Origin of the sequence: Proteus sp. PR00208, from assembly GCF_016238545.1 — a bacterium.
Lineage (GTDB): Bacteria > Pseudomonadota > Gammaproteobacteria > Enterobacterales > Enterobacteriaceae > Proteus.
The window spans coordinates 1-108,978 of sequence record NZ_JAEHQE010000015.1 but is presented as its reverse complement, the minus strand read 5'-3'; the positions used below and the strand labels follow the sequence as shown (position 1 = coordinate 108,978).

Genomic DNA, 108,978 nt, shown 5'->3' with positions numbered 1-108,978 from the left:
AAGAAAATGTAGTTGATAAAGAAAATGTAGTTGATAAAGAAAATGTAGTTGATGAAGAAAATGTAGTTGGTGAAGAAAATGTAGTTGATAAAGAAAATGTAGTTGATAAAGAAAATGTAGTTGATGAAGAAAATGTAGTTGGTGAAGAAAATGTAGTTAATAAAGAAAATATATTTAATAAAAATACGGATGAACTTGAAATAGAAAAATATTTTAATGAAATAATAGAAAGTGCGGATTCAATTACTAACTTAGTCAGTGGTGCTGAGGATATAATAGATTCTAGGCGTGATTTGAAAAAAGAAGCTAGAAATAAACTTTCAGAATTTATTACTAATTCAGGAAAGAAGGAATTAAATACAGAACAAAAACTTTATTTTAGAAGTGAGAAAAAAAGGAGCTTTAAAAATCTAATTGTAAATTTAATTTCACCATTTAAATTTATAAATAGAACATTATTACCTATAAAAATAAACTTTGAGAATAAAAATATAAATAAATCGTTAAATACATTTAAGTTTGATAATATATCAATTGATAATGATGCGTTTAATAATTTCTCAAATAAGTTAAATCAACTTAATAAAACATTTACTGATAATGTTAATAAGGTAATATCTAAAAAAGTAAATAGTAATAACAAAATAGATATTATGATCAAATATCATACATTAGAAAAAGCTTTGGAGTGTAAGCTTGTTAATGATATTAAACTGATAAATGATGAACTTAAAGCTGATTTAGCTAAAAATAAATTCCAGAATAATTATTCTGATTTGCCTAGTAAAATAATGAATGAATTAAACGTTATTTTAAATCCAAATATAGATGAATTATCCTCTTCTAAGACAACCGATAAGGTAAAAAATTTAATAAAAGAAAAAATCAATAGTCAGGATAAGGATGTAAAGATTGAGAATTTTATTGATAAAATTATTGGTTCTATTTTTAATAAAGATAATATATTAGAAATTGAAAAAACTGTTGATGGTAATTTTGAAAAAATAAAACAAGAAATATCTTTACGTTTAACAAAAGGATTATTTAACCAGCTATCAAAAGATGAAAACTTTATTGGCGAGGAGGACTCTATTGCTAAAGTAGACAACTTAATAAGGATGGTGAGCAAAGATATTTATAAGAATATGGGAGAACAAACGGATAAAGAAATAAAATTAATTAATGATAGTTTTTATGAAAATATAAAGAAAAATGATAATGGACATAATTTTCTTACTCGGCTATTTAAAAACTCAAGTAATAATATTAATTATAAATGGGCGCAAGATGCTGTTGTTTTACTAATTAGTTATAGTTATTTTGGAAATAAAAAGAATGAAACAACTGAATACTTTAGTTATGGTAAAGTGACAGATGGCGGTAATGGTACTAGTAGTACACAAAAAACAGTAGTGGAAAATAACTTAAAAGGTATTTTTAGCCGGCTAGGGTTAAGTATTGATGATTTAGATAAATCTAAAGATGAAGTGCTAAGAAAGTATTTTGCTAATTATTTTGAGCATGTTTAATAATTTCATTAAATTATTTTTATTTGTATTTTTAATGAGTTAATTATATTTATTGATTTATAGGTGGGTGATTTATGATTAGCAAAACAAATCTATTTAAATCCAACGTGTCATTTGTAAATAAAAAGCATTATCTTCCCAAAAAGGAAGATTATATTTTTACAAAAAAAATAACTGAAATAAGAAATACACCAGTTTCACCTTCTTTTGGTAAGAGAATTATTCATGTGTTGACTTCTTTATTTCATAAAATAGAGATTGGTTTTCTTATAAAAGATATAAAAAATAATAAGCTATTTGATACTGTTAATATAAACAAACATAGTAATATTTTTAATAAAATAGATGAAAAAAATATTGAAATAAAAAATAAAAATTTAAATTCTATAAATAACATAATTTCTCATGCAAATGATAAATTTGATTTTTACAGTTTCTGTGATTATATAACTGAAGTAAAAAGAGCTAAAGATTTTTTCTCAGGACTAGATGATATAGAGAATGAAGGCTCTGACAGTAAATTAATTGTAGAATATTTAAATGAAATTATTGTAAATAGAATAACTTCAATAAATGATAAAAGTATGAAAAATATTTTCAAGTTAATAAATTCAATTTTTAATTTTGAAAATATTCATTTAAATAAAAGATATGATTTTATGAGTAACTTTTCAACAGGTAAAGAAAGAGATAATTTTATAAAATCAATGAACATTTTACTTATTGGTATTGAAGAAGCCCAAGTGCTTAATAAGTTTGATGATACTATAAAAAATAAAATAGAAAATAAATTATCTACTATTATGATGATAGCACTTAATAAAAATATGGGCAGTGAATATTCCTTTAATGACTTAATGCAAGAATGGATAGGGAAATATATTAGTTATAACCATAATGCGATAAAAAGAAATACGATAGTAGATACAGGTACACAAGTAGATACAGATATAATTAATGATATAGCTGAGGAAAGTGAAAATGAAGATTTGAATAAATTATTGAATTATGATTTTATTTTTAAAATGGACGAAGAAGTAGAAGAGGAAATAGCAAAAGAAATAGACGAGGAAGTAGAAAAAGAAAGAAAAAATAGAATCAGAGAAAATGCAGAGGAAGAAGCAGATAAACTAATTAGAGAAATAAAAGTAAATGCAGAAAATGAATCAAAGTTAATAATTAATAAGTTAGAAAGTAAATCTAATAAAGAAAATAAAGAAGATATTGTTAATTTATTAAGTGAATATTACAATGATTCGGTAAATAAACTTTCAAATATTATTTTATCTATGGATGAAATAATGAAAAAATACAATGAAATTAATTTGATAGATGAGGGCGTTAAGGAGATTTTATCTGGTGATGATAAGAAAATAAACACAGATTTTAATATTCATGCAAATGAAGCACAAAAAATAATGACCTCTATTTATGATATTTTAGCTTCTATAAACCAGTTAAAAGAGAGAGGTAATGCAGAAGTTGATGAAAGTGATTCTTATCATGAAATAAAAGATCTTTTAATTAAATTAAAAGAAAATATAAATATAAAAAATGAAATTGATGAAAACTATAAATTGCCAATAAAAAATAATATAAAAGAGCTAATGAATGAATTTGAAAACTCCATTTCAAAGATGGAGGAATTGCTTTTAGATGATGATCTAATTAAATTAGATAACACGTCGAAAAGTGAGAATGTTTTAAAAAATAATATCTCTGAGTTAAATGAATTAGAACCGATTAAAGAAGATATTAATGAATCTGTTCCAGAAGAACCACTGTCAATAATTTTCGACGAAAGTTATTCTAAAATAGATGATTCAGTTTCATCATTGATGGAAAAAATAAATAAAGGAATTAATAGAACGGTGTTAGATAAAAAAGACACCTATAGTTATAGTATTAGTTCAGGCTCTGAATTTGTAACTAAAGTAAGAGAGAAAATGGAGGAAAATAGAAAATCAAGAAGTACGAGAAATAATCCTATAAAAAATAAAGTATTAGATAAAATTATGAATAATTTTATTGAAAATAGCATTGGCAAAGAGGATGAATTTCACTTTTTGAAAAGTGAAGTTGAAAGGGTTAATAAAATAAATAAAGAAAATAAAGAAAAAAAAGAGTCATTAGACAATGAAATAAAAATACCGATAATAGAAAGTAAAATAGAGAGCGCTCAGGATTTAAAATTCAATAAAAACAAATCGGAAGCTAAAATATCTTCAAGTGGTGGACCCGCAACAAATTTAAATATAGGTAAAAACTCAAATAAAATTAATATCGATAATGGAGAAAATTTTCAATCTAATATTATTTTTGAAAGTAATCTAGATGATATCTACTTTGATGATTATAAAGAGATGAAACATTTTAAAATAGAAAGTCCCTTTATAATTTTTGAATTTAATAAAAGTAAAAATAATAATGCAAAAATTAAATTTAACTATTCTAATAGTAAGATTTTCTATTCTGGGTTAAATTTAAAAAGTAAAGAAATAAAAAGTAATAATTTTTTAATTGAAAACTATATAACTAGTGAGGTTGGGAAAAATATAAATAAGTTTATTAATGCTAAAATAACGGAAAGTGAAAAACTAGTAGATGAAAAAACATCCGATAACTTTAAGATGGCAATAAATAGCATAGTAATTGCGATTAATAGAGATCTAAAAAATAAGAGTAAGGAAAAAAATAAAAAATAATTATAAATCTTTCCTTAAGTAATATTTTTTATCACTAATTGGATAGTTCTCTAGCGTGCCAAATATTTCAAATCCCTGCTTTTGATAAAAAGGCAGGGCTTGAAAACTAAAGGTATCCACTTCAGCATATTTGGCACCTTTTTCTTTTGCAGAGAATTCCATAGCTTGCAGTAATTCTGTTGCTATATTTTTTCCTCGATAGGCTTTATCTACCCACAAATAACGAATACGTAACCAATTTCCTAAAATATCACCTGTTATCCCACCCATCTTTTTACCATTTTCTTCCTTAAAGACCGCAAGTGGTGTGTATTGATCCATATGAATATAGTTGAGGTTATGTGTTAATAAACCTTCATAAATTTCATTGATCTCATTTGATGTGGGATTTGTGGTTATTTTCAGCGACATAATCGGCTCTATGCATTAAAAAAAATAATAATTACATTATCACTATTTGGTTATTAAATATTTATACAAATGCTAGGATGGAAACAATAATTAAAAAAGCTGGATAACACAACATGTCGTTTTTGAAAACTCTACCGGGTATTTTGTTTTGTGCATTAATTGGTGGTGTGCTAACCCTTTCTGGTTTACCTATGGCACTGATGTTTGGGCCGATTATTGTTGTCATCATTGCTTATCGCTTTAAATGGGAACTGTCAGTGCCTAAGCACACATTGACATTTATTCAACTGACTTTAGGTTCGTCGGTTGGCTTAATGTTTAATCAAGTTCATTTAGGCAGTGCTGATAACTTAATTATTCTATTACTGACATTAGTTGTTTGTTTAGCCATTCAGTTTTTTGTGAGTTTCTTTTGGTTTCATCGTCATATCGGTTGGACAAAAGAAGAGTCGATGTTAGGTGCCGTACCCGGTGCGATGGCGGCTATTTTGGCTCTTACTGATCATACTAAAACACCACCACAAAAAATCGTTATTTCTCATACCATTCGTTTAATGGTGCTGATTATTATGGCGGGTTTTATTGTGGGAGCCGATAAAGCCAATATGCCTGAATTTGCAATACCCGAAATGACGATAATTTCTCTGTTGTGGTTATTGTTGATTATTGCGTTAGGGTTGGGCTCTGGGCTTTTATTATAGAAAATCCGATTTCCTGCACCTTTTATGCTGACCTCATTAGGCAGCGCGATATTGGTTCAATCTTTTGTGAGTGAGCCTATTACGTTTCCAATGCTTCTTAATGAATTGAGCATGGTATTAATTGGTATGAATATTGGCGCACATTTTGTTGTTTTCCCGCTTTCATCACTGATTAAAAATGCATTTTCTTCTGTGCAAGTTGTGATTATTAATGTGATTTTAACCGTGATTGTGGCGTATGGGGCGGCTTATCTAACAGGTGTGCCTTGGGCAACGTTAGTATTAGCTTGGGCGCCGGGAAGTATGGAAGCAATGACTTTTGCTGCGATAACCATGAATGTAGATGCGGCTTTTGTTATGTCGAATCATATTTTTCGAATGCTGATTATTCAAAGTATTCCATCTGTGGCTTTGTATTGGAACGAATATAGACAGAAGAAAAATAATTAGCATAAAGAAAAGTAGAAAAATCTTTTGATAACCTCTATCAGTTTTTTATATCGCGACTGTATTTAAAGAGGTTATCTCGCTTTATTTATCCAATAGTGAATTAACACGAGTATTAATAATTTAATAAACTTAGCGATTTATTCGCTAATAGCTGACATTTCTTACTGTGTGTTACTTCAATACCTTTTAAATCTTTATAGCTATCTTCATTTAATTGGCTCATTGGCAACGTTGAGTAATTACTGACATCCCATTGTTGTGATCGTGAAAAAACCATTAATGCTCTTTCAATTTTAGGTTTTGATATTTGCTCATAACCACAATCTTTATTTAGAAAAAGGTAGATAGCGGTTAAATCTGCCAAGTCTTCTGCTTGCGTGTAAGTTAACGCTTTTGTACTCGAAGAAAAGAGCATAGTAAAAGAAAACGTTAGTGTGCAGAACAAGGCGAACATTTTTTTCATTAGGCGTGCTATTCCTTTGTGTGATGATTTAGCAAGTTTTGTTATTTGGCTTAATGTAGTTAAAAGTTTTGCAAAGACCTTCTATTTTGTTGGGTTTTAAATTGACCTTCCAGTAAGGGGAAACTTTAGCATCAGTAATAGTTTACAAAGCTTTTTTATTCATTTTATTTCGATAAATACATAATAACTTGTTTTTATTCAAAGGAATATATTATGCAACGTCGCGAATTTTTAAAATTAGGCGCCACATTAAGTGCTGTAACATTATTACCGAGCTGGAGTCGTTTTGCGTTTGCCCAAAGTAACACGCCTTCATTGGCTATTCCACCTCAAATTACCCCAGATGCTCAACAAAAGATTGTTCTTAATATTCAACAAGGTGTTTCTCAATTTATTCCGACGGCAAGTACAACAACTTGGGGTTATAACGGCAGTTTATTAGGGCCTGCATTGAAATTGAAACATGGTCAACCTGTCACTATTAATATCAATAACCAACTCCCCGAAACGACAACCGTTCACTGGCATGGGCTTGAAATTAGTGGCGAAGAAGATGGCGGCCCTCAAGCAACGATTGCACCTGGGAAATCTCGCACAGTGACTTTTACACCAAACCAAGTTGAATCAACGTGTTGGTTCCATCCTCATACGCATGGTGTAACAGGTCAACAAGTGGCTATGGGGTTAGGCGGATTAGTGATTATTGAAGATGATGAAACCGCAAGCCGAAAATTACCTAATCGCTGGGGCGTTGATGATTTACCTGTTATTTTACAAGATAAACGTTTAGATAGTGATGGACAAATTGATTATCAACTTGATGTAATGAGTGCGGCGATTGGCTGGTTTGGCGATATGATGTTGACCAATGGGGCGATCCAACCACAGCATATTGTGCCAAAAGGCTGGGTAAGATTACGATTCTTAAATGGATGTAATGCACGTAGCTTAAATCTGGCCACTAGTGATGGCAGACCCATGTATGTGATCGCCAGTGATGGTGGATTATTAGCAGAACCTGTAAAAGTGACAGAACTCCCTATTTTAATGGGAGAGCGTTTTGAGGTTTTAGTGGATACCTCAGATGGTCGTGATTTTGATATTGTCACTTTACCTGTACGTCAAATGGGCATGGTGTTAGCACCGTTTGATAATGTATTACCTGTATTACGTTTATTACCGTCAGCAGAAAAAGCACAAGGTACTTTACCCGATCAATTAGCATTAATTCCAGCATTACCAACCCTCAGTAACATTGCAACTCGTACATTACATTTACGTATGGATATGCGTTTAGATATGCAAGGTATGATGGCATTAACAGAGCGTTATGGTGATAAAGCATTAGCGGGCATTCATCATGGAATGAGTCATATGCGCCAAGGTAATGGCAATGGCATGATGGGCGGTGGAATGAATTGTGGTCATGGTAATGGAGATCTAGATATTTATACTGCTAATAGTATCAATGGTATTCCATTCTCAATGACAGAGCCTGCATTCGATGTGAAACAGGGTATTTATGAACGTTGGGTTGTTTCTGGTCGTGGTGACATGATGTTACACCCATTCCATGTGCATGGTACGCAATTCCGTATTTTATCTGAAAATGGTCGAGCACCAGAAAAACATCGCCAAGGCTGGAAAGATATCGTGAAAGTTGAAGGTCAATTTAGCGAAATTTTGGTGAAATTCGATCATTTAGCCACAAAAGCGCATCCATTTATGGCGCACTGCCATTTATTAGAGCATGAAGATACCGGTATGATGGCGGGTTTTACCGTTAGTAAATAATCAAACACTGTAAAAACCATTAATATCAGTAAGATAAACTGATGGAAGGCACAAGATTAATATTTTGTGTCTTTATTTTCATTAAATCAGATCATCGCATGATGAAGGAAGTTCTGGTACAATCGTTTGCTTTCCCCGTTAACCCAATCGAAATAAATCATGAAACATATTGTTGATGTCATGATCTCTGAAGAAGAGATCAAACAGCGTATTGCTGAGCTAGGTCGTGAAATCACAGAACATTACCGCCCACGTCAAGAACAACACGATCTTGTCTTAATCGGCTTGTTAAAAGGTTCTTTTATTTTTATGGCAGATTTATGTCGTGAAATTAATGTGAACCACGAAGTCGATTTTATGACTGTATCAAGTTACGGTAATGGTATGACGTCAACGCGTGACGTTAAAATCATTAAAGATCTCGATGAAGATATTCGTGGTAAAGATGTTCTGATTGTTGAAGATATTATTGACTCAGGTAATACCTTAAATCGCGTTAAAGAGATTTTAAGCTTACGTGAGCCAGCTTCTATTTCTATCTGTACTTTATTGGATAAACCATCACGCCGTGAAGTTGATGTACCTGTTGAATGGATTGGCTACTCCATTGAAGATAAATTTGTTATCGGTTACGGCATCGATTACGCACAACGTTATCGCCACCTGCCTTATATTGGGCATGTAACGTTATTAGATGAGTAATGAATTTACTTAAAATAGAAGTGAAAAACCCGCTGTAGGCGGGTTTTTTGTTGGTCTTATTTAATAAAAATAGATACAGGTAAATTAAATCGAGCTGCTAGTTTTTTAATATGTTCTAGCGTGAGATTACGTTCACCATTTAAAATGCGGCTTACATAAGAGCGCGAACCTAATTCTTCTTTAAAATCAGTGGTGTTTAATTGATATTGCTCCATTAATGTACGCAAAACAGCAATGGCATCATCACATTGATTTAGTCTTGCATTGAATGCTCTAAATTCAGGAGCACTATTCTCATATTCATCAATTTTATGACAAAGCATATCAATTAAAGGATTATCTGGGTCGTGTTCTACTAAGTATTCAACTAATTTGACACCTTCTTCATAGTCTTTACGAGATTGGCTACGACCAAGAATAGGAACTATATTGACTAGGCTATTAGCAGCCTTAATTGCATCAATAATCATCATTCTTTTGTTCTCCGATAGTAATCAATGAGTTTATCGTATTCAGCATGAGTAGAAATATGTTTTACAAATATTTTGTCGCGTTCAAAATCTGCAAAGAATAGGATCCTTAGCGTATTTCCACCAATATTGATAACCCACCATTTTTCTCTATATTTCATTCTATCTAAACTTGGGAAGATTTTTTTTAATGCTTCAGGTGTTTGATAAGTATTCTGCTTTAGCGTTCTGTAAGTATCAGTAAGTGATTGAGTACAATTGGGGAAACGTGTAGATGCTAAATCAAAAGGCTCTCGTGATATTACGTGCATTCCCTGTCCCTTGCTTCCTATTTGACAACAGCATAGCACTCTTTTTCGGTGTTGCCAAATAGGCAACTTCATATTTTTAATATATGAAAAAGCCCTAATATTATTTTAAATATCAAGGCTTCTAATGACTTTTTATGGTGAGTAAATTAACGCGGATGGCTTAATTTTGCCATCGCTTGGCGATACGAAAGTTCAAGTTTTTCACGACTATCAGAAGTGACATCAAGGTCGTGTAGCTCACCGTTATTTAAACCGTAAACCCAACCGTGGATCATCACTTTTTGTCCGCGTTTCCACGCTGCTTGCATGATCGTCGAGTGACCAAGGTTGTACACTTGTTCGATAACGTTTAGCTCACAAAGTAGGTTTAATCTATCATGTGGTGCCAGTTCACCTAACATGGAACTGTGCTTGTACCAAATATCGCGGATATGCAGTAACCAGTTATTGATAAGACCTAATTCAGTGCCTTCAATCGCTGCTTCAATACCACCACAACCATAGTGACCACAGACAATAATGTGTTCAACTTGTAATACATCAACTGCATATTGGATCACAGAAAGACAGTTTAAATCAGTGTGGATCACTAAGTTTGCGACATTACGATGAACAAAGAGGTCACCAGGTGCTGCGTTAATTAATTTTTCTGCTGGAACGCGGCTGTCAGAGCAACCGATCCATAAAAAGTGAGGTTTTTGACCTTTACAGAGATCTTTAAAAAACTGAGGGTTTTCTTCAGTAACAGATTCTGACCATTGCTTGTTATTGGCTAACAGCTCTTCAATTTTTCTCATCATGACGTGACTGCCTGTAAATTCGGTTTCCCACCATTTGCGCTGACAGTACGCCAACACGAAATAGCTCTTGTGTTATTGTTGGATGCGAGAGATCCGTTAAGAAAGGGTATTTTTATACCATTACTTTTGAATTAATCAGAGGGCTTTTTAAAGCCAAGTGACAGATAATTGCTTGTATTTTTTCGCGTTCAAATAAGATAGATCTTTTTATAGCATTTGTTTAATGAATTTATCAATACATTCTTTGATGTAAATCAAATGTATAAAAAGATAACTGTTTGTTAAGCCTACTGTTGTATTATTCAAAAATAGACACTTATAAATATTATATAAATAAATTTAATGATTATGATTATTGGTTTTATTTTTATACTGAAAGCATAAATGATAAAAAATAAAGAACATCATTGATTGAGGTAATGAATGGCGAGATAATATTCATCAGTAAACTTGAGAAACAAAGGCAATAATTTTATTGGTATCAATTAGGCTAAATGATTGCACTAAGGGATAAATTTATTAAAACATCAGAATATCAGTAAGAAATAAAAGAACCTTGAGCCTTGATTGCTAATTTACATTCTCTTCAGGTCTTATTCTTTGTTATTAAAATAGTTAAAAAATATTTATTTATTCGTTTGTGTCATAAACCCTAAAACGGTTTATTTACGACCTTATTTTCTCTAGAATATCCTTATTCCATTTTGATCTTATTGAACTAAGCCTATTTTCTGAATTGAAGCGTGTGAGCAATGCTTAGCATTAGCAAGGTTTAGTTGAATAGCTATTTTCTGATTTCAGCTCAGTCAATGCTGAATAATGCAGTTGATAAAAGGTAATTCCCACTTATGACGTATGCATTGGAGTTAACGGAGTTAACGAAAACTTATCACAATGGCGTAAAAGCGCTAAAAGGTATTAATCTCACCGTTGAGGCTGGCGATTTCTATGCTTTATTAGGTCCTAATGGTGCGGGTAAATCGACCACGATTGGTATTATTAGCTCTTTAGTCAATAAGAGTAGCGGCAAAGTAAAAGTGTTTGGTTATGACACCGATACCGATATGGTAAATGCAAAACGCCAGTTAGGATTAGTGCCACAAGAATTCAATTTCAACCCGTTTGAAACCGTATTACAAATTGTTCTCAACCAAGCGGGTTATTATGGCGTGCCTCGTAAATTAGCATTAGAACGTGCCGAAATTTACTTAACTCAGCTAGATTTATGGGAAAAACGTGATGATAGAGCACGTTTTTTATCGGGGGGGATGAAGCGCCGTTTAATGATTGCGCGTGCATTAATGCATCAACCGAAATTGCTTATTCTTGATGAACCTACCGCGGGTGTTGATATTGAATTACGCCGCTCAATGTGGACGTTTTTAAAACAATTAAATGCTGAAGGTACCACCATTATTTTAACGACTCACTATTTAGAAGAAGCAGAAATGCTGTGTCGGAATATTGGTATTATTCAACGTGGTGAGCTGGTTGAAAATACCAGTATGAAAGGTTTATTAAGTAAATTAGAGTCTGAAACATTTATTTTAGACTTAGCACCTAAAAGCCCATTACCTGAATTACAAAATTATCAATATCGCTTGGTTGATACATCTACTTTAGAAGTCGATGTTAAAAGAGAACAAGGATTAAACAGTGTTTTTGCTCAACTTAATGCACAAGGTATTCAAGTGTTAAGTATGAGAAATAAAGCCAATCGTCTTGAAGAATTATTTGTTCATTTAGTGAATGAAGATCATACAGTAGAAGGAGAGAGGGAATGATTCAGCTGTATTGGGTAGCCCTCAAAACAATTTGGATTAAAGAAGTCACCCGTTTTGGTCGTATTTGGGTGCAAACATTAATTCCACCAGTGATAACAATGTCTCTCTATTTTGTTATTTTCGGGAACCTAATTGGTAAACGAATTGGCGATATGGGGGGCGTAGATTATATGCAGTTTATTGTTCCTGGCCTGATTATGATGGCAGTAATAACAAACTCTTATGCCAATGTTTCCTCTTCCTTTTTTGGTGCTAAATTCCAACGTAGCATTGAAGAATTATTAGTTTCACCTGTTCCAACGCATGTTGTTATTGCGGGCTTTGTCGGTGGGGGTGTTGCTCGTGGTATTTGTGTTGGAGTATTAGTGACGGTAGTTTCACTCTTTTTTGTACCATTGGAAATACACTCTTGGACAATGGTCGTCGTGACATTACTGATGACCTCAATTGTGTTTTCACTCGCGGGGTTATTAAATGCGATTTTTGCGAAAACCTTTGATGATATTAGTATTATTCCAACTTTTGTTTTAACACCATTAACCTATTTAGGCGGTGTGTTTTACTCACTGTCACTCTTGCCTGAATTCTGGCAAGGTGTATCTAAATTAAACCCGATTGTTTACATGATCAGTGGTTTCCGTTATGGTTTTCTGGGCATTACTGATGTCTCTTTAACAGTGACGATTAGCGTACTGTGTCTTTTCATTGCTGTGTTTTATGTTATTGCATGGTATTTAATTGAAAAAGGTCGTGGTTTAAGAAGCTAATCAAAAAAACACGATCGATAGTTATAAAGTTTGAAATCGGTATCTTAATTAGAGATACCGATTTTTTTTAGCTATTTTTTCAGCATAAATGTTAATTTTTATTTAAATAATGACTTCGCTATTAACAAAATGGTTTTTCTTGTTTAGTGTACTAAACACTTTGATGGGGATGGAAAGGAAATGTAATGACAACGGCAAGCCAAACAGGCAAAGCGCCTGAGGCAATCTCTCGTAATAAACTTTTATGTATTGCAGGTATGGGATGGACTTTTGATGCAATGGATGTGGGACTATTGGCTTTTTTACTCACAGCATTAAAAGAAGATTGGGGATTAACCGCATCGCAATTGGGTTGGATTGGTAGTGTAAACTCAATTGGTATGGCCGTAGGCGCTTTTGTATTTGGCATTATGGCGGATAGAAAAGGGCGAAAGCCTGTTTTCATCTTCACATTGCTATTGTTTAGCTTAGGTTGTGGATTAACGGCATTAGCAAGCTCTTTAATGGTCGTGCTTGTTTTACGCTTTTTTATTGGTATGGGATTAGGTGGGGAATTACCCGTTGCTTCAACACTTGTCAGTGAAAGTGTTGAAACCCACGAACGAGGTCGTATTGTTGTTTTACTCGAAAGTTTTTGGGCGGTAGGTTGGCTAATTGCGGCTCTGATTGCGTATTTTATTATCCCTGATTATGGCTGGCGTATGGCAATGCTATTAAGCGCATTACCTGCGGTATATGCCCTTTATCTACGTTCAAAATTACCTGAGCCTGTATCTCCTCACACTTCACAGAAAAAAACACGCTTATCTATTCGCCAATCAATGGCATTGATTTGGTCACCTCAATATCGTCGTTCAACATTAATGTTGTGGATATTATGGTTTTGTGTGGTCTTCTCTTATTACGGTATTTTCTTGTGGTTGCCTAGTGTCGCTATGTTAAAAGGCTTTAGTTTAATTAAGAGCTTTCAATACGTGCTTATTATGACATTAGCGCAGTTACCCGGTTATTTTACGGCAGCTTGGTTAATTGAGCGCTATGGGCGAAAGTTTGTTTTAGTGACTTATTTAGCTGGAACAGCCATTAGTGCTTATTATTTCAGTGTGGCTGACTCTACTGCAACATTGCTTATTTTCGGGATGTTGTTATCGTTCTTTAATTTGGGGGCTTGGGGGGCTTTATATGCTTATACACCAGAACAATACCCCGATGGAATTCGGACAACGGGTGCCGGAACAGCAACTGCAATAGGGCGTATTGGTGGAATATTAGGACCTTTAATGGTGGGATATTTGGTTCAATATCAATTTGAAATAAGCTCAATATTTCTGATATTCAGTTTTTCGATTGTAATTGGAATATTAGCGGTGATGTTATTGGGGCAAGAGACAAAAAATAAGCCACTTAACTCAATTTAGTCATGCTTTGTGCGACTAAAAATATAGAATTTCTCTTTCTTGTAATATGATAGCAGTTAAGATTTTTATGAGAAAAAGGAAATAACGATGTCTCATTATGATGAGGTGGTTAAACAGGTTGATGATGCTATTGCCACAACCAGTATTCAAACCATGAATGAACTTTTAGTGGAATTAGGTAAAGATAAAACGATTGAGTTTCCACAGCGTTATGAGCAACAAGAGCGTTTACGTACGGCTATTTTCCATCACGGTGAAAAATATCGTTAGTCGGACTGTTGCTAAGAAATAAGAATTAAAAAGCGTTTTCACCTGTTTATCAATATGGTGAAAACGCTTTTTTCTTTTTACTACATTGTATCAACATGAATTAAAACGTCTTTCGACCTTCTAGCACTGCGATCCTATTTTCAATGGAGGGATGCGTTGAGAAAAACGAATCTCCTTTATTAAAAATAAAGGCTGCTTTACGATAAGCACGTCCCGTCGAACCATCTTCAAAATTTTCAGTGTCATGTTGTGCTGAAATTTTCTTTAATGCATTAATCATCGCTTGATTATCTTGGGTTAAATCAACCGCAGCGGCATCTGCCATATATTCACGAGTACGGGACAAATAGAAATAGAGCACCTGTGTAATGATCGGCAACACCAAGTTTAGAATAATTAAAATGAGTCGTGCTTTACTTGCTGCATCATTACTTTTACCACCACGGTTACCAGAGGCAATATATAAGCGGCTACCAAAGATATTTGTTACCGTCAGAATAACGTTAGCTAATATACCAACATATAACGTTAGTCGTGAATCACCATGAATAATATGCCCTGTTTCATGCGCTAATACTGCTTGTACTTCTTGGCGATTAAGGCGATTTAATAAGCCTGTTGTTACACCAATAAAGGCGTTTTTCTCAGACCAACCCGCTGCGAAGGCATTCGCTTCTGGTGTATCAAGAAGATAGAGTTTAGGAATGTAGCCAAGAGTTGCACTTAAGCTAAGCTCTTCAACAATATTAAGGAGTTGGCGCTCTTGTGCATTTAAAGTGTCATCAGGGCTAATTAATCGCGCATTCATTCCCGTGAGCATAATTTTATGCCCTTTAAAATGAATAAAGATAAGCAATAAAATCGAGATGGCGAGAATAATTAATGTTGCAATAGGGAGCGTTTTGAAAGTCAGAAATGCCAACATATTATCAGTAAGATCTAAATAAGGATTGGCTCCAATAGCAGTATCCACCAGCAAACCGATCATAAGCATTAAGAGTAAATATGTTGCTATAACAAAACGAGTTCGAATAGCATTTTTTCGTAGAACATTTCTGAAATCCATTAGTGACTCCAAACAGCACCGTTAAGTGCTGTTTTTATCAATCTAGAAGTAATAAGTATCTCTTATCACTATCAAATTAATCGAAATTAATGCGGCGTGCTTCTTCTGCTTTAATGGTTTCTTCATCAAGGCGCCAGTACTCTTTATCAATAACAAGGCTTGGGAAAATTTTGACGATAAATACCGCAGGAATAGAGGCGATGAAAGCACGGTATTGCTCTAAAGTACGGTTGTAACCGCGCTTTGCAAAAGAGAGTTTATTTTCTGTTGAAACAATCTCTTCTTGTAAATTCGCCATGATAGTGTCGGATTTTAATTCAGGGTAATTTTCAACCGCGACATTAATGGCACCACTTGAGACAATTTTTGATAACTCATCTTCAGCCGCTTTGGCTTCTTTGGTATTTGCGCTTTGAGATTGTGTTCTTAATTCAGTTATTTTAGTAAATACTTCAGACTCATGACTAAGGTATTTTTTAACGGTGGCTAATAAGCTATCAAACACTTTGCCACGACGATCTAATTGCACTGAAATTTCAGTCTCACTTGAGATAACCGCTTCACGCATAGAGATAATACGGTTGTAATAATAAAAAATAAGACCTAATAACGCGATGGTAATAATTAATCCAGTCATGTGAAGCGCTCTCTTTTCTAATAGTAAACAGGGAATTGTGCTAAATTATTAATGTTAATTTTGCCTACTATTGATAAAGATAGCCAGATGATTATTTCAACAAAGATAAAAAGAGTACTGATAAGGTAAAATCAATAATATGGGCGAGATGAAAAAATACCCCGAATAAATTCGGGGCAAAATGAAAAGTAATGCTAGGTTAAATAAGCAAGCTAACTAAGCTATTTAACCTAGAGAGATAACATACTTAAAACCAAGGTGCTTGCGCCATTACATTGCCATAAAACAACATTCTTCCTGTAATTTCGCCACTAAAAAGCATCAAAATAGCGATAATAGAGAGCGATGTTTTGCTAAATGAAGCACTATGAGACAACGTAATAATACAAATACCCATAATCAGACTAGCAATGACTTGCCACCATAATAATAGGCTTGCTACATCTGCACCGAGTACTTGTGCTCTCATAACTAATCCCACAAGTACTAATAATGCGCCGATTAACGTCCCTATTTTTAATGAATTGCTAATGGTTTTACCTTGTAAACGTAACCAAGGGATCATCGAGCCAAAGCCAAGCAACAAGGCTGTACCAATAAAGCTAATTTGTGTTGCTGGTGTATGCCATAACGGGTGTGCCTGCATTTGGTAATAGATTTGTGCCGTAACCAAAATAACAGGCAAACCAATAACGCCACAAAATAAGCCAAGTAGGCTATTACGGCGGATGGCATGAGGTTGTACCCAACTGGCTAATGCCCATAATGAAATCAATCCATTTAGCATCACGAAGGCAATAGCTTCGCGACTTAACCAAGAGTGAGCGATACCTAATACAGAACGATAAGCGCCAAGTGGATCACCCAAATGCCCCATCGACATTGAGGAGCCAACAACTTCAATTAGCCAAATTAGTGCAATCGTTGTTCGTAACGCTTTGGTATTTAATATCGCTGAGTTTTGTGTCTGGTTTTGCCATTGATACAGTGAAAGTGCTAATACGGCACCAATGCCCCACTGACTCATCACCGTAAACAGGACTAACGGCAGTTGATAATCATGCATGATTAATCCTCCATACCAATAATGACAATATTAGGATTACTGATGGTGTGATCAGGAACGCCATAGCGTTTTTCCAATAAAGTCCAATTTGTTGTATGTTTTTTACGTAAATCTTCAATGTCACCAAATTCGATGGCACTCGTAGGGCAAGACTCGACGCAACGTGGTTTCAAGCCTTCATCCAGTCTATCTGCGCACATGTTGCATTTACTGGTTTTGCCTTCAACGGGATCATAAACGGGTGCATTATAAGGACAGGCCATAATACACATCTGGCAACCAATGCATTTGTCATGATCTTGCACGACAATACCATCCTCACGTTTGGTATAAGTGTCAGCTGGACAGACTTTTAGGCATTGTGGATCATCACAATGGTTACAAGACATAGTAATAAAGGCTTGTGCATTAGGTTGATCTTCGTTGAATTCACGAACACGACGCCATAGCACACCGGATGGTGTTACGTTTTCAGATTTACATGCCATAGAGCAGGTGCGGCAACCGTAGCAATCTTTGGTATTTATCAGAAAACCATACTGTTTCTTCGCCATGATCATGCCTCCCGTCTTACGTTAACTAAGGTGCTATTACAGCAATGACCATTACCTAAAGGCTCTACGTGATCATTGGTGACATGGCTACTACTTCCGCCTTGTTGCTCCCACCATCCATTGTCTAATGAGATAACACCTTGCTTAATGTGAGTGGTCACAACGGCAATCGCGCGGTGTTCACCTCGATCATTAAACGCGATAGCCCATTCACCATTTTTAATACCGCGAGCTAAGGCATCATTAGGATGGATAAGAATATTCGGCTGATTACGCTGTACTTCTAAGATCCATTCATTCATACCATGACTGGAGTGAACACTACGGGCAAGTTTGCGTTGTACCGCCATAAGAGGATACTTTTGGGCAAGTTCAGGTGAGCCTTTTATCGATTCTTTTACTGGATAATAGGTGACAATAGGGGAGTAATTTTTTCCCTGCCACTCTTCAATAAAGAAGTGCGCTTTTTTCGTTGAAGTTCGGAACATACCATCTTTAAATGGGATCCAATCGCCTTCAACTGGGCGTACTGGGCCTTTTTCAAGCATTTCACGAGTAATGCCAGAGCCTTTTAGGCAAGCATCAATGTAATGTTCGATAGGCTGATTAAAGACTTCACCAAAGCCAAAACGCTCAGCAAGGCGAGCAAAGATCCAATAATCAGGTTTTGCTTCTCCTGGTGGCTCAACGGCTTTTTCCATTAATTGCACATACTGACTACGAACACCCGCCATTAAACTGGTATCTTCAAAAATAGTGGTAACAGGAAGCACAAGGTCGGCATAAAGTGCCGTGGATGACATCAAGTTATCTGCGACAACAACAAAAGGTACTTTTTTCAGTGCATTACGCACCATATTTGTGTTAGGAAGTTGCGTCATCACCCCCATTGTCATGATCCACCAAAAGTTAATTGGGTGTGGTCTTTCATTGACAATCCAATCACCGACTTTTGCAACAGGGATTGGTTTAATGGGTTTTGCATTAGGTGCTGGTGGAATAATCGGGCTAAATTTCGCCATTTGACGAGCACCGCCCGCATCACAAACTCCTGCGCCTTTTTTACCGATATTGCCGGTTAATAAGGCGAGATAAAACTGGCTTGCTGCGACATAAGCACCAAACTCTGTTCGTTGAGCGCCTGACATATTTTGCACAATCATCGCTGGTTTGGTGGTGGCATAATCGCGAGCTAAACGAATGATCGTTTCTTTTGGAATATCCGTTTCTTGGCTGGTTTTTTCGATAGTCCAAGGTTGTGCTTGTTGATAAATTTGCTCAAAAACTGTCACATAGTCAGCATTAGCAGGCAGTTCATCATGAGTTAACGCAGGAACAATATTCGCTGTTTCATGGTGAACAAGTTGCTGACTTAATGTATCAAAAACCAGATAGCTATCTTTATCATCATCAGATTGGCGTAATAGTTTTTGTTGTGAGTCAACAAGGTAAACGGCACCGGTATGCGCCCGTAAAAAAGGTTTATCAGTGAGATTTTCTTCAATGATAATTTTGATCATTCCTAAAGCGAGTGCGGTATCTGTACCAGGTACAATAGGGATCCATTCATCGGCTTTAGCCGCAGTTTCATTAAAGCGAGGATCAATAACCACCATTCTGGCGCCATTTCGGCGAGCTTGGTTGTAGTTTTTAAAATAGGCTTGCATAGTGACTGCTGGGTTATTACCCCAACAAAGAATATAGCGACTATCTTTTACCGTATCTCGAGTATCTGCATAGCGTAGACCCACCATTGGGATCATCGCTGCGGTTACAGCAGAACAGCATAAAGAGCCAGCTTGTTTTGTGGAGCCTCCTAAGTAATCGAAAAACGCTTTACCCATATCGTTTTTAATCGAGTCCATATTGCCTGCATGAGTGGAGATAAATAGCCCCTCATTGCCAAACTTATCAATGGTTTCTCTGATATTCTTTTCAATAAGATCAAGCGCTTCATTCCAACTGATCGGTTTAAAGTCGGCTTTCCCTTTTTCGCCAACACGTAATAAAGGTGTGGTTAAACGATCTTTATGGTATACCCACTTAGTTCGGCTCATACCACGCAAACAGCATTTCACATTAAAGCCTTCAGTGGCTTCAACTTTGATAAGTTGCCCATTATGTGTAAAAGCTGTTAGGTTACAGTGCAAACATTCCATCGCACAGGTTGAACGAAAGGTTTTATATTCGGATAATTTGATCCGTACTTTTTGGTTATATATGGGTTTATTTTCATTAACTAGACTGAACGCGTTAGGAGAAAGAGCGGCCACGCCAATAGCGCCCATTCCTTTTAACAACGTTCTTCTATTTAATTCCCATTTTTGATTTTTAGACATAGACATTCTCACGCACAAGAAAAGTTAACTATATAAACTCAATTCATATATAGTTAACCTTGAGTTAGATCATCTAAAAATAGACAAAGAAAATAATCGATAGAAAATGATTAAAAAGCCCTATTTAAAATAAGGTTTTAGTGAAATAAACTAGTAAAAATGACAAAAAAAGAATAATGGGATATCGTCATAAAGCAAAGTAAATAACGAATAGGTGTGAAGAAAATAAATGCAGAATTCTCAAGGAGTTAACTCGGTTGATATCGCTATTACCATTCTCGAATTTATTGCGTCGAATGGGGGTATTGCCCGATCGTCAGATATTGCAAAAGCCTGTTCGCTTTCAAAAAGTCGCTTACATAAGTATTTAGTTTCACTTTGTCGCTCAGAAATGCTGTATCAAGAAAGTGAAGGAAGCCAGTATTGTTTGGGCCGTAAAATTCTTTTTTTAGCGCAGGCAACGCCAAAACCACAATCCTTTGTGGATGAGATTAATCAGCTATTATGTGAGTTCAGAGACGAACATAATATGTCTACGGGATTGGTGATATCTCAAGGTAATCAACTGTTTTTAACACGTTACAACCGTAGCTTTAAACATGTTGATATCGATTTTTTGCCTGATACTCCTGTTCCTCATAAAATTAGTGCCGCGGGTGCTGTTTTTGCCACCTTTAGTGATTTGATGATTGAAGCAGATTTATCACAAAAGCAGCAAAATACTATTCGCCAACAAGGTTTTGCTATTCGTCAGGAGCCTGCTGATGGTATTCCTGGCGCACAATCTATTTCATGTCCTGTATTTAATAAAAAAGGGGAAATGGTGGCGGCAGTATTGACGATGGGATTTATTGAACCTGAAAGGCAAGTGGAGCTAGGCAATGCATTAAAAGCAAAAATGGCGCATTTCTCCCATTAATTTGCTAAAGAACGTATTTAGGCACTTTTGCATTAAAAGCAAAGTGCCTAAAATCGTGTGTTGATTAATCGAATAGTCCTTTTGCCAGAATGTCGCCTTCTTGTGAAACACCAGGTAAGACGAAGTAATATCCACCGCCAAAAGGTTTGATATAACGCTCTAAGGGTTCACCATCTAAACGTTTTTGGGTATCAATAAACCCTTTTTTAAGGTTATTTTGAAATGAGATAAAGATCAGCCCCATATCTAGTTGACCTGAAGGCGTTAATCCTAATGAGTAGCTATAACTACGTCGGCGTAATTTTGCACTGTAACGTTCTGGATTTCTTGGTTCAGCTCGTCGCATATGAGAATCAAATAGCACTCTGTCACCGTGGGGATCTTTTTCAAATTGAGGATCGTCCATCTCTTGCTTCATACCTATTGGTGCACCCGTTGAGCGATGGCGCCCAAAGTTATTTTCTTGATCTTCAAGCGGTGTTCTATCCCAAAATTCCAAAGCAAAACGAATAAGGCGAACAGCTTGATAACTTCCACCTAAACACCACTGTGGCTCTTTTTGTTTCTCAGTGATCCAAACAAGATCATCCATCAAACTATTATCTGAAGAAGGGGCGTTGCCCGAGCCATCTTTAAAGCCAAAAAGATTAATAGGTGTTTGTCGATTATCGATATCACGAGAAGGAAGAAAGCCATCGATTTTCCATACAGCATAAACCTTCCCTGACAGATGTTTTAAAATATCTCTTAACGCATAAATTACACTTTCTGGGCTATTCGCACAAAGTTGCAGTAATACATCGCCACCACACCATTTAGGATCGAGTCGGTCATTAGGAAAGGGTTTCATGGGCTCTAAGCGCTTAGGTTTTTTAGCTTGAAAACCAAAACGGCTATCAAAAAAACTATCACCTAAAGCAACGGTGACGGTTAATTCATCAGGGTGTAATTGTGTTCCTAAAATACCAGATTCAGCAGGGGGAAGATGCGGGTTAGCCCTTTGTTGAAGTTCTCTGGGTTGAGTTAAAAATGCAATTCGTTGTGTCAGTGTTGTAAATACTCTTTTTATATCATCGGCGTTTGTTACTGTCAGATTAAGTGCAATCAATGAGGCATGTTTTTGTTCTGGCGTAATAACACCCGCTTGATGTTTACCTAAATAGGCAATAGCGCGCTGATAACGAGGTATTGAAGAAGCGCTTTGTTTTTCTACTGCTTTCGCTCCTATACTGGCGAGTAATAGACTCCCTCCTAACCATTTTAACGTTGTACGTTTATTTAGGTTAACAGGATTTTTTGATAGCGATTTAAAGAGAGTTTTATTTTTCATCACTTGCTTCTTTATAGTGATAGTAAACATCAATATTGAGCGTGCTACGCAAGTTTGCCACTTGCTCTGCTAATTGTGTCACTTGAGAAAAAAGCCAACTTTTTTCTGTTGCAGGAAGCGCGGTTAAAGGCTGGAATAGACCTTCATCGCGCTGATATTTTAAAAGCAGAGCACCTATATCGTCATATTGTTTGATAAGCAGTTGATATTCTGTCGTTGGAATATGATTAGATAAGATCTCTACGATTAAGCGCGATCCAGATAAATTGGCATAACTATCACCCAGATCGCTGTTTGAATATTGATTTTCAATACCAGCGAGTTTGTCAGTTAAAATAAACTCTAAGCTATCACCCGCAGATTGAACCAATTTAGGAATAGGAATATCTTCAATCGCGACACGTTTTTTTAAGTCACTAATGCCTCTTAAAAGGGCTTTTGCTGATTCGGTGGCTTTTTGAAGATCTTTTAATTTAAACAGTTGATATTCAACTAAATGAAATCCTGAAAAACGAGGTGAATTTTCTCTTTCAAGAAAGAAATCGGCTCGATTATTCAATAAACGTTCGCTTGTACCAAAAAGGGCAATAATAGGGCGGATCACTTCATAATGATAATGTGCTTGTTGATAAGCATTTTGTGCATTAATAAGCTGATTTTTTTCACTATTTTCGATTAATTTATCGAGCGATTTTTCAACTAGCGTTAATTGTTCAACAGCCTTTTCTCGGTAATTTAAAATATCGGTTTCAAACTTTTTAGGAGTGGGGATATCCCCTTTGGCAATAACGACATTGTCGCTATCTTGAATAATACCCTGAATAATTTTTTCGGCATAAATAGGAAAAGAAAACAACAAGATAAATAGAAAAATGGTGATCTTTTTACTTAACAACTTTACATTATTTAGCATGGCGAGCGCCTCGTTTAAATAACAGTGCTACACCCACCCAATACACAATAAATGTCACGACGCTTAAACCAATGGGTTGAGAGCGATAAGCAAAAAACGAGACTAAAAAATTACCAAAGACACTGGAATCATCAAGAATATGGCTAATATCCCAAAGTGGATAAATAAAGAAATCAGGTAATTCAAAATCCATTTCAATCAGTAGATTTGCAATTTCTTCTACGGCTTTTAATAACAGAGAAACGGCAAGAAATAGTAATAAAAATCCTGTTACGGTAAAGAAATAGCGCCATGAAATAACTTTTGAAGTCAGCAAAAATAGCCATAGTGTGAATGCAGCGACAAGTAAGCCAATAAAGACCTCAATAAAGAAAGGTAGTGCTGTTTGTGCATTGAGAGCCATAATATGGCTAGAGAGGAATACCACGACTTCGCTGCCTTCTCTGGCAATCGCAATGGCAATAATCAATAAAATACCCCATGCACTTTGTTGCTGTGTTTTTTGGGTGAGTTCATTTTCTATATTTGCTTTTAATGATTTTCCTTGCCCATTCATCCAATAAACCATCTGCACAATAAGTACACAAGCGAGGATCTCCATTGCGATCATAAATAGAGATTGCCACATATCTTCGAGTGAGCTAAATACGCCATAAATACTTAGCGCTAGAATAATGGCAAGAAATAACCCAAATACCACGCCACCCCATAAATATTTCATACCTTGTTGTGGTGTTGGTGAACGTTTTATCCACGCATAAATAATGCCTACCACTAATAGCGCTTCAAAACTTTCTCGCCAAACAACAAACAGAACTTGTCCCATAATTACTCTGCCTTTTCAGTTGCAACAATTTCACCTTGAGGATGAGAAAGGTGAAAATCATCAAAGAAGGTGTAACGGCCTGGTTTTAGTGGTGCGATTACAACGACAGAATTGGCGCCCGGTGCTAATACTTTTTCTTTACGTAGCTGTGTACTTTCAAATTCAACAGGGCTAGTGCCTGTATTACGAATTTTTATTCTAATAGGTGTTTTAGCGGGGACTTCAAGTACTTGGGGAATAAGTTCGCCATCTTTCATTTCTAATTCAACGGTGTATTTCTCTGCTGCAAAAACAGAGGATGTCACCATTAACAGTAGTAATAATGTATATTTAGAGAGAGTTTTGATCATCAGCGTTTCACTTAAAAAAAGAGAAAAAGGATAAATCCAAAGGGTTGGATTTATCCGTTATCAAGCTAATTAGTAACTGCCTTTACGACCGGTACCGCTATAGGTGAAATCCCATGACACTTCAAAGGGTTCAAACCAAGGTGAAACACCTGTTTCTTTATCGATATGGCGACCAAAAGCGATATTTTTGTTGTATGAAGGCGGGTAAATTTTATAGGTCACGTTATATTGACCATTCCCGTCTAGTTTCAGGTTTTCACCATAGTGAGGGCCATCGTTGGCAACCATCGCCATAAATGTACCTTGTTGTTTTTTCGCAGGCGCGTCGGATTTTGTTACGGTGTATTCGATGGTGAGGTAAGGGATCCAATCACCCTCAGCAAATCCATTCGGATTATCTTCCGTAGCATGAATATCTGCTTCTAAATGGATATCTGCCTTATCAGCAGCCAAGTGATTCATCGCATGATGACCTTCTTCGGTATCCATTGTGATAGGTTGGAGATAAACCCCTTGAATTTCCATACCATTTTTAAGAATAGGATGACCAACTGGATACTCGACAGCGAGAGCGGACGCAGAAAGAAATGAGAGTGCAGTGAGAGAGAGTGCATAGCGATATTTCATGTTTAACCCCTATTATTGAATGATAATTGTTATTATTCTTAATAAGGTTAACATAATTTGTATTAGAAATAGGAGATAATCTATACGAAAAATATCGCTTAAGTTGGCAGGGAAGTCAGTGAAAATAGTGATAACGTTTTCTTTTATAAAAGAAAAAAATTTGTTGTTCTGAAAGAAATATATGAATGGGATTAATAATTCTAGGTAATAATACTCAATGAAATCATCTAATTAAGAATGATATATGGAAATCTTATTTATCATAATAAGAAGATAAAATAGAAGACTTCCATATTAAGAATATTAAATTTGACTTTGAGCACTCCAAAACTGTTTGGACTGTGTCAGCGCCACAGCTGAAACTTGCTCTTCATTTGGTGGGAGGAAAAATGCAGGAGTGACTTTTAGCTCTTGTGCAATATGAAAGAGCATATCAACATCAATCTTACATAGCCCATTCTCATAACGTGAAAATTGTTGCTGGCTAATACCGACTCGTTCCGCGACAACTTTTGCTGACAAGCGAAGTTGCTGGCGTTGTTTACGAATTTTATGCCCAATAATTTGAGAAATGGGATAAATCTTTGACATTAGTGACCTCATTCTTCCTATCAACCACCAATAATATCCAATAAATTGAATATTAAGTTTCCGTGATGGATCTTCAAAATAAACAAGCACTCCAGCTTGAATGAGTCAAATCCATACTACTGTGTTATCGGTTAATTGGATGAATTATTTATACCCGTTACGTTATAAGATGATATTAATTTTCATTAAACTATTTTGAGATCTTTCTTTTTTCTAGCAGGATAATCGAGGATTTTTTGATAAGCAGTGCTATATATTGCCTAAACACCATTTATTCTGTTATTTATGCTCGCATTTATGATTAATAAAGAGTAAATAATGCAATCACAATAAAAAAGATAAAGCCCTCTTTGACTGTATTTATACTCGAAAATACCTTTTATAGGCTTTTTATAATGGGTTATTTTTGAGTTTTTTTTTATCTCGCTGCGATTTCCCTTCTTAAAATAGCGTCAAACCCAAACAATAATTTTCATTTTATTTTTATTTATAAAATTACATTCACATCTAATAGTCTACGGCGTTAAGATTGTTATCTATAATACTTAGGCAAATTATAAGTATTGCAGGGTAATTATCTATTTATCGTCAAGGTCGAGATTATGAATGTAAAAGATATCATTCGTCATGAACCATTTGGAACATTGCTAGGCTATGCGCCTGGTGGTGTCGCGATTTACTCTTCAGATTACAGCAGTATTGATAAAGAAGACTATGCCGCTAATGATTCATTCCGTAGTTATATTGGTAATGAATATATGGGGCATAAGTGGCAGTGTGTTGAGTTTGCTCGCCGTTTTCTCTATTTACATTATGGAACTGTATTTACTGATGTGGGAATGGCTTATGAGATATTCTCGCTGCGTTTTTTACGCAAAACCATAAATGACGATATATTGCCATTACAAGCCTTTGCCAATGGTAGTAAACAGTCGCCAGCAGTGGGTGCTTTGCTGATTTGGCAAGAAGGTGGTGAGTTTAAAGTAACAGGGCATGTTGCGGTTATTACTGAAGTGCTTGAAGATAAAATTCGTATTGCGGAACAAAATGTTATCCACACTCGATTACCTGCTGGGCAACAGTGGACTCGAGAATTACCGCTTAAAGTGACGGATAATGGTTACTTTATTCAAGATGCTTTTGATAATACAACTCTATTAGGTTGGATGATCCAAACAGAGCCTAATGCTTATAGCCTTCCTCAACCTAAAATTGCGCCTGAACTGTTAGCCATTCATGCGGAAAAACTTGAGAATAAAGGCCAGTTGGATGGCAAATGGTTAGATGAAAGTTCACCGCTAGAAAAAGCGTATGTCGTCGCACAACACGGTCATATCATCAATCAAGATAGCTATGAATATTTCACCATTTCAGAAAGTGCAGAGCAGGAACTTATTCGTGCAAGTAATGAAATGCATTTGATGTATTTGCATGCAACTGAAAAAGTGTTGAAAGACGATAATCTACTGCGTTTATTCGATATTCCTGAAGTGTTGTGGCCTCGTATTCGTTTGTCATGGCAAAACAGACGCCATCAAATGATCACGGGACGATTAGATTTTTGTATGGATGAACGTGGTGTCAAAGTTTATGAATATAATGCTGACTCTGCCTCTTGCCATACCGAAGCTGGCTTAATCATCGAGAAATGGGCACAGAAAGGTGGAATTAAAGAGGGTTTTAACCCTGGTGAACGCTTACTTGATGCATTAGCGGATGCTTGGAAACACTGTGATGCAAAACCTTTTGTGCATATTCTTCAAGATGATGATAGTGAAGAAGATTATCACGCTCTCTTTATGCAACAATCACTGAATCAAGCAGGTTATAACAGTAAAATTCTACGTGGATTAGATGAACTTCATTGGAATAGTCGTGGTCAATTGATTGATGCAGACAAGCGGGTTGTTGAATGTGTTTGGAAAACATGGGCTTGGGAAACAGCATTAGACCAACTAAGAGAAGAGAGTGAACAACAAGCACTGATCCCTATTCGTACTGGGCATCCTGAAGGCGAAGTCCGCTTGGTCGATGTGCTTTTACGTCCTGAAATTACCGTTTTTGAACCTCTTTGGACACTTATTCCTAGTAATAAAGCGATTCTACCTATTTTATGGCAATTGTTCCCTGATAATCCTTATTTGTTAGATACTGATTTCACAGTGACACCTCGTCTTGCACAAAGTGGTTATGCGGTTAAACCGATTGCAGGTCGTTGTGGTAGTAACATTGGTTTAGTCGATCATAAAGATAATGTGTTAGATGAAACCAGTGGTCAGTTTGATCATCAAGAAAATATTTACCAAGAATTATGGTGTTTACCAAAAGTGGCAAATCGTTATATCCAAGTTTGCACCTTTACAGTGGGCGGGCATTATGGCGGTTGTTGTTTACGTTCAGACCCAACTCTAGTTATTAAAAAAGAGAGTGATATTGAACCTTTAATTGTGATTGAAGATAAACACTTTCTAGCTAAATAAGATCATAGACGTTTAGAATTAATAAACGATAGACCCGCCTAATTGGCGGGTTTATTTTAATAAAGAATATTCTCAGTGATATGTTTTCTATTTGCGACGATTAAACCTGCATATTTTGCAATAGCGACGATCTGTTGTGTTGAAAAGGTCATCTCTTTCATCGGATTTTCCTTAGAAAATTACATTCTTTCCTTGATTTGTTTTTTCAGCCACTGAATGAAAAGCTGTACTTTAGCATTATTTTTTTCATTTCGAGTGACGAGGTAATAACGCTGAGCACAAAAAAGCTCACTATTATCAAAAGGAATAATTAATTCTTTATTAGCCAGTTGTTTTTGCACTAAACGTTTTCTTCCCATCGCCACTCCTGAGTGGTTAACCGCAGCAATAACAGCAAGATCAGAGCGGTCAAAACAGATATTGCTACGATTAGGAAAAAGTGAAAGCCCCATATATTCACTCCAAGCTCGCCATTCGTCGAAATCAGAGTTATTACTCCAAGCTTGCCTATCATGCAGTAAGGTGCAATTGGATAGATGATGAATATTACCAATAAGCTCATGTTTTTTAGCATATTCAGGGCTACATACGGGAATAATAGATTCTGAAATTAAATCTTCGCAATAAAGATTTTGTAGTTGTTTATCATCAAAATAAATCGCCAGATCAATGCCATAACCTCGAAAGTTAATATCATCATTTCCTGTGAGTAGATTTAATTCAATAGAGGGATAACGTTCAGTAAAATCTGAAATAAGAGGAACTAGCCAACATTGGGCAATAGAAGGTCGTGAATAAACGGTGAGAATGCCTGAGACTTCTTGGTTATGAATATCTAAAATTTCTTGGTTAATATCTTCTAGCGTTTTTTTAAGCGCCCAATAAATTCGTTCACCTTCTTCTGTTAACTCTATTCGGCGATGAAAGCGGTCAAATAGCTTGATACCTAATTCTTCTTCTAACGTATTAATACGATGACTAATAGCACTTGGCGTTAAGGACAGTTCTTCTGCTGCTAAAGCGAATGAAAGGTGGCGACCTGTTGCTTCAAAAGTGTGAAGTCTTGCTAATTGATAACTAGATAATCGTTTATTTCTTAAAATCACGCTAGAAGATTCAAACATTCTTTTATTCTCGTTTTGTTGTTAATAGTAACGTAGGTTAACAATCAAGCTAATGTTAAGATGAAATACCATGCTGCTACTTATCATAATGTGATTATTTGTGCATTGTGTCACTTATTTGAGTTAATTGATTTCATCTTAGTGTAAATTTTCATCATTTGTAAGTGCCGAATGATTAATATTCAATATGATTAACAATAAATAAAATATTTGGGATGGATATATGGATTCAACGTTATGGGTGCTAGGTACTCTTATAATTAGTATCTTGCTCATTGTTTTTACTATAATAAAACTTAAGTTTCATCCGTTTTTAGCCTTACTATTGGCAAGCTTCTTTGTGGGTACTGCTATGAAGATGAATCCTTTAGAAATGGTAAATGCGATTGAAAACGGTATTGGTGGTACGTTAGGATTTTTAGCAGCAATTATCGGTTTAGGAACTATTCTTGGTAAGATGATGGAAATATCAGGTGCCGCAGAACGCATCGGTATTACATTACAAAAATGCCGTTGGTTATCTCCAGACGTTATTATGGTATTGGTTGGTCTTATTTGTGGTATTACACTCTTTGTTGAAGTGGGTGTGGTATTACTGATCCCTCTTGCTTTCTCTATTGCGAAAAAAACAAATACTTCATTATTAAAATTAGCTATTCCATTATGTACAGCATTAATGGCTGTTCACTGTATTGTTCCTCCTCATCCTGCTGCATTATTCGTGACTAATGAATTAGGGGCAGATATGGGAACCGTTATTGTTGCGGGTCTTGCAGTTGGTTTAGTCGCATCTTTAGTGGGTGGTCCTTTATTCTTAAAAATATTAGGTGAACGCTTACCATTTAAAACAGTACCTGAAGAATTTTCTGATATGGAAATTCGTGAAGAAAAAGATTTACCTTCATTAGGTGCCACTCTCTTTACTGTATTACTGCCTATTGTTCTGATGTTGATAAAAACAGCAGCAGAATTAAATATGACAAAGGGAACATCGCTTTATACTGCATTACAGTTTATTGGTAACCCAATTACTGCGATGTTTATTGCTGCCTTTGTTGCTTATTATATTCTAGGTATTCGCCGTAATATGGGCATGAATACGTTATTGAAGAAAACAGAAGATAGCTTTAGCTCTATTGCCAACATCTTATTAATTATTGGTGCGGGTGGTGCTTTTAATGGCATTTTAAAAGGTAGTGGTTTAAGTGAATCTTTAGCGTTAATTCTTTCTAACTTAGATATGCATCCTATTTTATTGGCTTGGTTAGTCGCCATTATCCTTCATGCTGCTGTTGGTTCTGCAACTGTTGCAATGATGGGCGCGACTGCAATTGTTGCACCACTAATGCCTTTATACCCAGACATTAGCCCTGAAATTATTACATTAGCAATTGGTTCAGGTGCTATTGGTTGTACCATCGTCACAGACTCACTGTTTTGGTTAGTGAAACAGTATTGTAATGCAACTTTAAGTGAAACTTTTCGTTTTTACAGTGTCGCGACCTTTATTGCCTCCTTTGTCGCACTAGGCGGTACATTTATGCTTTCTTTTGTCATATAAAAGAGAACGACTATGAACCATATAGATATAAATAAATTAACAAGCAATTTTCCACTAGTTCGTGACTTAGTGGACTTAAAAGAAGTGGTTTGGTTTAACCCAAAAGTGACCACCACTGACCAGGGACTTCCATATGTTGGTTTAACGCAAGATGACGTAATTGTCGCACAAGCGAGATTACAACGTTTTGCACCTTATTTAGCTAAAGCATTTCCAGAAACGGCTGTTACTCAAGGAATTATCGAATCAGAAGTGGTTGATATTCCTAAAATGAAAGTCGCACTTGAAAAGCGTTATAACACGTCCATTAGCGGTCAATTGCGTTTGAAAAAGGACAGTCATTTACCTATTTCTGGCTCAATTAAAGCGCGTGGTGGGATTTATGAAGTACTGACTCATGCTGAGAAATTAGCGATAAACGCGGGATTGTTGAGCACAGACGATAATTATGAAAAATTATTTTCTGATAAATTTCGTGAATTCTTTAGCCAATACAGCATTGCTGTTGGCTCAACAGGCAACTTAGGTATGTCTATTGGGATCATGAGTGCGAAATTAGGCTTTAGTGTGAGTGTTCATATGTCTGCTGATGCACGTCAGTGGAAGAAAGATAAATTACGTTCTCATGGCGTTAATGTTGTTGAATATGAACAAGATTACAGCATTGCGGTAGAAGAAGGCCGCAAAGAAGCAGAGAAAGATCCTAACTGTTTCTTTATCGATGATGAAAACTCAAAAACATTATTTTTGGGTTATGCGGTAGCGGGATTACGTTTAAAACGCCAATTTGAAGAGCAAGGTGTTCGTGTTGATAGTGAGCATCCTCTGTTTGTTTACCTGCCTTGTGGTGTCGGTGGTGGCCCTGGTGGTGTTGCATTTGGGCTAAAACTGGCATTTGGGGATGCCGTACACTGCTTATTTGCAGAGCCAACGCACTCACCTTGTATGTTATTGGGTGTTTATACCCAATTACATGAAGGCATCTCTGTACAAGAGATTGGTATCGATAACGTAACTGCGGCTGATGGTCTTGCTGTCGGTCGTGCATCAGGCTTTGTTGGTCGAGCAATGGAGCGCTTAATTGATGGTTATTACACTATTGATGACCAAGAGCTTTATGACTTACTCAGTTTATTAAATAAAGAAGAAGGGATTAAGTTAGAACCTTCGGCTTTAGCTGGAATGACAGGTGCTGTACATGTCACTCAAGCTAAAGATTATCTGCAAGGATTATCACTAGACAGTCAAAAAATGCAAAATGCAACGCATTTAGTATGGGCTACTGGTGGTGGTATGGTTCCAGCAGATGAAATGCAAAAATATCTCGCTCAAGGAAAATAGAGAGAGAACGGAGGTTATCAGCTTTTGTTCTGATAGCTTCTCAAAAAATAAAGGGAGTAGTACAAGTATTTTTCTAAAACAATAAAAACGTAGCAATATGCTACACCAAGCATTACCTCAAACATTCACACCAGGATGTCACACCAGGGGAAAATGTCGTAGTATTATTATAAAAAAGAGGCACCCATTGGGTGCCTCGCTTACTTTATATCTTGCTAAATTAGAAAATATTAAAAATCAATTTTGATATTCACTCCATAATTTCTACCTGGCAAAGGGGCTAAATATTTCAACTGAGAAGAAGCGGGTCTTGCTTCTGTATTGGTGAGATTATTAATAATAAAATCAACAGAAACATCTAATTTATCAAGATGATATTTTTTGCCAATTCCTGCATCAACTAATGTGTAAGAAGGAAAAGTAATATCCCCACCATACATTAATCCACCACTTTCTTTTTGTTTTTTATAGTAAGTCGCAGTACTAAATGCGGTTAACTCTTCATGCTGATAATTAAGGCTAATACCATGTTTTTCATTGGGAAGATTAGGCAAATAATTACCTGCAATAAAGAGCTTTCTTTTACTTCTGTTTTCAACAAAATCACCAAATAGTGTGAATGTAAGATTATGGTCGTGAGGCATTTCATATAAATATTTAAATTCGTATTCTAAACCTTTTGTTTCAAGATCAGTTTCATCCCATTCCATTACTGTAACGCCACCACGACTTACGCCCGTTAAGCGTCTAAACTTAAAATCGCTATAGTCAGTTTTATACAGATTGAGTTTATTAGAAAAATTACCAATCTCAATAATGGATGATAATTCAATGCTCTTACTTTTTTCTGTATTAAATTTACTGTTTCCTTGTTCTTCAATTAAATAAGCATAGTGGGGACCATGTGTATAAAGTTCATTAATTTCAGGAGCACGATAAGAAATATTTTTTTGTAGCTTTAATGTCCATTCATCAATTGGTGTAAAAGATAAGGCTAATGTATTTGCACTGGTATCAAAATGACGATTTTGCAGATTTGAACCTTGTCCTCGACCGCTATTATAATTATCGGGAATATTTAGATGATGATGGGTATAGCCTTTACGGTATCCCGCAGTAATTTCAAAAGGAGATAAATTTAACGACTCAACCCAATATATTCCATACTCTTTGGTCAATACACTTGGTAAATAAGCATCATAGCCAGACGTTTTCAGATCACGATAATTACCGTTAATTCCGACAGCACCATTAAGCCGATTAAATAGCGGAGTATGTGCAGTTTCTATCGCTAATTGATGGCTTTTAGTGTTAAATACCGATGATGCAATTTGACCGACCAACTCCTCATCTTTCGATTCAGAATAAGAGTAATAAAAAGCGCTGTCTCTGAAAAATGGCGTTAAGTGATAATGTTTTCCTTGTATATCTATTCGTCGATTATGGTTTGAAACTGAAATAGGTTTGTACATTTCTCGTGTCGTTTTCGACGTGAGATAAGCATATCCTGGTACACCATAAGATGTTTGAAAATCAGTAATAGATAGGCCTAAATAACCATCATCTTCAATATAAGAGAGTGATGCATTACCACTTTGGCTTTTTAAAAAGCTATTAGGAATTTCTTTATTATTATTTTCAACATAATGCTTAGGCGGTGTTACATGTTCAATGGATGTGGGACTGCCGGGTTTATATTGTGAGTTAGCTTCATTATCAACATAACCAATACCTGAAAAATAATCTTTATCTTTAAAAGTATATTTATCATCTTCGCTTAATTCATATTCAACTTTGTATTTTTTCCAAAACTCACTAATGTAAGGGTAAGCTTCAGGATTACGGCTGGTAAACACTTTCATATCAACTTGGCATTGATCACGTAACGCAAAGTGACTTTTTAGTTGTTGATAGCTATAACACGGTGCTGCTTTAGAATGTGTTGGAATTTTATATCTAGTAACTCGTTTAGTGGCACCTGAAATATTAAAAACCCAGTTTTCTTCATTACTGAATTTAATATTTGCTGATCCACCATTACCGTTATTGGTACTTCCATTAAATGTCACGGCGCCTGAAATCGCTTTTTCAGGCAACTGTGTCATTATCCTATCATCCCACAAATGAATTGCACCACCACTGCTACTACCACCATAAAGTAGTGCTTCAGAGTTTTTACTGATCGATATTTCATTAATTCTGTTCATATCAATGGGAATAGGCATATTTCCACTAATAAATGAAACATCATTAATAGGAAGATTATTGACTAAAATACCCACTCTATTTCCAGACATGCTACGAATAACGGGTCTTGCGGCATTAGGGCCAAAACCTTCTGCTTGTACTCCTGCGACTTTTGAAACGGTATTACCAATGGTATTGGACTTTATTTGTTCAAGTTGTTTTCCTTTTATCTCTTCCCGATTATTCAGTAACAATGAAGAGAAAGTCTCTTTGTTTTTTATTGATGTTGCTTTAACAGTAATAACATCGTTTGGTATTTCTTTTCCTTTGCTTTTATCTTCATTATTCTCTTTTCCATATAAAGGAGACGACAAAAGCATAAGTAAAATAATAGAGAATTTACTTTTTTTCATAATTATTTTTTATACTTAGAATGTAAGAGTAGTGCCTAATATGATATTACGACCTGGTAAATACATTTCATCTTTAATATAAGAGGTACTGTCTTTCCCTTTTGCATCAAAGATATTATTAACTTTGGCATACAAGGTATAATTGGTATTATCTAAATAGCCAATATATTCACTACCTAAGCTAACTGTATTATAAGATGCTGTTGGCGTTTCATATTCGGCTGTTTTATTCTGTTTTCCAAAGTGATCAACCCGAATTTGCCCATTTAGATTTTCTGTTAAACTATGTTTAATATAAACGCTTAATCGATAAGCGGGGATCCTTGGAATATTTCCTTTATTATGCAGTAAATTTGCTCTGACATAATCACCAGAAATACCAATTAAGCTATCTTGGTGATAGTAATAGTCAATATTACCTTCTACACCTTTGAATTGAGCATCATGTTGTACGTATTGTAATGGTCGATATCCATTATTTAATTCAGCGCCAGTAAACTTGCCATAAATATAATTATCAATATGGTTATAATAGGTACTAATATTGAATTGAATATCACCTGTTACTTTAGTTATCCCAATATCAATATTATTTGCCGTCTCTGCGGTTAAATTAGGATCGCCTTTTTCAATAGTTCGACTTGCAGCATGAACACCATTCGCGTAAAGCTCTTCTGCAACAGGTAATCTTTTCGTGTGTGATAGTGATAAATTTAAAAAATAATCTTGTGTAAAATTCCACGCTAATCCAGCAGAAATCGAAGATGCACTCTGTTTATTGTTTTTTTGAGTTTCTCTATTTAACAGTGATTGCCACTCTTGGCGAAAACCTAATTCATAGCGAAAATCGCCGAATTGGTATTCTTCTAATAAAAAGAGTGAGTGATTTTTTGTTTTTGTTGACGGTACATAAGCCTCTTCTCCATAAGCACTAAAATCACGTTGATTAAATTGCCCGCCAATAACACCATGCCAGCCTAAAATAGGTTGATGTGTGAAAGAAAATCTTAATTCATCTCCTTTGTTTTTAAATTGGGTACTAACTTCATGATCTTCTTTTTCATCATGATGATAATGGGTTCTGGCCGCACTGAAACGTACCGATTCAATACCGGCAAATGGGTTACTTTTTTCACCACGAAGATCCCATCGTTTACTCTCCATAATAATATAGGGAATGCCATGCTCATGTTGTTCATCAGGGTATTCATGATTGTGATCATGATGATGATGACCAACTAAAGGTGGGTGAGTAGGGGCGTGATGATGCTCCTCCTCATGATCATGAAAATGAGTATGACCAGGTAATCCATATCGGCGATGTTGCTCACCATAGCCAATTCCAATATAACCCTCATCAAAGATCCATGATGCACCGATATTTGCAGATTGGTTATCTTGATAAGAACCAGCTAAGCGGCTTGCTTCCCCTTGATGTAATGGCTCGGGTTGTTTGTAGTTACTTTGGTAACGTTTCGTGCCTTCAATACGCAGAGCTAAATTATCTTGCCCTAATGTCAAACCTGCTGCACCGGTATTTCCTTTAGAAACAGAATCATATTGATAATGTAATTCGCCATCGTAACCTTTTTCAGGCACTGACATAGGAATTTTGCTATCAATAACATTAATGGCGCCACCGATTGTGCCTCCTCCATAAAGTAATGCTGAAGATCCTTTTAATACTTCAATACGCTGGCTTAAAAAAGGTTCGCTCGTGATTGCGTGATCTGCACCAATCGACGATACATCCATAAGATCACTACCACTGTGCAATACTTTTACTCGGTTGCCTGACATCCCACGAATAACGGGATGCACTGAGCCTCCACCAAAAAAACTGGCATGAAAACCGGGTAGAGATGTCAATGTTTCAGCAATAGATGCACTACGATTAGCGCGTAACTCTTCTTGTGTAATGACAGCAACGGGTGTTGCCATTTTTTCTTGTGGTGTTTGTAAAGGCGTTGAATAAACCTTTAATACCTCATTTTGTGGTTTTTCTTCTGATTTCGTTGTGGTGTTTGCGTTTGCAAATAATGAATAACTTATTGAAATAAAAAGCGTTGTGTAACTAAAAACAGATTTTTTCATTTTACTTACCTCCTTTATTTTATAATGTTATAACATAACATTTTGTAAATATTGTAAGTAAATATAATTATCATTAGCAAGTGGTGATTTTTTCAAAATGATAAAAATTTTATAAGTTATTGTAATTTATATATAAAAACATTTTCTCTGAAAGAGGGAGAAGAGATGAAAAAAGGCACCTCAAAGGTGCCTTTAAGATAAATAAGATAAAGACGCTTATTCTAGGATAAACATACCATAAGGGTGAATTTGCAGATAATAACTGTCACCTACATTCGGCTGAAGCTGTGTGGCATTGACTTGTAATAGCAAGGTTTGATTTTGCCATTCTACCGTGACTTCATATTGTGGTCCCATGTAAGCCACATGCACTATTTTACATTGCTGACAGACATCGCCTTGTTGAGATAAGGTAATCGCTTCTGGTCTAACTCCAACTCTAACTTCGGTTTTAGTCGTATTAAATGTATCTGGTTTTGGTAGGCGATATTGGAAAATATCAACATAATCAGCGCCCAATGTGGCTGGGAATAAGTTTGCATCTCCCATAAAGCTTGCCATAAATTCAGATGCGGGTTGGCGATAAAGATTTTGTGGTGAACCTAATTGCATTATCTTGCCTTTATTCATCACTAAAACCATATCAGAAACTGCAAATGCTTCACTTTGGTCATGAGTGACATAAAGAGACGTGATATTAAACTGTTGTTGTAATTCACGAATTTTCTCTCTCATACTACGACGTAAGTTAGCATCAAGGTTACTCAATGGTTCATCAAAAAGCAGCACTTTAGGTTTCAAAATTAAGGCGCGAGCTAATGCAACACGTTGTTGTTGACCACCTGAAATTTGGTCAACAAAACGGTCTTCAAAGCCTGCTAAATCCACCAGCTCTAAGGCTTCAGAAACACGTTGTTTGATTTCAGCCTTAGGACGCCCCAGCATTTTTAAGCCATAGCCAATATTTTCGCCCAACGACATATGAGGGAAAAGGGCATAAGACTGAAACACCATACAGATGTCGCGTTGCTGGATCGAACGGTCGGTAACATCTTCGCCATCGATAAAAATTTTGCCTTCTGTCGGTTTTTCTAACCCTGCCACTAAACGTAATACGGTTGTTTTACCGCAACCTGAAGGCCCTAATAATGAAACCATTTTGCCTTGTGGAATAGACAAACTGAGATCTTCAATCACCGTGTTAGTGCCAAAACGCTTAATTACATTTTTCAGTTCAACGAAATGTTGTTGTGTCATGATTTATACTCCGTATTACTGTGCATTTTTGGCTTTAGAGCGTGAAACACGGGCTTCGCCAATCAAATAGTCAAATAAGAAAATAATTGCCAACATCACGACGATTAAAATCGAGCCGTAGGCAATTGCGACGCCGTATTCACCATCTTCAACGCGGTTTAAAATATAAGCGGTTGCAACGCGTGTATCTGGTGTAACAAGGAAAACGATGGCACTGACTGTCGTTATCGCACGCACAAAGCTATAAATCAGCGCAGATAAAATAGCAGGGCGTAATAACGGTAACAGCACATAGAAAATGGTTCTCATTGAGTTCGCTCTTAAACTTAGAGAAGCTTCATCAAGCGATTTATCAATTTGCCCTAATCCCGCAATACCCGCACGTATTCCCACAGGCACGTTACGCATTGTCATAGAGATAATCACAATTGCCGCCGTTCCCGTTAAATAGAAAGGCGAGTCGTTAAACGCAAGAATATAAGAGACACCTGCGACGGTTCCTGGTACGGCAAAACAAAGCATGGTTGTGAACTCGATACTTTTTTTACCTTTAAAGTCTTGGCGCACCACGATATAGGCAATTAATAGTCCGAGAATTGCCGTGATCGGCGCGGCGATACCCGCATATAACAAGGTATCTAATAATGAAGGCCATGCACCGTCACTCATTCCTTGACCAAATAATTTGATAAAATTATCGAGTGTTAAGGTGTAATCAACTCCCCAGTTAACGGTAAAGCTACCGTAGAAAATACTGCCATAGAGCAGGATATTAAAGACAACCCAAATACCTAAAACAGTAGTCACAAATGCGATCAGTGACGATGGAAGAGGTTGAACATCACCGCGATAAGATTTACCTGATACCGTGACGTAAGAGCGTTTACCAATCCACATATACTGCACACAGAACACTAATAGTGAGAAAACTAACAGTGATGCGCCTAATGTACTGGCTGATTGATAATCAAGCTGAGAGCCTGTGATATAGAAATAAATTTGTGTGGCGATAACGTCAAAGTTGCCTCCTAAAACTAACGGATTACTAAAGTCAGCAAGAGATTGCACAATTACAATTAAAAACGCATTGGCTAACGCAGGTTTAAGCAACGGCATAAAGACGTTAAAGAAAGTTTGATAACGGTTTGCTCTTAAGGTGTAAGAGGCTTCTTCTAATGAAGGATGAATGGTTTTAATGGCGCCATCTAAAATCATAAATGACATAGGGGTAAAGGCGAGCACTTGCGCCAACCAAATCCCTGTAAAGCCATATAACCAGTTGGTATTTTCAAGTCCTGCGTAAGTGGCCAGAAACTCTGTCACATAACCCGAACGTCCCATCATTAACGTCACCCCTAAACCGACAACAAAAGGTGGTGTAACAATAGGTAAGATAGAAAATACACGGCCGATAATGGCAGAGCGCACCGCAATACGTGACGTATAAATGGCCAGTATTAAACCAAAGAAAGTACAACCTATCCCCACAGCAATAGAAAGCACAATTGAGTTAAGCATCACTTGCACTATATGGGCTTGGCTTAAAATCGCGATAAACTCAAAAGGTGCAAAATTGCCCGCGCTATCTTTAAACATCGGAATAAAAATAGCGATACTAGGGAAGATAATAAAGGCGCCAATCAGTGCAACAACAGCTATCAAAGAGCCGATAACAAAGCTATCACCGCCCAGCCATTCAAGGCGTGTTAAGGCGGTTTTCATGATCATTCCCAGAGAAATAAAAAGGATGATCGCAGAATAACCTAAGCCACGTCCTTCAAGGGTTGCACTGACTATCGTAATAAATGCACAAAATAGGGCAAAACCTGCATCAAAATAGTGGCGAGAGCGATTTTCACGTTTAGGTGCAGTTAATGGGCGAAATAGCAGTAAACTCGGTAATAAAAACCAGAGCCAACTGATATTTAGGCTACTCCAGCCATAAGAGGTGAGCAATTCATCTGCTGTTGAGTCTAAAAGACCGTAGTCAAGGCTCCATGATGGCAGTAACGCAAATGCCATCCATGCAATTAGGATCCATAAAAATATGGGATCCCGCCTCTTTTTTTCAGGTAAAGCGAGTGTGTGAGACATAAATCCCCCGAGAGTAAATGTATTTATTATTATGAGAAAAAGAGAGCGAGAGGTTATCTCGCTCTGTTAATGAGCTATTTACCCATTTTTACTTCGGTAACCCACTTATTAATCAGTTCCTTACGTACTTCACTATCGCCATATTTATCCATGTCGTAGTTAATGAGTTTTAAGTCTGATAATTTCAGTGCCATAGGTGAAGATTCAGCCGAGGTATTGGTTAGAATTTGGTAAGATTTACCTTCTTTCCAGCTAATTTCCTGCGCTTCTTTTGAGAGTGTCCAATCTACGAATAATTTTGCGTTATCCATATTGCGGGCATTTTTAATGATACTGACACCACCGATTTCATACCCTGTACCTTCACAAGGCGAGATCAATTCAAGTGGGGCGCCATTTTCAACTTCTAATGAGTAATCATGTAGGAAACCAATACCAATGGCTGCTTCACCACGGGCTGCATTTCGTGCAGGAGCAATACCTGATTTGGTGTATTGAGAGATATTTGTATTGATTTTCTTCAGGTAATCAAAGGCTTGTTCAGTGCCCCATAATTGATCAAAGGTTGCCAGTGCAGTGTAAGCCGTACCTGAGCTTTGTGGATCAGCAATTTGAATTTCGCCTTTGTATTCAGGCTTAATTAAATCTTTCCAGCAGGTTGGAATAGCAATGCCTTTTTCTTTTAAGCGATCTTTATTGACGCCAAAACCTAAAATACCGACATAGACCGCAGAAGAGTAGTTTCCTTTGCGTTTAGCTGGATCACGAAATTGTGGCATGATCTGATCGAGATTAGGAGAAACATAAGGCTCTAGCAGATCCATTTCACCCGCTTGTGAGTGAGGATCCATTGTACCGCCATACCAAACGTCAGCTTGTGGGTTACGTTTTTCAGCTTCAATTTTAGCTAAAGTACTCCCAGAACCATTACGAACGAAGGTAGTTTTAACATCATACTTTTCGGCGAAGGCTTTTGTTTCAGCTTCACACATCGCATTTGTCGCACTACAGTAAACGACTAAACGACCAGCCGCATTTGTTGATAAGCTAACCGCAGAAAGAGCCAGACCAGCAGCAACGAGTGTAGAGAGGGTTTTCAATTTCATGTTCAGAACCTTTTAAATGTGTCGTCATCGGAAAATGAAAGTGGGCCAACTGAATGCTCTTGTTTGCTAACATCAGCAATCAACAACGGCATTAGTAAGAGTCCCATTAAGGCCGCAGCACTGGTTAATAATGCAAACATCCCAGTCCAACCATAATGCGCCATGACCTGACTTAATGGCCAACCTGCCATTGCCGCCCCTAAATAGGCATACAATCCCAAGTAGCCAGTTACCGTGCCTGCTGCGTTTTTATGGCAATATTCTGTTGCAGCAAGCCCGATTAACATCTGTGGTCCGAACACAAAAAAACCGATACTAAAAAAACAGGCTGCGAGTAACGCATAATGATGAATTGGAATTAACCAAAGTGCTGTTACTGCGGTAAAAAGCCCGAGTGAAAACAGCAATATCATTGGTGCTCGTTGGCCGCGGAATAATAAATCCGAGCCCCAGCCTGAACATAACGCCCCGAGCAAGCCACCTACTTCAAACAAGGAAAGAATGGCATTTGCACTTAATAAATTGGCGCCATGTGTCTCTGATAACCAGATATTTCCCCAATCGTTTATCGCCATACGTATGAGATAAACCAAAATATAAGAAAACCCTAGCAACCAAATCATTCGGTTAAATAAAATGCTCTCTTTCAAAATAGTTAGCATAGGTTTAGGCGGAGAGGCTTGTTCTTGACGTAATTCAAACACATCGCGCCGCCACACACCCACAGTAGGAAGTCCTTCTTCTGCGGGAGTCCCTTTTAATCGTATACACAACCATAGCCCGATGATGATGCCGATAATACCGGGAACAAGCAGTGCGACTTGCCAACTATAATGCGTCGCTAGCCACGCAGTTAAAATGGGAAGACTCATCCCGCCAAGGTTGATTGAGATATTCCATAATCCCCACCAGAAGCCACGTTCATTGCGTGAATACCAGTGTGTTAACAACCTTGCACAAGGTGGCCATCCAAAGCCTTGAAAGAAACCATTTAGTGCCCAGACCAAAAGCAGTGCAGGAAACGAAAGACAATAGGCAAAGATAATATTCATAATGCCTGTCATTACTAATCCAACACCCATAAACCAGCGGTATCCCCACTTATCGTGGAAAATACCAGAAACAAATTTAGATAAACCGTAAGTGAGATAAAAAAGGCTGGCTATCCAACCGATATCTCCTTTATCTAAATTCAATTCAACTTGCATAACGGGCATCACAAAGTTGACGCTTTTACGTGTGAGGTAGAAGGTGGCATAACCAATAATCATCGACAGCATTAAATTTTTGCGCCAAAAGTTATAGGTCTTATTTATTGATGCCGAATTTTTACCTGACATAACATCCTCTTTGATGTTGCAAATGTAAAAAAAATGTCGCGAAAAAGAATGAGATAAGGTTGTAGATGACTAAGACTTATTCTTAGTTTTCACTGTTTTCTTTTGAATTTGTGGGTAAGTTAACAATTATTTTCGTACCGTGATGATTTACCACTTCCCATTCTCCACCTAAAGCACGAATGCGTTCTTCAATTCCGCGTAATCCAAAGCCACTACTTTGTTGTGCTGATAATGACGTGGGTAACATGCCAATACCATTATCACTAATCATCAGTCGTAATCGGTTTTGGTTTTGAGTCAGTGAGATTTGGATATAGGTCGCGTTGGCGTGTTTACTAATGTTGTTTAACAGCTCTTGTACTAAACGGTAGAGGGTAAAAATAATGGTTTCATTTTTAGGCTCTTTATCTAACGAGTAATTAAAATTACAGATGATACCGTTGTCATCAAAAGCAAACTCATTAATTAAATGGTGAAGGGCTTTTTCAAGCGACATTTCTTCTAAAACAGGAGGGCGTAATTGTCGGAGTAGTTGACGTGTAGATTGATGAATTTGCAGTGCAAGCCGTTCGATTTGTTCCCCTGTTTGGCGCGTTTTATCGTTATCAGCCATCTTTTTTACTAACATTGATTGAATTTGGATGGCTGTAATATTTTGCCCAATCTCATCATGTAATTCACGAGCAATGGCTTTTTTCACATCTTCTTCGGTGTGAACAAGTTGCTCCATTAGTTCGCGTCTAGCTTGAAGTTCTTGCTCTAAGCGTAATCGATAGTGACGTAAATTATGGGCTAATTGCTGTTGACGGCTTATTGCTATCCCTAAACCAATGCCAATAATAGCTTGCGTAGTTAAAAACATTTCTAACTCACGTAAGTCATTAAACGCGCCATTAACTTGTCGAGCAAAGGTGATAATTAAGCTGCCTAATATTGCAGATAATACGCCGCCTTGCCAGCCATAACGATACGCCATAAATACATTAGGGATAAAAACAAGAATAACTAATAAGCGTTCTATTTCGGGTGTTAAGAAAAACTGTGCACTTAATCCGATAAGGCAAAATAGAAATCCCCACATGAGTAAGGAGGTTCTTAATGGCGGATCGAGTGTGCCGTCAGAGACTAAAGTGCGACTTTGTAATTCGCGTAGATATTCATAAAGTAAAAAAACAAAAGGGGCGAGTAATATGCCACCAGTAACGGATGTCAGAAAAATACCGCTGGTGGTATTAATTACAAAACCAAGAATAAAGGCTTGTAGCAGGCTATTAAAGCCAACGGCACTAATTAATAGGGTTAGGCGTTGCCAATAAAGAGGATATCGCCACCAAATACGCTGAACTTCTAACGCGATAATAAGGCTTAGTATTGGTGAGAGATAAATAATGGCGTGGGTAATTAATTGCTCTTGCGCTAACCAGTAATAAAGCCCCCATTCAGCAAATAACATTGGTAGCCAAAAACGCCGCCAAAGTAAAATTATTAGGGCTAATCGTAGACCTTGAGGTAAGAAAAGGGCGGCTTGTTGCCCGTTTTTACTTAAATAGAAGCCAATCACCCAAAGTGATAGCCAAAGTAAAGAGTAGGTGAGTAATAAAAAGAGGGATTGAAGAAAAAAACGCAGTCCCCTTTTCATTTTACAGCGAGCCTGTAATCAATTGATTTTTTAAGGCGAAATGAACCAGATCGATAGTGGTTTCACAGCTTAATTTACCAAGAACATTGGCTCGATGAACGTGAACGGTTTTGTGGCTAAGGTTAAGTTGTACCGCAATTGTTTTGACATTAACGCCTTGAACTAAAAGATTGAAAATCTCTCTTTCGCGAGGTGTTAACGTATGTAATGCATCTTCTTTTTCGGGTGTTTGTCGTAACGCTTTCATTGCATCAGAACAAAGATAACAGCCACCTTGATGTACAGCGCGTACGGCTTGTACTAACTCTTCAGGGCCACAACGTTTTGTTAAATAACCGCGGGCGCCCGAATCTAATGCGCTTTGAACAAAAGCGGGCGTATCGTAGATACTTAAAATAATGGTGCGAAAATCAGGGCGCTTTTGTTTTAAGCGACTTTGGAGTTGTAGACCACTTTCGCCAGGCATAGAGAGATCCATCACAGCAACATCAATATCGTCATGTGCTAAATAAGGCCATGCTTCTTGCCCATTAGAATATTCACCCACGATATGAATATCGGGTTCTAACATTAAGAGTTGTGCAAATCCTGAACGCACAACAATGTGATCATCTACTAAAGCAACTTTTATCATAATTTTTTATTAGTCAGAGAGTAGTCAGACAATACTTATATGATTTATAACAAGCTACAGAAAGATAAGCGAGGAAAAATGGAGAAGAAACACGGTTTTGAATCTTATGTCTCGTTTTTGTCGTGGTGAATCGTGACAAGCAAATAATAACAATAGATTATTTATTATTCAGGTGATAATTCCCCATAAACAGGGAACCTCTGTTTATGGGGAAATGTGTTATTTCTTATTGATTAAGCAACTTGAACAGGAACCGCTTTTGCAATACGTTTCATCTCGTTGTTATCTTCAAAATAAGCAATATTAGGTTTATGGCTACGCGCATCACTATCAGGAATTTGCACATAAGAACAAATAATTAAGCGATCGCCAACGGCGGCACGACGCGCAGCTGCTCCATTGACTGAAATAATCCGAGAGCCTCTTTCGGCACAAATGGCATAGGTTGAAAAACGCTCACCATTATCAACGTTATAAATATCAATCGCTTCATTTTCAAGAATGCCTGCGGCATCCATAAAATCCTGATCAATTGCGCAAGAGCCTTCATAGTTAAGATCAGCTTGTGTGACTTTTACGCGATGAAGTTTGCCTTGTAACATAGTGCGTAGCATTGTTGTGTTTCCTATTTTTCTAATAATGAATATTAAACAAGGTTAACTTGCTGGTTATCAATCAAGCGTGTATTACCTAGCCATGCAGCCATTAAAATCACGGCCCGATGGCTCTCTTCATTTAATGGTGTGAGTGTATCCGCATCACAAATAAAGCACTCATCTGCACGAAAACCTTGCTGCTCTAAGGTGTTTTTTGCATTTTGCAGTAGCTGATTAACATCATGATTGCCCGACTTTAGTTGTTCTGCAATTTCTTGCATCGCTTGATAAAGTGCAGGGGCTTGTTGTTTTTCGTTATCAGATAATAGACGATTGCGCGAACTGAGCGCTAAACCATTTTTGTCACGTACGATAGCAACAGGAACGATGCTGATATCCATACATAAATCGCTTACCATCTTTTTGATAATTTGCAGTTGTTGGAAGTCTTTTTCACCGAACATCGCAACATCAGGTTGTACAAGGTTAAAAAGCTTACTGACAACTGTCGTGACACCACGGAAATGACCAGGACGGCTTGCGCCTTCTAATACGGTAGATAATACAGGGACATCAACAGTTGTTTGATTTTCCATACCGTGTGGATACATTTCTTTTGCTGAAGGCGCAAAGATAATATCGACATGTTTATCACGCAGTAACTCGCAATCTTCTTGTAAAGTACGAGGATAATTTGCTAAATCCGCTTCTCTATCAAATTGAAGTGGGTTAACAAAAATAGATGTGATCACAACATCTGCGTGAATACGCGCTTCTTCAATTAATTTTAGGTGACCTTCATGCAGATTACCCATTGTTGGAACCAATGCAATGCGTTTACCTTCTTGCTTTAATCGCTTGATTTCTCTGCGTAAGATAAGCGTAGTTTCAATAATTAGCACGGCGTGACTCCTTTTAAACAATATTGATAATTAAGATAATAAATCAGTTAAATGAATGTTTTTCTTCTGGAAACAGGCCTTGTTCAACTTGTTGAACATAAAGACTAACCGCACCTTTTAAGGAGCCTGCTTCTTGTAAAAAGTCTTTTGAAAACTTAGGGGCTTGAGGTGTTAAACCTAATAAATCATGCATAACAAGAATTTGTCCATCTGTGACATTGCCTGCCCCAATACCAATAACAGGCATCGTTAATGCGTCTGTAATTGTTTTAGCCAGAGTAACAGGAACACATTCCAATACCGCCAATTGAGCACCCGCATTTTCAAGGGCGATGGCATCTTGCTTCAATTGCTCGGCTTCATCGTGCTCTCTACCTTGGATTTTATAACCTCCAAAGACGTTGACAGATTGTGGTGTTAGACCTAAATGAATACAGACAGGAACCGCACGCTCAGTGAGCATTTTAACGGTAGGAATTAACCAACTTCCACCTTCAATCTTCACCATATTAGCTCCTGCTTGCATCAGAATGCCGGCATTAAGACAAGCTTGCTCAGGGGTGGAATAAGACATAAACGGCATATCTGCAATCAAGAAAGCATTAGGCGCACCCGCTCTTACACAACGAGTGTGGTAGGCAATTTGTTCAACGGTGACAGGCAAGGTGCTGTTATGACCTTGTAGTGTCATACCCAATGAATCACCAATCAGCATGGCTTGAATACCTTCTTGTGCAAAAAGGCGAGCAAAACTTGCATCATAAGCGGTGATTGTGGCGAATTTTTTCTTTTCTTGCTTATAGCGGTTCAGCGTTGAAAGCGTAGTGGGTTTCATTGTAACAAACTCCATCATTGTCATTTTTTTGTGTGTAGATAAAATTAATTACTTCACATAATTGTTTGTTTATTAAAGAAAATGTTAGATCATCAAAATAAAGCCGCTTTCGATTGTAGCATTTAAGGACTAAAAACGAAGAAAAAGTAATTAAATGAGTAATGAAAAATAATAAATGATAATTTTTATTTATATTTATCAATTGCCTATATGTGAAAAATAAATATAAAAGAGTTTAGATATTGGGGAGGAGAGATGTGTTTGAAAAATTGAGGGAAAGTAAAAGAGAAGAGATAGGCTGATACTGTTTATATTTTTTACAGTATCAACCTTTAGCATTAAGAACGTACTAGTGTGAAATTACCACTTTTCCATGCCGTTTTCAGGCACTAACGCCAATCTATCTGCTAATAACTCACCATCAGGAAAGCGAAGATCGGGTGCTAATTCCGCTAATGGATAAAGCATAAATTCACGTACTTTAAGCCCGTAATGAGGTACGGTTAATCGCTCGGTTTGGATCACGTCATCACCAAATAACATAATATCAAGATCAAGCGTTCTTGGGCCCCAACGGTTGCCTTCTTTTCTAACACGACCTTGCGCTAATTCAATCGCTTGTGTGTTATTAAGCAACTCTTCAGGTGCTAACGTTGTATCAACCGCAACAGCGACATTAAGATAATCAGGCTGATCTTGTGGTCCCATTGGGCGAGTACGATACCAAGATGATTGTGCAATCAATGTTGTTTGTGGGATCTCACTGATTGCCTTAATCGCTGAATTCACCTGATTTTCAGGTGAATTCAAATTGCTACCTAAAATGATATAAACACGTTTTTTCTGTTTACTCATTGGTATTCTCGTGTCTTGATGCTGGTTTTGCGCTTGGATGACGAGGGCGTTTACGTGGACGCGGTCGTTTACGAACGGGTGCTTGGCCTAATTCAGAGACCATTGAGCGCTGTTGCGTATTGTTAGAGGCTTGGAAATCAGCCCACCAACCAGCTAACGCTTGAAGCTCTGGATTGTGTTGTACATTGGCACGTAATTCCAGTAAATCGAATGCTGCACGGAATTTAGGGTGCTCAAGTAATTTATTCGCACGACGACCTTGGCGTTTAGGTAAACGTTGCTGTAATTGCCAGATATCACGCATTGTTGTGGTAATGCGTTTTGGTATCGCAATAGTACGGCATTGCTCATCTAATATATCGTTCATCGCCATAGAGAAAGAGTCATAGTAAGAAAGACCACTTTCTTGGACTAATTTTTCGGCATGTTCAATTAATGGATACCACAGCATCGCCGCAAATAAGAACGCCGGATTGACTCGCATCTCTTTATTGATGCGGTAGTCCGTGTTTTTGAGAACTTGATCTAGCATTCTCTCCATCGGCGTATCATGTTGCTCTGTCATTTTAGATGCAATCAGCGGAAACAGCGGTTCAAGTAATTGATGACGACACATTAACTTGTAAGTTTTGTATCCTTGCCCCGTTTGTAATAATTTCAGCGATTCTTCAAAAAGACGAGCCGATGGAATATTACGTAATAAAGGAGCAAGTCTGGCAATTGGCTCTGCGGTTTCTGGCGCAATTTGCATATCCAATTTACTAGCAAAGCGAATGGCTCTAAGCATTCTGACGGGATCTTCGCGATAGCGCGTTTCAGGATCGCCAATTAAGCGAATAATACCCGCTTTCAGATCCGCTAAACCGCCGACGTAATCACGTACAGCAAAATCATCAACACCGTAATAGAGGCTGTTTAATGTAAAGTCACGACGGATGGCATCTTCTTCAATTGAGCCAAAAATATTGTCGCGCAGTAACATACCGCTTTGTGCTTGCTGGGATTGGTTATTGTCTGAAACTTCATGATCTTCATGAGAGCCGCGGAAAGTCGCAACTTCAATCACTTCAGGGCCAAACATAATATGAGCAAGACGGAAACGACGACCGACTAAACGGCTGTTACGGAATAATCGACGTACATCTTCAGGTGTTGCATTAGTGGCAATATCAAAATCTTTTGGTTTTTTTCCCAGTAATAAGTCACGGACACCGCTACCAACTAAATAAGCCTGAAAGCCAGAGTTATTTAGGCGATAAAGCACTTTTAATGCATTATCACTGATGTCGTTACGTGAAATTGGGTGTTGATCTCTTGGGATCACAGTCATTGGCAAATCACTCCCGTTCGCCTTTTCTTTATTACTCTTTTTTTTACGGGGACGGTCTGCGGATATAGCAGGACGCCGACGCACAGGTTTCTGTGTTTCTTGTATTGGTCGGTCAGATGCAGTGACTGGCCTTTCACTCGCTACCGGTTGTGTGTCTGATGACGTTGTTTGTCGCCCTAGCAGATTACGGCAGAAATGTGCTACTCGATTAAAAATATGACACCTCGAATAATAAATTCTAATAATTAAAAAATTAAGCGGCTAATCATAGCCTACTGAACATTTTTTGAGAATGCTTTGTGTGGTTTATTCATACCCTTGTTGCTGATGATTTTGTTTTAAAATCTCAGAAGGTGACCACTGCGCTATCGCAATCTCTAACAATGATGCTAACGAATAATCTTGCCAACCCGCAATAATAGGCTGATTAAGAAACCGTAAAGCATCGATAATGACGGGTCTTGGATCAGTATCTGGTAACGCATTTGCGTGATTTTGTTTTGATAATTTATTACCGTCATGATTTATTGCTAAAGGTAAATGAGCATAACGCGGAATAGGTAAATTCAGTTGTTTATGTAAACTGATTTGTCGCAATGTGGGATCAAGTAGATCGGCACCTCTAACAACTTCGGTTACACCCTGATAACTATCATCAATCACTGTCACTAGATTATACGCAAATAAGTTATCTTTTCTGTGAATAATCATATCTTCTAACACGATAGACGTACTCTTTGAATAATATGTACCTTGAATGACATCTTCAAAATGATAAACAGGATGCTGTTGGATCAACCTCCATGCACTCTCTTTATCAAAAGGTGTAACATTAGTTGTGAGTGGCTCGCGATGACGACAGTGGTTATCATACACACCCCCTAAGTCATGTAAACGATGACGGCTACAATGACAGTGATAGCAAACACCTTCTTTCCAAAGAGTGTGTAAAATCTCACGGTAAGCATCATGGCGTTGCGATTGATAGAGGATCTCTTCATCCCAGAACAAACCATAATGTTCTAATGTACGAATAATTTGGGATGCAGTGCCGGGAGGTTCTCTAAGAGGGTCGATATCATCGATGCGCAAAAGCCAACGCCCGTGGTGTGCGCGAGCTTGAAGATAACTGCCAAGTGCAGTAACCAATGAGCCAAAATGAAGTTGACCCGTTGGCGATGGCGCAAAGCGCCCAATATAGTCTGTAATCTCGTGCATCGAAAGATTCAGATTAACGCCTCAACGTATTAGGCTGAGGCGTTTGCTCATTATTAGCCAGCCATCTGTTTTTCACGGATTTCAGCTAATGTCTTACAGTCGATACATAAATCTGCTGTAGGACGAGCTTCTAAACGGCGAATGCCGATTTCCACTCCACAAGATTCACAGAAACCAAAGTCATCATCTTCGACTTTTTTCAGTGTTTTCTCGATTTTCTTAATGAGTTTACGTTCACGATCACGGTTACGCAGCTCAAGACTGAATTCTTCTTCTTGTGCAGCACGGTCAACGGGATCTGGGAAGTTTGCCGCCTCATCTTGCATATGAGTAACGGTGCGGTTGACTTCATCCCTGAGCTGATTGCGCCAAGATTCAAGTATTAGCTTAAAATGCGCTAATTGGGCTTCGTTCATGTACTCTTCGCCCGCTTTTTCCTGATATGGCTCAACGCCAGCAATAGCGAGAATGCTCATGGACGATGTTTTACGCTTTTGCCCTTCTTGCATAATGCTTCTCCTACATACGCATTTCTGAATAATCCCCACCTTCAAAACAGGAAGGGGAAAAAATAGGGCGCTATAAATAGCAGATGCCCGCGAGGATAGCAATTATTCCTTCAATAAGTTTTCTCATGGTGTGAAGGCACGCAAGTAAATGTCCCTTTTTAGTTAAAAAATGCTTAACCAATGCCATGCGTTTCAATTAACTATTTGAAATAAAAGGTAATTGCTGTCCAATTGTTAAATTGTATTCACTAATATTGATGCGATAACACAAGATTTCAACCCCTGCATCACTCGCTTCTTTTAGCAGTGAAGCATAGTTAGGGTCAATCTCTTTAGCAACAGTCACTTCCGTAATGCCAGTATGGGGAACTGCGTAGAATAAGACAGCCCTTAAACCCAATTTTGCGATAGCGGTCAACTCTCTAAGATGTTTCTGGCCACGTTCTGTCTTTGCATCAGGGAAATAACCCATACCGTTGTCGAGTAAGGTGACTGACTTCACTTCAATATAACAGTCAACTTTATGATTTGATTTAAGTAAAATGTCAATACGACTGTTCTCACTACCGTATTTCACTTCTCGTTTTATCTCGTCATATTCAGATAATTCTGGAATGTCACCTGCTTCAATGGCATCTGCAACAATACCGTTTGCCCTTAAGGTATTTACACAAATCCAATCATCGGTTTGGGTCTGTGTAAGTTCCCAACTGTGCGGGTATTTTCTTTTTGCATTTGAAGAGGTGGAATACCAAACAGTATCACCGGGAGTCGCACATCCCGTCATTGCGCCTGTGTTGGCGCAATGGAGCGTGAATTCTTCCCCATTTGGGGTGACAACGTCTGCTAAAAAACGCTTATATCGTTTTAGTAAAGTGGCGGATTGTAGCGGTTGCTCAAATTTCATAATGACTCCGAGGAAAATATGACCTTTAATAAAGCGCTAATGCTACAATGCCAAGCCAAGAAAGTTAATGAATCATGGAGCCTGTGTGCATTTATTGCCAATCTTTGATGTAACAGAAAAAATCGTTGCTGCGTTAAAACAATCCCCACAAGTTTTGCTTCATGCTCCCACTGGTGCAGGTAAATCCACGGCGCTTCCCCTTTATTTACTGGAGCAAAATTGCTTTGATGGCAAAATAATTTTATTAGAGCCAAGACGAATTGCTGCCAAAAGTATTGCTTATCGTTTAGCCAGTCAGCTAAATGAAGAAGTTGGCAATACGGTGGGGTATCGAATGAAAGCGGAAAGCAAAGTCAGCTCAAAAACTCGACTTGAAGTGGTAACAGAAGGGGTATTAAACCGTATGTTACAGCAAGATCCTGAGTTGGCTGGCGTAAGCCTTGTGATTTTAGATGAATTTCATGAACGCAGTTTACAGGCTGATTTAGCATTGGCTTTATTGCTCGATGTACAAATGGGATTACGTGATGATTTGCGTGTGTTGATTATGTCAGCAACATTGGATAATCAAAAGCTCACCGCATTATTACCTGATGCTCCTATGATCAGCGCTGAAGGCCGTAGCTATCCTGTAGAACGAGTCTATTTTCCTATCAATACACATCAACCCTTTGAGCAAGAAATTGCCACTATGGCTTTACGATTACTTGCGCAAGAATCGGGTTCCATGCTGATTTTCTTGCCGGGTAGTGCCGAAATCGTGCGTGTTGCTGACATTCTAAAAGATAAAGTGGATAACAATGTTTTGTTATTTCCTCTTTATGGTGCGCTTTCATTAGCTGAACAACAAAAAGCGATTGAACCCACAGAGAAAGGTTATCGGAAAGTCGTTCTTGCGACCAATATCGCAGAAACGAGTCTTACCATTGAAGGAATTCGTTTAGTCCTTGATAGTGCTATTGAAAAGCGCGCTCAATTTGATTTGAAAAGTGGTGTCACTAGCTTATTGCGTCAACGAACTAGTCAATCATCACAAACGCAAAGAGCTGGGCGAGCAGGGCGTCTTGAGGCAGGTATTTGCTGGCATTTAATAAGCCAAGAACAAGCAGAGCGCGTTGCTTCTCATCAATTGCCTGAAATATTAAGCAGTGATTTATCATCGTTATGGCTTTCTGTTTTGCAGTGGGGATGTCGTGATATTAATCAGTTGAACTGGTTGGATACACCAACACCACAAGTATTACATACCGCTAAAGAGTTATTGTATCGTTTGGGGGCGATAGATAAACAAGGTGGATTAACACCACGAGGTTCACGTATGGCGCAATGGGGCATTGAGCCTCGATTAGCAGCAGTTTTGGATTATGCGAGTGAGCAAAGTGATAATCATCTTGTTACTGCCGCACGTCTATGTGCAATTTTAGAAGAGCCTCCAAGAGGACAAGAAATTAATCTAGAGTGGATTGCACAACAAAAGAATACCTTCTGGTCACGACGTGAAAAACAGCTCTCTCAACATCGAAAAGGAACGTTTTGCTCGGAATTGTTAGGTTCATTATTAGCGGTAGGATTTCCTGATAGGATTGCTAAAAATCGTGATAATCAAGGGCGTTTTCGTTTAGCAAATGGGCAAGGTGCTATGATGGATGACTCGCAATCTATGAGTAATGCACCGTGGATTTTAGCGCCATTATTACTGCAAAATGCACATTATGCTGATGTCCGTATTTTATTAGCTTTGCCTATTGATATTGATGAAATATCAGCTACCTTTCCTAAGCTTATTGAAAATAATACCACGGTTGAATGGGATGAAAAACGCGGTACGTTAGTTGCATGGCAACAACGTCAATTAGGGCGATTAACCTTAAGTCAGCGTCAACTCGACAAGCCCAATAAACAGCAAATGCAACAAGCGTTATTGAATTGGTTAAGAGAGAACGGCTTAAGTGCTTTAGCACTTAGTGAAGAGACTCAACAGTTTTTTATTCGTCTTTCTTTAGCGAAAAAGTGGTGCCCAGAAGCGTTATTGCCTGATTTAGAAGAAGCTGTGTTACTTGAAACGTTAGAAACATGGCTCTTACCTGAACTTGGAGAAGTTCAGACATTAAAAGCATTACAACAAATTGATATTAATACGATTATTAAAAATCAATTAACATGGCATGAAAATCAGTTGCTTCAAAGCTTATTTCCAACGCATTATTTGGCGCCGACAGGGACAAAAGTGATTATCAATTATGATTTGGAGTTGCCGCCTGTGATTGCTATTCGTATTCAAGAAGTTTATGGCGAACAACAAAGCCCTATTATTGCGAATGGTCAATTGCCTGTAGTCATGGAATTATTGTCACCAGCACATCGTCCTATCCAAAAAACACAAGATTTAGCCACGTTTTGGGCAGGAAGTTATAAAGAGGTGCAAAAAGAGATGAAAGGGCGCTATCCAAAGCATTTATGGCCTGATGATCCAGCGAATACGGCACCGACTCGGCGAGTAAAAAAATATAGCCAATAAATGAATATTAGTTTCACCCCAGATCAATATGCTCTAGTTTTATTCGTATTTGAGAGCTTTCTTGTGGGATCACACAGAAAAATAGCGACAATGTTAGGCTTCTTTATCCCGTGATAAAGGGGTTTTAATGAGAGATACAGTTCATGAGTAGAAAGAAAAGACCAGCGAAACAAACCAAAAGAGGTCGTTCTTGGTTTTGGTTATTTGTCAAAATCGCCATTGTGGTTGCGGTTTTAATGGGCATTTATGGTGTTTATTTACATTCTCAAATCAAAGAGCGCCTTGATGGCAATGTTTGGGAATTACCTGCTGCGGTTTACGGACGTACCGTTAACTTAGAACCGGGCATGAATTATAGCCAAAAAGAGATGGTGAGCTTACTTGAGGGTATGCAATACCGCAATGTTAACAAAATCACACGTCCTGGCGAGTTTGTGGTAAGAGGCAACACCATTGAAATGTTGCGCCGACCATTTGATTTCCCTGATGGTCGTGAAGAGCAAATTTTAGCTAAATTAGCCTTTGAGCAAAATTCACTTGTTAGTATCACTAACATGGATAATCAGCGCCAATTTGGCTTTTTCCGTCTTGATCCTAAGCTGATTACCATGATGCAATCTGCAAATGGTGAGCAACGTTTATTCTTAGCAAGAGACAAATTTCCACAGTTATTAGTGGATACGTTAATTGCAACAGAAGATCGTCGCTTCTATGAGCATGACGGTATCAGCCTGTATTCTATTGGTCGTGCTGTATTAGCGAATTTTACTGCGGGTAAAGCGGTTCAAGGCGGTAGTACGTTAACGCAACAGTTAGTGAAAAACCTATTTTTGACTAACGAAAGAACGCTAAAAAGAAAGCTTAATGAAGCCTATATGGCAATCATTATGGATGCGAGTTATAGCAAAGATCGCATTTTAGAGCTGTATCTTAACGAAGTCTTTTTAGGGCAAAGTGGTGATGAACAGATCCGTGGTTTCCCATTAGCTAGCCTTTATTATTTTGGTCGTCCCGTTGATGAACTAAGCCTTGATCAGCAAGCGCTTTTAGTGGGTATGGTTAAAGGTGCATCAGCTTATAACCCTTGGCGTAATCCAAAAGCGGCGTTAGAGCGTCGTAATGTAGTATTAAAACTGCTGGAAACCCAAGAGATAATCGACCAAGAGCTTTATAACGTGCTTAGTGCGCGTCCTTTAGGGGTGAAGCCACGTAGTGAAGCGTTAACGCCTCAACCTGCGTTTATGCAATTGGTTCGCCAAGAGTTACAAACAACCCTAGGCGATAAAGTAAAAGATTTATCGGGTACGAAAATCTTCACAACATTAGATCCTGTCTCGCAAGACGCGGCTGAAAAAGCGGTTGAAGTGGGTGTCGCTGATTTACGTAAAACACGTAAAATAGACGATCTTGAAGGGGCAATGGTGGTTGTTGACCGTTTAAGTGGTGAAGTTAGGGCGTTAGTAGGAGGCTCTCAACCACAATATGCGGGCTTTAACCGCGCATTATCAGCACGTCGTTCTATTGGCTCTCTGGCAAAACCTGCCACATATTTAACGGCATTAAGTGAGCCTGATCGTTTTCGTTTAAATACATGGCTTGCTGATGAACCTATTTCAGTGCCTATTCCGGGGAGTAAGCCTTGGCAACCCCGTAACTACGATCGCGGTTATAAAGGTAAATTAATGCTGGTGGATGCATTAGCAACCTCACGCAATATACCTACTGTAAATCTTGGTTTAGAAGTCGGATTAGATCGAGTAATTCAAACTTGGATTAACTTGGGCGCCCCAGCGGAAAATCTGGAAAAAGTACCCGCGATGCTATTAGGTGCATTAAACTTAACACCAATGGAAGTGGCTCAAACCTTCCAAACAATTGGTAGTTTAGGTAATCGTGCAAAACTATCATCATTGCGCTCTGTTATTGCCCAAGATGGTACAGTGCTTTATCAAAGTTATCCTCAAGCGGAAACCACTGTTTCACCTCAAGCGGCTTATATGACGCTATTTGGTATGCAGCAAGTGGTGAATTCAGGAACAGCATGGCGTGTATTAAAACCAAAATTTGGTAATTACAACCTTGCGGGTAAAACGGGTACCACTAACGATTTACGTGATAGTTGGTTTGCGGGGATTGACGGCAAAGAAGTGACGATTTCATGGATGGGACGTGACAATAATGGTCCAACGAACTTAACGGGTTCAACAGGGGCATTATTGCTGTATCGTAACTATTTAGAGAATCAGGCACCGTTGAAATTAAATCCACCAGCACCAGAAGATATCGCAGAGATGTCTGTTGATGCCCAAGGTAACTTTGCTTGTTACGGCGGTGGAGTGCGTACATTGCCAGTATGGACATCAAACCCAGATGGATTGTGTACGCCCATTCAGCAAGATACCGATGAAAGTGGCGCGCCAAAGTGGTTACAAGATCTGTTTTCTGAGTAAGTCATCACGTAGGTTAGGTAAAATAAAAACGGCACGTAAGTGCCGTTTGTTTTTTTGTTGCTATAGCGTAGTTATTTTGAGCAAGTTTAAGGTTAATATCAATTTGCATAGCCATCTCTTCATAGGTAATGCCTTGCTTTTTTAGCTCTAAGGTAATGATTTTTTTAATCTCATGCTCTTCTAGTGCAAATAGATTAAGTGATTTTTCAGGGTTGCATATCTCATTGAAATAACGATAGTTATTTGATTTTTGCTTAGAGTTTAATTCTAAGAATAGCCTTGTTTTTTCTTCAGCTGATAAATCATCGATTGTCTTCAAAATTTTATTAAGGCTCATTTTTGATACTTTGAGTCGTATTTTAAAGCCACCATGGCAATAAATGATTAAATTTAACACGAAAGTATCAAATATGACGCTTCGATTTGTGTTTTAAAGTCATTATGGCAACAATGGGTTGAATTTAATTCAAAGATGTCAAAAATGATACTTCTATTGATATTGGATAGGAAAAAGAAACTATAACCGCCCGTAAAACGGGTGGTTATGATTTAAGACGCTGACGCGACTTAAACTGGCTAAAGCCAATAATAAAAAGCCAGTCACTTCACAATTGTGAACTGACTGGCTTTTATAAAGGGATATTTAAACTAGCCTTTCATTTTTTCAAAAGCATATTCCGCCGCATCAATAGTGCGTTGAATATCTTCTTTTGTATGAGCGATAGACATAAAGCCCGCTTCAAATGCAGAAGGCGCAAGGTAGACGCGTTTTTCCAGCATTAAGTGGAAGAATTGTTTAAAGCGCTCGACATCACAATTCATCACATCTTGGTAGCAAGTGACTTCTTTCGCATCAGTAAAGAATAGGCCAAACATACCACCAACATGGTTGATAACCATTGGAATGCCTGCTTGTTGAGCTTTCTCAAGTAAACCGTCAGCTAGCATCGTTGTTAGCTCATCTAATGTTTGATGAACACCTGGCTGTGAAACTTCGTGTAAACACGCTAGACCTGCTGCCATTGCAATAGGGTTGCCTGATAAGGTTCCTGCTTGATAAACAGGGCCAATTGGCGCGAGTTTAGACATTACATCCATATGTCCGCCAAAAGCACCTACAGGCATACCGCCACCGATAATCTTACCAAGGCACGTTAAGTCAGGATCAACATCGTAATAGGCTTGTGCGCCACCTAATGCCACGCGAAAGCCTGTCATAACTTCATCAATAATCAGTAAAGCACCAAACTCATCACATAACGCACGTAAACCCGGTAAAAAGTCTGCTTTAGGTGGTACACAGTTCATATTGCCAGCAACGGGCTCCACGATGATACAAGCGACTTCTTCAGGATAGTTTTCAAATGCTTGGCGTACAGAGTTTAAGTCGTTGTAAGTGCAAGTTAAGGTGTGTTTGACAAAATCAGCAGGTACACCTGGTGAATTAGGTTGTCCCATAGTTAATGCGCCAGAGCCTGCTTTTACTAATAAGCAGTCAGCGTGACCGTGATAGCAACCTTCGAATTTGATGATTTTGTCACGTCCAGTATAGCCACGAGCAAGGCGAATGGCGCTCATTGTCGCTTCTGTGCCCGAGTTCACCATACGAACCATGTCCATTGATGGCACAAGTTCAGTGACTAGGTTTGCCATTTCAACTTCAGCGGCTGTTGGGGCTCCAAAGCTTAAACCTTTTTGTACCGCATCAGTCACTGCATCGCGAATAGCAGGGTGGTTGTGTCCTAATACCATCGGTCCCCATGAGCCAACATAGTCAAGGTAAGCGCGTCCGTCGGCATCATAAATATACGCACCATTAGCACGTTCAATAAAAAGAGGGGTTCCACCTACACCGTTAAATGCTCTAACAGGTGAGTTGACACCGCCGGGGATCACTTGTTGTGCGAGATTATAAAGCGTTTCAGACTTGCTCATGTCAGACTCCTAATGATGGGTGAGCGTAAGATTAAGGCGTATTCTAAAGCACCGCGCAGATGAAGCCAAATACACTGCAACAAGATTTTGATTTATCACTGTTATTGTGAGTATGTGAATTATCGTAAAAAGCGATAGGTAGCAAAAAGTGTATTTTGTCCACAACAAACTTGAAGGTTATGAGCAGGTATTAGATAATCATCACATTATATCAGCAAGAAAGATAAATTTTTGCTGGCTGTTTTTTTGCTGGAATACCCAGTCTGGAGTGAACAATGAGTGATGATATGGCTCTGCCGTTACAATTTACTGACGCGGCTGCAAATAAAGTAAAAGATCTGATTGCAGATGAAGAAAATCCAAATCTGCGTTTACGTGTTTATATCACGGGTGGCGGTTGTAGCGGATTCCAGTATGGTTTTACCTTTGATGATGCAATGAACGAAGGCGATATGACCATAGAAAAACAAGGTGTTGCCTTAGTGGTTGATCCTATGAGCTTGCAGTATTTAGTGGGCGGTTGTGTGGATTATACCGAGGGGTTAGAGGGTTCGCGTTTCATTGTAACTAATCCTAATGCTAAGAGTACCTGTGGTTGCGGCTCTTCTTTTAGTATCTGATCCTTCTTTGGCGTCGTGGCTGTGCAGTAGTGCTGTGGCGTTATAGCACCGCTCGTAATGCTTTGTGCTGTTTATCTTCTTTGGCGTCGTGGCTGTGCAGTAGTGCCACGGCGTTAGAGCAGTGCTCGTAATGCTCACATACTAATGTATGCTCCGCTTACTGCGCGCTGTCTGCCTTGTTGCACTGCTTGCTCGCTCACGACTTTTGTCTGTCGGTTAAAATTTTTTTCTCTTCTTTATTCTTTCTGAGCTTATTTCATAAAATCACTCATTCATTATTAGCGATGGCTTCGCAGATTTGCTGTGCTGCATTAATAATACGTGGTGAAGGGCGACTAAAACTGTCTTCATCAATAGCAATAACTGGAACAGTAAGCTGGGGTTGCCAAAATGTTTGTACGGTAGGTATTTGCTCTGCTTTACCACTGAATACAATCAAATCAGGTCGCTTTGTAAGTACTTGCTCACGATTTACTTGAGGCCAAGTGACAGGGCTATTAGCAAAGATATTCTCCCCACCACAAAGCGCTGTAATATGGCTCTGTAATGTGCGAGCTGATGTCGTAAATAAAGGTTGCATCCCAAACTGAATAAACACCTTTTTTTTAGGGTGATTCGATATATTTGATACATATTTTTGCTGTAACGCTTGATATTGCTGGCGCAATTGTTGGGCATTTTTTAATGCTATATCAGGATGATGGCTATAATTGGAAAGAGTAACGAGATCGTCTGCGATTTCTTCAATACTTTGTGGATCAGAATAAATGATAGAAATACCCAAAGCTTTTAATTGATCTAATGAACGTTGTGGATTACCGCCTTGCCATGCAATCACTAAATCAGGCTTTAATAATAGAATGCGCTCTATATTAATACCCTGCCAATTGGCAACTTGTTCAATATTTTTAGCATCCTCTGGATAATCAGAGTAAGCACTAACTCCGACAATATTATCACCCATACCTGCGGCATAAGCCATTTCAGTGGCAGATGGTGATAGTGTAATAACACGATCAGCGGGCGTGATAGCAATGGCGAAATTGAACCAAAATAATGAACAGAGTAATAACCCAAAATTGATAAATAAACGCATTACATTTCCAATAGTAAAAAATACCCACCTATTTTTTATCTTAGAATAAGCAAAAAATAAAGGCGGGATATTGATAAAGCAATATTAGAATTATCTCGACTTAATTAGTCTTTTAATTTATCCAACATCGCTGTCACCATTAAGCTTGATTGTTCTGCAGCAACAGATAAAAATTCATCAAAACTTAAGTGCGATTCTTTATCGGCTACATCAGAAATAGCACGAACAACAACAAATGGTGTGCCAAACTGATGGCAAACATGGCCAATCGCGGTTGATTCCATTTCTACGGCTGCAACATCTGGGAATGTGCGACGAATACGGGCTAAAGGTTCAGCGCCATTAATAAATGCATCACCACTACAAATTAAACCGCGAACAGCATTTAATTTTAGCGATTCAATACATTCTTCTGCTATTTGAACAAGTTTGGGTTCAGCAATAAAAGCAGGAGGACATTGTGCCATTTGACCAGGTTCATAACCAAACGCAGTAACATCTGCATCGTGATAGCGAACTTCCGTTGAAACAACGATATCACCGACATTTAATCTTGAGTCTAAGCCACCCGCAGAGCCAGTATTGATAACGACATCAGGACGAAAATGCTCAAGTAATAATGTTGTACCAATCGCTGCTGCAACTTTACCAATACCTGATTTTAATAATGCAACATCAACACCGTTGATTGTGCCTGTATAGATTTCACAGCCGCCACGAGATAAGATTTGGCAATCTTCAATTTTCTCACGCAGAAGTGTGACTTCTTGCTCCATTGCACCTATTACGCCAACTCTCATTGTGTCATACTCACTTGTAGGTTAATAATAAATAGAAATTTAAATAGAGTTTAACATCTATCAGAAAAACACGATATAACACAAAGAATAGAGAATTCGTTTCATCGAAACCAGAAAGAGGACAGAAATGATCGATTTTAAGCTGAAGTTAAATTATCAACGCAAATATAACAGCAGTGATATCGATATTAACGATGAAATACAGGTTTCTCGTCAATTTGAAAGTGATCGTGGACGTATTATTAACTCAGCCGCTATTCGTCGTTTACAACAAAAAACGCAAGTCTTTCCCCTAGAGCAAAATTCTGCTGTACGTAGCCGTCTTACTCATTCTCTTGAAGTTCAACAAATTGGGCGTTATATCGCTAAACAGATTATTGGCGAATTAAAGAAACAAAATAAGCTTGAAGAATATGGTTTAAGTGATCGTATTGATAGTTTAGAAAGCTTAATTGAGATGGCGTGCTTAATGCATGATATTGGTAACCCGCCTTTTGGACATTTTGGTGAAGCCGCGATTAAGCATTGGTTTCAAAAAGTATTATCACCAGAGGCGACAGCCGAATTCGATAGTTGTCCTTTTATTCCTATGCAGTATTCAGCTAAAGTGCAATTAAATGAATTGCGACAAACTTTACGCCAAGATTTATGTCAATTTGAAGGGAATGCTCAAGCGATTCGAATGGCGCATCATCTGCTTAAATTGAATTTAACCTATGCTCAAATAGGTTGTGTATTGAAATATACCCGTCCTGCTTATTGGCAAGGGGAAGTGCCTAAAGAATATAGCTATTTAATGAAAAAACCGGGGTATTACTGGTCTGAATTAGCATTCGTAAAAGAAGTGCAAGAAAAATTAGATATGGGGGGATTTTGTCGCTTTCCTCTCACTTATATTATGGAAGCGGCTGACGACATCTCTTATTGCATTGCGGATTTAGATGATGCGGTAGAAAAGGGGATTTTTGATATCAACCGCCTTGTTCAGCTTTTACGAGATGCATGGCGTGAAAATGGTGATGTGATCGAAGGTGATTTATTCGATATTACTGTGAATCGTGCTTATAAAAAAGTCGATCAAAATGAAGCCAAACGCAGTATGCAAGACCAGTTTTTTATGTATTTACGAGTTTATATTACTGGAAAATTAGTGCCTTATACGGCGTACCGTTTTATAAAAAACCTTCCCCAAGTTTATGAAGGGAGCTTTAATCATGCCTTGCTTGAAGGAAATAGTGCGGAGCATCGTTTATTAACGACATTAAAAAGTGTCGCTAAAAAATGGGTATTTAGCCATCCTGAAGTTGAAGAGCTTGAAATGAAAGGATATCGTGTAATCAGTGGATTACTTGATATCTATAAGCCCTTACTTTTATTATCAACTGAAGATTTTTTAAGATTGCATAAATATAATGAACATCCTAAATATGTAATTGAGACGCGTTTATATCATAAGCTTTCTGTTAAACATAAACTGGCTTATAACGAGATGTTAGAAAAGCTAGATGATATAAATTCTGAAAAAGGAAAGATTTTAGAGTTTTATTATCGAACAAGATTAATTCAAGATTATATCAGTGGAATGACCGATCATTATGCTTATGAAGAATATAGGAAATTAATGGTTTGTGATTAATTTATAATCATTAAGAGAAACGCTATCTAATTGATTGGTGATAATTTTTAGACTTTTCTTAGTGATAATAAAGATTTATTAAAATAACAGAAAATAGATGTTATTAATTGTAAATATATTCAATATAAAAGTTATATATAATATTTGTTAGTTATAGAACAATATAAAATCCATAAAACAAGTATCTTAGGTTGTTATCATTAAAAGTTTTCTCAATTTAACAAAAATATTGCTTATATCAGTTAAGTAAATAACTTGTTCGATGTTATACTCTCCCCATGTTTTCTTCTGAAATGCATAGTCATTCATGTAACGCTGAAAAACATACAGCGTATTCTAAAACGATGTCATTTCACTGTTAATCCGTCATTGATACTTAATTTAATACTATGGTGCAGTTTTATTCCCCTAAAAAACGTCCTGTGAAAAAACAGGCAACAACTCTGGAAGTGACCGCCAGTGCATTGGATGCAAATGGTCAAGGTATTGCTCATGCTGAGGGCAAAACGATTTTTGTAAAAGGATTACTCCCACAAGAAACTGCTCGTATTCGTTTAACAGAAGAAAAGCGCCAGTTTGCTAAAGGCGAGGTTATTAAGCGTTTGACTACCAGCGAACAGCGTATAGCGCCTCATTGTGAATATTATGAGCGTTGTGGTGGTTGTCAGCAGCAGCATGTACCTATTGCGCTACAACGTACAACAAAAGCAGGTGTGTTATCGCACCTTATTAAGCGTGAAACGGGTGTAATTATTTCAGCCGAGCCTGTGATTGCGGGAGCCGAATATGGCTATCGCCGTAGAGCAAGATTGGGATTACGTTATCAACCAGAAAAAGGGTTGGTGATGGGTTTTCGCCAAGAGCGCTCTAATGATTTGGTCATGATAAAAAAATGCCCAGTATTAAAGCCACAGCTAAATGATTTATTGTCTCCTCTTTGGACATGCCTTAAAAATTTAACATCAGTACGTGATTTAGGGCATGTTGAAATGGTACTCGCTGATAATGGGCCGCTGGTTATTTTACGCCATTTATCGCCATTGCCTGAGAGTGATAAACAGAGTTTGAGTGATTTCTCTCAAACTCATCAAGTTACGATGTATCTTGCAGGTGATAATAGCGAGATAGCACGATTAACTTCAATTGAGAAGGAACCCTTCTATCAAATAGAAGGTCTTAATTTACGTTTTGCACCCACTGATTTTATTCAAGTGAATGATGAAATAAATCCTAAGATGGTTGCTCAGGCCATTGAGTGGCTTGATTTATCGCCAGAAGATCGCGTGTTAGATCTGTTTTGTGGTATGGGGAATTTTACTTTGCCTATTGCAAAACGCGTCAGTGAAGTGGTGGGTATAGAAGGTGTACCCGCACTGGTTGAAATGGCGAAAAAAAATGCAGAACTAAACCAATTAGGTAATGCGTATTTTTGGCATGCAGATTTATCGTCTGATTTTTCTGCGATGCCGTGGTCGAAAGAAGGGTTTAACAAAGTATTGTTAGATCCTGCAAGAGCAGGGGCTTTGGAGGTAATGTCACATATTGTGAAGTTATCCGCAGAAAAAATCGTGTATGTCTCCTGTAATCCGACCACGTTAGCCAGAGATAGTAAGATATTATTAGATTCTGGATATCAGCTTACTGGTTTAAAAATGTTGGATATGTTTCCACAAACGGGTCATCTGGAATCAATGGCACTGTTTAGTCGAAAATAAATTTAGTCGAAAATAAACAGTTAGCCAGTAAATAAGTCGCAAATAAGATTTATACCGTGTAGGGAGAGAATATGGTTGCAGTAAGAAGTGCTCACTTAACACCTGCAGGAGAGTTTGCTGTTGATAAATGGGTCAACAGCTTGAACTTAACCCATGTCAATGCGGGTAGTGAAATCATGCAAACCTGGGAATACTGCCATCGTACTGTTCAAGGGCATGAAGATGCCGAACTGCTATTGTGGCGTGGTGTTGAAATGGTTGAGCTTCTTTCGACATTAAGCATGGACAAAGACAGCATGAGGGCAGCGCTTCTTTTCCCACTTGCTGAAGAAAATCTTATTGATCAGGAAATCGTTACTGAACATTTTGGTGATGCGATTTGGAGCTTAGTTCGTGGTGTAATGGAAATGGACGCCATACGCCAGTTAAAAGCAACGCATACCAATGAAACAAGTTCTGTTCAGGTGGATAATGTTCGCCGTATGTTGTTGTCTATGGTGGAAGATTTCCGTTGTGTGGTCATCAAACTTTCAGAGCGTATAGCCCATTTACGAGAAGTGAAAGATGCCACAGAAGATGAGCGCGTACTGGCTGCAAAAGAGTGTTTTAATATTTATGCACCATTAGCCAACCGATTGGGTATTGGACAATTAAAATGGGAATTAGAAGATTTCTGTTTCCGTTATCTTCATCCTGATGAATACAAGAAAATAGCCAGCTTGCTTCATGAGCGTCGTATCGACCGCGAACAGTATATTGATAATTTTGTCAGTACAGTACGCGGTTATATGAAAGAAGAGAATGTTGATGTAGATATTTATGGTCGTCCCAAACATATCTATAGTATCTGGCGCAAAATGAAGAAAAAGAATCTTGCATTTGATGAGCTGTTTGATGTGAGAGCGGTGCGTATAGTCGTAGAACGTCTTCAAGATTGTTATGCCGCATTAGGTATTGTGCATACTCATTTCCGCCATTTACCCGATGAATTTGATGATTACGTTGCAAATCCAAAGCCAAATGGTTACCAATCTATTCATACCGTTGTTTTAGGGCCTGAAGGTAAAACGGTTGAAATTCAAATTCGTACTCGACAAATGCATGAAGATGCTGAATTGGGTGTGGCTGCGCACTGGAAATATAAAGAAGGTGCAACAGGCGCTGCGACGAAAGGTGGTACAGGCAGCTATGAAAACCGCATTGCATGGTTACGTAAACTGATTGCATGGCAAGAAGAGATGGCGGATTCTGGCGAAATGCTGGATGAAGTTCGTAGCCAAGTCTTTGATGACAGGGTTTATGTGTTTACGCCAAAAGGTGATGTGGTTGATTTACCTGCGGGTTCTACACCGCTTGATTTTGCATATCATATTCACAGTGATGTGGGGCACCGTTGTATTGGAGCAAAAATTGGCGGGCGTATTGTGCCATTTAGCTATCAATTACAGATGGGTGACCAAATTGAAGTTATTACGCAAAAACACCCAAATCCAAGCCGAGATTGGTTAAATCCTAACTTAGGTTATGTCACGACAAGCCGAGGACGTGCGAAAATTCACAATTGGTTCCGTAAGCAAGATCGCGATAAAAATATTCTTGCGGGGCGTCAGATCTTAGATAACGAATTGGCGCATATGGATATCAACATGAAAGAAGCAGAAAAACTGCTGATCGCACGTTATAACGTTCATAGTGTTGATGAAGTATTAGCAGGTATTGGTGTCGGTGATATTCGAATCAATCAGTTGGTAAACTTTATTCAAAGTCGATTGAATAAAGCCACAGCAGAAGATGAAGATAAAGAAGCACTGCGGACACTCGAAAACAAAACGCCAGCACCAAGAACCACTGGTTCGGGTGGAAGTATTGTTGTCGAAGGTGTGGGTAACTTAATGCACCATATTGCACGTTGTTGCCAGCCTATTCCGGGTGACAATATTGTCGGTTTTATTACTAAAGGTCGTGGTATTTCGATTCACCGTGCTGACTGTGAGCAACTGGCTGAATTACTTTCTCATGCACCAGAGCGTATTGTTGATGCGGTATGGGGCGAAAATTACTCCAGCGGTTATTCATTGGTAGTACGTGTTGTAGCGAATGATCGTAGTGGATTATTACGCGATATCACGACAATTTTAGCCAATGAAAAAGTAAACGTACTTGGTGTGAGTAGTCGTAGCGATGTGAAGCAACAAATTGCGACAATCGATATGAATATTGAGATTTATAATCTCCAAGTATTAGGTCGTATATTGGCAAAACTTAATCAGTTGCCTGATGTGATAGAGGCGAAACGCTTTTCTCACTAAAATATTAAAATGATAAGATGCCGAGACTACTGTTCTCGGCATTTTTTTATCTAAAAATCAGAAAATCTGTATATTTAGTTAGTAATTTAATTGCTAGGGTTTATTTAAAATAAATATGGTTTTAAATAAAAGGGATCTAACGGATAACGATGAAGATAACTAAAAAATACTATATTAATAATATGTGTTGGGGATGGTTTATTGGCTTGTGTTTTTTATATCTTTGTTGGAATGATGAGTTTAGATATAAAACTATTTATTTAATTATTAATGTTTATGGAACTATATTTTTCCCTGTATCTAAATGGGCCGTTGAGAGTTTCTTTCTTAAATTTACGACAAGAGAATTTTGGAATCGGGGATTGTTTATGGATACACCAGGAAAAATGGGAGGGTTAGCGATATATCATGGTGTCATTTTTTTATTTACGATCCCAATTACAATTATTTATATTATAGTTGTGTTAATAAGGGACCACTTATTAAATAAGTAGCCACTTATTTAATAGAATCAAATTCCAATTAATTTATTGGCGCTTTCTACTAAATCATCATTTATTAATGCACTAACACCAGCCATGATTAATCCATAGCCTAATATCCCTATGGGGCCACCTAGAAGTACACTAAAAGTAAATCCAGCTACAGATGTAGCCGCCATTCCTACCATAATCGTTTCTGTTTTTACAAAAAAAGGACGCCAATTATCGGTTTGGATTGCTTTATATAATTCAGTAACCCAATCTGCAAAGTTAATGGCGTAAGTAGTGTAGGCCATACCTTTACTAAAATGTTTAAGGTTTTTGGCAATATCATCGATTTTGACCGATTCCAATGCAGTTGCAATAGCTTTACGATCTTTGGCATTAATTCTTCTATTAATATCCGCTTTGTATTTTTCGTAAGCTTTTAGTGCATCATCAACGTTACGTATAGTTTTTCCTCTGGTTTGTTGTGCTAAAGACTCCGCTAATTTCCTTGCTTTATCACCATAAGCATTAAACACTTCTTTATAAAAATCAGCCGTAAACTTTACTGAATCATGCAACAGATTAAATTCATCGTTTGTTTGTTCTTTTTTATTTGCTTGTTGAGCTAAAATATCAGCAATTTGGAAATTGCGATGTGTAAACGTCATATTCTTGTGGAAATTTTGGCATGCTGATTTAAAGTTTTGTTCTCTGATATATTTTTGCATCTCAGGGAAATTATTTATATTGTCTGCACCTTTATCTGCATATAAGGCATGTAAAGCTAATCTAACTGAGGGTAACCAGCGGGAATATTCCCCAAATTTTTCACCTATATTTTGTAACATAGGGTCTGGATGAGGACTAAAATGAATATCAAAAAGAAAACCATTTATATAGTTCATTTTTTGGTAAAACATTCTACTTAGATTCAGGTCTGCTTCAAATATACGACCTATATTTTCATTATTTAATGGAATATTATTTTCTTCCATATTCAATAATAGTAATGGAGAGCTTTCATTAAACTCGTTTGATCTATGCATTAAAGCACGGCCATAAGGTCGCATTCTTAATGCTTTTTTTAATGCTAATTCAGTTTTTTGTTTTAAATAAGATTTACATTCATTTTTAAATTGTGCGCAATTTTTTCTTCCACAAACAGGGCATTCTTGGTTTTTATTCTGCATAAAAGCATTGCAAATTATATTTGTAGCTTGATTAAATGAAAAATTATTATTGAAAGCATATTCTGGAATATAAGCACTATGTGGCGTTACAGTTAATGAACTAAATTGAATTATATTTTCACTCATTTTATTAATCCTTTGATAAAAATGACGTATTTATATGGTGTTGAAAAGTAGATTTATAGCGAGGAGTATATTTGTAAATAACAAATTCATAGTTCAATTTAAAATGTCATTATTCTTTCAAAAAAGTTATTTTTAAGATCTTGAGCTTGAAATGATAAGATGCCGAGACTACTGTTCTCGGCATTTTTTTATCTAAAAACGTGTTAGGTAGAATAAAGCTAACTCTTATTTAAAAGGCAATATGATGTCAGAAAATCGTGAAATCTTTCGTTTATTAGAAATTATGGCGCAGCTACGTGATCCTAATACTGGATGTGAATGGGATAAAGTGCAGACTTTTGACACTATCGCACCTTATACATTAGAAGAAACCTATGAAGTGTTAGATGCTATTGCTCGTAAAGATTTTTCTGATTTAAAAGAAGAGTTGGGTGATTTGCTTTATCAAGTTGTTTTTTATTCACGAATGGCACAAGAGCAAAATTTATTTGATTTTAATGATGTCTGCGAAGCCATTAGCAATAAATTAGAACGTCGCCACCCTCATATTTTTGCATCTGAAAGTGACAATAATTTAGCTACAGAAAAGCATCGTTGGGAAAAACTCAAAGCCCAAGAGCGTGAAGCCAAAGATCAATTTTCTCTGTTAGACGATATTCCTGCTGCTTTGCCTGCCTTAATGAAAGCAGAAAAAATTCAAAAGCGTTGTGCTTCAGTGGGTTTCGATTGGAATGAACTAGAGCCTGTTTTAGGTAAAGTTTATGAAGAAATTGATGAAGTGATGGCTGAAGTGAAAAAAGAGCCTCAAGATGCTTCTCGAGTTGAAGATGAACTGGGTGACTTACTGTTTTCTGTGGTGAATTTATCGCGCCATTTAAAACAGAAACCGGAGCAAGCATTAAATCGAGCTTGTCGAAAATTCGAACAACGCTTTCGTTTTGTTGAAAAAATGCTCTCAGAAGAAGGTATAGGCATAGAAAATGCCTCATTGGAAGAGATGGAGATCTGTTGGCAGAAAGCAAAAAGACAACAGGTTGAGTGAATTGTGACACGCAAATTAACGTCAACGTGACATAAAGTGCGATAAAAATAGTCTATAACATCTCGTTTTTTCAGCTATTTTTATAAAAATATTTAAAAAGCGAAATTATAAAAGGTAATTTCGTTTTTTTGTTTTTGGGTAATTTAAAATCTCGCAGTTACATTTTATTGCATTAAAAATGTGATTAACCTCAAAAAAATTAAAAGCATGATCATAAGCAAAAGATCTCGCTATAAACCTGCTACACTTAATATCGTGAAAAAAATAAAGCATCTCTTGTTTAAAAGTGATATCTTAGCTGAAAGGATTAAGCTAAAATGCTTGAGAAATATTTTCACGGGTTTAGTTAATTGAATTTTTACTGTTTTTTCGTGTTTAAACGGATAAGTGGCGTGATGAAAAAGAACTTTATACTACTAAGAATGTTTGTAGCGAAAATAAGGTTCGGGTATACTGTGTTCCCGTCCAGTTATATCCATCATCCTAATACACCTAAACTTTCAGGTTCAGCATGAAAACGAATTATATTTTTGTGACCGGCGGGGTCGTATCCTCTCTGGGTAAAGGCATTGCCGCAGCCTCTCTGGCGGCTATACTCGAAGCCCGTGGACTCAATGTCACCATGATGAAGTTGGATCCGTATATCAACGTCGATCCAGGTACTATGAGCCCAATTCAGCACGGGGAAGTCTTCGTCACTGACGATGGTGCTGAAACTGATCTCGACTTAGGACACTATGAGCGCTTTATTCGCACGAAAATGACTCGTCGTAATAACTTCACGACAGGTCGCGTATACTCTGAAGTATTACGCAAAGAGCGTCGTGGTGACTATCTTGGGGCTACAATTCAAGTTATTCCTCATATCACTAATGAAATCAAAGAACGTATCATCCGTGGCGGTGAAGGTCATGATGTCGTTTTAGTTGAAGTCGGCGGGACAGTTGGTGATATCGAATCTTTACCATTCTTAGAAGCGATTCGCCAAATGGCAGCAGAAGTGGGTCGTGAGCACACATTCTACTTGCATTTAACTTTGGTGCCTTATTTAGCCGCTTCTGGTGAAGTGAAAACCAAACCAACTCAGCATTCTGTAAAAGAGTTACTGTCGATCGGTATCCAGCCTGATGCGTTGATTTGCCGTTCAGACCGCGTTATTCCTGCAAACGAACGTGCCAAAATTGCACTGTTCTGTAATGTGCCAGAAAAAGCGGTTATTTCATTAAAAGACGTCGATTCCATTTATAAAATCCCTGCACTATTGAAATCACAGGGATTAGATGATTATATCTGTAAACGATTCAGCTTAGATTGCCCTGTTGCAAATCTTGCAGAGTGGGAACAAGTTATTTACGAAGAAGCTAATCCTGAAGGCGAAGTGACCATTGGTATGGTGGGTAAATATGTCGAATTACCAGACGCCTATAAATCAGTGATTGAAGCGTTAAAACATGGCGGTTTCAAAAGCCGTGTTGCAGTAAATATCAAATTGATTGATGCACAAGATGTTGAAACCCGTGGCGCTGATATGCTTAAAGGGTTAGATGCAATCTTAGTACCAGGCGGTTTTGGTGAACGTGGCGTTGAAGGCAAAATTATGGCCGCTCAATTTGCCCGTGAAAATAAAATCCCTTACTTGGGCATTTGCTTAGGTATGCAGGTTGCTATGATTGAGTTTGCTCGTAATGTTGCCAATATGGCAGATGCGAACTCCACTGAATTTGCACCAGATTGTAAATATCCAGTCATTGCGTTAATCACAGAATGGCGTGATGAAGACGGTAATGTCGAAGTGCGTTCAGAAGACAGTGATTTAGGTGGCACGATGCGCCTTGGTGCTCAGCCTTGCCATTTAAGTGGTGATAGCTTAGTACGTACTCTGTATGGCAAAAACACCATTACAGAACGCCATCGTCACCGTTATGAAGTGAATAATCTGCTATTAAAACGTATCGAAGATGCGGGTTTACGTATCGCAGGTCGTTCAGTAGATAACAAGCTGGTGGAAATTATTGAAAATCCAAACCACCCTTGGTTTGTTGCTTGTCAGTTCCACCCAGAGTTTACCTCAACGCCGCGTGACGGCCATCCGTTATTTGCAGGCTTTGTGAAAGCAGCCTTTGATAACCAAAAAGGTCTGCTGAAATAGGATATATGAGAAGAGATAGGGTATCTCTTCTCGGAAATTTAACTTGTACAGAGGAAAACCGAATGTCCAAAATCGTTAAAGTACTTGGTCGTGAAATTATTGATTCTCGTGGCAACCCAACAGTTGAAGCAGAAGTTCACTTAGAAGGTGGTTTTGTTGGTATGGCGGCTGCTCCATCAGGCGCATCAACAGGTTCTCGCGAAGCTTTAGAATTACGTGATGGTGATAAATCACGTTTCTTAGGTAAAGGTGTTCTGAAAGCGGTTGCTGCTGTTAATGGTCCAATCGCTAAAGCGATCCTTGGCCAGGATGCAAAAGACCAAGCTAACATCGATAAAATCATGATCGATTTAGACGGTACTGAAAACAAATCAAACTTTGGTGCAAACGCAATCCTAGCGGTTTCTTTAGCAAACGCAAAAGCGGCTGCTGCTGCAAAAGGTATGCCTTTGTACGAGCACATTTCTGATCTGAACGGTACTCACGGTCAATATTCTATGCCTCTGCCAATGATGAACATCATCAATGGTGGTGAGCACGCAGATAACAACGTTGATATCCAAGAATTCATGATCCAACCAGTTGGCGCACCGACTCTGAAAGAAGCTGTGCGTATGGGTTCAGAAATCTTCCATCACTTAGCTAAAGTGCTGAAAGCAAAAGGTATGAACACTGCAGTGGGTGACGAAGGTGGTTATGCACCAAACTTAGAATCTAACGCTGCTGCATTAGCTGCTATCAAAGAAGCAGTTGAGAAAGCGGGTTACGTTTTAGGTAAAGACGTTACTCTGGCTATGGACTGTGCAGCTTCTGAGTTCTACAACAATGAAACTGGTAACTACGAACTGAAAGGCGAAGGTAAAACCTTCACTTCACAAGAGTTCACTCATTACTTAGAAGAACTGACTAAACAATACCCAATCGTTTCTATCGAAGATGGTTTAAACGAATCTGACTGGGATGGTTTCGCATACCAAACTAAAGTTCTTGGTGACAAAATCCAACTGGTTGGTGACGACCTGTTTGTAACTAACACTAAGATCCTGAAAGAAGGTATCGATAAAGGCATCGCTAACTCAATTCTGATCAAATTCAACCAAATCGGTTCACTGACAGAAACTTTAGCAGCAATCAAAATGGCGAAAGATGCTGGCTACACAGCAGTTATCTCTCACCGTTCTGGTGAAACTGAAGATGCAACTATCGCTGACTTAGCAGTGGGTACAGCAGCAGGCCAAATCAAAACGGGTTCAATGAGCCGTTCTGACCGTGTTGCTAAATACAACCAACTGATCCGTATCGAAGAAGCATTAGGTAATAAAGCGCCTTTCAACGGTCTGAAAGAAGTTAAAGGCCAAGCATAATCGCTTATTTGATTAGAAAATCTAATTGATTCTAAATGGGTAAACCTGATGTTTACCCATTTTTTTTGCCTAAATATAAAAAAAATAAAATTACCGCTGCCTTTAAACGATCAAAAAGTGTGATGCATAAGAGATAATAGTGTTCAATTATTACTCTTTTATTAATAAATTGGTTAATTCTCGTGGATGAGATCCCAATTATCGCTTTTGCGCATTTTCAATGGTGCGAAATGTTTTTATATTTCACATATAACCTATTTCGTTAACAATTCAAGCTTAGTGAACCTAATGTTCACATCAGTTAATGTGGAGTATTATCATGGACGCGTCCAATTTAGCCCCATCGGCAAAATCAAGCCCGATAAATAAGAGAGGGTTAATTATTCTAGCAATAGATGTTGTTTTGCTACTGCTATTGTTAGAGTTTTTACCTTATGATCCAAAGGCTAATGCTGGCCTAGCATTAATGGTATTTGTAGGGGTACTATGGCTAACTGAAGCTATTCATGTAACGATCACGGCATTATTCATTCCTATTTTAGCCGTTGTACTTGGGCTAATGAATACCAATGAGTCATTAAAATCATTTGCTAACCCTATCATTTTCTTGTTCTTTGGTGGATTTGCTTTAGCGACAGCACTTCATATTCAAGGGTTAGATCGCTTAATTGCTAACCGCTTACTAATGATTGCAAAAGGTAAACTTTCAGTCGCGGTATTACTGTTATTTGGCGTTACTGCATTACTCTCCATGTGGATAAGTAACACTGCAACAGCAGCAATGATGCTCCCTTTAGTCTTAGGTATTTTATCTAACTTAGATATTCGTTCAGAGCGTAATACTTTTGTATTCGTATTATTAGGTGTGGCTTATAGTGCCAGTATTGGTGGTTTAGGTACGTTGGTTGGTAGCCCACCAAATGCGATTGCCGCAGCTCAACTGAACTTAGATTTTATTACATGGATGAAGTACGGTATTCCAATCATGTTGGTGCTATTGCCTATCATGTTTATTGTGATGTACCTGATGCTACGTCCTAACTTAAAACACAAATTTGACTTAAAACTAGAAGTGTTAGAGTGGAATAACAAACGTGTTATCACCATGATTATCTTCTTAGTTACCGTATTTTGCTGGATCTTCAGCTCTTTCATCAGCAGTGCTTTTGGTGGTGTAAAAGATTTAGATACAGTTATTGCTGTGAGCGCGGCCATTGTTATTGGTGTAACTGGTGTCGCAAGTTGGAGTCAAATACAAGAAAACACAGAGTGGGGCGTATTAATGCTGTTTGGTGGTGGTTTAACGCTGAGCGCAATTTTACAGTCTTCTGGTGCAAGCCTTGTTATGGCTGACTTTATGAAAGATACTTTCGGTAATAGCCATTGGTTTGTGATTATTCTTGCCGTGACCACCTTTATCATCGTATTAACTGAATTTACCAGTAACACAGCAAGTGCCGCATTGTTAGTGCCAATCTTTGCAACAGTAGCACAAGCATTAGGCATGCCTGTAATGGCGTTAACAATGATTATCGGTATCGGTGCATCTTGTGCATTTATGTTGCCTGTTGCAACCCCACCAAATGCGATTGTCTTTGGTTCAGGTTACATTAAACAAACTGAAATGGTACGTGTTGGTGGTGTACTAAACTTAGTGTGTATCTTTGTTATCTCTCTGTTTGCTTGGTTCTTCTGGCTGTAAGTGAATACGCTGAATTAATCAGGTAGAGTTAAAAAAACAAGGCGCTTGATAAGTTAATATCAGGCGCTTTTTTATTGGTAATAAAAAAGCCATCGACATTTATCACCTGTAAGGTATTAAACATATCGATGGCTTTTAAAGAAGCATAAAACAGAGACGATATTAATTATTTAGTATAAAGCGTGAGTTGTGTACCCGGTTTTAACATCTTAATGTCGGCGTTCCAACTCATTAATAATTTAAGATTAATGCCGTGACGGCGGGCAATACTGTAATAAGAGTCACCTTGGCGTACTTTATAGTAGCTTGGTGAAGGTTTTGTTGGTTTCGTTGTCGTGGTATTACTGACACTACCTGCATTATGAATTTTTAATGTTTGACCAACCAGTAATGTGCTCTTTGCATTCAATCCATTAATACGCTGTAAGTCTTTTACACTCATATTGTAGCGACGAGCAATAGCGTAAAACGAATCTCCTGAACGAACCTTATAAACGCCTTCTTGCTTAATAGATTGATTCGTTTTGGCAACAGCCAAGCGAATAGTTTCTAATACAGCTTCATCTTCAAAAGCGTTACGGAATTGGTCAAGCTTATTGCGAGGCAACATAATGACATGAGGGCCATTCGGTGCGGTTATTCCACGCTTATAGCCGGGGTTATAATCTTTTACTGTATTAATAGGTAACTGACTTAATTCAGCGACTTTATTTAACGTGATTTGCTCGCCGACATCAAATGAGGCTAACGCTTTATCTCGGTAGTTACTTTTTGGAAAAGTAATGGTTTCTTCGTTTTCACGAATAACTTTGCTCAATGCTAGAATTTTAGGAACATAATTCATAGTTTCTTTGGGTAAAGAAAGCGACCAATAGTCTGTTGGTAAATTCTTACTTTCATTTGCCTTTATTGCTTGCATAACACGGCCTTCACCTGCGTTATAAGCAGCAAGGGCAAGTGCCCAATCACTATCAAACATCACATAAAGGCGCTCAAGTAAATCAAGGGCAGCTTTAGTTGATGCCATAACATCACGACGACCGTCATACCATTGGTTTTGTGCCAAACCATAGTAATTACCGGTTATTGGTACAAATTGCCATAAACCTGCGGCATTTGCAGAAGAGGTAACATGGGGATTAAACGCACTTTCAACGACAGGAACAAGTGCAAGTTCCATCGGTAATTCACGCTTTTCAATTTCATCAATAATCGAATACATATAAGGTTCAGCACGAGAAGCAACACTCTGTATATGTTTGGGATTATTTAAAAAATATAATTCTTGCTGCGAGATCCTTTCATTTTCAGGGAGATCCATTTTCAATTCACTTACCACATAACCCCATAAATTGGTTTTTACATCATATTGAGGTTGGTGAGAAGTTGAAGTCCCTTTCGTTGATGTTGGTGTGATCGCAGACAAATTAGGTTTAATGTTCTCCGATTGCTGGCAACCCGCCAAGAGCAATATGGAGAACAAAATCGCTTTTGTCTTCATAATAGAAAAATTCATCCTGTGTGTTTTTTGAACCAAATAATACTTAGTGTGCCAAAATAAAACAACCAATAGAAATTAAAAGTTGTCTTTTAATTCTCTTAATTTTGTAAATGTCTTAATTGGCGCGTAAGTATTAGGGGTTATACCTAAAATCCTTTGTAAATCAATATCGTCAGATTTCAAAAAAAGATTAATATTCTTTTCGTTTTTTAGTGTTATTGGCACAGTAGGTTGCAAATTTTTACGCATTTCACTAACTTGGGCTAAATAATCGGTAATAAGTGCATTTTCTGGCATGATATGATGTGCAAAGACCATGTTTGATAGGGTGTATTCATGAGCACAACAAATTAATGTGTTATCAGGTAAAGCACTCAATCTTTGTAATGAACTAAACATTTGTTGTGCGGTACCTTCGAATAAACGACCACAACCACCAGAAAAAAGTGTATCGCCACAAAATAAATATGGTTCACAATAATAAGCAACATGACCTAATGTATGACCTGGTGTGCCAATTACATTAAAAGTGAAAGAGCCAACAATAATACGCTCTTGATTATGAATAATATTTTCGGCACCTTTATTTTGTGTTTCTTGTGGGCCAAAAACGTCAATGTTAGGATATTTTTTTACAAGTTCAGCAACTCCACCAACATGATCATCATGATGGTGGGTTAATAAAATCGCGATAGGTATTAGTGAGCGTTGAGAGAGCATTTCAATAACAGGTTTTGCTTGTGACGGATCCACAATCACACATTCACTATTTTCATTACTTAATAGCCAAATGTAGTTATCGGATAAAGCAGGAATTCTGATAAGCTCCATATAAGTTACCTTACTTATAAAATATAAAGGGGTAAACAATGAAAGCAGCGCGTTCAGTAAAACCAATTACAATGCCGGATTCTTGGCGTGATATTCCTTGGGGGGAATATTATCGCATGGCGATTGAATTGCGTTTACAAAACTGGTGGCCGAAAATGTATGGCTTTCATTTGCTAAAACTCGGTCAACTCAGTGCCGAGTTGGATACCAAATTAAGTATCGTTTCACATCAAGTCAATGTGACATCAAATGCAATAAATGCGGATGTTATCGCGTCTTTAAATTATCTACCCTTTGAAAATAAATCGGTTGATGTTTGCCTTATGGCTCATGTACTTGATTATAGTGCAGATCCTCATTGGCTATTAAGAGAAGCTGATCGTGTTTTAATTGATGATGGCTGGATAGTATTAACGAGCTTTAACCCTATTAGTTTATTAGGACTGGGTAAATGCACGCCTGTTTTACGACAAAAACAGCCTTATTCAAGTCGTATGTTTTCACTTCGACGCCAAATTGATTGGCTTAGTGTGCTAAATTACGAAGTGATGACACAACAGAATTTCCAGATTATGCCATGTTCAAGACCAATAAAACGTGATGGTAGCCGCTATCACGCCGGTGGCTGTTTAAATTTAATTATTGCTCGTAAAAGAACGCTTCCTTTAACACCCACTGCATTGAAATTTGCATTGCCACGCATGAGTGTAAAAGGTCGAGTATTAGGTGCTACACGCAATCACTCAGAGCTATAAAATATGATTCATTGTGTTTTATCTTTCTGGCTTTCAATATAGCCAGTATCTTCTTGTGTAGGTGATTGAGCCGCCGTTTTTGCTAATTCATCACAACGTTCATTTTCATCATGACCTGCATGGCCTTTTACCCAATGCCATTCAATTTCATGACGAGTAATAGCACTATCTAAGCGTTTCCATAAATCGACATTAAGCACAGGGCTTTTGTCTGCTTTGCGCCATTGGCGCTTTTTCCAGCTATGGATCCACTGCGTGATACCTTGTCTGACATATTGGCTATCTGTTGTCAGTGTAATTTTACAAGGGAATTTTAATGTTTCTAATGCTACGATAGCGGCAAGAAGTTCCATTCGGTTATTGGTGGTCATAAAAAAACCTTCACTTAGGGTTTTTTCATGTTGTTGATAGCGTAAAATAGCGCCATAACCACCAGGGCCTGGGTTGCCTAAGCATGAACCATCGGTGAATATTTCTACCTGCTTGTGCATAAAGGCGACTTATCCTTTTTGATTAATACGAAAAACTAACCCTAAGTCTGACATAAAAACGGATTATGAGCACTCCAATCACACGACAAATTGTACTTGATACCGAAACCACCGGTATGAATAAGCTGGGCGTTCATTATGAAGGTCATAATATCATTGAAATTGGTGCCGTAGAGGTTATCAATCGTCGACTAACAGGGCGAAATTTCCATGTTTATATTAAGCCTGAAAGATTAGTTGATCCTGAAGCGTTTGAAGTTCACGGTATTAGTGATGAATTTTTAGAGGATTGTCCTTCTTTTGCTGATATTGCCGATGAGTTTTTAGAATATATTCGTGGCGCAGAGCTGATCATTCATAATGCATCGTTCGATATCGGCTTTATGGATTATGAGTTTAGAAAGCTTAATCGTGATATTCCGCCTACTGAAACGTTCTGCCAAATTACCGATAGCCTTGCAATGGCAAGGGCATTATTTCCTGGTAAACGAAATAATCTTGATGCTTTATGTGATAGATACTTAATAGATAACTCTAAACGTACTCTTCACGGCGCGTTATTGGATGCTGAAATACTTTCTGATGTTTACTTGGCTATGACCGGTGGACAAACAGCATTGGCATTTTCAATGGAAGGCGAATCAAGTAACGAGCAAGAGCAAAATGATATTCAGCGTATCGAGCGCCCAGTTTCAGGATTAAGAATAATAAGAGCAACCGCAGATGAACTTGCTGAGCATGAGTCTCGATTAGATTTAGTTGAGAAGAAAGGCGGGCATTGTTTATGGCGTCCTGCACCAAATGATGAAACTGTTTGAATATAAAAAAAGCACAAAGAGTAAGTTGAGATTAAAAATTATCCAAATGCATCTTTTTGTTAGAAAAACAGTTGACGACAAGGCAAGAGATTCGTAATATTCACCTCGTCCGAAAGGATACGCGGAGCGGTAGTTCAGTTGGTTAGAATACCTGCCTGTCACGCAGGGGGTCGCGGGTTCGAGTCCCGTCCGTTCCGCCAACATTCCAAACCCCAGCATTTATGCTGGGGTTTTTGCGTTTATAGCCTATCAAACTGTTCCTTTTATCAAACTAAAGCACTTTGCTTATCTGTCTTAATCATGCTATTTCTTATCTTTATTTATAAGGATGGTTTGCTATTGATAAAAGACATCAAATCATACTCTTAGGTATATTTAGGATTCATTTATGAAGCAGGAATTTCGTTTACGTTTAAATACGCTATCCAAAGAACTCGATAACTTTTATTATCAAGAATTCGAAACGGAACAAGCCGAATACAGTAAAAATAAAGAGATAAAACAAGCGATTGATCAATTTATTCTTGAAATAAAAAAATATGATGAGCAAGCATTAATTGATAAAGCGCTAACCCTTATATTTCATAATACAGGTTGTCATATTGATCGCGAAATTCTAGATGAAATTATGCTTCCTGTTATTGAACAAAATATTATCACACCAGAATTGATTGATAAAAATCTGAGAGAGAATTCACCTATGGGACGTTGGTACTGATCCTAAGGAGAAATAATGACATTTTATAAGTTTGGTTTTATTGCTAATACATAAGGCGCACTTATTGATGTAAAAGGGATGAAAAATCGGTTGATTAGTTATTTCCCAAAAATTTGTTGATCTTTGTTCGTTACATAGTCTGAATATCGAATTTATAACGGCTCATTAATATTTTTATTTTAAGGAAAGTAATGGAATTTGTTTAATAGAAAATACGTTTTCTTACCAACTTACTGGAATGTTGTTCGATAACAAATTGATTGTTGCTAATTTAGTCTTTGAAGATGATCTTTTTTATCATTACACATATTTTGAAAATCAGTATATTACTGTGACTGTTGATAGAATTGATGTTGAGTTTATTGAGCCGATTAATCATGATTTTTTTTGACGAAGTACGACACAAAATAGAGAGCTCCGCTTTTTTTTCTAATATGGGAAAAGCGGATTTACAGGCTGATAATGTGATTTTATTTTCAGGTCTGGAGAGTTTATTGCTCTCTGAGTTAGATTTTATATGGTTACCTACCTCACCAACTCAAGATGATCCTTTTTATACAAAGCAAACCCTACCTAAGGCATTAATAGAACAACGTATAAAGATAACGCGTTGTGTGATGGATAGCGTGAAAAATATCCCGTGTACTCCATTTCAATATGATGCCCATGATTTCAATATTGCAGCTAAAAATGCGATTAGTTACGCATTTCGGCAATACTTATCAGAAAAATACTTTTCCCTTGGAGACAACTGGGAAAATATTGTTAATATCTACTATCAAGGATATTGGCCAATAGGGATCTACCATAATAAAGTAATAACTATTTAAATTTTCTGGTTTTTTTAAGGTTTTATAATAACGTAAGGACGTAGAGAAATGGATATCACTAAAATTTATCAATATAAATTAAGAAAATTATTTAATCCAAGAGCGCTTTCTTTTGAACATGGTATTTTATTTTTACAGCCTTGGGAGGGGGAATTGGATGAAATTATTTCAGTAAAACTAAAAAATAAATCAGCTCTTTATCTTTCGTGGTGGAATGAGCTTTTTAATTCAAAAAAAATAGATGAGATTATTAGTGATGAACCTTATGATCAAAATTATTATCAATTTTTTTCTTTTCTGAGAATATTACCTAATTTATTATCTATAAATAGAAATGAAAATTTTTATAATAAAAATTTATTTTCAAGCTATATTGTTTCGCAATTAAAATCCGATCTTTCTTTTTTAGGTAAAGAAAAAGAGAATACCTATAAGACCGAACTTATTAATTATTTATTCTATGATATGGGATTTGCTGATTTTTATTATCATTATTTTATTGTTAAAGATAATAAACTCTACTTTCGTTATTCTAGTGATGAAGTAATAAAAGCTGACGAGCTAATTAATGCAACTTATGATCTTGTATTAAAATACAGTAATGAAAAACATCATGATGATTTTAATATAATTAAAAAACAACAAATAGAGATCGTTAATTTTCTTCTAGAGAAAGATGAAAACTTTGTTTTTACACTAGAAGATCAATGTTTAATTTATCTATCACCTGAGAAATTTATCAAAGCGTATAAAAATGATACGGATAAAATATTTAAAATATTAGCCAGTTTCTTAAGTAAAGATCAATCAGCACTCAATGTCTTTGTGTCTAAAATGATCATCATGAATTATAATTATTATATTTTGAAAAACAATCCAAATGAAATTTTGAAATTAAAAGCTTTTTGTAGAAGAGATAATTTAAAATTTTTTCTATTATTGAAATCAATTATTGATTTGCATTTTTTTGTCAGAAAAGAAGATTTTAAGGAATTACACTTAGAATATTACTTATCTAAAATTAATTAAAAATAAGTAGAATATATAAATAAGTTATTTTTATAAAAGGGGTAACAACTGTGTTACGCGATGTTTTCCTTTTATTTATATATGATGTAAATAGGATTTTTATTACTGAATCAGTGAATTATCTGCTTTTTATCTTTTTAAAATTTGTATAATTCTACTTCCTGATAACAAGTCCAGTCAGTTATTAGGCTATAATTAACACAAATACGGTATTTATTTGATTTGATGGATAATTCAGCAATGAAATTTTATCTTGATTAGTCATATCAAGCTAGGGTTTAATAGCACGCTTCTCAATTGCGCAAATTATTGTCTCTTTTGCTTTTTGTTGCGCAACAATGCGGTGGTGTAATGTTATTTTCCGCTTTGATTGTAAAAAATGCTGTGCAAATCAAAGAATTATTGCTTTATGCTAATTACGATAGCCACCTTTGTGGATTTTTTATATTGCGGTTTTTTGCCCGCATTGAGAGAATCAGCTATCTAGATGCTTTTTATCCGACTTGGAGTAGAAAATGACCACTCGTAAAACCCTTGCTAATGCGATCCGTTTTTTAAGTATGGATGCTGTGCAAAAAGCGAAATCAGGACACCCTGGCGCCCCTATGGGTATGGCTGATATTGCAGAAGTATTATGGCGTGATTTTTTAAATCATAACCCAACTAACCCTAACTGGGCTGATCGTGACCGCTTCGTTTTATCTAATGGTCATGCTTCAATGCTGATTTACAGCTTACTGCACCTGTCTGGTTATGAAGTTTCTTTAGATGATCTGAAAAACTTCCGTCAATTGCATTCTAAAACACCAGGTCACCCAGAATATGGTTATACCCCAGGTGTTGAAACAACAACGGGTCCTTTAGGTCAAGGTATTGCAAACGCAGTGGGTTTTGCTATTGCAGAACGTACATTAGCGGCTCAATTTAACCGTCCTGGTCATGACATTGTTGACCATTACACCTACGCCTTTATGGGTGATGGTTGTATGATGGAAGGTATCTCCCACGAAGCGTGTTCTTTAGCGGGAACATTACAATTAGGTAAACTGATTGCATTCTATGATGACAATGGCATCTCTATTGATGGTCAAGTGCATGGTTGGTTTACTGATAACACAGCAGAACGTTTCGACGCTTATGGCTGGCATGTAATCAGTGGTATTGATGGCCACGATGCAGCAAGCATTAAAGCAGCTGTTGAAGCAGCAAAACAAATCACTGACAAACCTTCACTGCTGATTTGTAAAACCACTATCGGTTTTGGTTCTCCTCATAAAGCTGGTACTGCTGATTCTCACGGTTCCCCATTAGGTGATGCAGAAATCGCTGAAACACGTAAAGCGTTAGGCTGGGAATACGGCGCATTCGAAATTCCACAAGAAATTTATAAAGAGTGGGATGCGAAAGAAGCGGGTAAAGCAAAAGAAGCTGCATGGGATGCTAAATTTGCTGCATACGCAGCACAATTCCCTGAATTAGCGGCTGAATTCAAACGCCGTGTTTCTGGTGAATTACCAGCAAACTGGGAAAAAGATTCCAAAGCATTTATTGAAAATCTGCAACAAAACCCTTCAAGCATTGCAAGCCGTAAAGCGTCTCAAAATGCATTAGAAGCATTCGGTAAAGTATTACCAGAATTCATGGGCGGTTCTGCGGACTTAGCACCAAGTAACCTGACTATGTGGTCTGGTTCTAAAGCGCTGAACGAAGACAAAGCGGGTAACTACATCCATTACGGTGTACGTGAATTCGGTATGTCTGCAATCATGAACGGTATTGCACTACATGGCGGTTTTGTTCCTTACGGTGCTACCTTCCTGATGTTTATGGAATATGCACGTAATGCTGTACGTATGGCTGCACTGATGAAGATCCGCAGTATCTTTGTTTATACTCATGACTCTATCGGTCTGGGTGAAGATGGTCCAACTCACCAACCTGTTGAGCAAATGGCAAGCCTGCGTGTAACTCCAAACGTGAGCACATGGCGTCCATGTGACCAAGTTGAATCAGCTGTTGCATGGAAATATGCAATTGATCGTAAAGATGGTCCAACAGCTCTGATCTTCTCTCGTCAAAACCTTGCACAACAACCACGTACTCCAGAGCAACTGGCAAATATCGAGAAGGGTGGTTACATCCTGAAAGATTGCGTTGGTACTCCAGAATTAATCTTTATTGCAACAGGTTCTGAAGTTGAATTAGCGGTTAGCGCTTATGAACAACTGACAGCTGAAGGCCGTAAAGTACGTGTTGTTTCTATGCCAGCAACAGATGCATTTGATAAACAAGATGCAGATTACCGTGAAGCAGTATTACCAGCATCAGTGAAAGCGCGTGTTGCTATCGAAGCAGGTATTGCAGACTACTGGTTCAAGTATGTTGGTTTAGATGGCGCGATTGTAGGTATGCGTAGCTTCGGTGAATCTGCACCTGCAAACGAGTTATTTGAAGAGTTTGGTTTTACTGTTGAAAATGTGGTTACACAGGCAAAATCTTTACTTAAATAATCAATAAATGTTAACAAGAGCACATTTTTGGGAAGAATTTCTCAGATGTGCTCTTTTTTTATCCTTCCATCTTTGTTTACTATTGCGATCTTCTCTCATTTCTCGTAATCTGATTATCAGTAAGCTGAACCGTTTCAGTTAATCCTAAAATGTCGGTGACTGCACAATTTCTAGATTTACTTGATTTATCGTTGTTGATTAGTATCTTGCTCTATTATTCTAAGCGGTTGCAAATCACTAGTTATCAAGGAAGTCACATGACAATCAGAGTCGCTATTAACGGTTTTGGTCGTATAGGGCGTAATGTGTTAAGAGCGCTTTATGAATCAGGTAAACGAGCTGAAATAACAGTTATTGCAATAAATGAATTGGCTGATGCACAAGGTATTGGGCATCTTCTCAAGTATGACTCCAGCCACGGACGTTTTGCTTGGGATGTACGAATTAATAACGATTTATTGCAAGTGGGTGATGATACTATTCGTTTATTTCATCACGCTGATATTACTGATTTACCTTGGGGTGAACTTGGTATTGATGTTGTACTTGATTGTAGTGGTGCTTACGGCTCACGAGCTGATGGCGAAGCGCATATTGCACAAGGCGCAAAGAAAGTACTTTTTTCTCATCCCGGTACAACGGATTTAGATGCAACTGTCGTTTTTGGTGTGAATCAACACGAACTTAAAAAAGAGCACCGAATTGTTTCAAACGCATCTTGTACAACAAATTGCATTATTCCCATCATTAAAATGATGGATGACGCGTTTAATATAGAGTCAGGAACAGTAACAACAATCCATGCAGCCATGAACGATCAACCTGTGATTGATGCATACCATAAGGATTTACGCCGTACTCGTGCAGCAGGACAATCTATTATTCCTGTTGATACGAAATTGGCGGCAGGAATTACTCGAATTTTCCCGAAATTTAAGGATCATTTTGAGGCAATTTCTGTACGAGTTCCTACAATTAATGTGACGGCAATTGATTTAAGTGTCACTGTAAAAACTGCTGTAAATGTGTTAGATGTCAATCGGTTAATTCAAAAATCAGCAACTGGCGCATTTCGTGGTATAGTGGATTACACAGAATTGCCATTAGTCTCAACTGATTTTAACCACGACCCTCATAGTGCAATCGTTGATGGCACACAAACAAGAGTCAGTGGGCAACACCTGATCAAGACTTTAGTCTGGTGTGATAATGAATGGGGCTTTGCTAACAGAATGCTTGATACAACGTTAGCAATGGCTGCAACTGGTTTTAAATAATCATGTTTTAATGACGGTGTCGCGTAATAATACAAGGCACTGAACAGAAGATTACTAAATTTTAGAGAATCAATGAGAGGATTCATCATGTCTGTAATTAAGATGACCGATTTAGACCTAGCGGGTAAACGAGTTCTTATCCGTGCTGACCTGAACGTTCCAGTTAAAGATGGTAAAGTGACTTCAGATGCGCGTATCCGTGCTTCTTTACCAACAATTGAAGCCGCGTTAAAACAAGGCGCTAAAGTGATGGTAACTTCTCACTTAGGTCGTCCTACTGAAGGTGAGTACAACGAAGAGTTCTCTTTAAAACCAGTTGTTGACTATCTGAAAGATAAATTAACTGCACCAGTTAGCCTTGCTAAAGACTATTTAAATGGTGTTGAAGTCAATGCAGGTGAATTAGTTGTTCTTGAAAACGTTCGTTTTAACAAAGGCGAAAAGAAAGACGACGAAACTCTGTCTAAGCAATACGCTGCATTATGTGATGTTTTCGTCATGGATGCATTTGGTACCGCTCACCGTGCTCAAGCATCAACTCATGGTGTTGCTAAATTTGCACAAGTTGCTTGCGCGGGTCCTCTGTTATCAGCAGAGCTTGAAGCATTAGGTAAAGCATTAGATAAACCTGCTCGCCCAATGGTTGCGATTGTTGGTGGTTCTAAAGTTTCAACTAAACTGACTGTATTAGATTCTTTATCAAAAATTGCTGACCAATTAATCGTTGGTGGTGGTATCGCAAATACCTTTATCGCAGCAGAAGGCCATCCAGTAGGTCGTTCTTTATATGAAGCAGACCTTGTTGATGATGCTAAAAAACTGATGGAAAAATGTGATATTCCAGTACCAAGTGATGTTCGTGTTGCAACTGAGTTCTCTGAAACTGCTGAAGCTGTTTTAAAATCAGCAAGTGACATCAAAGATGATGAACAAGTGCTGGATATCGGTGATGTGACAGCAGAACGTTTAGCTGAGATCCTGAAAAACGCGAAAACTATCCTGTGGAATGGTCCAGTCGGTGTGTTTGAATTCCCTAACTTCCGCAAAGGTACAGAAATCATTGCTAATGCAATCGCAGATAGTGAAGCATTCTCTATCGCAGGTGGTGGTGATACGCTGGCTGCTATTGATTTATTTGATATCGCAGACAAAATCTCTTACATTTCAACCGGTGGTGGTGCTTTCTTAGAATTCGTTGAAGGTAAAAAACTTCCTGCTGTTGCAATGTTAGAAGAACGCGCTAAACAGTAATTAAGTCAGCTCATACAGGTAGAAAGTTATTTTCTACCTGTTCCAAATATAGGATCTTATTACATGTCTAAAGTTTTTGATTTCGTGAAACCGGGTGTCATCACTGGTGATGATGTACAAAAAGTATTTGCGGTAGCAAAAGAAAATAAATTTGCTCTGCCTGCGGTTAACTGTGTAGGTACTGACTCAATCAATGCTGTGTTAGAAGCTGCTGCGAAAGTTCGTTCTCCTGTTATTGTACAGTTCTCTAACGGTGGTGCTGCATTTATCGCAGGTAAAGGTCTTAAATCTGATGTACCACAGCAAGCTGCTATTTTAGGCGCAATTTCAGGTGCTCACCATGTGCACCAAATGGCTGAATATTACGGCGTTCCTGTTATCCTACATACTGACCACTGTGCGAAAAAATTATTACCATGGATTGATGGTCTGTTAGATGCTGGTGAGAAACACTACGCTAAAACAGGTAAACCACTGTTCTCTTCTCACATGATTGACTTATCTGAAGAGTCATTAGAAGAAAACATCGAAATCTGTGCTAAATATTTAGCGCGTATGGCTAAAATCGATATGACTTTAGAAATCGAATTAGGCTGTACGGGTGGTGAAGAAGACGGTGTTGATAACACGGGTATGGACAGCTCTGCGCTTTATACTCAACCAGAAGATGTTGCTTACGCATACGAAAAACTGAGTGCGGTAAGCCCTCGTTTCACTATCGCGGCATCTTTCGGTAACGTTCACGGTGTTTATAAACCAGGTAACGTTCAGTTAACGCCAAAAATTCTACGTAACTCACAAGACTACGTATCAGAAAAATTCAACTTACCACACAATAGCTTAGATTTCGTATTCCACGGCGGCTCCGGTTCTTCAGCAGAAGAAATCAAAGAAGCTGTTGGCTATGGTGTTATCAAAATGAATATCGATACAGATACTCAGTGGGCAACTTGGGATGGTATCTTACAGTTCTACAAAAAGAACGAAGGTTATCTGCAAGGTCAGTTAGGTAACCCAGAAGGTGCTGATAAACCTAACAAGAAATACTACGACCCACGTAACTGGTTACGTCAAGCACAAGCATCAATGGTTGTTCGTTTAGAACAAGCCTTTAAAGAACTGAATGCAATTGATGTTCTGTAATTGAATCATTCTTAATGATTAAACTAAACCCGCTTATTTAGCGGGTTTTTTTATGGCTAGCAAAAAGAGAATAATCTTCTTAGCCCAAAATAAAAGCGCCTATAAATAGGCGCTTAATATTCAATTAGATATTGATTGAAAGATTAGCCAGCGACTTTAACGTCTTTGCTTTCTTCTTTCATCATGCGGTTCAGTAAAGGTACTGTTGCCCACATCACTAAACCAACAATTAAGGTCACAATACCAATTTTACCAAATACATCAGTGTAAATAGGTAATGTTTGTAGTGGATCAGTAATACCTTCTGGTGCTGCTGTGAAAGTCGCTACATAACCCCCTAACAGATAAGCCGTGGCTTGTGTTAAGAACCACATACCTAAAATAAAGCCCATCATGTATTGCGGTACGAATGCTGCAACCATTGCTAAACCTAACGCACTGATCATCAGTTCACCTAAGCTCTGGAATAAGTAAACCAGAACGATAAACCAAGGTGATGTTAAGCCTTGAGCATCGGCAAACCACATACCTGATGCTGCCGCTGTAAGGAATCCTAATGAGCACAGAAGCATACCCGCAGTAAACTTCGCTGGCATTGAGAAATCTTTACCTTTCGCGCCAAAATGGCTGTAAGCGATAGCAAGGATTGGGCTAGCAATAATGATCCAGAATGGGTTTAGTGCTTGGAAGCTTACAGGGTTAATATCAAAGCCTAAAAGCGTGTGATGAACATTATGAATAGCAAAGAAGTTCAGTGAAGTTGGCATCTGAGCATACAGAATGTAGAAAACAACAGCTTCTAACATCAGAACAAATGCAACATACATTTTATTACGAGCAACTCTGTCTTTTTGTTTAAACGCTTCACGGAAATAAATGAAGACAACAATAATAGACAAGCTAACTAAGACAATATTTGCAATCATAACGTTGTGCAATAACCATGCACAAACAAATACCATAGCAATTGAGCCAGCAATAACTAATAACAGTTTGCTAAAGTTCATCGGTAAATGGTCTGGTTCAGAACCAATATTGGCAACCATTTTACGACAGAAGAAATAAACTAATAACGCCATGAGCAAGCCAATACCACAGATATTATAAGTCAGTGCATATCCGTAACGTTCAGCAAGTACCGGGGCGATAGATAAAGAAATTAATGAGCCGATATTGATCGACATATAAAATAGCGTAAATGCGCCATCAAGACGTGGATCTTTAGGTGGATAGCATTTCGCTAATAAACTTGCAGGATTGGCTTTAAATAAACCATTACCTACTGCGATAGTTCCCAATGCGTAGAAAATTAAATTAGGATACATAATTGACATACCAGTCATGAAATAACCGATAGCCAAAACAATAGCACCTAAAACAATGGTTCGTTTTGTTCCTAATAAGTGGTCACCAACATAACCACCAATAGAAATAAGCCCATAAACCAGTGCAGAGAATGCACCAAAAGTAATGAAAGCCTGTTCTTGAGAGAAACCGAGTTTACTAACAAAATAAACGGCAAGAATACCTTGTACGCCGTAGTAACCAAAACGTTCCCATAATTCTACAAAGAAAATCATAAAGAATGGTTTAGGCTGTTGTAATAAACCGACTTGAGCGGGTTTATCCATATCTGTAATGCCCCTAATTATTATTTATTTTCAACAACGATGTTATTTACTCACATTCACGAGGAATGTTACACGACGGTAACATTATCTGTCGCATTTAGAGTGATGTTTGCAAATTTAAGAAGGTAATCAGCAAGTCGAGTAGACTAATATATTGATGGAATGACTTCTCAAAGGTTGATCACACTGTGGGTAAGATTAATACCAGATTGAAAAAAATATTCATTAGTTTATTTTAAAATAAAGTCATTTAATTGATCTTTGGTATAAAATATAATCAGGAAGATTATTATTTGTTTGTATTTTAATCTGAGTAAATTAAATAAAGATACAGGATAAAAGTAGAGAGAAAATATTTTTGATTATGTGACTAATTGATTCTAGAAAGAAATTTTTCATTATAATTAAAAATTAATCTTTTATAACAAACAGATGTTAATAAATATTTAATAAATATCTAAACGCTAGTGAATGTTATTTAGTTAAATAAATATTCATTTAATATAAATAAATATTTAATTTATGATGTGATTATAATCAATAAAAAAACGCCCTTATTAAAAGTGCGTTTTTATCTTGAGGTAAAATAGGTGAACTTTAAACGGAGATTAGTACTTGTTCATTTTTAACAGAATGGAAACGACGCTTGAAATAAATAAGCCCATCACCATCTTCACGCACCGAAATATTCTTAATTTCGGTCATATAAACAAAATGTGTACCCACTTGGCGTACATCATAAATATCACCTTCTAGGCAGGCAAGCGCATTTGTTAATACGGGTTGTTGTAATTGTCCGTTTTGCCATCCTGGTTGGGTAAAGCGCTCAGCCATCGCAAGCCCTGTCATTCCGGCGAAATGACATGCCATTTCTTCTTGCTCATGATTCAATATATTGATGCTTAATTTTCCATTTTCTTGAAAAATAGCGTTCATTTGGCTTTTACTGTTGATGCAGACCATCACGGTAGGCGGGTTATCAGTAACAGAACATACAGCTGTTGCTGTTAAGCCACAACATCCCGCATCACCATTTGTTGCCACGATATTGACCGCAGCACCTAAGCTTGCCATCGCATCCCGAAAAAGTGGGTTAGCCTGTTTTTCCTCAGACATTATTTACTCCTACTGCCAGACTTCTCGTCTGTGGGCGTCTTCACTTAAAATAATTATTAGTTAGATAACTAAAAAAATCACCTAACTACTTCGCTAACAAAGTTGTGATGTTATTGCCGGTTTCTTTGTTGCGTTGTTTTAAAGCCGTAACGCTACCGCGCATGAACAAAGATAGCAATCTTTCTTTGTTACAACTCGTTAACTTTATCTCAAATAACGGTGAGACAACCTTATCGCTAAGCGCCATTATTCCTAATATAGAGGTAGGATAATAGGCAAATTAGGCTACTTTTTTTGATTGGTAAACAGATAACACAAATTGCCAATTCATAAAAATTGCGTATAGCTCAAGATGTTGCGGAAGATGAAATTAATCCTAAAAAAGGAACGTGGGTGATAAATTGCACAAAGGGAAGAAAATTGCAAAAATTGAGTCAACTTTATTTATTTGTTAATATGAATAATTGTAACAATTAGTCTATTCTTAGAATATAGTCATTTTATAAACCATAAACAGCGGTACTTTTTCACTGTCTATATTGAGTGATATTTTGTCATTTCACCTATAACACCATATAAAGAGCTTCTTGATTATGCATGAATCATTAACTATCGCGCTATTACAAGCTCGGGAATCTGCAATGGGTTTTTTTCGACCTGTTCTCAAAGAGCATAATCTGACAGAACAGCAGTGGCGGATTATTCGAGTACTTGCGGATAAGCGTTCTATTGATTTTCACGAATTAGCGCAAAAAGCGTGTATTCTTCGACCTAGTTTAACGGGCATTCTGATTCGAATGGAAAGGGACGAATTAATTTGTCGCTTAAAACCCGTGAGTGACCAACGTAAGCTGTTTGTCTCTCTTTCTGCTAATGGTCAAAATTTATACGACATAATTCAGCCTAAAATAGATAAGGGCTATCAATTAATTGAGCAAAAATTTTCCACTGAAAAATTACAGCGACTGTCAGGTCTATTAAAAGAGTTGATTGCTTTAGAGGCTGATGACTCGGCGCAAGCTGAAAAATAAGTTATCTTGAAAGTAAGAAAAAAAGGTGATGTTTAGCACATCACCTTTTGGACTTTTATCAGTGGATAGAATTATTGTTTACCTAACACATGTAAAAAGTGAATGTGTTTTTCATACTGATCAAGAATATCGTGAATGATTTGTTCTTTCGTCCAACCCATTACATCGTAATCTTGCCCACCTTCTTTTAAATGAATTTCAGCACGATAATATTTATGTTCTTCGTCTTTTTCTTCATCACTTAATCCAGCTAAAGCAAAGGCAGGTTGAGTATAAAAACGTAGGCGAACTTCATAGAAGAAATTCATGTCATCGCCTAAATCGACTTCAAAACCAATTCGATCATCTTCTTCATTATGGATAAAACATTGCGTTGCTTGCTTACTTAACTCAGCAGATACCATTTCCATTGAGGGTTGGATCACTTCATCCATAAAACGTTTTACATGAGAGCGTTTAGGAAAATAGGCAATATTTCTTAAACGGCGTTGCCAAGGGATCGGATTGCGGCTTGCTGGTGGTGCAATTGTCGTGAGTTGTTGGCTATCACGTTTATATACATCCACTCGCAATGCTTTTATTAGTCCATAAATAGAAGCAAGCAATACTATCGAGAAGGGAAGTGCACTTGCAATGGTTACTGTTTGTAGTGCAGTTAAACCACCCGCTAACAATAAAGTAATTGCAGAAACGCCCATTAAACCCGCCCAGAAAATGCGTTGCCATACTGGTGTTTCGCTATCACCACCAGAAGCTAAAGTATCAACAACCATCGCGCCTGAGTCTGCTGAAGTCACAAAGAAGACAACGACCATCAACATCGCAAAGAAGGATAAAACAGATGAGAATGGGAAATAATTTAAGAACTCAAATAAAGCCAATGACACATCTTGTTGTACGATATTGGCGAGTGCTTCTGCCCCTTTATCTTTGATTAAATGAATCGCTGTGTTACCAAAAACGGTCATCCAGAGTAAAGTAAAACCAGCAGGAACAAACAGAACACCGACAACAAATTCACGAATAGTACGACCTCGTGAAATACGGGCGATAAACATCCCTACAAATGGTGACCATGAAAGCCACCAACCCCAATAAAGCAGTGTCCATCCCCCTAACCAATCACTCGATTTTGGTTCGTATGCATAAAGATTAAAGGTTTTACTGACAATTTCGGATAGATATCCCCCTGTATTTTCAACAAATGATTTTAATATCAATACAGTTGGACCGAGAATAATGACTAATAAAAGAAGAATAACCGCCAATCCTAAGTTAAGTTCAGATAAAAAACGAATGCCTTTTTCTAAACCAGAAACAACAGAAATGGTTGCAAGCCCTGTGATCACAACAATCAATACGACTTGAATCGTTGGGTTAATAGGTACATTAAAGAGGTGGTTTAAACCCGCATTAACTTGCAGAACACCAAAACCAAGGGAAGTTGCGACACCAAATACGGTTCCCATAACAGCGAAAATATCAACAGCATGACCAATTGGGCCATGTATGCGATCACCAATAATTGGGTAAAGTGCAGAACGCAGTGTTAACGGTAAACCATGGCGATAAGAGAAGAAAGCTAAGATCAAAGCGACAATGGCGTAAATTGCCCATGCATGTAATCCCCAGTGGAAAAAGGTTAATCGCATGGCTTCTTTTGCGGCTTCTATGGTTTGAGCTTCACCGGTTGGAGGCATCAGATAATGCATAACAGGTTCAGCAACACCAAAGAACATTAAGCCAATCCCCATTCCTGCTGAAAAGAGCATGGCAAACCAAGCAAAATAACTAAAGTGAGGGCGAGCGTGATCAGGGCCTAATTTGATTTCACCAAATCGAGAAAGCCCTAAATAAGTCACACTCAGCAAAATCAATGCAACGGCTAGAATGTAGAACCAACTCGCATTCGTGAAGAGATTTTCCTGAAGATGACTGAGTTTATCATTTGCCAGCTCTGGAAATAATGCAGAGAAGCCAACGACCAATAAAATTAATAATGCAGATGTATAAAAAACGGGAGGATTAATTTTCATCCTAACTTTTTGAGGGGTTATATCGTTTTGTTGACTCATAGCTAACCTATTTTTTGTTATTTTCCTAGAAAGAGACTTTTCGCTATCAATTTTCTGATTGTCTATGTGATCAGAAAAGAAAAGTTCATAAGAAAATTTGAATAAAGCATCAAATTAGTGTGATGTTTTATAAAAAGAACGGAAGCAAATTATTTTTTCCGTAAGATGAAGAAAATGACAATTAAATCAATTTATTGCTGTTTTTTGTTTATAGGTGCTTTCGCACTTTAATAGGTTTCTCCTGTTGAAAAAAGGAGAACATGGTTACATTTTTTGCTTAATCGATCAACCCTTGTCTTTTTTATGAACAAAAAAAGCCAGTAAAAATTTACTGGCTCACAAATCATCAAAAAAACTGAAATCGGATTATTTGTTTTCAGTTTTTAACTCATCAATTTTTTGTTTCGCTTGATCGGTTAATTGATCCGCTTTATCAAGTGCTTTGTTTTCAGTTTCTTGGGCTTGCTGTTTTACATCATCACTTGTTTTTGCAGCATCACCTTTTAGCTGATCAATTTTGTTGCCTGCTTCTTGCATTAGGTTATCTGCTGTTTTACTCGCATCTTGTTTTAACTCTGCGGCTTTTTCAGATAATTTGTTACCTTCAGCTTCTAGGTTTTGCTTAACTTCTTCAGCTTTTGCAGCACTTGCATCTTTTAGCTCAGCTGCTTTTTGTTCAGCTTTATCTTTTAGCTCTTGAGCTTGTTGTGTTAATTCATCTGCTTTTGCTGATGCATCTTCTTTCAAGTCAGCAGCTTTATCTTTGGCTTGTTCAGTTAATTCATTCGCTTTATCTTGCGCAGTTTCGGTGACTTGAGTTGCTGTCTCTTTCGCCTTGTCAATGCCTTCATCAACTTTTTTAGATGAATCATCACAACCAGCTGTAATGGTAACAAGACCCGCTAGAACCAATGAAGTAAGTAGTTTTTTATTCATTTTTTTCTCCAAAATATGTGTTCAAAAACAATTCAGTGATATCCCGCGTAAAAACTAGAAAAGGCGAGAAACTATTGCGTTGATTGTAAGAGATTACGGCAAAACTATCTTAATAAGTATAGTGCGAGTCTTAAAATCAACAAACCTAAGTATATTAAGTGTTTTTTCTTAGTCAAATCCCATGAAAAACAAAGTAAAAATAATTTAGATTTTTATCTAGATGAGATTTTCTGCTTTATAATAAGTGCAGAAATTATTGGAAATGTGAGACGCAAATGGAATATTACTTTCTGGTTATTATCAAATTTATTATTGGTTTTACTATCATACTAGCCCATATGAATTTATCGGGTAAAACACAACTCTCCCAATTAACACCTATTGATTTTATTGGTAATTTTGTGCTCGGTGGCATTATGGGTGGGGTAATTTATACCGATGCGATCCCTCTTTATCAATATATTATCGTCTTCTTAATTGGTGTCTGTTTTATCTCTTTGCTTAATTATATCAGCAAACATTTCAATTTTTTCCGTGCAGTGACCATTGGTAATCCTATTCCTATTATCAAGAAGGGAGAGTTTATTATGGAAAACATCATGGAGAAAAAAAATAAAATAGACATTCTTAACATCACGTCTCGTCTTCATGCTCAAGGTATTCATTCATATCAGGAAGTCAATTACGCCCAGATTGAACCTGATGGACAAATCACGGTGGTATGTGATGGTGCAAAAATGCCTTCGATTATTGTCATGAAAGACGGAGTTATTCGAACATCAGAATTAGCGCAAATAGAAAAAGACGAAGTGTGGCTACAAGATGAGATGAAAAATCAACATATTGATAAACCAGAAGATGTTTTTTTGGCGGAATTTTGGGATGGCAAAGTGAATTTTATTTTGCAAGATGGAAAGATAAAACGTACCGCGCTATTGAAGGATAATTAAAGAAGTTTAAATCAATGGTTGGATGATTTGTGAATAGCGAAATGGCGACATCATGCCGCCATTGTTATTTAGCGAAAATGCCATTACAACTTAAATACCTCAAAATCAGAAGCCATTTCAGTATGGCTAAAGATCTGTTGGCTTTCATTGAGTAACTCAATGCAGTCTTCGGGTAAATAACGGCTACTAATATGAGTAATAATCAGCTTTTTAGCATTAGCCTCTTTTGCTAATGTTGCCGCTTGCACAGTTGTTGAATGCCCGCGACTATTTGCTTGCTCTGCCATTTCATGCTTAAACGTTGCTTCATGAACAATAACATCGGCATTATTAGCCAGCTTTAATGCATTAGGTGTAGGTTGAGTATCCCCAAAAATAGCAATACAACGACCTTCTATTTCATCACCAATATAGTCTTTACCATCAATTGTTCGTCCATCTGGTAATGTTATAGTTTTGCCTTGCTTTAAGTCTTGTAACCAAGAGCCTGCTGGAATATTTTCCGCTTTCAGTTTTTCTGCATCTAACTTACCTGGTTTGTTTTCTTCTTCTAAGCGGTAACCAAAACAAGGTACGGGGTGAGACAATGCCTCACAACTGACTTTCATACCTTCTTCTTCAAAAAGAAAACCCGCTTTGTCAATTTCAACAATATTAATAGGGTAAGTTAAATAGGATTGGCTTAATGTTAGCGACGTTTCTATAAAGGCTTTTATACCCGTAGGACCATATACTGTTAAAAGTGTTTCCGTTCCACCCATTGAGCGACTACAAAGTAATCCCGGTAAACCAAAAATATGATCGCCATGTAAGTGGGTAATAAAAATTTTATTTAAACGCGGTAGTTTCACGCGGGTATGCAATATTTGATGTTGTGTCGCTTCACCACAATCAAACATCCACATACTTTTTTGTTTATTTTGTAAATCGAGCACCATACTGGTGACATTGCGATCTTTAGAAGGAACGCCTGCGTTAGTGCCTAAAAAAGTGAGCTCCATAATGAAATATTATTCTCCATGTCGAATTTGTTCCCAACTTAAATCGAATTTCGCAAGATACTTACGTAGGCGATCGGCATCGTTGGGTTGTTTTTTATTTTGTCTTGATACTGCGAAAAGTTTTCTACCGGCTTCTGAGAGTGTTGATGATTGCTGACACGTTTTGATAACGGTATTCAGTTGGCTAAGATCGAAAAGATCAATATCAGTGCTATTAAATAAAGAAGAGGAAGCAACTCCCCAATTTTGTTTTAAACGATTAATTTCTTCATCAACAAGAGGAAGGGTAATACGACCATTTTCGGCAAGTGTTGCCATTCGCGTTATACTAGCACTAAGTTCACGGAAATTACCACGCCATAATGCCTGTTCAGATGTTGCAAATCGAATATAGTGTGATTTTGCATCAGCGTTAAAACGGATTGCCTTTTGATAAAGCTTTGCAAAGTGATGCAATTCATAATCGATATTAGGCTCAATATCCTCTTTACGATCGGCTAAACCCGGTAATGAAAATGACCATAAGTTGATCCTTGCATAGAGATCTTCACGGAAAAGTCCTTTCGCAATTTGCTTGTCCATATCACGATGCGTTCCTGCGATCAGCTGAAAATCACTTTGTACCTCAGTATCTGAGCCATAGGGATAAAAAGATTTCTCTTCTATCGCTTTAAGCAACATGGCTTGCTCATCAAGTCCTAACTCTGCAATTTCATCAAGAAATAAAATCCCTTTATCGGCTTCTCTTAATAATCCTTGTCTGGTTTGTAATGCACCTGTAAATGCCCCTTTTACATGCCCAAATAAAGTGGACATCGCATTGTCACCACGCAAAGTGGCACAGTTAACAGCAATAAAACGACCTTTTACAAAATGGCGAGACTGTCGTAATTCATAAATACGCTGAGCAAGGAATGATTTCCCAGCGCCTGTAGGGCCTGTTAATAAAATAGGCGCAACGGAGCGCAATGCAACACGTTCAATTTGAGCAATTAAAGTATTAAAACGTTCATTACGTGTGGCGATCCCCGATTTTAAGAAAGAGAGGGACTCATTATGGTAATGCTCAAATCGGCTCGTTAGTTTTGTATAACGGCTTAAATCGAGATCAATAACAGCATAACTACCTGTGGATGATTGTACTGTTTTGATGCCATCTTCATTTTCTATTTTAGAAGAAGGAGAGGTTTGTAATAGTTTTGCAGGTAAGTAATGGGCTTCAGTCAGGAGGAACCAGCAAATCTGGGCAATGTGCGTACCTGTTGTGATATGTACATAATATTCTTCATTTTCAGTATCAAATGGGTAATTTACTGCAAAATCAAGAAAGTGACTATAAACCTCTTCTAGATCCCAAGGATCACAAATATCAATTTCGTAAGGTAATACCTCTGTGTCAGGGGAGACAGTATGAATATCTTCAGTGATTTTTGACGCTAACATTGAATCATTAGGTTGATGGATCATGACCAATCGACTAACGGGGAAATCTTTTTGATGGCAAATCGAAATTGTTGGGCGCCATGAGTTCCATCTTTTATGACTTTTACCTCGTTTATCTAATGTTGTGCCTAAAACACCAATCACCACTTTGCGTTTCATTAAGTTATCCCTACTTATTTTTTATCTATATTTATAAATGTATAGATAAAAAGATAGGTTTTTATCATTTTTAATTCAATGGCTAAATATTTAAAAATTACGTTAAAAGTATTTTTTCAAATAAAAACAATGAATTAAAAATATTTTTAGTGAGATTTAAAAACTTGGCACGATCCTCGCAATATTATAAGTGTCTTGAGCAGATTTTAAATCTGGTAGGCACATAAAGAACACTCTGTGGTGTTATCTAAATGTGTTCCTCCACATCGGGACTCTGTAGGTGAAGAGGGTTATTTTCAGGTTCGATTCCTGACACCAAAAACCATTACAAATCCAAATGTAAAATTAAAGATAGAAAATCGTTGTGACAGCAGTACCGTCACCTTGCTTATCCACCAGCAACTACGCTGGATTGAAGGCAGAAGAAGAGACAAACAAAGTAACGTTCCTCTCTTGTTTTCCCTTCGATTTCGCCAAGTTTGTTCGTGGAAAGCAAGTCACGATAAAAATGGTAATAAAAGAAAGCTAATAATAAAGAAGAGCAAAAGGAAGCAATGATGATAAGAACAACAATAAAAGTGAAACAAGGACAGCTGGGTTTATTAAAGAAGGATGATGAGTATATTGACGTCCTTGTAGCTGGTGAGCATAAATTTTTCGATCTTCGTCGCCAATTAAGTGTTGAGCTGGTGGAGTTAAACGGCCCTGCAATTGAAAAAGAGAAAGCCGAGTTTTTACGCCAATATCATCCAGAATGGGTGAGTGAATATTGTTTTGATATTGTGCTATCTGATGAAGAGATTGGCTTACTCTATGAAAATGGCTCACTCAAAGAGATCTTAGCGCCGAGTACTCGCCGTCTCTATTGGAATTATGCACAACGCTCAATGGAAGTGTTGTCAGCAAATGAATTGGAAGTTTCGCCAACTTTGGTTAAAAAATTGCAGCATCCAAAATTACGTAACCAAACTGTAAAAGGCAGTGAAGGTGTATTAAGTGTGGATATTCCGACATGGCATGCTGGCATTATCCGTGTTGATGGTGAAGTTCAATCACTATTGCCACCGGGATTAAAAGGCTATTGGCGTTATCAGCACAAAGTTGATGTTGAGGTTGTTGATATGCGCTTACAAACACTCGATGTGAGTGGTCAAGAGATCTTAACGAAAGATAAAGTAACATTACGCATTAATTTGTCAGCAAGTTGGCGTTATAGCGATGTGCTTTCAGCGTACCAATTACTGAGTTCACCTCTTGAATTCTTATATAAAGAGTTGCAGTTTGCGTTACGCGAAGCCGTAGGAACAAGAACATTAGATGAATTATTAGAGAATAAAACGCTGATTGACACCTTAGTGAGTGAAAAAATCAGTGAAGTGACTAAAGGATATGGTATTGAAGTGGCTTCATTAGGGGTAAAAGATATTGTTTTACCAGGCGAAATGAAAACGATTTTAGCGCAAGTGGTTGAGGCAGAAAAATCAGCACAGGCTAATGTTATTCGTCGAAGAGAAGAGACATCCGCAACGCGTTCTTTATTAAATACGGCAAAAGTGATGGAAAACAATCCAGTAGCCTTACGATTAAAAGAGCTAGAAACCGTAGAACGTATTGCAGAACGTATTGATAAGATTTCCGTTTATGGCGGTTTAGACCAAGTATTAAACGGGTTAGTACAAATTAAAGGAGCACAGGCATGATATTGGATCATCAAATAGTAAAAGAAGCAGGAACTGCTGAAATCAAAATGTGGACAAATGGTGTACCTGTTGAAGCAGATGCTCTAAAACAACTTATTAATACCGCGAAGATGCCTTTTATTTTCAAACATATGGCGGTAATGCCAGATGTTCACTTAGGGAAAGGTTCAACAATCGGGAGTGTTATTCCAACAAAAGGCGCGATTATTCCGGCTGCTGTTGGTGTGGATATTGGGTGTGGAATGATTGCGGTGAAAACATCATTACACGCAAATGATCTACCAGATAATTTATTTGCCATAAGAACGGCAATAGAAAGAGCAGTACCTCATGGAAGAACAAGTTATCAATCAGGGAATGATCGTGGTTCATGGAAGAACCCACCTAAACTTGTTGATCAACATTGGCAACAACTTGAAGGGCGTTTTAAGGTTTTAACCGATAAGTACCCACGTTTACGAAATACGAATAACTATCGTCACCTTGGTACATTAGGAACAGGAAACCACTTTATCGAATTGTGTCTTGATGAATCAGATAATGTTTGGGTAATGCTACATAGTGGCTCTCGTGGTGTTGGTAATGCTATCGGTACGTTATTTATACAAATGGCACAAGAAGATATGAGGGAACATATCGCTAATTTGCCTGATAAAAACTTAGCGTACTTAAAAGAAGGAACGCTTTTCTATGATGACTATATAGAAGCCGTAGAATGGGCACAGGATTTTGCCCGACATAATCGTGAAATTATGATGGAACGCGTGTTGGCGGCATTATCGACACAAATAACTAAACCTTTTACGACACAGCAACAGGCGGTGAACTGCCACCATAACTATGTACAAAAGGAAATGCACTTTGGCGAAGAAGTACTGGTGACTCGAAAAGGAGCCGTTTCAGCTCAGAAAGGTGAAATGGGGATCATCCCTGGTTCAATGGGCGCTAAGAGCTTTATTGTAAGAGGAAAAGGAAATGCCGAAAGTTTCTGTTCATGTAGTCATGGCGCAGGACGCGTAATGAGCCGAACAGCAGCGAAAAAAGCTTTTAGTGTTGAAGACCAAATTCGAGCAACAGCACATGTGGAATGTCGAAAAGATGAAGATGTGATTGATGAAATTCCGATGGCTTATAAGGATATTGATGCTGTTATGAAGGCTCAGTTATCACTTGTTGAGGTTGTTCATACACTACGACAGGTTGTTTGTGTAAAAGGATAATTGTATTTTTTAAGGAAATTAATAACTATCCCCAAACGATAACGTTGGGGATAGTGAGATATGAAAGCGTGTGCATGGAATGCAAATGAATAAAATTTTTAAGAATAGATATTTTCTTTAAATAAGACCCTTATTTCTTGATCAAAAATCAAACAAATAATGTTTAATATTATTAATAAATAAAGACTGATATTAAATTTATTGCCTTCCAATAAAGATAATCAAAAAAAGAATAATGATATTGGGTTATTCTTTAATTAGAAAACGATTATTAATAAATTATTAATACCTGCAATCGTGATTATTTATTTAATATAAAACAATTCCTAATTTTCTTAGTTATATTAAAATTAACTGTATTCTTATTGAAAAAATATAGCCTACTCTATTTAGTGTATTAATTCTTAGAGAATATATTAATTAAATAAATATTGTTAATTTCTTGCGTCCCAAATGTGAACAAAACGTTTTGAATTACTTGCGGTATAGATAACAGTATGTGAAATATTACGATGTCCTAAATAATCTTGAATTAAACGAGTATCTCTACCTAAATCAGCGAGTGCATAGCCACATGCATGGCGTAACATATGGGGATGAGGGGCTATGGATACATTAGCATCTTTACCTAAACGGCGAAGTAATCCATACACTTGTTGACGAGAAATTGGACCTGTTTTTTGGGATAAAAAGACCCATTCTGAGTCAGCCTCTCTCCATGTTTCCCTTTTTTTCAACCAGTTAACTAACGCTTCATACTCCTCTTCGATAATCGGTTGTGTTGTTGATAAACCGCCTTTTAAGCGTCTGACATAGAGTATTCGACTTTCTAAATCAATATCGCTTAAGGTTAAATTACATAGTTCACTCACGCGAAACCCATGTAAAAAACACATTAAAAACATACAGTAATCTCTTTCTGGATACCGTCCTTCCTTTGCTTGCTTCAAAATAGAATTGATCTCAAAACGTGTAAGAAACTTGCGCTGCTTCATTTTCATAACCTTTTCAATGAGATAACAAGGAACAAAAGTCAATTGATGCATCACTATAACAAGTAATATGCATCAATAAAGAGTTGTATTTTTTTTATGCTTACACTTTTACTTGTTCATTTTAAACAAGTTTATTGAAAGTTTATTTATTTTTAGAAAATGAAAGTGATTGATTGAAAAAGCGAAAAATGAGTATGGATAGGAATTTGGTTATCTTTAGAGAAATAAACAGAATACACCAAATTGTTTACTATTATTCTCTGGCTTCTCACTTAAGTCAAATTTAATGTTAATCACTTATCTTCATTTATTTAACATATTGATATTTATCATTATTTTAAAAAACAAACATGATTGGTTACTTTGTTTAAAATCCAGAAATAATTTTTTTTACTTTTTTCACAAATTATAGTATTTGCACCCAGAATTATAAACTCTTTTTTCGATATTTAAAGTTTGATTATCTAAATGTGTTTAATTTCGAGATGAAAATTTTTAACAAAACAATTTGGTGTATTTTGTTTTGTTTCTAACGATATTTAATTTCGTTTTGGATGGGCACAAGTATACCAAAATTCAAAAACTCAATAAGTGAGTCATTCAATTAGGAATAATTCAATCCTAATGAATTTATTATTTTTAATGTCTTCGTCCTTTATATTTTAGGAAACAAAAAGATGAAATTAAATAAATTAGCGTTAGTTCTTGGCTTAGGTTTAACTGTTGCTGCAGGTTCTGCTTTTGCTGCTGATCAAGGTCACGGTACCGTTAAATTTGTTGGTTCAATTATTGATGCACCTTGTTCTATTCATCCTGATTCAGAAAATCAAACTGTTCCATTAGGTCAAATTTCTACTGCTTCATTAAAAGATGGTGGTCGTAGTAATTCTCGTGATTTTAAAATCACTTTAGAGAATTGCACAACAGAAACTTATAAAACTGTTCAAACAACCTTCACTGGTTCAGAAGATGCAAACATCTTAGCAGGTTCTTTAGGTATTGAAGGTATCGCTAAAAATGCTGCTGTTGTTATCACTGATGCAGGTGGCAAACAAATCAAATTAGGCACACCAAGTGCTGCTCAAACATTACGTGATGGTAATAACGATCTGAACTTTGCTGCTTACTTACAAGGTTCTTCAGCAGAAGCTGCCGTTCCAGGTGACTTCACTGCAATCGCAACTTTCGCACTGACTTATCAGTAAGAAAAAATAAGCACAGTACAAGGATGTACAGTGCTTTATTTCCTGTGTCTATTTTTAACGATTTTTTTCTTACGGAGAAAAATATGAATCGCAAGATGACACCACTATGGCTATGCCTTATTGCCAGCTTACTGATAACAACAGCAGAAGCGAGTGATGTAAAACAAGATAAAAACATGCATCAGCGATTTGGGGTACTTAATCTTTCAGGCTCGATCTTAGAACCATCTTGCACGATTGCAGCAGGAAGTGGAGAACAAGTTATTCCACTGACAACGGTTTCTATTCCAATGCTAGTGACTGAAGGGCAAGGACCTATTGAGTATTTTTCTATCAGATTAACGGAATGTACGCTAATTGAACAAAAAGGTCAGGAAGCGGACAACCCTCGTTTTATTGCAACGTTTGAAGGTCCCTCTAACGAGAATGGTAATTTTGCACTTTCTGGTGAAGCGAGAGGCGCGTCATTAGCGATAGCTGATCGTTACGGTAGGCGAGCCATCCCCGGTAAGCCATTACCCCCAGTAGGTATTGACTCCAAATCAATGGCGTTACTTTACCAAGCGCGAATAGTCAAAAATAACGAAATACCAAAAGCTGGAAATTACCGAACAACGCTGCGATTTAAGCTGGAATACTATTAAATGGATCGGGTTGGATAACTTATGGTTAGAACATTCAAAACCGTTGGTTTAGGGACGGAAAAAAAGAAAAAACAACATACTATTCGGCCTGTTGCTGTACTGATCTATTTAATTCTTACTGGCGCTTCCAGTATTTCAAGTTCAGCTTTAGCAAATAGTGATATTGAATTTAATGCCGATATTTTAGATCTAAAAGATAAGCAAAATATCGACTTATCAGATTTCTCTCGTGCTGGCTATATTATGCCCGGCCGATATGAGTTTGTTGTTCGTGTGAATAATAATGAACTCCCTGAACTCTATAACATTAGCTATGTTGTACCAGCCAATGATCCTAAAGGTAGCGAAGCTTGCTTACCGCCAGAATTGATTCATCAAATAGGGCTCAAACCTGAATGGGCTGAAAAAGTTAAATATCAAGATAACGGAAGCTGTCTTGATATCTCTTCTATTCCCGGAATGACGGTAAATGCAAGTCTGGGAAATGGCAATCTTATTCTTACTATTCCTCAAGCGTATCTTGAATATTCAGCGCCAAACTGGGATCCACCTTCTCGTTGGGATCACGGTATCTCAGGTGTGCTTTTTGACTATAACGTCAATGCTAACGTGACAGATCCTGCTAAAGGAAAACAGCGTCAACAAGTTACAGGCTTAGGAACCGTGGGAGCGAACCTTGGTGTTTGGCGTTTCCGTGCCGATTGGCAAGCAAGTTACCAGCATACAACAGGTCTTCCTGATAGTACTGAAAATAGTTGGAAATGGAACCAGCTTTATCTTTATAGAGCCATCACGCAATTAGGGGCTCGCCTTGTGATGGGGGAAACTTACTCTCGTTCTGACATTTTCGATAACTTCCGTTTTACTGGGGTTAACTTGTCTACGGATGACAATATGCTGCCACCTAACTTAAGGGGATATGCCCCTGAAGTAACGGGTGTGGCAAAAACGAATGCGAAAGTGACGATTAGCCAGCAAGGCCGTGTGATCTATGAAACTCAGGTTGCTCCAGGACCGTTTCGCATTCAAGACATCAATGATGCAGTGAGTGGTAAATTAGATGTACGTGTTGAAGAACAAGATGGATCTGTTCAAGAATTCCAAATGGATACGGCAAGTATTCCTTATTTAACACGCCCCGGCCGAGTGCAATATAAATTATCTGCGGGTAAACCGTCGGATATGAACCGTAATACTGAAGGCCCTATTTTTGGTATGGGTGAATTCTCATGGGGGATCAGTAATGGTTGGTCACTTTATGGCGGTTCATTAGTATCGGGCGATTATAACTCGGTTTCTGCGGGTATTGGTCGTGACCTAATGGCACTGGGTGCTATCTCTTTTGATGCGACACATTCTTGGGCAAAAATTCCAAGTGATGACAAGCGTTATCACGGGGGCTCTTATCGCGTCAGTTACTCAAAACGTTTTGAACAAATAAATAGCCAAGTGACATTCGCAGGCTATCGCTTCTCTGAACGTGACTTTATGAGTATGAACCAATATTTAGATCGCCGTTATCGTGGTGGTGAAGAAGATAATAATAAAGAGCTTTATACCATTATGTTTAGTAAGCAGTTCCCTGAATGGGGATTGAGTGCTTACTTAAACTATAGCCATCAGACTTATTGGAATAAGCCTAATAACGATAACTATAACTTGTCATTAGCCAAAACGATGGATATTGGTAGCTTTAAAAATATCAACCTCAGTCTGTCGGCGTTTCGCAATAAATTCAATGGCACCAATGATAATGGCGTTTATATGAATGTCAGTATGCCTTGGAGCGATCGCGCAACTATTAGCTACAACACGGTGATTAATAAACACGGTAATTCACATAATGTCAGCTATTACGATCGTATTGATGACAATAGTAGCTATCGAGTTGGTGCTGGTTTAAGCAGTAACGGTAAACCATCCGCAGATGCCTATCTCATGCATTACGCTGATGCTGCATTGGTCACTGCTAGTGCGAGCCATATTAATGGTGAATACACATCAGCCACATTATCACTACAAGGTGGGGCAACATTAACACCAAAAGGTGGTGCATTACACCGAACAAGTCGTACGGGTAGTACTCGTTTACTTGTTGATACAGATGGTATTTCAGATGTTCCAGTGAAAAGCATCGGCGCTATTACGCGTACCAATGCTTTTGGTAAAGCAGTACTGCCTGATATCAATGATTATTATCGCAGTAGTGCCAGCATCGACCTTGATCAGATGCCAGATAACGCTGAAGCATTACGCTCAATTCAACAGCTAACCCTAACAGAAGGCGCAATAGGCTACCGCCACTTTGATGTGGTCTCGGGACAAAAAGCCATGGCTGTCATTCGCTTACAAGATGGAACTTATCCACCATTTGGTGCCAGTGTTACAACCGAGAAGGGGCGTGAGCTTGGTATTGTCAATGATGGTGGGAATGTCTATCTGACGGGGATTAACAGTGATGATCTATTGAGTGTTCGTTGGAATGGTCAAGAGCAGTGCAAAGTCCGTATTCCAACATTAGTTGAAGGATTATTTATGTCTTCATTATTACTGACTTGTAGTGATGGTGACGCAACACCTTCAACAATCAATCAAAGAACAGAGCCCTTACCTAAACCTCAACTAATCACGCAATAAGGTTAGGAAAAAAGGGAAAGATAAAAATAATTTCAGATAAAAAGAGTAATTTAAAATGATGTTATCAAAGCGCTTATTCATTGTAACAACCACTTTATTGACTGGAATGGTCTTTACTAGCCAAGCTCTTGCTGCGATTGCTTTAGATAGGACGCGTGTCATTTTTAATGGTGCCGATAAGTCTATTAGCTTAAATGTCAGTAATCAGAATAAAGAGTTGCCTTATTTAGCTCAGGGCTGGATGGAAAATGAAAATGGAGAACGTATTGACAGCCCATTATTAGTTTTGCCTCCTATTCAGCGTATTGAGCCGGGCGATAAAAGCCAAGTAAAAGTGCAGTCATTACCTGATATTGCCAAATTACCACAAGATAGAGAAAGCGTTTTCTATTTTAACTTGCGTGAAATTCCACCACGTAGCGATAAACCTAATGTACTGCAAATTGCACTACAAACGCGCATTAAACTTTTTTATCGCCCAGCATCGATTTACGCCACACAAACGGATCTCACCCATCCTTGGCAGGAAAAAATCACCTTAATAAAGAAAGGTGATCGCTATGAAGTGAATAACCCAACACCTTATTACGTGACATTAGTGGATGGGTTAACAGGATTGCAAGGAAAAAGCCTAGATGGTTTTGAACCAATCATGATTGCCCCTAAAAGCACAGGAACGATAAATCTGCATACTTCTGCGTTTGGCTCATCACCTGTACTCAGTTACATCAATGATTACGGTGGAAGACCACAGATGAAATTCACCTGTAATGGCAATGAATGCAAAGTTACAGAAACATCAGCAGGAAACTAAATAGGTCTATTTTATGAAAATGGAACAGCGGTTTAGCCCAAGCAAAGCAGTGTTGATTCTTATTTTGGCAACGTTTACTGGAGGCCTAAGTTTTACTGCTGTTGCGAATTTACCCGCTAGAGCGGTGAAAGATGTTATTCCAGGAATTGTTTATATCAATATTTCAGGGAATGTCATTGCGCCACCGCCTTGCTTAATTAATGACGGCAAAATGATCGAAGTTAATTTTGGTGAGGTGATGAGTACACGTATTGATGGTGTTCGTTATAAAGAGCCTGTCCACTACACCGCGACTTGCCAAAAAATGCCAACCAATGCCATGAAAGTTTATGTTACGGGTAGCGCAACAGGGTTCGATTCAAATGCGCTACAAACAAATATTACGGGATTAGGGGTGCGTATTCTGTATCAGGGAAACTTATTAGATTTAGGTAAGGCGGTGAATTTTACCTATCCCAACTTACCTGAATTAGAAGCTGTTCCTGTTCGTGATCAGAATGAAACCTTAGTGGGTGGTGATTTTGTCGCAAGTGGCACACTGCATGTGGATTATCAGTAAGAGGTCAGAAGATGAATAAATTAAAGTACCTATGTCTGATCGCATTACTGAATTCTTATTCTGTTATGAGTGCAGACGCACCTAATATGAAATTATTTGGCACCTTATTAGTACCCCCTCCTTGTGTCATTAGTAATAACGAACTGATTGATGTTTACTTTGGACACAACGTAGGTATTCACAAAGTAGATGGCATTAACTATACCGAATCGGTGAATTATCGATTGGTCTGTGATCCAAATTTAAAAGGTTGGGATTTAGGGCTTTCTATTATTGGTCCTAAAACACAGTTTGATGAAGCTGCGCTACAAACCAATATTCCAGATTTAGGCATTCATCTTACGCAAGATGGTAAGCCTTTTAAATTAAAC

At 37.5% G+C, this 108,978-nt stretch carries 91 protein-coding genes, 1 tRNA gene and 1 pseudogene; 45 read left to right on the top strand and 48 right to left on the bottom strand.

Features of this window, described 5'->3' with window-relative positions:
* Together JEP36_RS11725 and JEP36_RS11720 are read left to right on the top strand one after the other, a co-directional pair.
* Window positions 1-1,529 (top strand): hypothetical protein (locus tag JEP36_RS11725; RefSeq protein ID WP_198630232.1); only part of this gene is annotated, 1,529 nt, incomplete at its 5' end.
* A gap of 74 nt (window positions 1,530-1,603) precedes the next feature.
* Window positions 1,604-4,234: a hypothetical protein gene (locus JEP36_RS11720; protein ID WP_198630231.1), complete on the top strand. Its 2,631-nt coding sequence runs from the start codon at window positions 1,604-1,606 to the stop codon at window positions 4,232-4,234.
* Here JEP36_RS11720 and JEP36_RS11715 read toward each other — a convergent pair whose 3' ends face one another.
* A complete protein-coding gene (locus JEP36_RS11715) occupies window positions 4,235-4,645 on the bottom strand; it encodes a GNAT family N-acetyltransferase (protein ID WP_198630230.1) in 411 nt (136 codons plus the stop codon).
* A gap of 113 nt (window positions 4,646-4,758) precedes the next feature.
* Here JEP36_RS11715 and JEP36_RS11710 point away from each other — a divergent pair.
* A pseudogene (locus tag JEP36_RS11710) lies at window positions 4,759-5,796 on the top strand (AbrB family transcriptional regulator).
* Between the two features lie 112 nt (window positions 5,797-5,908).
* Here JEP36_RS11710 and JEP36_RS11705 read toward each other — a convergent pair.
* Window positions 5,909-6,259, bottom strand: a complete 351-nt coding sequence (locus tag JEP36_RS11705) for a YacC family pilotin-like protein (RefSeq protein WP_198630229.1) — start codon at window positions 6,257-6,259, stop codon at window positions 5,909-5,911.
* Window positions 6,260-6,472: 213 nt separating this feature from the next.
* Between JEP36_RS11705 and cueO the strand changes: the two genes are divergently transcribed.
* Together cueO and hpt are read left to right on the top strand one after the other, a co-directional pair.
* Window positions 6,473-8,053: a multicopper oxidase CueO gene (gene cueO, locus JEP36_RS11700; RefSeq protein ID WP_198630228.1), complete on the top strand. Its 1,581-nt coding sequence runs from the start codon at window positions 6,473-6,475 to the stop codon at window positions 8,051-8,053.
* Between the two features lie 159 nt (window positions 8,054-8,212).
* On the top strand, window positions 8,213-8,755 hold the full coding sequence (gene hpt, locus JEP36_RS11695) for a hypoxanthine phosphoribosyltransferase (protein WP_151434361.1): 543 nt from the start codon (window positions 8,213-8,215) through the stop codon (window positions 8,753-8,755).
* A 56-nt stretch (window positions 8,756-8,811) separates the two neighbouring features.
* On the opposite strand, the gene JEP36_RS11690 is transcribed toward hpt, so the two are convergent.
* The 3 genes from JEP36_RS11690 to can form a co-directional block, all read right to left on the bottom strand.
* Window positions 8,812-9,228, bottom strand: a complete 417-nt coding sequence (locus tag JEP36_RS11690) for a helix-turn-helix domain-containing protein (RefSeq protein WP_198619387.1) — start codon at window positions 9,226-9,228, stop codon at window positions 8,812-8,814.
* Window positions 9,225-9,536: a type II toxin-antitoxin system HigB family toxin gene (locus JEP36_RS11685; RefSeq protein ID WP_198630227.1), complete on the bottom strand. Its 312-nt coding sequence runs from the start codon at window positions 9,534-9,536 to the stop codon at window positions 9,225-9,227. Before JEP36_RS11685 ends, JEP36_RS11690 begins: the two co-directional genes overlap by 4 nt.
* 146 nt (window positions 9,537-9,682) lie before the next feature.
* The gene (can, locus tag JEP36_RS11680) at window positions 9,683-10,336 is read right to left on the bottom strand and encodes a carbonate dehydratase (RefSeq protein ID WP_072070989.1); all 654 of its coding nucleotides are present in this window, start codon (window positions 10,334-10,336) and stop codon (window positions 9,683-9,685) included.
* Between the two features lie 848 nt (window positions 10,337-11,184).
* On the opposite strand from can, the gene JEP36_RS11675 reads away from it, so the two are divergent.
* From JEP36_RS11675 to JEP36_RS11660, 4 genes are all read left to right on the top strand, one after another.
* The gene (locus JEP36_RS11675; protein ID WP_109371621.1) at window positions 11,185-12,120 is read left to right on the top strand and encodes an ABC transporter ATP-binding protein; all 936 of its coding nucleotides are present in this window, start codon (window positions 11,185-11,187) and stop codon (window positions 12,118-12,120) included.
* Window positions 12,117-12,887 carry an ABC transporter permease gene (locus JEP36_RS11670; RefSeq protein WP_109371619.1) on the top strand — a complete coding sequence of 257 codons (771 nt, stop codon included), beginning with the start codon at window positions 12,117-12,119 and terminating at the stop codon, window positions 12,885-12,887. The genes JEP36_RS11675 and JEP36_RS11670 overlap by 4 nt, the downstream gene beginning before the upstream one ends.
* A gap of 185 nt (window positions 12,888-13,072) precedes the next feature.
* Entirely contained in the window at window positions 13,073-14,305 is a 1,233-nt protein-coding gene (locus tag JEP36_RS11665) for an MFS transporter (protein WP_198619388.1), read from the top strand.
* An 87-nt stretch (window positions 14,306-14,392) separates the two neighbouring features.
* Window positions 14,393-14,575, top strand: coding sequence for a DUF2526 family protein (locus JEP36_RS11660; protein WP_198619389.1), 183 nt, complete (start codon window positions 14,393-14,395; stop codon window positions 14,573-14,575).
* A gap of 100 nt (window positions 14,576-14,675) precedes the next feature.
* On the opposite strand, the gene htpX is transcribed toward JEP36_RS11660, so the two are convergent.
* The 5 genes from htpX to JEP36_RS11635 form a co-directional block, all read right to left on the bottom strand.
* Window positions 14,676-15,641 (bottom strand): zinc metalloprotease HtpX, encoded by a 966-nt coding sequence (gene htpX / locus JEP36_RS11655; protein ID WP_196532270.1) that lies wholly within the window; start codon window positions 15,639-15,641, stop codon window positions 14,676-14,678.
* 76 nt (window positions 15,642-15,717) lie between these two features.
* Complete coding sequence (locus JEP36_RS11650; protein ID WP_196532269.1) at window positions 15,718-16,278, bottom strand: LemA family protein; 561 nt, start codon at window positions 16,276-16,278, stop codon at window positions 15,718-15,720.
* A 247-nt stretch (window positions 16,279-16,525) separates the two neighbouring features.
* Window positions 16,526-17,344: a dimethyl sulfoxide reductase anchor subunit family protein gene (locus JEP36_RS11645; RefSeq protein WP_198619390.1), complete on the bottom strand. Its 819-nt coding sequence runs from the start codon at window positions 17,342-17,344 to the stop codon at window positions 16,526-16,528.
* Between the two features lie 2 nt (window positions 17,345-17,346).
* On the bottom strand, window positions 17,347-17,898 hold the full coding sequence (locus JEP36_RS11640) for a 4Fe-4S dicluster domain-containing protein (protein ID WP_198630226.1): 552 nt from the start codon (window positions 17,896-17,898) through the stop codon (window positions 17,347-17,349).
* A 2-nt stretch (window positions 17,899-17,900) separates the two neighbouring features.
* Entirely contained in the window at window positions 17,901-20,237 is a 2,337-nt protein-coding gene (locus JEP36_RS11635; RefSeq protein WP_198630225.1) for a molybdopterin-containing oxidoreductase family protein, read from the bottom strand.
* Window positions 20,238-20,466: 229 nt separating this feature from the next.
* Between JEP36_RS11635 and JEP36_RS11630 the strand changes: the two genes are divergently transcribed.
* On the top strand, window positions 20,467-21,156 hold the full coding sequence (locus tag JEP36_RS11630) for a helix-turn-helix domain-containing protein (RefSeq protein WP_198630224.1): 690 nt from the start codon (window positions 20,467-20,469) through the stop codon (window positions 21,154-21,156).
* Window positions 21,157-21,220: 64 nt separating this feature from the next.
* Here JEP36_RS11630 and efeB read toward each other — a convergent pair whose 3' ends face one another.
* From efeB to JEP36_RS11600, 6 genes are all read right to left on the bottom strand, one after another.
* Window positions 21,221-22,486 (bottom strand): iron uptake transporter deferrochelatase/peroxidase subunit, encoded by a 1,266-nt coding sequence (efeB, locus tag JEP36_RS11625; RefSeq protein WP_198630223.1) that lies wholly within the window; start codon window positions 22,484-22,486, stop codon window positions 21,221-21,223.
* Complete coding sequence (locus JEP36_RS11620; protein ID WP_198630222.1) at window positions 22,476-23,399, bottom strand: EfeM/EfeO family lipoprotein; 924 nt, start codon at window positions 23,397-23,399, stop codon at window positions 22,476-22,478. The genes efeB and JEP36_RS11620 overlap by 11 nt, the downstream gene beginning before the upstream one ends.
* Window positions 23,389-24,225 carry an FTR1 family iron permease gene (locus JEP36_RS11615; protein WP_198630221.1) on the bottom strand — a complete coding sequence of 279 codons (837 nt, stop codon included), beginning with the start codon at window positions 24,223-24,225 and terminating at the stop codon, window positions 23,389-23,391. The genes JEP36_RS11620 and JEP36_RS11615 overlap by 11 nt, the downstream gene beginning before the upstream one ends.
* A 2-nt stretch (window positions 24,226-24,227) precedes the next feature.
* Complete coding sequence (locus JEP36_RS11610) at window positions 24,228-24,575, bottom strand: cupredoxin domain-containing protein (protein ID WP_088493623.1); 348 nt, start codon at window positions 24,573-24,575, stop codon at window positions 24,228-24,230.
* A 69-nt stretch (window positions 24,576-24,644) separates the two neighbouring features.
* Window positions 24,645-25,202 carry an iron transporter gene (locus tag JEP36_RS11605; protein ID WP_198630220.1) on the bottom strand — a complete coding sequence of 186 codons (558 nt, stop codon included), beginning with the start codon at window positions 25,200-25,202 and terminating at the stop codon, window positions 24,645-24,647.
* Between the two features lie 303 nt (window positions 25,203-25,505).
* Window positions 25,506-25,793 (bottom strand): helix-turn-helix domain-containing protein, encoded by a 288-nt coding sequence (locus JEP36_RS11600; protein WP_072063612.1) that lies wholly within the window; start codon window positions 25,791-25,793, stop codon window positions 25,506-25,508.
* A gap of 602 nt (window positions 25,794-26,395) precedes the next feature.
* Here JEP36_RS11600 and gss point away from each other — a divergent pair.
* Window positions 26,396-28,273 (top strand): bifunctional glutathionylspermidine amidase/synthase, encoded by a 1,878-nt coding sequence (gene gss / locus JEP36_RS11595; RefSeq protein WP_198630219.1) that lies wholly within the window; start codon window positions 26,396-26,398, stop codon window positions 28,271-28,273.
* 179 nt (window positions 28,274-28,452) lie between these two features.
* On the opposite strand, the gene dsdC is transcribed toward gss, so the two are convergent.
* Window positions 28,453-29,397: a DNA-binding transcriptional regulator DsdC gene (gene dsdC / locus JEP36_RS11590; RefSeq protein ID WP_109371592.1), complete on the bottom strand. Its 945-nt coding sequence runs from the start codon at window positions 29,395-29,397 to the stop codon at window positions 28,453-28,455.
* Window positions 29,398-29,620: 223 nt separating this feature from the next.
* Between dsdC and dsdX the strand changes: the two genes are divergently transcribed.
* Together dsdX and JEP36_RS11580 are read left to right on the top strand one after the other, a co-directional pair.
* Window positions 29,621-30,958: a D-serine transporter DsdX gene (dsdX, locus tag JEP36_RS11585; protein WP_160230020.1), complete on the top strand. Its 1,338-nt coding sequence runs from the start codon at window positions 29,621-29,623 to the stop codon at window positions 30,956-30,958.
* Between the two features lie 12 nt (window positions 30,959-30,970).
* The gene (locus JEP36_RS11580; RefSeq protein WP_198630218.1) at window positions 30,971-32,299 is read left to right on the top strand and encodes a D-serine ammonia-lyase; all 1,329 of its coding nucleotides are present in this window, start codon (window positions 30,971-30,973) and stop codon (window positions 32,297-32,299) included.
* Window positions 32,300-32,529: 230 nt separating this feature from the next.
* Here JEP36_RS11580 and JEP36_RS11575 read toward each other — a convergent pair whose 3' ends face one another.
* From JEP36_RS11575 to sfsA, 16 genes are all read right to left on the bottom strand, one after another.
* The gene (locus JEP36_RS11575; protein WP_109371586.1) at window positions 32,530-34,899 is read right to left on the bottom strand and encodes a TonB-dependent receptor; all 2,370 of its coding nucleotides are present in this window, start codon (window positions 34,897-34,899) and stop codon (window positions 32,530-32,532) included.
* 15 nt (window positions 34,900-34,914) lie between these two features.
* Complete coding sequence (locus JEP36_RS11570; protein ID WP_198630217.1) at window positions 34,915-36,993, bottom strand: TonB-dependent receptor domain-containing protein; 2,079 nt, start codon at window positions 36,991-36,993, stop codon at window positions 34,915-34,917.
* Window positions 36,994-37,209: 216 nt separating this feature from the next.
* Complete coding sequence (gene fbpC, locus JEP36_RS11565) at window positions 37,210-38,250, bottom strand: ferric ABC transporter ATP-binding protein (RefSeq protein WP_109371582.1); 1,041 nt, start codon at window positions 38,248-38,250, stop codon at window positions 37,210-37,212.
* A 15-nt stretch (window positions 38,251-38,265) separates the two neighbouring features.
* The gene (locus JEP36_RS11560; RefSeq protein ID WP_198619402.1) at window positions 38,266-40,344 is read right to left on the bottom strand and encodes an ABC transporter permease; all 2,079 of its coding nucleotides are present in this window, start codon (window positions 40,342-40,344) and stop codon (window positions 38,266-38,268) included.
* A gap of 74 nt (window positions 40,345-40,418) precedes the next feature.
* A complete protein-coding gene (locus tag JEP36_RS11555) occupies window positions 40,419-41,450 on the bottom strand; it encodes an ABC transporter substrate-binding protein (protein WP_069368510.1) in 1,032 nt (343 codons plus the stop codon).
* 2 nt (window positions 41,451-41,452) lie between these two features.
* A complete protein-coding gene (uhpC, locus tag JEP36_RS11550; protein WP_311748442.1) occupies window positions 41,453-42,805 on the bottom strand; it encodes an MFS transporter family glucose-6-phosphate receptor UhpC in 1,353 nt (450 codons plus the stop codon).
* A gap of 67 nt (window positions 42,806-42,872) precedes the next feature.
* On the bottom strand, window positions 42,873-44,429 hold the full coding sequence (locus JEP36_RS11545; RefSeq protein WP_198619404.1) for an MASE1 domain-containing sensor histidine kinase: 1,557 nt from the start codon (window positions 44,427-44,429) through the stop codon (window positions 42,873-42,875).
* A gap of 1 nt (window position 44,430) precedes the next feature.
* Complete coding sequence (locus tag JEP36_RS11540; RefSeq protein WP_109371574.1) at window positions 44,431-45,063, bottom strand: response regulator transcription factor; 633 nt, start codon at window positions 45,061-45,063, stop codon at window positions 44,431-44,433.
* 233 nt (window positions 45,064-45,296) lie between these two features.
* Window positions 45,297-45,677 (bottom strand): aspartate 1-decarboxylase, encoded by a 381-nt coding sequence (panD, locus tag JEP36_RS11535; protein ID WP_198619405.1) that lies wholly within the window; start codon window positions 45,675-45,677, stop codon window positions 45,297-45,299.
* Between the two features lie 32 nt (window positions 45,678-45,709).
* Window positions 45,710-46,561 (bottom strand): pantoate--beta-alanine ligase, encoded by an 852-nt coding sequence (panC, locus tag JEP36_RS11530; RefSeq protein WP_198619406.1) that lies wholly within the window; start codon window positions 46,559-46,561, stop codon window positions 45,710-45,712.
* A 43-nt stretch (window positions 46,562-46,604) separates the two neighbouring features.
* The gene (gene panB / locus JEP36_RS11525) at window positions 46,605-47,396 is read right to left on the bottom strand and encodes a 3-methyl-2-oxobutanoate hydroxymethyltransferase (RefSeq protein WP_109371570.1); all 792 of its coding nucleotides are present in this window, start codon (window positions 47,394-47,396) and stop codon (window positions 46,605-46,607) included.
* 360 nt (window positions 47,397-47,756) lie between these two features.
* Window positions 47,757-48,251 (bottom strand): 2-amino-4-hydroxy-6-hydroxymethyldihydropteridine diphosphokinase, encoded by a 495-nt coding sequence (gene folK / locus JEP36_RS11520; RefSeq protein ID WP_100159309.1) that lies wholly within the window; start codon window positions 48,249-48,251, stop codon window positions 47,757-47,759.
* The gene (gene pcnB / locus JEP36_RS11515) at window positions 48,244-49,797 is read right to left on the bottom strand and encodes a polynucleotide adenylyltransferase PcnB (protein WP_442958770.1); all 1,554 of its coding nucleotides are present in this window, start codon (window positions 49,795-49,797) and stop codon (window positions 48,244-48,246) included. Before pcnB ends, folK begins: the two co-directional genes overlap by 8 nt.
* Window positions 49,798-49,887: 90 nt before the next feature.
* A complete protein-coding gene (gluQRS, locus tag JEP36_RS11510) occupies window positions 49,888-50,799 on the bottom strand; it encodes a tRNA glutamyl-Q(34) synthetase GluQRS (RefSeq protein ID WP_198619408.1) in 912 nt (303 codons plus the stop codon).
* Window positions 50,800-50,852: 53 nt separating this feature from the next.
* Window positions 50,853-51,308 (bottom strand): RNA polymerase-binding protein DksA, encoded by a 456-nt coding sequence (gene dksA, locus JEP36_RS11505; protein WP_023580786.1) that lies wholly within the window; start codon window positions 51,306-51,308, stop codon window positions 50,853-50,855.
* Between the two features lie 196 nt (window positions 51,309-51,504).
* Window positions 51,505-52,215 (bottom strand): DNA/RNA nuclease SfsA, encoded by a 711-nt coding sequence (gene sfsA / locus JEP36_RS11500; protein ID WP_196532251.1) that lies wholly within the window; start codon window positions 52,213-52,215, stop codon window positions 51,505-51,507.
* Between the two features lie 85 nt (window positions 52,216-52,300).
* Between sfsA and hrpB the strand changes: the two genes are divergently transcribed.
* Both hrpB and mrcB read left to right on the top strand, forming a co-directional pair.
* Complete coding sequence (gene hrpB, locus JEP36_RS11495; protein WP_198630234.1) at window positions 52,301-54,733, top strand: ATP-dependent helicase HrpB; 2,433 nt, start codon at window positions 52,301-52,303, stop codon at window positions 54,731-54,733.
* Window positions 54,734-54,876: 143 nt separating this feature from the next.
* Window positions 54,877-57,183, top strand: coding sequence for a bifunctional glycosyl transferase/transpeptidase (mrcB, locus tag JEP36_RS11490; RefSeq protein WP_198630215.1), 2,307 nt, complete (start codon window positions 54,877-54,879; stop codon window positions 57,181-57,183).
* Between the two features lie 13 nt (window positions 57,184-57,196).
* Here mrcB and JEP36_RS11485 read toward each other — a convergent pair whose 3' ends face one another.
* Together JEP36_RS11485 and hemL are read right to left on the bottom strand one after the other, a co-directional pair.
* Window positions 57,197-57,580: a hypothetical protein gene (locus JEP36_RS11485; protein ID WP_198630214.1), complete on the bottom strand. Its 384-nt coding sequence runs from the start codon at window positions 57,578-57,580 to the stop codon at window positions 57,197-57,199.
* Between the two features lie 251 nt (window positions 57,581-57,831).
* Window positions 57,832-59,118, bottom strand: a complete 1,287-nt coding sequence (hemL, locus tag JEP36_RS11480; RefSeq protein WP_198619410.1) for a glutamate-1-semialdehyde 2,1-aminomutase — start codon at window positions 59,116-59,118, stop codon at window positions 57,832-57,834.
* A 275-nt stretch (window positions 59,119-59,393) separates the two neighbouring features.
* Here hemL and erpA point away from each other — a divergent pair, with 275 nt between their 5' ends.
* Window positions 59,394-59,738 (top strand): iron-sulfur cluster insertion protein ErpA, encoded by a 345-nt coding sequence (gene erpA / locus JEP36_RS11475; protein WP_006534944.1) that lies wholly within the window; start codon window positions 59,394-59,396, stop codon window positions 59,736-59,738.
* A 268-nt stretch (window positions 59,739-60,006) separates the two neighbouring features.
* On the opposite strand, the gene btuF is transcribed toward erpA, so the two are convergent.
* The gene (btuF, locus tag JEP36_RS11470; RefSeq protein ID WP_198630213.1) at window positions 60,007-60,834 is read right to left on the bottom strand and encodes a vitamin B12 ABC transporter substrate-binding protein BtuF; all 828 of its coding nucleotides are present in this window, start codon (window positions 60,832-60,834) and stop codon (window positions 60,007-60,009) included.
* Between the two features lie 104 nt (window positions 60,835-60,938).
* The gene (gene mtnN, locus JEP36_RS11465; protein WP_109371548.1) at window positions 60,939-61,634 is read right to left on the bottom strand and encodes a 5'-methylthioadenosine/S-adenosylhomocysteine nucleosidase; all 696 of its coding nucleotides are present in this window, start codon (window positions 61,632-61,634) and stop codon (window positions 60,939-60,941) included.
* 127 nt (window positions 61,635-61,761) lie between these two features.
* On the opposite strand from mtnN, the gene dgt reads away from it, so the two are divergent.
* The 4 genes from dgt to JEP36_RS11445 all read left to right on the top strand — a co-directional run bounded on the left by dgt (window position 61,762) and on the right by JEP36_RS11445 (window position 67,788).
* The gene (dgt, locus tag JEP36_RS11460) at window positions 61,762-63,270 is read left to right on the top strand and encodes a dGTPase (protein WP_198630212.1); all 1,509 of its coding nucleotides are present in this window, start codon (window positions 61,762-61,764) and stop codon (window positions 63,268-63,270) included.
* A gap of 389 nt (window positions 63,271-63,659) precedes the next feature.
* Window positions 63,660-64,985 (top strand): 23S rRNA (uracil(1939)-C(5))-methyltransferase RlmD, encoded by a 1,326-nt coding sequence (rlmD, locus tag JEP36_RS11455; RefSeq protein ID WP_198619414.1) that lies wholly within the window; start codon window positions 63,660-63,662, stop codon window positions 64,983-64,985.
* Between the two features lie 71 nt (window positions 64,986-65,056).
* Entirely contained in the window at window positions 65,057-67,294 is a 2,238-nt protein-coding gene (gene relA, locus JEP36_RS11450; RefSeq protein WP_198626058.1) for a GTP diphosphokinase, read from the top strand.
* A 149-nt stretch (window positions 67,295-67,443) separates the two neighbouring features.
* Complete coding sequence (locus JEP36_RS11445; protein WP_198630211.1) at window positions 67,444-67,788, top strand: colicin E1 family microcin immunity protein; 345 nt, start codon at window positions 67,444-67,446, stop codon at window positions 67,786-67,788.
* A 17-nt stretch (window positions 67,789-67,805) separates the two neighbouring features.
* On the opposite strand, the gene JEP36_RS11440 is transcribed toward JEP36_RS11445, so the two are convergent.
* Complete coding sequence (locus JEP36_RS11440; RefSeq protein ID WP_232805447.1) at window positions 67,806-69,080, bottom strand: colicin-like pore-forming protein; 1,275 nt, start codon at window positions 69,078-69,080, stop codon at window positions 67,806-67,808.
* A 244-nt stretch (window positions 69,081-69,324) separates the two neighbouring features.
* On the opposite strand from JEP36_RS11440, the gene mazG reads away from it, so the two are divergent.
* From mazG to JEP36_RS11420, 4 genes are all read left to right on the top strand, one after another.
* Window positions 69,325-70,122 carry a nucleoside triphosphate pyrophosphohydrolase gene (gene mazG, locus JEP36_RS11435; protein WP_196573510.1) on the top strand — a complete coding sequence of 266 codons (798 nt, stop codon included), beginning with the start codon at window positions 69,325-69,327 and terminating at the stop codon, window positions 70,120-70,122.
* A gap of 511 nt (window positions 70,123-70,633) precedes the next feature.
* Complete coding sequence (gene pyrG / locus JEP36_RS11430; protein ID WP_109371536.1) at window positions 70,634-72,271, top strand: glutamine hydrolyzing CTP synthase; 1,638 nt, start codon at window positions 70,634-70,636, stop codon at window positions 72,269-72,271.
* 62 nt (window positions 72,272-72,333) lie between these two features.
* Window positions 72,334-73,635 carry a phosphopyruvate hydratase gene (gene eno, locus JEP36_RS11425; RefSeq protein ID WP_036911952.1) on the top strand — a complete coding sequence of 434 codons (1,302 nt, stop codon included), beginning with the start codon at window positions 72,334-72,336 and terminating at the stop codon, window positions 73,633-73,635.
* A 319-nt stretch (window positions 73,636-73,954) separates the two neighbouring features.
* Window positions 73,955-75,337 carry an SLC13 family permease gene (locus JEP36_RS11420; protein ID WP_109371534.1) on the top strand — a complete coding sequence of 461 codons (1,383 nt, stop codon included), beginning with the start codon at window positions 73,955-73,957 and terminating at the stop codon, window positions 75,335-75,337.
* A gap of 166 nt (window positions 75,338-75,503) precedes the next feature.
* Here JEP36_RS11420 and mltD read toward each other — a convergent pair whose 3' ends face one another.
* Window positions 75,504-76,838 carry a murein transglycosylase D gene (mltD, locus tag JEP36_RS11415; protein ID WP_109371532.1) on the bottom strand — a complete coding sequence of 445 codons (1,335 nt, stop codon included), beginning with the start codon at window positions 76,836-76,838 and terminating at the stop codon, window positions 75,504-75,506.
* Window positions 76,839-76,913: 75 nt separating this feature from the next.
* Complete coding sequence (gene gloB / locus JEP36_RS11410) at window positions 76,914-77,669, bottom strand: hydroxyacylglutathione hydrolase (RefSeq protein WP_198619416.1); 756 nt, start codon at window positions 77,667-77,669, stop codon at window positions 76,914-76,916.
* Between the two features lie 38 nt (window positions 77,670-77,707).
* Between gloB and JEP36_RS11405 the strand changes: the two genes are divergently transcribed.
* A complete protein-coding gene (locus tag JEP36_RS11405; RefSeq protein ID WP_198619417.1) occupies window positions 77,708-78,424 on the top strand; it encodes a methyltransferase domain-containing protein in 717 nt (238 codons plus the stop codon).
* Window positions 78,425-78,432: 8 nt separating this feature from the next.
* Here the strand turns inward: JEP36_RS11405 and rnhA are convergent, their stop codons facing one another.
* Complete coding sequence (rnhA, locus tag JEP36_RS11400) at window positions 78,433-78,915, bottom strand: ribonuclease HI (protein WP_023581088.1); 483 nt, start codon at window positions 78,913-78,915, stop codon at window positions 78,433-78,435.
* Between the two features lie 65 nt (window positions 78,916-78,980).
* On the opposite strand from rnhA, the gene dnaQ reads away from it, so the two are divergent.
* The 9 genes from dnaQ (at window position 78,981) to fbaA (ending at window position 88,491) form a co-directional block, all read left to right on the top strand.
* Window positions 78,981-79,733, top strand: a complete 753-nt coding sequence (gene dnaQ / locus JEP36_RS11395; RefSeq protein ID WP_198630210.1) for a DNA polymerase III subunit epsilon — start codon at window positions 78,981-78,983, stop codon at window positions 79,731-79,733.
* A 123-nt stretch (window positions 79,734-79,856) separates the two neighbouring features.
* Window positions 79,857-79,933 (top strand) — tRNA-Asp (locus tag JEP36_RS11390).
* A gap of 188 nt (window positions 79,934-80,121) precedes the next feature.
* Window positions 80,122-80,451 (top strand): hypothetical protein, encoded by a 330-nt coding sequence (locus JEP36_RS11385; RefSeq protein ID WP_198630209.1) that lies wholly within the window; start codon window positions 80,122-80,124, stop codon window positions 80,449-80,451.
* A 377-nt stretch (window positions 80,452-80,828) separates the two neighbouring features.
* A complete protein-coding gene (locus JEP36_RS11380; protein WP_198619419.1) occupies window positions 80,829-81,281 on the top strand; it encodes a hypothetical protein in 453 nt (150 codons plus the stop codon).
* Window positions 81,282-81,329: 48 nt separating this feature from the next.
* The gene (locus JEP36_RS11375; protein WP_198619420.1) at window positions 81,330-82,310 is read left to right on the top strand and encodes a hypothetical protein; all 981 of its coding nucleotides are present in this window, start codon (window positions 81,330-81,332) and stop codon (window positions 82,308-82,310) included.
* 515 nt (window positions 82,311-82,825) lie between these two features.
* Window positions 82,826-84,820 (top strand): transketolase, encoded by a 1,995-nt coding sequence (gene tkt / locus JEP36_RS11370; RefSeq protein WP_198619421.1) that lies wholly within the window; start codon window positions 82,826-82,828, stop codon window positions 84,818-84,820.
* A 257-nt stretch (window positions 84,821-85,077) separates the two neighbouring features.
* Window positions 85,078-86,097 (top strand): erythrose-4-phosphate dehydrogenase, encoded by a 1,020-nt coding sequence (gene epd, locus JEP36_RS11365; protein ID WP_098940985.1) that lies wholly within the window; start codon window positions 85,078-85,080, stop codon window positions 86,095-86,097.
* Between the two features lie 87 nt (window positions 86,098-86,184).
* The gene (gene pgk, locus JEP36_RS11360) at window positions 86,185-87,348 is read left to right on the top strand and encodes a phosphoglycerate kinase (protein WP_099074324.1); all 1,164 of its coding nucleotides are present in this window, start codon (window positions 86,185-86,187) and stop codon (window positions 87,346-87,348) included.
* Window positions 87,349-87,411: 63 nt separating this feature from the next.
* On the top strand, window positions 87,412-88,491 hold the full coding sequence (gene fbaA / locus JEP36_RS11355) for a class II fructose-bisphosphate aldolase (RefSeq protein WP_198619423.1): 1,080 nt from the start codon (window positions 87,412-87,414) through the stop codon (window positions 88,489-88,491).
* Between the two features lie 143 nt (window positions 88,492-88,634).
* Here the strand turns inward: fbaA and dtpB are convergent, their stop codons facing one another.
* Window positions 88,635-90,122, bottom strand: a complete 1,488-nt coding sequence (dtpB, locus tag JEP36_RS11350; protein WP_198619424.1) for a dipeptide/tripeptide permease DtpB — start codon at window positions 90,120-90,122, stop codon at window positions 88,635-88,637.
* Window positions 90,123-90,719: 597 nt separating this feature from the next.
* On the bottom strand, window positions 90,720-91,238 hold the full coding sequence (hpaC, locus tag JEP36_RS11345; RefSeq protein WP_198630208.1) for a 4-hydroxyphenylacetate 3-monooxygenase, reductase component: 519 nt from the start codon (window positions 91,236-91,238) through the stop codon (window positions 90,720-90,722).
* A 593-nt stretch (window positions 91,239-91,831) separates the two neighbouring features.
* Here hpaC and hpaR point away from each other — a divergent pair.
* Window positions 91,832-92,269 carry a homoprotocatechuate degradation operon regulator HpaR gene (hpaR, locus tag JEP36_RS11340; RefSeq protein WP_109371512.1) on the top strand — a complete coding sequence of 146 codons (438 nt, stop codon included), beginning with the start codon at window positions 91,832-91,834 and terminating at the stop codon, window positions 92,267-92,269.
* Window positions 92,270-92,340: 71 nt separating this feature from the next.
* On the opposite strand, the gene betT is transcribed toward hpaR, so the two are convergent.
* Window positions 92,341-94,344, bottom strand: coding sequence for a choline BCCT transporter BetT (gene betT / locus JEP36_RS11335; protein ID WP_198619426.1), 2,004 nt, complete (start codon window positions 94,342-94,344; stop codon window positions 92,341-92,343).
* Window positions 94,345-94,710: 366 nt separating this feature from the next.
* On the bottom strand, window positions 94,711-95,280 hold the full coding sequence (locus JEP36_RS11330) for a hypothetical protein (RefSeq protein ID WP_198619427.1): 570 nt from the start codon (window positions 95,278-95,280) through the stop codon (window positions 94,711-94,713).
* Window positions 95,281-95,555: 275 nt separating this feature from the next.
* On the opposite strand from JEP36_RS11330, the gene JEP36_RS11325 reads away from it, so the two are divergent.
* Window positions 95,556-96,230 carry a DUF421 domain-containing protein gene (locus JEP36_RS11325; RefSeq protein WP_198626063.1) on the top strand — a complete coding sequence of 225 codons (675 nt, stop codon included), beginning with the start codon at window positions 95,556-95,558 and terminating at the stop codon, window positions 96,228-96,230.
* A gap of 83 nt (window positions 96,231-96,313) precedes the next feature.
* Here JEP36_RS11325 and rnz read toward each other — a convergent pair whose 3' ends face one another.
* Together rnz and rtcR are read right to left on the bottom strand one after the other, a co-directional pair.
* A complete protein-coding gene (rnz, locus tag JEP36_RS11320; RefSeq protein WP_198630207.1) occupies window positions 96,314-97,231 on the bottom strand; it encodes a ribonuclease Z in 918 nt (305 codons plus the stop codon).
* Between the two features lie 9 nt (window positions 97,232-97,240).
* Window positions 97,241-98,833, bottom strand: a complete 1,593-nt coding sequence (gene rtcR, locus JEP36_RS11315) for an RNA repair transcriptional activator RtcR (protein WP_198630206.1) — start codon at window positions 98,831-98,833, stop codon at window positions 97,241-97,243.
* 364 nt (window positions 98,834-99,197) lie between these two features.
* Between rtcR and JEP36_RS11310 the strand changes: the two genes are divergently transcribed.
* The 3 genes from JEP36_RS11310 to JEP36_RS11300 are packed head-to-tail and all read left to right on the top strand — an operon-like array spanning window position 99,198 to window position 101,753.
* Window positions 99,198-99,362: a hypothetical protein gene (locus JEP36_RS11310; RefSeq protein WP_198619430.1), complete on the top strand. Its 165-nt coding sequence runs from the start codon at window positions 99,198-99,200 to the stop codon at window positions 99,360-99,362.
* 31 nt (window positions 99,363-99,393) lie between these two features.
* Window positions 99,394-100,533 (top strand): slipin family protein, encoded by a 1,140-nt coding sequence (locus JEP36_RS11305; RefSeq protein WP_198619451.1) that lies wholly within the window; start codon window positions 99,394-99,396, stop codon window positions 100,531-100,533.
* Entirely contained in the window at window positions 100,530-101,753 is a 1,224-nt protein-coding gene (locus tag JEP36_RS11300; protein WP_088493562.1) for an RtcB family protein, read from the top strand. The genes JEP36_RS11305 and JEP36_RS11300 overlap by 4 nt, the downstream gene beginning before the upstream one ends.
* A gap of 434 nt (window positions 101,754-102,187) precedes the next feature.
* Here JEP36_RS11300 and mrpI read toward each other — a convergent pair whose 3' ends face one another.
* A complete protein-coding gene (mrpI, locus tag JEP36_RS11295; protein ID WP_109371496.1) occupies window positions 102,188-102,748 on the bottom strand; it encodes a phase variation DNA invertase MrpI in 561 nt (186 codons plus the stop codon).
* A 677-nt stretch (window positions 102,749-103,425) separates the two neighbouring features.
* Here mrpI and JEP36_RS11290 point away from each other — a divergent pair.
* From JEP36_RS11290 to JEP36_RS11265, 6 genes are all read left to right on the top strand, one after another.
* Window positions 103,426-103,953, top strand: a complete 528-nt coding sequence (locus tag JEP36_RS11290; RefSeq protein ID WP_196532222.1) for a fimbrial protein — start codon at window positions 103,426-103,428, stop codon at window positions 103,951-103,953.
* Between the two features lie 95 nt (window positions 103,954-104,048).
* Window positions 104,049-104,597, top strand: coding sequence for a fimbrial protein (locus tag JEP36_RS11285; RefSeq protein WP_160230858.1), 549 nt, complete (start codon window positions 104,049-104,051; stop codon window positions 104,595-104,597).
* Between the two features lie 21 nt (window positions 104,598-104,618).
* Complete coding sequence (locus JEP36_RS11280; protein ID WP_196532221.1) at window positions 104,619-107,234, top strand: outer membrane usher protein; 2,616 nt, start codon at window positions 104,619-104,621, stop codon at window positions 107,232-107,234.
* A gap of 55 nt (window positions 107,235-107,289) precedes the next feature.
* Window positions 107,290-108,048, top strand: coding sequence for a fimbria/pilus periplasmic chaperone (locus JEP36_RS11275; RefSeq protein WP_198619432.1), 759 nt, complete (start codon window positions 107,290-107,292; stop codon window positions 108,046-108,048).
* Window positions 108,049-108,061: 13 nt separating this feature from the next.
* Window positions 108,062-108,607, top strand: a complete 546-nt coding sequence (locus JEP36_RS11270) for a fimbrial protein (RefSeq protein ID WP_198630205.1) — start codon at window positions 108,062-108,064, stop codon at window positions 108,605-108,607.
* Window positions 108,608-108,618: 11 nt separating this feature from the next.
* A partial coding sequence (locus JEP36_RS11265) for a pilus assembly protein (protein WP_198630204.1) occupies window positions 108,619-108,978 on the top strand: 360 nt, incomplete at its 3' end.

Coding starts and splice junctions, on each gene's coding strand:
- JEP36_RS11720 (WP_198630231.1), top strand. CDS start 1,604: ATGATTAGCAAAACAAATCTATTTAAATCCAACGTGTCATTTGTAAAT.
- JEP36_RS11715 (WP_198630230.1), bottom strand. CDS start 4,645: ATGTCGCTGAAAATAACCACAAATCCCACATCAAATGAGATCAATGAA.
- JEP36_RS11705 (WP_198630229.1), bottom strand. CDS start 6,259: ATGAAAAAAATGTTCGCCTTGTTCTGCACACTAACGTTTTCTTTTACT.
- cueO (WP_198630228.1), top strand. CDS start 6,473: ATGCAACGTCGCGAATTTTTAAAATTAGGCGCCACATTAAGTGCTGTA.
- hpt (WP_151434361.1), top strand. CDS start 8,213: ATGAAACATATTGTTGATGTCATGATCTCTGAAGAAGAGATCAAACAG.
- JEP36_RS11690 (WP_198619387.1), bottom strand. CDS start 9,228: ATGATGATTATTGATGCAATTAAGGCTGCTAATAGCCTAGTCAATATA.
- JEP36_RS11685 (WP_198630227.1), bottom strand. CDS start 9,536: ATGCACGTAATATCACGAGAGCCTTTTGATTTAGCATCTACACGTTTC.
- can (WP_072070989.1), bottom strand. CDS start 10,336: ATGATGAGAAAAATTGAAGAGCTGTTAGCCAATAACAAGCAATGGTCA.
- JEP36_RS11675 (WP_109371621.1), top strand. CDS start 11,185: ATGACGTATGCATTGGAGTTAACGGAGTTAACGAAAACTTATCACAAT.
- JEP36_RS11670 (WP_109371619.1), top strand. CDS start 12,117: ATGATTCAGCTGTATTGGGTAGCCCTCAAAACAATTTGGATTAAAGAA.
- JEP36_RS11665 (WP_198619388.1), top strand. CDS start 13,073: ATGACAACGGCAAGCCAAACAGGCAAAGCGCCTGAGGCAATCTCTCGT.
- JEP36_RS11660 (WP_198619389.1), top strand. CDS start 14,393: ATGTCTCATTATGATGAGGTGGTTAAACAGGTTGATGATGCTATTGCC.
- htpX (WP_196532270.1), bottom strand. CDS start 15,641: ATGGATTTCAGAAATGTTCTACGAAAAAATGCTATTCGAACTCGTTTT.
- JEP36_RS11650 (WP_196532269.1), bottom strand. CDS start 16,278: ATGACTGGATTAATTATTACCATCGCGTTATTAGGTCTTATTTTTTAT.
- JEP36_RS11645 (WP_198619390.1), bottom strand. CDS start 17,344: ATGCATGATTATCAACTGCCGTTAGTCCTGTTTACGGTGATGAGTCAG.
- JEP36_RS11640 (WP_198630226.1), bottom strand. CDS start 17,898: ATGGCGAAGAAACAGTATGGTTTTCTGATAAATACCAAAGATTGCTAC.
- JEP36_RS11635 (WP_198630225.1), bottom strand. CDS start 20,237: ATGTCTAAAAATCAAAAATGGGAATTAAATAGAAGAACGTTGTTAAAA.
- JEP36_RS11630 (WP_198630224.1), top strand. CDS start 20,467: ATGCAGAATTCTCAAGGAGTTAACTCGGTTGATATCGCTATTACCATT.
- efeB (WP_198630223.1), bottom strand. CDS start 22,486: ATGAAAAATAAAACTCTCTTTAAATCGCTATCAAAAAATCCTGTTAAC.
- JEP36_RS11620 (WP_198630222.1), bottom strand. CDS start 23,399: ATGCTAAATAATGTAAAGTTGTTAAGTAAAAAGATCACCATTTTTCTA.
- JEP36_RS11615 (WP_198630221.1), bottom strand. CDS start 24,225: ATGGGACAAGTTCTGTTTGTTGTTTGGCGAGAAAGTTTTGAAGCGCTA.
- JEP36_RS11610 (WP_088493623.1), bottom strand. CDS start 24,575: ATGATCAAAACTCTCTCTAAATATACATTATTACTACTGTTAATGGTG.
- JEP36_RS11605 (WP_198630220.1), bottom strand. CDS start 25,202: ATGAAATATCGCTATGCACTCTCTCTCACTGCACTCTCATTTCTTTCT.
- JEP36_RS11600 (WP_072063612.1), bottom strand. CDS start 25,793: ATGTCAAAGATTTATCCCATTTCTCAAATTATTGGGCATAAAATTCGT.
- gss (WP_198630219.1), top strand. CDS start 26,396: ATGAATGTAAAAGATATCATTCGTCATGAACCATTTGGAACATTGCTA.
- dsdC (WP_109371592.1), bottom strand. CDS start 29,397: ATGTTTGAATCTTCTAGCGTGATTTTAAGAAATAAACGATTATCTAGT.
- dsdX (WP_160230020.1), top strand. CDS start 29,621: ATGGATTCAACGTTATGGGTGCTAGGTACTCTTATAATTAGTATCTTG.
- JEP36_RS11580 (WP_198630218.1), top strand. CDS start 30,971: ATGAACCATATAGATATAAATAAATTAACAAGCAATTTTCCACTAGTT.
- JEP36_RS11575 (WP_109371586.1), bottom strand. CDS start 34,899: ATGAAAAAAAGTAAATTCTCTATTATTTTACTTATGCTTTTGTCGTCT.
- JEP36_RS11570 (WP_198630217.1), bottom strand. CDS start 36,993: ATGAAAAAATCTGTTTTTAGTTACACAACGCTTTTTATTTCAATAAGT.
- fbpC (WP_109371582.1), bottom strand. CDS start 38,250: ATGACACAACAACATTTCGTTGAACTGAAAAATGTAATTAAGCGTTTT.
- JEP36_RS11560 (WP_198619402.1), bottom strand. CDS start 40,344: ATGTCTCACACACTCGCTTTACCTGAAAAAAAGAGGCGGGATCCCATA.
- JEP36_RS11555 (WP_069368510.1), bottom strand. CDS start 41,450: ATGAAATTGAAAACCCTCTCTACACTCGTTGCTGCTGGTCTGGCTCTT.
- JEP36_RS11545 (WP_198619404.1), bottom strand. CDS start 44,429: ATGAAAAGGGGACTGCGTTTTTTTCTTCAATCCCTCTTTTTATTACTC.
- JEP36_RS11540 (WP_109371574.1), bottom strand. CDS start 45,063: ATGATAAAAGTTGCTTTAGTAGATGATCACATTGTTGTGCGTTCAGGA.
- panD (WP_198619405.1), bottom strand. CDS start 45,677: ATGCTACGCACTATGTTACAAGGCAAACTTCATCGCGTAAAAGTCACA.
- panB (WP_109371570.1), bottom strand. CDS start 47,396: ATGAAACCCACTACGCTTTCAACGCTGAACCGCTATAAGCAAGAAAAG.
- folK (WP_100159309.1), bottom strand. CDS start 48,251: ATGAGTAAACAGAAAAAACGTGTTTATATCATTTTAGGTAGCAATTTG.
- gluQRS (WP_198619408.1), bottom strand. CDS start 50,799: ATGCACGAGATTACAGACTATATTGGGCGCTTTGCGCCATCGCCAACG.
- dksA (WP_023580786.1), bottom strand. CDS start 51,308: ATGCAAGAAGGGCAAAAGCGTAAAACATCGTCCATGAGCATTCTCGCT.
- sfsA (WP_196532251.1), bottom strand. CDS start 52,215: ATGAAATTTGAGCAACCGCTACAATCCGCCACTTTACTAAAACGATAT.
- mrcB (WP_198630215.1), top strand. CDS start 54,877: ATGAGTAGAAAGAAAAGACCAGCGAAACAAACCAAAAGAGGTCGTTCT.
- hemL (WP_198619410.1), bottom strand. CDS start 59,118: ATGAGCAAGTCTGAAACGCTTTATAATCTCGCACAACAAGTGATCCCC.
- erpA (WP_006534944.1), top strand. CDS start 59,394: ATGAGTGATGATATGGCTCTGCCGTTACAATTTACTGACGCGGCTGCA.
- btuF (WP_198630213.1), bottom strand. CDS start 60,834: ATGCGTTTATTTATCAATTTTGGGTTATTACTCTGTTCATTATTTTGG.
- mtnN (WP_109371548.1), bottom strand. CDS start 61,634: ATGAGAGTTGGCGTAATAGGTGCAATGGAGCAAGAAGTCACACTTCTG.
- dgt (WP_198630212.1), top strand. CDS start 61,762: ATGATCGATTTTAAGCTGAAGTTAAATTATCAACGCAAATATAACAGC.
- rlmD (WP_198619414.1), top strand. CDS start 63,660: ATGGTGCAGTTTTATTCCCCTAAAAAACGTCCTGTGAAAAAACAGGCA.
- relA (WP_198626058.1), top strand. CDS start 65,057: ATGGTTGCAGTAAGAAGTGCTCACTTAACACCTGCAGGAGAGTTTGCT.
- JEP36_RS11445 (WP_198630211.1), top strand. CDS start 67,444: ATGAAGATAACTAAAAAATACTATATTAATAATATGTGTTGGGGATGG.
- JEP36_RS11440 (WP_232805447.1), bottom strand. CDS start 69,080: ATGAGTGAAAATATAATTCAATTTAGTTCATTAACTGTAACGCCACAT.
- mazG (WP_196573510.1), top strand. CDS start 69,325: ATGTCAGAAAATCGTGAAATCTTTCGTTTATTAGAAATTATGGCGCAG.
- pyrG (WP_109371536.1), top strand. CDS start 70,634: ATGAAAACGAATTATATTTTTGTGACCGGCGGGGTCGTATCCTCTCTG.
- eno (WP_036911952.1), top strand. CDS start 72,334: ATGTCCAAAATCGTTAAAGTACTTGGTCGTGAAATTATTGATTCTCGT.
- JEP36_RS11420 (WP_109371534.1), top strand. CDS start 73,955: ATGGACGCGTCCAATTTAGCCCCATCGGCAAAATCAAGCCCGATAAAT.
- mltD (WP_109371532.1), bottom strand. CDS start 76,838: ATGAAGACAAAAGCGATTTTGTTCTCCATATTGCTCTTGGCGGGTTGC.
- gloB (WP_198619416.1), bottom strand. CDS start 77,669: ATGGAGCTTATCAGAATTCCTGCTTTATCCGATAACTACATTTGGCTA.
- JEP36_RS11405 (WP_198619417.1), top strand. CDS start 77,708: ATGAAAGCAGCGCGTTCAGTAAAACCAATTACAATGCCGGATTCTTGG.
- rnhA (WP_023581088.1), bottom strand. CDS start 78,915: ATGCACAAGCAGGTAGAAATATTCACCGATGGTTCATGCTTAGGCAAC.
- dnaQ (WP_198630210.1), top strand. CDS start 78,981: ATGAGCACTCCAATCACACGACAAATTGTACTTGATACCGAAACCACC.
- JEP36_RS11385 (WP_198630209.1), top strand. CDS start 80,122: ATGAAGCAGGAATTTCGTTTACGTTTAAATACGCTATCCAAAGAACTC.
- JEP36_RS11380 (WP_198619419.1), top strand. CDS start 80,829: ATGATTTTTTTTGACGAAGTACGACACAAAATAGAGAGCTCCGCTTTT.
- JEP36_RS11375 (WP_198619420.1), top strand. CDS start 81,330: ATGGATATCACTAAAATTTATCAATATAAATTAAGAAAATTATTTAAT.
- tkt (WP_198619421.1), top strand. CDS start 82,826: ATGACCACTCGTAAAACCCTTGCTAATGCGATCCGTTTTTTAAGTATG.
- epd (WP_098940985.1), top strand. CDS start 85,078: ATGACAATCAGAGTCGCTATTAACGGTTTTGGTCGTATAGGGCGTAAT.
- pgk (WP_099074324.1), top strand. CDS start 86,185: ATGTCTGTAATTAAGATGACCGATTTAGACCTAGCGGGTAAACGAGTT.
- fbaA (WP_198619423.1), top strand. CDS start 87,412: ATGTCTAAAGTTTTTGATTTCGTGAAACCGGGTGTCATCACTGGTGAT.
- dtpB (WP_198619424.1), bottom strand. CDS start 90,122: ATGGATAAACCCGCTCAAGTCGGTTTATTACAACAGCCTAAACCATTC.
- hpaC (WP_198630208.1), bottom strand. CDS start 91,238: ATGTCTGAGGAAAAACAGGCTAACCCACTTTTTCGGGATGCGATGGCA.
- hpaR (WP_109371512.1), top strand. CDS start 91,832: ATGCATGAATCATTAACTATCGCGCTATTACAAGCTCGGGAATCTGCA.
- betT (WP_198619426.1), bottom strand. CDS start 94,344: ATGAGTCAACAAAACGATATAACCCCTCAAAAAGTTAGGATGAAAATT.
- JEP36_RS11330 (WP_198619427.1), bottom strand. CDS start 95,280: ATGAATAAAAAACTACTTACTTCATTGGTTCTAGCGGGTCTTGTTACC.
- JEP36_RS11325 (WP_198626063.1), top strand. CDS start 95,556: ATGGAATATTACTTTCTGGTTATTATCAAATTTATTATTGGTTTTACT.
- rnz (WP_198630207.1), bottom strand. CDS start 97,231: ATGGAGCTCACTTTTTTAGGCACTAACGCAGGCGTTCCTTCTAAAGAT.
- rtcR (WP_198630206.1), bottom strand. CDS start 98,833: ATGAAACGCAAAGTGGTGATTGGTGTTTTAGGCACAACATTAGATAAA.
- JEP36_RS11300 (WP_088493562.1), top strand. CDS start 100,530: ATGATATTGGATCATCAAATAGTAAAAGAAGCAGGAACTGCTGAAATC.
- mrpI (WP_109371496.1), bottom strand. CDS start 102,748: ATGAAGCAGCGCAAGTTTCTTACACGTTTTGAGATCAATTCTATTTTG.
- JEP36_RS11290 (WP_196532222.1), top strand. CDS start 103,426: ATGAAATTAAATAAATTAGCGTTAGTTCTTGGCTTAGGTTTAACTGTT.
- JEP36_RS11285 (WP_160230858.1), top strand. CDS start 104,049: ATGACACCACTATGGCTATGCCTTATTGCCAGCTTACTGATAACAACA.
- JEP36_RS11280 (WP_196532221.1), top strand. CDS start 104,619: ATGGTTAGAACATTCAAAACCGTTGGTTTAGGGACGGAAAAAAAGAAA.
- JEP36_RS11275 (WP_198619432.1), top strand. CDS start 107,290: ATGATGTTATCAAAGCGCTTATTCATTGTAACAACCACTTTATTGACT.
- JEP36_RS11270 (WP_198630205.1), top strand. CDS start 108,062: ATGAAAATGGAACAGCGGTTTAGCCCAAGCAAAGCAGTGTTGATTCTT.